The sequence below is a fragment of the Shinella zoogloeoides genome (genome assembly GCF_033705735.1).
Taxonomy (GTDB): domain Bacteria; phylum Pseudomonadota; class Alphaproteobacteria; order Rhizobiales; family Rhizobiaceae; genus Shinella; species Shinella zoogloeoides_A.
Genome location: NZ_CP131130.1, coordinates 3,180,160 through 3,292,500 on the forward strand (window position 1 = coordinate 3,180,160; position 112,341 = coordinate 3,292,500).

Consider the following 112,341-nt stretch of genomic DNA (forward strand, 5'->3'; position numbering starts at 1 on the left):
GCCGTCAACACGCCGATCAAGCTGACGCTGATCCGCAAGGGCGCCGACAAGCCGATCGAGCTGACCATCAAGCGCGACATCATCGCCGTGAAGGCCGTGAAGTTCCGCGTCGAGAACGATGTCGGCTACCTGCGCGTCATCTCCTTCACCGAGAAGACCTTCGACGACCTCGAAACCGCCATCGCCAAGATCAAGGAACAGGTCCCGGCCGACAAGCTGAAGGGCTATGTGCTGGACCTCCGCCTCAATCCGGGCGGCCTGCTCGACCAGGCGATCAACGTTTCCGACGCCTTCCTGGAGCGCGGCGAGGTCGTTTCGACCCGCGGCCGCAACGAGGACGAGACCCGTCGCTTCAACGCCTCGCCGGGCGACCTTTCCGACGGCAAGCCGGTGGTCGTGCTGATCAACGGCGGCTCGGCCTCGGCTTCCGAAATCGTCGCGGGTGCGCTGCAGGATCTACGCCGCGCCACCGTCGTCGGCACCCGTTCCTTCGGCAAGGGCTCGGTCCAGACCATCATTCCGATGGGCGATGCTGGCGCGCTACGCCTGACGACGGCGCTCTACTACACGCCGTCCGGCAAATCGATTCAGGGCACCGGCATCACGCCGGACATCACGATCGACCAGCCGCTGCCGCCGGAATTGCAGGGCAAGGTCGAGAACGCCAGCGAATCGAGCCTGCGCGGCCATATCCAGGGCCAGAGCGAGACGGACCAGGGCTCCGGTTCCTCCGCCTACGTTCCGCCGGAAGCCAAGGACGACGTCCAGCTCCAATACGCGCTGGAACTGCTGCGCGGCCAGAAGACCGACCCGTCCTTCCCGGCCAATCCGGAAAAGGCCGAGCTGAAGAAGTAAGACATCTGCGCAGGGCCCGCCATCGGCGGGCCCTGTTTCCCCCGCACCTTTCGGCCAGCGCGGACTGACCTTGGGCACAGATATTCACGCACCTCTCGGCCAGGACCGCAAGGCAAGGCCCGGACCGGCGGGACCTTCCCGGTTCTCCGCCGGCGCCCTCGTGTCCGCGCTCGTCGTCGCCGGCCTTCTCGGCTTTTCCGGCTGGACGGCGCTGGCGCCGAGCGGCCTTGCCACCACGCCTTTCACGCCTCCTTCCGAAGACGCCCATGCGGCGGCCGACAAGGCCGACCAGAAAACCGCCGAGGCGAAGGGCGGCGTGCGGCGCGCAAACGGCCTTTCCGGCGCCCGCGTCGAGGAAACGACGACCGACGACGGCAATGTCGTGCGCACCTATTCTCCCGGCACGCGCGACGGCAAAGGACCGCTCCTCATCGAGGCGAACCGCATCGGCCAGGATCCGCGCACCGCGGCCTTCCCCAACGACGACCTCTTGGAAGAGACCTCGGACGGCAAGATCCCCGTCATCGGCCTCGACGGCACGCGGCCGATGGACCAGTATGCCCGGCCCTGGTCCGGCGCGCGCGGCACGCGCATCGCCATCGTGGTCGGCGGCCTCGGCCTCAGCCAGACGGGTACGCAGCGCGCCATCCGCGAGCTGCCGGCGGAAGTGACGCTCGCCTTCGCCGCCAGCGGCAACAGCCTGTCGCGCTGGATGCAGGAAGCCCGCCGCGGCGGCCATGAAATCCTCCTGCAGATGCCGCTGGAACCCTTCGACTATCCGCAGAACGATCCCGGCCCCTATACGCTGCGCACGGATTTCAGCGAGACGCAGAACCTTGCCGAACTGCACCGCGCCATGGCGAAGATCACCAACTATACCGGCCTCGTGAACTTCATGGGCGGGCGCTTCCTCGCCGATGCCGATGCTCTGGAGCCGGTGATCCGCGATGTGGCCAGCCGCGGCCTGCTCTTCCTCGACGACGGCAGCTCCGCCCAGTCGCTTTCCGGCACGATCGCCGGGGCGGTGGAGGCCCCGCATGCCTTCGCCGACCTGCAGCTCGACGCCGATCTTTCCCGCGAGGCGGTGCTGAAGAAGCTCGACGAGCTGGAGCGCATCGCCCGCCGCAACGGCACGGCGATCGGCATCGCCTCGGCCTTCGACGAAAGTGTGGACGCCATCGGCAAATGGTGCGAGGAAGCGGAGACCCGCGGCATCGAGATCGTCGGCGTCGCGTCGCTCGCAGCCGTTCCCGCCAGAAAATAGGACATCTCAATGGGCAAGGATAAGGACAAGGTGGTTCGGGCCGAGGACCTGCCGTATCGCCCCTGCGTCGGCATCATGGTGCTGAACGCCGAAAACAGGGTCTGGGCCGGCCGGCGCCTGGCCGTCGGCAATTCCGAATATGACGGCTCGCCGCAGCTCTGGCAGATGCCGCAGGGCGGCATCGACAAGGGCGAGGACCCGCTGGAGGCCGCCTACCGCGAACTCTACGAGGAAACCGGCATGAAGAGCGTGTCACTCCTCGCTGACGCCGGGCGCTGGATCAACTACGACCTGCCCACCCACCTGATCGGCATCGGCCTCAAGGGCAAGTATCGCGGCCAGACGCAGCGCTGGTTCGCCTTCCGCTTCGAAGGCGGCGAAAGCGAGATCGCCATCAACCCGCCGCCCGGCGGCCACGAGGCCGAATTCGACGCCTGGGAATGGAAGGCGATGCGCGACCTGCCGGAGCTGATCGTGCCCTTCAAGCGCAAGGTCTACGAGGAGGTCGTCTCGACCTTCGCGCATCTGGCGCCCTGATCGGGCCCGGAGGCAAGCCACCGCGCGCCCGACAACAAAAAACCCCGGCAAAGCCGGGGTTTTCCATATCTGCGGGAATTGAAAACCTATTCGGCTTCGTTGGCCGGCGCTGCGTTGAGCTGGCCGTATTTTTCCTCGCCGAGCTTGCCGAGCAGTTCGAGCTGGGTTTCGAGGAAGTCGATATGGCCTTCCTCGTCGATCAGCAATTCTTCGAACAGCTTCATGGTGACATAGTCGCCGGCCGCGTGACAGATGTCGCGCGACTTCTTGTAGGCCGCGCGGGCGTCGTATTCGCCGGCAAGGTCGGCTTCCAGGACTTCCTTGACGTTCTGGCCGATACGCAGCGGTGCGACGGTCTGCAGGTTCGGGTGGCCTTCGAGGAAGATGATGCGGGCGACGAGCTTGTCGGCGTGCTGCATCTCTTCGATGGACTCGGCACGCTCCTTCTTGGCGAGAAGCGTGTAACCCCAGTCCTCGAGAAGGCGGTAGTGGAGCCAGTACTGGTTGACAGCACCCAGCTCGAGATAGAGCGCTTCGTTAAGCTGCTCGATGACCTTTTTGTCGCCTTTCAAGATCCGCTCTCCTGTTCTCTTCATGGAATTGTTTGAGGCGGGTCATGAAATCAAATATCTCGGCATCCGTCGAGTCACGACGGGCGTGATACGCTTCGGTCGTCCGAATGATGATATCGACCACGTTGGGGAAGCAGCCGCAGCAACGGCCGCGCTTCTGCATGGCGTGATAGACCTTTGCAGGCACGATGAGCTGCCAACAGTCCTCGTCGAGAAGGCCGTTGATCACGTCGACGATTTCTTTTTCGGTGATGAAGTTGCAGCTGCAAACCAGCATTTCGTCTTGCCTGCTATACGCAAAGTCCTGAATTTCCGGGGATTAAGCAAAAGAGGATATTCGTTGTCAAGAATGAACCGGGCAGTCTCGCCACCTCATTCGTTTAGAGTCGTTCTAATCTTGACAAAAGATATCGCCTTTTCAGCCGGTTACGGATTTTCATCGAATGCAGACCCCGGGCTTGCTGCGGCAAACTGACCGATCACGTTTTGTTGCAGACGACCTCGGCAAGAGCCTTCACAGCGCGCAACACGGCACACCCAAATTCGCCCCTCGAAAAACGCTGAAAATCGTCTATATGACGGGCAAAGGAGTGCCCATGGCCCGCATTGACCAGACCGAGGATTGGCAGACCCGCCACGCCCCGACCATCAGCACCTTCGAATCCCTGGCGCTGGAGGCTTACGGCCACCTGCCGGAGGAGTTCCGCGCGCTGACGGGCAACCTCATCATCGAGATCGCCGAATTCCCGAGCGACGACGTCTTCGAGGACATGGCGCTGGAAACGCCCTTCGACCTGCTCGGCCTCTTCGAGGGCCGCGGCATCAGCGAGCGCTTCACGGTCGAGACCGGCGAGATGCCGAACCGCATCACCCTCTACCGCCGCCCGATCCTCGACTACTGGGCGGAGAACGAGGAAACGCTCGGCGACATCATCACCCATGTCCTCATCCACGAGATCGGCCACCATTTCGGCCTGTCGGACGACGACATGGAGCGCATCGAGGCGAGCGCGGAGATCGCGGCGGGGTAGGGCGGCCGCAACGGCAGAGCGCACCAATAGCGAACAAACCTGCCGCCTCTCTGTTGTCATGGTCGGGCTTGACCCGACTATCCCTGCCGCAGTTGCCGTGTGGATCCTCAGGTCGAGCCCGAGGATCATGGAGGAGAGGGCGGCAAGCCTGACTCTAGCAGTTCACGCAATTTGCCGCCTTGCAGCGTCTCTTACTGCTCCGAAAGCTTGATATCCGGCGTATACTCCTTGCCGGGCACGTCCTTCACCACGGCCTGGCCGCATTGCATGATCTTCGCCTCCGCATTGTAGGCGTAGCTCGGCGAGCCGTGCAGCTCCCAGCCCTTGTTCAGCGCCAGCGTGACCTTGTGGCAGAAGGAGGCGTCGTCGGGGCCGGTCAGGAAGCGGTAGACTTTCATGCGTTCTTCTTTCTCTCGTTGATGAGGTCGGCCTTGGCGAGAAGGCGCTCGGCCTGCTCGGCATGGAGCTTTTCCACCATGCGGCCGGCGATATTGACGACGGCTTTGCCCGCATTGTCGGGCGCACCGAAGGCGGCGACGATGGCAAGAGCCTCGGCAGCCTCCGCCTCCGTCACGCCATAGGCCGCATTGGCCCCGGCGATCTGCGTCGGATGAATGAGCATCTTGCCATCAAAACCCATCTGGCGTCCCTGCCGGCATTCCGCCGCGAACCCGTCCTCGTCGGCAAAATCGTTGAAGACGCTGTCGATGACATCAAGCCCGCAGGCGCGCGCCGCGACGACCGCCTGCAGCAGCAGCGGCACGAGAAAGGGGCGGCCGGGAATGTCGGCGATGCCGGTTTCCCTGCGCAGGTCGTTGAGCCCGACGACAAAGCAGTCGAGCCGTCCGCCATGGGTGCGCCCCGTCTCGGCGATGGCCGCAAGGTTGAGGAGCGCGGCCGCCGTCTCGATCATCGCCCAGAGGCGCGGGCCGTCGTCGACGCCCGCCTCGGAAAGCCAGTCGGCGACGGTGAGCACGTCCTGCGGCTCGCTGACCTTGGGCAGCAGCACCGCATCGGGCATGCAGTCGAGCACCGCTTCGAGGTCCAGCACGCCGTCCGGGCCGTCGAGCGGATTGATGCGGATGACATGCTCCCGGCCGCCCGATCGGTCGAGCGTCGAAAAATGCGCGACCAGCGCCGCGCGCGCCTCGGCCTTCTTCTCCGGCAGCACGGAATCCTCGAGGTCGAAGATGATCGCATCGCAATCGAGCGAGGCGGACTTGGCGAGCGCCCGCGGATTGACGGCGGGAACGCTGAGCACCGAGCGGCGCAGGCGAAGCGGATGATGGTGCGGTGTCCTGTTCATCCGTCCTTTTTGCCGCGCTTTGTCGCAGCCCGCAAGCGCCTGCAGGTTCGGCCTTGCAATGAACAAAATCACCCCCCACATTGCTGTCATAGAAAGGGCAAATCAATGCAGCGCATCCGCTCCATCGTCTTCACCGTCTTCGCCATGCTGGTCGCCGGCGCGACCTTCCTGTTCGCAGCCTCCATCGGCCTTGCCATCGCCGGCATCGTCACCGTGCTGATGCTCGGCTCCATGCTCGCGAACAAGCTCCAGCCGGCCCCCGTCCGCGCCACCGCGCGCAATGACCGCAGGGCACCCGGCCAGCGCGAACCGCGCATCTGGAACGACGGCCGGGGCACGATCATCGACCTCTGAGGAAGCCTTCTTCCGGCAGGATACCGGGCGTCGCGCACGCCCGGTCTTTGCGTTTGCGGCCGGCGATCAAGATTCTCCTTCAAATTCCGGGGAAACTGATCTAAACGCTTGGCCAACCGACATCACCGCATTTCGAGGGTTTCCGCATGGACAAGTTCGTCAAGCTGACCGGCGTCGCCGCGCCGCTCCCCGTCGTCAATATCGACACGGACATGATCATTCCGAAGGACTACCTGAAGACGATCAAGCGCACCGGCCTCGGCAAGGGCCTCTTCGCCGAAGCGCGCTACAACGAGGACGGCAGCGTCAACGAAAGCTTCGTGCTGAACAAGCCCGCCTACCAGAACGCCACGATCCTGGTCGCCGGCGACAATTTCGGCTGCGGCTCCTCGCGTGAGCATGCCCCCTGGGCGCTGCTCGACTTCGGCATCCGCTGCGTGATCTCCACGAGCTTCGCCGACATCTTCTACAACAACTGTTTCAAGAACGGCATCCTGCCGATCGTCGTCAGCCAAGAAGACCTGGACAAGCTGATGGACGATGCCAGCCGCGGCTCCAACGCCATCCTGACGGTCGACCTGGAGGCCCAGGAAATCACCGGCCCCGACGGCGGCCGCATCGGCTTCGAGATCGACGCCTTCCGCCGCCATTGCCTCCTGAACGGCCTCGACGACATCGGCCTGACGCTGGAGAAGGCGCCCGCCATCGACAGCTTCGAGAAGCAGACCGCAGCTTCGCGCCCCTGGGCGTGACCCGGTGCGCCGGCTGATCTCGTCCGGCTCCCCCTTCGAAACGACGGCGGGCTATTCGCGCGCCGTCGTGGAGGGCAACTGGTGCTTCGTTTCCGGCACGACCGGCTACGACTATGCGACCATGACCATGCCCGAAAGCGTCGAGGACCAGACGCGCAACTGCCTTTCCACCATCGGCAGGGTCCTCGAAGACGCCGGCTTCTCCTTCGCCGATGTGGTACGCTGCCACTACTACGTGACCGAAGCGGCCTTCGCAGACCGCGTCTTCCCGATCCTCGGCGAGACGTTCGGCGCCATTCGCCCCGCCGCCACCATGATCGTCTGCGATCTGATCCGCCCGGAAATGCGGATCGAGATCGAGGTCACGGCGCTCCGCCGAGGCTGAGTCCTCCGCGCAAAAATCTTTCCTTTCGGCGATTTTCCTTGAACGGAAGTTGCGCTAAGAAGCGCCCAACCCTTCCGTGACATCAAGGAACATCCCATGACAGCGCGTACCCTCCTCCTTCTGCCCGGCGACGGCATCGGCCCGGAAGCCATGGCGGAAGTCCGCAAGATCATCGCCTATATGAACGCCGAGCGTGGCGCGGGTTTTGAGACCGACGAAGGCCTCGTCGGCGGCTCGGCCTATGACGCCCATGGCGCGGCGATCTCGGAAGGCGACATGGAGAAGGCGCTTGCGGCCGACGCCGTGCTCTTCGGCGCCGTCGGCGGCCCGAAGTGGGATGCCGTTCCCTACGAGGTGCGTCCCGAAGCCGGCCTGCTGCGCCTGCGCAAGGATTTGAAGCTCTTCGCGAACCTGCGCCCGGCCATCTGCTATCCGGCGCTCGCCAATGCCTCCTCGCTGAAGCCGGAACTCGTCGAGGGCCTCGACATTCTCATCGTGCGCGAGCTGACGGGCGGCGTCTATTTCGGCGAGCCGAAGGAAATCATCGACCTCGGCAACGGCCAGAAGCGCGGTATCGACACGCAGGTCTACGACACCTACGAGATCGAGCGCATCGCCGGCGTCGCCTTCGAGTTGGCCCGCACGCGCGGCAACCGCGTCTGCTCGATGGAAAAGCGTAACGTCATGAAGTCCGGCGTGCTCTGGAACCAGGTCGTGACGGAAACGCACAAGCGCAGCTATTCCGACGTGCAGCTCGAGCACATGCTCGCCGATGCCGGCGGCATGCAGCTGGTACGCGCGCCGAAGCAGTTCGACGTCATCGTGACGGACAACCTCTTCGGCGACATGCTCTCCGACGTCGCGGCCATGCTGACCGGCTCGCTCGGCATGCTGCCCTCCGCCTCGCTCGGCGCGCCGGACGCCAAGACCGGCAAGCGCAAGGCCCTCTATGAGCCCGTGCACGGCTCGGCGCCCGATATCGCCGGCAAGGGCATCGCCAACCCGATCGCCATGATCGCCTCCTTCGCCATGTGCCTGCGCTACTCGTTCAACATGGTCGCGGACGCCGACAACCTGGAAAAGGCCATTGCCGAAGTCCTCGACAGCGGCATCCGCACCGGCGACATCATGGCCGAAGGCTGCCGCAAGGTCGGCACCGCCGAGATGGGCGACGCCATCCTCGCCGCCTTCAGGAAGCTCTCGGCCTGAGCCTTCGCGGATTACTGAAAAGGCTCCCGCTGCACGCGCAGCGGGAGCCTTTTTCGTTTGCCTCCCTTGAATTGCCGGCGGCGGCCAACACATGGAAGCAACGCCGTATCAAGGGATGACCATGAATCGATCGCTTGCGACCTCCTCGCTCTGGATCCTCGCCGCCACCGCCGTCCTCGTCGCGGCCCTCGTTCCTTTCGATCCGCTGCTGTCGGAACGCGCCCGGGGACTGCCGGGCGGCGTGGTCGCCTTCAACGAGCGCATCACCGATTTCGGCACCTTCCGCTGGATGATCTACGGCTCCGGTTTCCTCGTCATCCTTGCCTATGTCGTCGGCCGGGCAAGCGCCGACGAGACTACAACAGGGCGGGCGAGGACCGGCGGGCGGCTGTCGCTCTACTTCTTCCTGACGATCGGCGCGACGAGCGCGCTCGTCCATCTCGTCAAGCTGATCGTGGGGCGGGCGCGGCCGGAGCTTTTCGCCGAATACGGCGCCTACAGCCTCACGCCCTTTGCCTATGACGATCTCTATTCCAGCTTTCCCTCCGGCCACTCGGCGGCCGTCGGCGCGTTCTTCGGCGCCTTCTCCATGCTGGTGCCGCGGCTGCGTCCGCTCTTCCTCCTCGGCGCGCTGGCGATCGGCGTCTCGCGCGTTGTCGTCGGCGCGCATTATCCGAGCGACGTGGCCGCCGGCCTGCTGCTCGGCCTCTGGACGGCCATCGCCACGGCCTATCTCTTCGCCCGCGCAAACTGGCTCTTCCGCTTCGACGCGCGCGGCTGGCCCCTGCCGAAATCCGCGACGCCGCCGAAAGGCCAATGAAAAGCCGGCCCGTGTCGCCACGGGCCGGCTCGCCATGAACGGATCGGAAGGGGGGTGATCAATCCATGGCGTGGATGTCGCGGTCCTTCGTTTCCGGCAGGAAGAGAAGGCCGATGACCAGCGTGATGCCCGCGAAGATGATCGGGTACCAGAGGCCGTAGTAGATGTCGCCCTTGGCCGCGCTCATCGCGAAGGCCATCGCCGGAAGCAGACCGCCGAACCAGCCGTTGCCGATATGGTAGGGCAGCGACATGCCGGTGTAGCGGATGCGGGTCGGGAAGAGCTCGACCAGCAGGGCGGCGATCGGGCCGTAGACCATCGTGACGTAGATCACGAGGACGGTCAGCACGGCGATGGTCATGACCCAGTTCACCTGCGCCGGATCGGCGACCATGGTGAAGGCGCCGCCCTTGTCGATCGTATAGACCGGCATGTCGGCGGCCCCGGCGGCTTCTTCCGCCGTCAGCAGCTTGCCGGCAACGAGATCGGCCGAAGACATGGTGGCCTTCTCGCCGCCGCGAACGGCAGCCGCATCGAGGCCGAGTTCCGGGTTAGCCGCGATGAAGGCGTCCAGCTTGGAGTCCGGAACCTTCGCCGCGCCGCGAACCAGCGGATAGCCCGCATCGTGAAGCGCGATGTTGATGCCCTTGCGGAAGGCCGCCTCGTGCGCCTTGGCGTCGTCGCCCGAAGCGACGGCGTCGTAGCTGGTGATCGTCTCTTCGCCGATCTTGACCGTGGCGGCCGTTCCGGCCGGCGCCGTGGTGACGACGTCATAGGGAACGGAGTTCTGCGTCAGGAACGAGGTCGCGATATCGCACGAGGTGGTGAACTTCGCCGTGCCGGTCGGGTTGAACTGGAACTTGCAGTCGCCCGGGGCGGCGGTGACCGTGGCGCGGATCGTCGCCTGGGCTTCCGCCAGTGCCGGATTGCCGGCCCAGGTCATGGCCTTGAACAGCGGGAAGTAGGTCAGCATGGCAAGCAGCAGGCCGGCCATGATGATCGGCTTGCGGCCGATCTTGTCCGACAGCCAGCCGAAGAAGACGAAGAAGCCGGAGCCGATGAGCAGCGCGACCGCCACCATGATGTTGGCGGACTGGCCGTCGACCTTGAGCACGCCCGTCAGGAAGAACAGGGCGTAGAACTGGCCGGAATACCAGACGACGGCCTGGCCGACGACGGCGCCGAACAGCGCCAGCAGCGCGATCTTGGCATTGCGCCACTGGCCGAAGGCTTCCGTCAGCGGCGCCTTGGAGCCCTTGCCCTCTTCCTTCATTTTCGCGAAGGCGGGCGATTCGTTCATCTTCATGCGGATCCAGACGGAAACGCCGAGCAGGACGACCGAGACGAGGAACGGAATGCGCCAGCCCCAGGCCGCGAAAGCCTCCTTGCCGACGATGAACTGCACCGCCAGGATGACGATCAGCGACAGGAACAGGCCGAGCGTCGCCGTGGTCTGGATCCAGGAGGTGAAGTAGCCGCGCCGGCCGTCCGGCGCATGCTCGGCGACGTAGGTCGCGGCACCGCCATATTCGCCGCCGAGCGCCAGGCCCTGCAGCATGCGCAGCGCGATCAGGATGATCGGCGCGGCGATGCCGATCGAGGCGGCGCCGGGCAAGAGGCCCACGACGAAGGTCGAGAAGCCCATGATCAGGATGGTCACGAGGAAGGTATATTTGCGGCCGACGAGATCGCCGAGGCGACCGAAGACCAGCGCGCCGAACGGGCGCACGAGGAAGCCGGCGGCAAAGGCGAGCAGCGCGAAGATGTTGCGCGTCGTCTCCGGATACTGGCTGAAGAAGGTTGCGCCGATATAGATCGCCAGCGAACCGTAAAGATAGAAATCGTACCACTCGAAGACGGTGCCGAGCGAAGAGGCGAAGATCACCTTCTTCTGCTCGCCCGTCATGGACGACGCCTTGGCGTTGCCCACGGTCGAAACATTGGCCATTTGTTTGTCCTCCACAAAACGGCGTATCGGGGCAGCCCCTATGCGGTCCGGTGTTTCTCCCTCAAACCCCGGACAGGGTGCGCCTGATGGAAGGATGGCAGAAAACCAATTGTCATATCAGCGCTGCTTTGGGCTTATGACTTTCGGCGTAAGACTAAAGTGGAGACGGCGGGCGGTGAAATGCGCCCGGCCGCACGCAACACTTGACTCTTCGGCAGATGAGCGTATTCAGCACGCACGCAAGGGAACCGCCATGTACCGCTTTGGACTGTCCATCGCCCGCATGATCGCTCCGGCCTTCAACGCCGGACGGGTTCGTCATTGCGTATCGATTTCCAAAACAACGGCCAAAACGACGACGAAAACCGTCTGACGTCTCTGGCCCACCGCTCTCTCCCCGGTATGGCCGGGGACCGAAACCCGCGTCACGGCCGGCGGGTTTCCCCTCCTGACCCGCGGAGAGACAGAGAAAGAGAGCTTTAGTCATGGGTTTCAAGATCGCAGTCGCCGGCGCGACCGGCAATGTCGGCCGCGAGATGCTGAACATCCTTTCCGAGCGCGGCTTCCCGGCCGATGAGGTGGTGGCGCTCGCTTCCGCCCGCTCGCAGGGCACCGAAGTCTCCTTCGGCGACAGGACGCTGAAGGTGCAGAACCTCGAAAATTACGATTTCTCCGACACTGACATCTGCCTGATGTCAGCCGGCGGTACCGTCTCGCAGAAGTATTCGCCGAAGATCGGCGCGCAGGGCTGCGTCGTCATCGACAATTCCTCGGCCTGGCGCTACGACGCCGACGTGCCGCTGATCGTTCCGGAAGTGAACCCGGACGCCATCGCGGCGTTCACCCGCAAGAACATCATCGCCAACCCGAATTGCTCGACCGCCCAGCTCGTCGTCGCGCTGAAGCCGCTGCATGACCGCGCTACCATCAAGCGCGTCGTCGTCTCGACCTACCAGTCCGTCTCCGGCGCCGGAAAGGACGGCATGGACGAGCTCTTCAACCAGACGCGCGCCGTCTTCGTCGCCGACCCGATCGAATCGAAGAAGTTCACCAAGCGCATCGCCTTCAACGTCATCCCGCATATCGATAGCTTCATGGAAGATGGCTACACGAAGGAAGAGTGGAAGGTTCTCGCCGAGACCAAGAAGATGCTCGACCCGAAGATCAAGGTGACCTGCACGGCCGTGCGCGTCCCGGTCTTCATCGGCCATTCCGAATCGGTCAATATCGAGTTCGAGAAGGAAATCACGGCGGACGAGGCCCGCGATATCCTGCGCGAGGCGCCGGGTTGCCAGGTCATCGACAAGCACGAGAACGGCGGCTACATCACCCCTTACGAATCGGCCGGTGAAGACGCCACCTACATCTCGCGCATCCGCGAGGACGCGACGGTCGAGAACGGCCTCAACCTGTGGGTCGTCTCCGACAACCTGCGCAAGGGTGCCGCCCTCAACGCCATTCAGATCGCCGAACTGCTCGTGGCCCGCGGCCTGATCAAGGCGAAGAAGCAGGCCGCCTGATAGCGCAAGAGCGACGGAACGGTGCCTTTCCGCATTTCGGTGAAAAGTGGCAACGTTCCGTTAAGCAAGTTTAAATAAAAGTCCCGGTTGTTCCGTTTGAGAACAATCGGGACTTTGCTTTGAGCCGGAACGGTCCGAAGCAGGGTGCGGTGACAGGAACCGGGGAGCATGCCATGCTCCCGCAGCGGATTTGACGAGAGATCACGGGGTTTTTCATGGGCATGACAAAGAGCGTGGCCAAGGTGCTGGCCGCAATGATCGCCACGGCGGCAGTGCCGGCGGCGGCCGAAGCCGCCCAGTGCGGCAAGGATGCGGGCGGTTTTCCGGCCTGGGTCGAGGCATTCAAGGGCGAGGCGGCCAGCCGCGGCATCAGCCGCTCGACGCTGGACAAGGCCTTTTCCAATGTCGACTATGCCCGCGCAACGATCCGCGCCGACCGCGGCCAGAAAAGCTTCAAGCTCTCGCTCGAGCAGTTCATGCAGAAGCGCGGCGGCCAGGCGATCATCCGCCGCGGCAAGGGCCTGAAGAAGCAGAATGCCGCGCTCTTCCAGCGCATCGAAGCGCGCTACGGCGTGCCGGCCGGCCCGCTGCTGGCGATCTGGGGCATGGAAACCGGCTTCGGCGGCTTCCTCGGCAAGGAGCACACGCTCTCGGCCGTGGCGACGCTCGCCTATGACTGCCGCCGCCCGGAATATTTCACCAACCAGCTCTATGCCGCCCTGCAGCTCGTGCAGAACGGCACGCTGAGCACGACGGCGCGCGGCGCGGCGCATGGCGAAATCGGCCAGACGCAGTTCCTGCCGGTGAACGTGCTGAAATACGGCGTCGACGGCGACGGCAACGGCCGCATCGACCTCGTCGGCTCCAAGGCCGACGCGCTTGCCTCGACGGCGAACTTCCTGCGCGGCCACGGCTGGAGCGCCGGTGCGGGCTACCAGCCGGGCGAGCCGAACTTCGGCGCCCTGCAGGGCTGGAACGCCGCCAGCGTCTACCAGCGCGCGATCGCCATCATCGGCGCGGAAATCGACGGCAACTGACCTGAAGACCGGCCTGTAGGCCGGCGCTTGGGAAATCCGGAAAAGAGCCTAGCGCGGACCCCCGCGCCGGGCTTTTTATGCGCTCGGCCGTTTGAAGTCGCCCGTCGTGGCATCCATGATCCAGAGTTCGCCGGTCGAGATGTCGAACCAGGCGCCATGGAGCTGGATGCGCCCCTTTTCCTCGAGGATGCGCACGCAGGGGAAGGTGCGGAGATTTGCGAGCGAATTGCGGATCGAGACGCGCTCGAGCGCGCGCTGGCGTTCGCCCTGCGTCAGGCTCTCCGCGCCCTGGATCTGCTCGGCGACGGGCTTGAGCATGCCCATCCACTTGCCGATGAAGTCCCCGGGCGAAAGCGGCTCGGCATCCGGATCGAGCGCGGCCGAGATGCCGCCGCAGCGGCCGTGGCCCATCACGAGGATGTCGCTGACCTTCAGCGACTGCACGGCGAATTCAAGCGCGGCGGAAGTCGCGTGGAACTGGCCGTCGGGCTCGTAGGGCGGCACGAGATTGGCGACGTTGCGTATCACGAAGAGCTCGCCCGGCCCGCTGTCGAAGATCGTCTCCGGCGCGGCGCGGGAGTCGCAACAGGCGATGACGAGCGTCTTGGGCTTCTGGCCCGTTTCGGCGAGCGCCCTGTAGCGCGCGGACTGCTCGGAATAGCGGCCCGACATGAAGTTGCGGTAGCCGTTCAGAAGACGATCGGGAAAGCGGTTCATGGTGTCGGAATACTCCCGTGCCGGCGATCTCTACCGGATGAGACCGCATCCGGTTTTGCATAAACCACTCTGAAAGGAGCCGCGCAAGGACCGATTTACGGACGGCGCATCTGGGTGGGATGCATCAGGCGGCGCATATGCACCATGGCCATGGGCGTCGCGATGCTGGAAGCGTCCTGCTCCAGCGTCAGCTCGTCCGCCCCGCGCTTGGCGGTGCGCGTGACGATCTCGAAGACGCTGGCCGTCGCCATCGACAGCGCCCGCTCGTCCGGCAGGCCCTCCATCAGGCGCGAGAGGAAGATCGCCGAAAGGAGATCGCCCGTTCCGTTCGGCGGGTTCGGTACGAGCCGGTGCTCGGCAAGGAGCGCGTCGCGGCCGGAAAGATAGAGATTGCCCGTGCTGCCGGCCATCATCGGCAGCGCAGAGGTGACGAGCATGCGCGGCGGGCCGAGCGAAAGCGCCGCCTCGATGATCGCCCCGTTCGTCTCCAGCGGCGTGCCGGCGAGCCAGGCAAGCTCGAAGCGGTTCGGCGTCGCCACCGAGGCGAGCGGGATCAGGCTGTCGCGGATCGCCAAGGCCGTTTCTTCCGGGACATAGAGCCCGCGGTCGTCGCCGCAGACCGGATCGCACATATAGAAGAGGTCGGGATTGTCCGCACGCAGGCTCTCGACGAGCCGCGCGACGGACCGGGCCTGCGCCGCGCTGCCGAGATAGCCGGAAAGCACGGCCTTGACCTCGCCGCGCCAGGGCGCGCGGATGAGATCGGAAATGATGGCCTCGAAGTCCTCCGCGGAGATCGGGACGCGCGTCGCGCGGCCATGGCCGGGATGCCAGGGCAGGATGACCGTGGGCAGGGCCCAGACCGGATGGCCGAGCGTTTCGAGCGCGAAGACCGCCGCGCGGTTGCCGACCGTGCCGCGCACCACATGGCTCGAAATCACGATGACCGTGCCCTTTTCGCTCTCGTCCATAGCCGGCTCCCTTTCCTTTCGCCGAGTGATGGCAAGGGGGTTTCGGCCTGTCAACGGCGCCGCCGAAAAACCCGTTGGGCGGAATGGCTGCATTGAACGGCTTCGGCCGGTTTTAGGCTGCTTTTCGACGAAAAAGACCGGTTTTCACGTCAAAACGACAGCATAACTGACCTGTTTTGGACAAAATCGATTGAATTTTCTCGCAAATCGACAAATTTCATCGCAGGTATTTTTTCTTCTGCTAACGTCCCGGCATCGGATTCGAGGGAGCATTCCATGGGTGCCAGGACCAACGTGAAACGAGAAAAACATATCGAGGCCGCAAAGGCCGCAGCCGCCGCCCTCGGCGCAAAGACGCTCCAGCCGGACATCCTTTTCGGACGTGCCAGCAAGGATGATCTGGAGCACTATACGGGCGAGATGCTGGCCGTTGCCGCCGCCCATGCCATGGCCGAGATCGAGGCCTTCGACGGCACCTTGCCGCGCGTCACCGTGACGACGCTGCCGGACGTCACGCCGGCCGGCGAGCCCGTCTCCGTCCTCTCCGTCACCGACCATAACCAGCCGTTCCTCTACGATTCGGTCATGGCCGAGGTGACGAGCACGCATCGCGACATCCACCTTGCCGTCCACCCGATCCTGGTCGTCGCGCCGGGCGAGGCGCCGAAGCTCTTCTCGCCGGACGAGGAGAGCGATCCCGGGCAGCGGGTCAGCCATATCGAGATTCACCTGCCCGAACTCTCGCCCGGCGAGGCCGCCGCACTCGCCGAGCGTGTGAAGACCGTGCTCGCGCAGGTGCACCTTGCCGTCGAGGACTGGCCGGCGATGCTGCAGAAGCTCGACAGCGCCATGGCGGACATGGAGCGCTATGCCAAGGCCAAGCCCGGCAAGGACGAGGCGCTCGCCTTCCTCGACTGGCTGCGCGGCAACAACTTCACCTTCCTCGGCATGCGGGAATACACCTATTCCGGCAAGGGCGAGGCGGCGACCGTCGAGCGCGGCGGCGAAGGCCTCGGCATCCTTTCCGATCCCGACGTGCGCGTGCTGCGCCTCGGCAAGGACGCCGTGACGACGACGCCGGAAATCCTCGAATTCCTCGAAGGCCCGGATTTCCTCATCGTCACCAAGGCCAATGTGAAGTCGCTCGTCCACCGCCGCGCCTATATGGACTATGTCGGCCTCAAGCGCTTCGACGAGAAGGGCAAGGTCATCGGGGAGCTGCGCATCGTCGGCCTCTTCACCTCCACCGCCTATACGCATGCCGCCGGCCAGATCCCGCTGCTGCGCTCCAAGGTGGAGACGGTCATCGAGCATTTCGGCTACGACCCGAAGAGCCATTCCGGCAAGATGCTGATCAACACGCTGGAATCCTATCCGCGCGACGATCTCTTCCAGATCGATCCCGGCCTGCTCGCCACCTTCTGCGAGCAGATCAACGAGCTTTCCGACCGGCCGCGCATCCGCGTCCTGCCGCGCATCGACCGTTTCGACCGCTTCGTCTCGGTCATCGTCTACGTGCCGCGCGAGCAATACGATTCGGATGTCCGCGAGAAGATCGGCAACTATCTGAAATCGGCCTATGACGGCCGCGTCTCCGCCTATTACCCGGCCTTCCCGGAAGGCGGCCTCGCCCGCGTCCACTTCATCATCGGCCGCTCCGGCGGCAAGACGCCGCGCATTCCGCAGAACAAGCTCGAACAGGCCGTGCGCGAGATCGCCACGCGCTGGACCGATCGCTTCGAGGCGCTTTCCGGCGCCGACGGCCTGCAGCTCGTCACGGACCGCAGCTATCAGGAGGACTTCACCCCGGCCGAGGCCCATGCCGACCTTGCCCTGATCACCACGGCAACGCCGGAAAACCCGATCCGCATCGCCTTCTACCGCAAGGCCTGGAACACGGATCTCGCCTCCGTCGAGCTGAAGATCTTCCATGCCGGCGAGCCGGTTTCGCTCTCCAGGCGCGTGCCGCTCCTCGAAAACCTCGGCTTCAGCGTGGTCAGCGAGCAGACGCACGACCTGACCGTCGCCGGCCTCGACGGCGAAGAGCGCCGCGTCATCCTGCACGACATGGAGCTGCGGCAGCGTGACGGGCAGGAAGTGAACCTCGCCAGGCTCAGCCCGATGCTGGAGGAAGCCTTCCTCGCGGCCTGGCACGGCGAGGTGGACGACGACGCACTGAACCGCCTGATCCTCACCGCCGGCCTTTCCGCCCGCGAGATCATGGCGCTGCGCACCTATTCGCGCTACCTGCGCCAGACCGGCATCGCCTATTCGCAGGGCTATATCGCCGATACGCTCAACAAGTATCCAGCCATTGCCGCCAACCTCTTCCGCCTGTTCGAGACCCGTCTCGATCCGAAGCTCTCGGACCGCCAGCGCGAGAAGAAGTCGGCGGAGGTCGCCGCCGCGATCGAGGAGGCGCTGGCCGCCGTGCCGAGCCTCGACGAGGACCGGATGCTGCGGCGCTACGTCAACGCCATAGAGGCGACGCTGCGCACGAACTATTTCCAAAAGGATCCTGACGGCAGGCCGCGCAAGACGCTGGCGATCAAGCTCGATCCGAAGGCCCTCGACGGCCTGCCGGAACCGCGCCCCTTCCGCGAGATCTTCGTCTACGGCGCGGAAGTGGAGGGCGTGCACCTGCGCTTCGGCAAGGTCGCCCGCGGCGGCCTTCGCTGGTCCGACCGCGCGCAGGACTACCGCACGGAAGTGCTCGGCCTCGTCAAGGCGCAACAGGTGAAGAACGCGGTCATCGTGCCGGTCGGCGCCAAGGGCGGCTTCTATCCCAAGCAGCTTCCCGCCGGCGGCAGCCGCGATGCCGTCTTCAAGGCCGGCACCGAGGCCTACAAGACCTATATCCGCACGCTGCTCTCCGTCACCGACAACATCGTCGGCCAGGACGTCGTGCCGCCGGCCGATACGGTCCGCATCGACGGGGACGATCCCTATTTCGTCGTCGCGGCCGACAAGGGCACGGCGACCTTCTCCGACACGGCGAACGGGCTTGCCCAGGAAGCCGGCTTCTGGCTCGACGACGCCTTCGCCTCGGGCGGCTCGGCGGGCTATGACCACAAGAAGATGGGCATCACCGCCCGCGGCGCCTGGGAAACCGTCAAGCGCCACTTCCGCGAGATGAACATCGACATCCAGAAGACGCCCTTCACCGTCGCCGGCGTCGGCGACATGTCGGGCGACGTCTTCGGCAACGGCATGCTGCTGTCGCGCAAGATCCGCCTCGTCGCGGCCTTCGACCATCGCGACATCTTCATCGATCCTTCGCCGGACACCGACACGTCCTTCGCCGAGCGCCGCCGCATGTTCAACCTGCCGCGCTCGAGCTGGCAGGACTATGACCGCTCGGTGCTCTCCAAGGGCGCGATGATCATTCCGCGCACGGAGAAATCCGTGACGCTGACGCCGGAAGCCCAGGCCGTGATCGGCCTCGACAAGGCCAAGGCGACGCCCTTTGAGATCATGACGGCGATCCTGAAGGCCCCCGTCGATCTCCTGTGGTTCGGCGGCATCGGCACCTATATCCGCGGCCAGAACGAGACGGACGCGGAGGTTGGCGACCGCGCCAACGACCCGATCCGCATCGTCGGCGAGGACGTGCGCGCCAAGGTGATCGGCGAGGGCGCGAATCTCGGCGTCACCCAGCGCGGCCGCATCGCCTTCGGCCTCAAGGGCGGACGCAACAATTCCGACGCCATCGACAACTCGGCCGGCGTGAACTCGTCGGACGTCGAGGTGAACATCAAGATCGCGCTCGCCTCGGCCATGCGCGACGAGCGGCTGCCGCGCGCCAAGCGCAACGTGCTGCTCGCCTCGATGACGGACGAGGTGGCCCATCTCGTGCTGCGCAACAACTACCTGCAATCGCTGGCGATCTCGCTGACGGAGCGGCAGGGCCTTGCCAACCGCGCGCCGCTGACCCGCCTGATGGATCGCCTGGAAGCCGCCGGCCAGCTCAACCGCAAGGTCGAGACGCTGCCCGACGACCGCACCGTCGCCGAGCGCTACCAGGCCGGCAAGCCGCTGACGCGGCCGGAGATCGGCGTGCTGCTCTCCTATGCCAAGCTGGTGCTGTTCGACGAGCTGATCCACACCAGCCTGCCGGACGAGCCCTATTTCGAGCCGACGCTGACGGGCTACTTCCCGGCGAAGATGCAGAAGGCCTATGCGGACGATATCCGCTCGCATCGCCTGCGCCGCGAGATCATCGCGACGATTCTCGCCAACGAGGTGATCAACCGCGGCGGCCCGGCCTTCATCAACGGCCTCACCGACGGCACCGGCTTCGGCCCGGCCGATGCGGTGAAGGCCGCGGTCATCGCCCGCGACGGCTACGGCCTTCCGGCGCTCTATGCCGGCGTCGATGCGCTGGACAATGTGGTCTCCGGCTCCGTCCAGAACGACCTCTACGAGGAGATCGGCCGCATCTACGCCTCCGTCACGGGCCTGCTGCTGACCACCGGCGCCGTCTCCGGTCCGCTGGACCAGGCGGTGCACAAGCTGAAGCAGGCCCTGAAGCAGCTTCGGCCGAACCTCGCGACGCTCGTCTCGGAAGCGGCAGCCGACGAGGCCCGCCGCAAGGCTCATGCCTACGAGGACGAAGGCGTGCCGGAGGAGCTGGCGGAAGAGATCGCAACGCTCTCCATGCTGACCTTCGTGCCGGAGGTCATGCTGATCGCGGGCGCCACCGGCGATACCCTCGGCAAGACGGCACAGACCTTCGCCGGCATCAGCTCCGCGCTGAATATCGGCCGCCTGCTTTCCGCGGCCGGCCGCATTCCGACCGGCGATCTCTACGAGGCCCTCGCCCTCCAGCGCAGCCTCACCGACATCGCCAATGCCCGCCGCGATCTTTCGACCGCCGTGCTCGCCCGCCACAAGGGCGACAAGGCGCCGCTCGCCGCCTGGCAGAACGCCGAGAAGGAGCGTCTTTCCCGCGTGACGGCGAACCTCTCGGCGCTGACGGAGACGGGCGAGGCCACGCTCGCCAAGGTCAGCGTCGCCGCGGGCATCCTGAGCGACCTTGCACAGGAAAGGGCGAAATGAGACAGTCCCCTGCCGGCTGACGGGGCCAATTCTCCGTTAGCCGGCTTGAGGACGGGCGCGGTCGTCGCCCCCGCAACCGAGGAGGGGCGATGGCGATCGCAACGGAAAGCCGGGAGCCGCGCGCAAGCCGCCTCGGCATTGCGGGCTGGATGCTGTTCGACTGGGCCGCCCAACCTTTTTTCACGGTCATCACCACCTTTATCTTCGGCCCCTATCTCGTCTCGCGCCTGACCGCGGACCCCGTCGCAGGGCAGGCGGCCTGGAGCTACACGCTCACCGTCGCCGGCATCGCCATCGCGCTGCTCGCGCCCGTCATGGGCTCCGTCGCCGATGCCTCGGGCGCGCGAAAGCCGTGGATCGCCGCCTTCGCGGTGGTGAAGATCCTGTCGCTTTCCGCCCTCTGGCTGGCCGTGCCCGGCAGCAGCCTCGCCTTCGCCATGGCGATGATCGTGCTCGCCACCGTCGCGGCGGAATTCTCCATCGTCTTCAACGATTCCATGATGCCGCGGCTCGTGCGCCCGGAAAACACCGGCCGCATCTCCAACATCGCCTGGGGCCTCGGCTATCTCGGCGGCATGATCGTGCTGATCGCCGTCGTGGCGCTGCTCGCCGCTAATCCCGAGACCGGGAAAACCGCCATCGGCATCGCGCCGCTCTTCGGCCTCGACCCGGCGGCGGGCGAGGATGCGCGCATCACCGGACCGATCTCGGCGCTGTGGTACTTCGTCTTCATCCTGCCGATGTTCTTCTTCACCCCGGACCAGAGCCGGAGCCTGCCGATCGCCGCGGCCGTCCGCACCGGCTTTGCCGATCTTTCCACCGCGCTGCGTGATCTCAGGAAGAAGCCCGGCATCCTGCGCTTCCTTATCGCCCGCATGATCTACCAGGATGGCGTCAACGGCCTGCTCGCGCTCGGCGGCACCTTCGCCGCCGGCATGTTCGCCTGGCAGACCTTCGAGCTCGGCATCTACGGCATCATCCTCAATGTCGTGGCGATCGGCGGCTGCCTCTATGCCAGCCGGCTCGACAGGCGCCTCGGCTCCAAGGCCGTCGTCGTGATGAGCCTCCTCTGCCTCACCGTCGCGACCATCGGCATCGTCTCCACCGGCCCCGGCTTCACGCTCTTCGGCCTTATCCCGCTGCCGACGGCCGACAGCGGCGGCCTCTTCGGCACCGCGGCGGAAAAGGCCTATATCCTCTACGGCCTGCTCGTCGGCTTGGCCTTCGGCCCCGTGCAGGCCTCCGCCCGCTCCTATCTCGCCCAAAGCATCCATCCGGACGAGGCCGGCCGCTATTTCGGCCTCTATGCCCTTTCCGGCCGCGCGACGTCCTTCCTCGCGCCGCTCTCGGTGGGAATCCTCACCACCGCCACGGGCTCGGCGCGCCTCGGCATGATGGCGCTCATCGCCTTCCTCGTCGCCGGCTTCCTTCTCCTCCTGCGCACGCCCTATCCGGCCGCGAAGGTCGAGGCCTGAAACGCAAGACGCCCCGCGAACGGGGCGTCGATCTGCTTGGACCCTTTTGGGAATCCGGCTCAGTGCCGGAAATGCCGCATGCCGGTGAAGACCATCGCAACGCCGGCCTCATCGGCAGCCGCGATGACCTCCGCATCGCGCATCGAGCCGCCCGGCTGGATCACCGCCGTCGCGCCGGCGGCAATGGCCGAGAGCAGGCCGTCGGCGAAGGGAAGGAACGCCTCGGAGGCGACCGCAGAACCACGCGTCAGCGGCTCGGCAAGACCCATGGCCTTCGCGGCCTCCTCGGCCTTGAGGCCGGCGATGCGGGCGGAATCGACGCGGCTCATCTGGCCGGCGCCGATGCCCGCCGTCTGGCCGTCCTTGGCATAGACCACGGCATTCGACTTCACATGCTTGGCGACCTTGAAGGCGAACTTCATGTCTTCCAGCTCCTGCGCGGTCGGCGCACGCCTGGTGACGACCTTCAGCTCGAGGTCCTCGACCATGCCGTTGTCGCGGCTCTGGACGAGGAGGCCCCCCGAAACGGTCTTGGCGGAAAGACCCGGAACGCGCGGATCGGGCAGGGCGCCCGTCACCAGGAGGCGCAGGTTCGGCTTGCCGGCGATGATGGCGCGCGCCTTCTCATCCGCGTCGGGCGCGATGATGACCTCGGTGAAGAGCTTGACGATCTCCTCCGCCGTCTCGCTGTCGAGCGTCGAATTGAGCGCGATGATGCCGCCGAAGGCCGAGACCGGGTCGCAGGCGAGCGCCCGCGCATAGGCCTCCTTCAGCGTCCTGCCGGTGGCGACGCCGCAGGGATTGGCATGCTTGATGATCGCGCAGGCCGGGCCGTTCTCCGGCAGGAACTCGGCGACCAGCTCGAAGGCGGCGTCCGTGTCGTTGATATTGTTATAGGAAAGCTGCTTGCCCTGTAGCAGCGTCGCCGTCGCGACGCCGGGGCGGTTCTCGCCGGTGACGTAGAAGCCCGCCTTCTGGTGCGGGTTCTCGCCGTAGCGCATCTCTTCCTTCAGCACGCCGCCGAGGACGCGGTGGCGCGGCATGGAGATGTCGAGCGCCTCGGCGAACCAGTTGGAAATCGCCGCATCATAGGCGGCCGTGCGGGCATAGGCCTTGGCGGCCATCTTCTGGCGGAAGGCATAGGTGGTCGAACCGTCGGCAAGCTCTTCGAGCAGGGCGGAGTAGTCGGCAGGGTCCGTGACGATGGTCACATAGGCGTGGTTCTTGGCCGAGGCGCGGATCATCGCCGGGCCACCGATATCGATGTTCTCGACCGTGGTCGGATAGTCGCCGCCCTTGGCGCGCACGTCCTCGAACGGATAGAGATTGATGACGGCAAGGTCGATCGCGCCGATGCCATGCGCCTTCATCGCCTCGACATGCTCCGCATCGTCGCGAATGGCGAGCAGGCCGCCATGCACCGAAGGATGCAGCGTCTTGACGCGGCCGTCCATGATTTCCGGAAAGCCGGTGACCTCCGAGACATCCGTCACCGCAAGGCCGGCATCGGACAGCGCCTTGTGCGTGCCACCGGTCGAAAGCAGCCGCACGCCCTTTCCGGCAAGCGCCCGGGCGAGCTCCACGATGCCGGTCTTGTCGGACACGGACAGCAGAGCCGTGCGGACGGCGACGCGATCAGGGGCGGGGATTTTCTTGGAAATGACGGCCATGGGACGCTCCGTTCTGACGGCCCGGGAGGAGGGCCGGATGGTCATGCGCCCCGTTAACACAGGCGCCGTCCCGAGAAAACCGCGAAAGGGCGGAAAACCGCCGATGCCGCAGCTTTCGAGGCCGGCGCTATCGCCGGCGGACGAGCGACCACTGAACCTCGGGCACCTCGGCAAGCGGCATGGTGAGGGTGAGCTGGCGGGACGCACGCACGCCGGAAGGATCGGCGAAGAAGACGTCGTCCTCTTCCTCCACCGCGACGTCGAGGCAGGTCAGCGCCCAGGCCTCGCCGTCCGGCGCCACGAGCCGCGTCTCGTTTTCCGAGGCATTGTAGAGCTGGATGGACGGATGGATATGGAAGCGCACGACCGCCACGCCCCGCTCGACCGGCACGCCGGGATGGCCCGCCTTGAAGAAGCGCTCGCGCCCGCGGATCTCGTTGCCGGAGGCGGCGACGAAGATGTCGCGCTCGTAGAGAAGGCCGAAACGCTTGAGATAGCCGTCATGGCTCGCCGTGATGCCGTCGGCGCCCGACTCCCGCTCGCTGCGCGACACCTCCACCTTGCCCACGCCGCCGATGATGATCGGCCCCAGGAAGCGGGAGGAGGAGATGCGCGAGGAGGAGGTGTCGTTCAGCGTCGCCACGGAATGGGCGGCCGTCATCCGCGCCATCTGCCGCATGGCATCGCCGGCAAAGCGCGGCCGCCCGGAATTGACGATGAAGCGGTTCCTGCCGGACGACATCTCGATGGAAAGCGTGCCGGCCGCCGCCGTCGCGGAAAGATCGACGGATTTCGGAACGCCGGTATCCATCAGCACCACCGTCTCCTTCACCGCCAGCCGATCGTAGTTGATCGAGGGGAGGGCCTTGAAGGGCGCGCCACCGGTCTCGTCGTAGCGCAGCACCGACATCAGCTCGTTCGCCAGCGTATAGGTCGCTCCGTTGAAGAGGGCGAGTTCGCCGCCCTGGTGGCGGAAGAAGCGCAGGGCCGGAAAGATGCGGTCGATGCAGGGAATGAGCTGCGAGGGCATGTCGTGACCGAGATTGACATAGGTCTGGCGCAGCGGCAGCAGGTCGAGCAGCAGGTCGAGCGCCGCCCGCGGATTGCGCGAGCAATGCCCGCCGTCCGGCAATATCTGCCGGTCCAGTTCCTCGTCGAGGTTTCGGGCGGCCTTGCGCATCTTGGACGCGGAGGTCGGCATGGCGATGGAGGCCATGGCGAGCGCGATCCGCACGCGCAGCCGCGGCTCGCCGTCCCGCGTCGTATCGGCGACATGGCGCAGGTAGCGCACCTGGAACGCGAGGCTCTTCAGGAAGCGGCGATAGAAGGGATAATCGGCATCCTTCAGCACCACGGGAGAGTGGGAAAGCCAGGCGATGATGCGCTGCGCCGTCACATCGGGCCGCCAGGCGAGCCCGCCGATGACCCGCCCATGGCTCTGCAGCCAGTCGCCGACGATGAAGCGCGTCGTCAGCGCCGCCTTTTCCGGATCGACCAGCCGCATATGCCGGAGCCAGCCGAAGGAATGCAGCCGATTGGCGAATTCCTCGGATGGAAGCTCCAGCGCGAAGGGCGATTCGCCGTCGCATTCGAGAACGCGGCCGGCGAGCGGGAAGCGCCCGGCGGTGATTTCTTCGCCGGCAAAGGAATCGGCCGGATGGAGATCCGTCGGCGCGACGATCAGCCGGTCCGGCGCGCTGCCGGAAAACCGCATGGCGCTGATCCGGCCAAGCGCGAGCCTCCGCGAGAAGCGGCGCCAACCCTCACGCATATACAGATAGGAAAGCCGCTGCCGGTCGGAAAGCTGCATGGTTAACGAATGCCTCCTCACCTATAGGTAGGCCGAGGAGGAGAGCGGCGTCAATTCATCGACCGCTGATGGACTGTTGATGACGATGACGGGCCTCAATTGTTCCTGCGCAGGAGGACGGCGTAAAAGCCATCCACCCCGCCGGCATGGCTATCGGTCGCCGGCAGCATAGCCGGCGTGGTGCGGAACTCGCCGCGCGGCGAAACCGCGGATTCGAGGCCCGGCCAGTCGGCGGGCTCGACGGGTTCGATCCGCCAGTCGGGATTGTCGGCCAGCACGCGCGCCACCATGTCCTCGCCCTCGCACGGATCGAGCGAGCAATTGGAAAAAACCAGTTCACCGCCGGGCTTGATCAGCGTCAGCGCGTGGCGCAGCAGGCGTTCCTGCAGGCGGGCGAGCTTGTCGATATCCTCCGGTCCCTTGGTCCAGAGAACGTCCGGATGACGGCGGATCGTGCCGGTGGAGGAGCAGGGCGCATCGAGCAGGACGGCGTCGAAAAGGTCTTCGGGCCGGTAGTCCGCCATGTTGGCCTCGACGGCCTCGACCGACAGGTCGAGCCGTTCGAGATTGCCGATGAGCCGCTTCAGGCGGTTGCCCGATTGGTCGAGCGCCGTCACCTTGGCCCCGGCAAGCGCAAGCTGTGCCGTCTTGCCACCCGGCGCGGCGCACAGATCGGCGACGCGCTTGCCGGCAAGATCACGGAAAAGTTTCGCAGGCAGGCTCGCCGCCGCATCCTGCACCCACCATTGCCCTGCCTCGAAGCCTTCAAGGGCCGGGATTGCGCCGGACGCGGCAGGAAGGCGCACGGAACCGGTCGGCAGCACGCGGCCGCCGAGCTTCGCCGCCCAGCCTTCCGGATCGGATTTCACCGTCAGGTCTATGGCAGAAGGCTCCAGCAGCGCTTCGCCGATGCGCGCCGCGTGCTCCTTGCCGTAGACGGCGATAAGCCGCTCGTGGAACCAGGCGGGAATGACGGAAACCGCGCGGGTGGCCGTCAGATGCGAGGCCTTTTCGCGGGAAAGCCGGCGCAGCACCGCATTGGTGAGGCTGGCGAAGCGGCGGTTGCGCGGATCGAGCTGCGCCTGCTCGACGGCAAGGTCGACCGCGGAATGATCCGGCACGTCGAGATAGAGGATCTGCGCGGCGGCGACCGTCAGGACATGGTGCAGCGCCCGCGCGCCTTCCGGCAGGGGTGTGCCGACCAGCGTGTCGAGGATCGCCTCGATGCGGGGAAGGTGGCGCAGCGCCGTGTTGAGGATGGCGCGCACCAGCGCCCGGTCGGCATCGCCGAGCTGGCGATAGGCGATATTGCCGTTCTCCAGATCGAGCATGCCGTCGAGCGGCGTGCGGCGATCGATGACGGCGGCAAGGATCTTGGCCGCGGCCTGCCGGGCGCGCAGGCCCGGCTTTTCCGGGGCGGCCGCGGCAGCATCGGCCGGTGTCCGGCCCTTGCCGCCATGTCGTTTCGGATGAGCTTTGTTTTTTCGTCTATCGTCGTTCAAGACCAGGGACCTTTGGGCGGTTCGGAACCACCGCGTCCCCAGCCAGTCGTCGGTACGGAGCGCGATTTGCGTACGGGATTATCAGCCCGGACCGGTTCCGTCGAGCGCGCCTGCATGCCGCGAGCCATTTCCTGAAGCGCCGCGATGCGGTTCTCGGTGTCGGGATGGGTCGAAAACAGGCTGTCCATGCGCTCGCCCGAGAGCGGATTGATGATGAACATATGCGCGGTCGCCGGATTGTGCTCGGCCGCTTCGTTGGGAATGCGGCCGGCGGCAATCGCGATCTTCTTCAGCGCCGAGGCCAGCCAGAGCGGGTTGCCGCAGATCTCCGCGCCGCGCCTGTCGGCGGAATATTCGCGCGTGCGGCTGATCGCCATCTGCACCAGCATGGCGGCGAAGGGCGCGACGATCATGGCGATCAGCACGCCGATGAAGCCGAGCGGATTGTTGTTCTCGCGATTGTGCCCGCCGCCGAAGAACATGGCGAAGTTGGCCAGCATGGAGATCGCGCCGGCAATCGTCGCCGTCAGCGTCATGGTCAGCGTGTCGCGGTTCTGCACATGGGCGAGCTCATGCGCCATCACGCCCGCCACCTCCTCGTAGCTCAGTGCATGGAGAAGACCGGTCGACGCGGCGACGGCGGCGTTCTGCGGGTTGCGCCCGGTGGCAAAGGCATTCGGCTGGTCGCTGTTGATGACGAAGACGCGCGGCATGGGAAGGCCGGCGCGTTTGGCGAGATCCCGCACGATGCCGTAATATTCCGGCGCCGAGCGCTCGTCGACCTCCTTGGCGCCATACATGGACAGCACCATCCGGTCGGAATTCCAGTAGGAGAAGAAGTTCATGGCGATCGCGACGACGAGCGCGATCATCATGCCGCTCTTGCCGCCGATCAGCAGGCCCACGCCCATGAAAAGCGCCGTCATCACGGCGAGCAGCATGGCTGTGCGAACGAGGTTCATGCGTTTCCGGCTCCCTTCGGGCTGGCGCCCGCGTTCGAGGCCCTTCCTGTCAAGGGCATGTTTCACGTGAATCAGCGCTTTCCACAGCGCAGGCACGCTCCTATATGATGGTAAGCCAAAGGGAATTCTTCAATATCCGGGAAGGATGCCGCGTTTCATGCAGAACGACAACGACAATCACACCGACGGCCGGAAGGTGCTTCCTCCCGCGGCCCTCCGCGCCCTCCAGGAAGCGGAGGAACGGCGCAAGGCTGCCCTGCCGGTCGAGCGCGCGCCAGAGATCGGCGGACGGGGCGGCGAGGACCCCGCGCGCTTCGGCGACTGGGAGATCAAGGGCCGCGCGATCGATTTCTAAGGGCGGGAATCCGGCTCATGAACGAGTGGATTTCTCCTGATCGACATGGTCGTGCTTGAACCCGGCCATCCATCGAGACGGCAAGAACGTCGATCCCTCGGGTCGAGCCCGAGGATGACGGAAGCGGGGTTTCCTGCAACAACCCTCAAACGAAAACGGCGGCCATCGGCCGCCGTTTCGCTTTACAATGCAGCCTGGATCAGCCAGCGGCCTTGTTCTGCCGGTTGGCGATCAGGTCGTCCACGACCGCCGGATCGGCCAGCGTCGACGTATCCCCAAGCGCGCCAAAATCGTCCTCGGCGATCTTGCGCAGGATGCGGCGCATGATCTTGCCGGAGCGGGTTTTCGGCAGGCCGGGCGCGAACTGGATCTTGTCCGGCGTCGCGATGGGGCCGATCTCCTTGCGCACATGCTTGACGAGATCCTGACGCAGCGCGTCGGTGCCTTCTTCGCCAGCCATCAGCGAGACGTAGCAATAGATGCCCTGTCCCTTGAGATTGTGCGGATAGCCGACGACCGCCGCTTCCGAAACCAGATGGTGGGAGACGAGGGCCGATTCGATTTCCGCCGTGCCGAGGCGGTGGCCGGAAATATTGAGCACGTCGTCGACGCGGCCGGTGATCCAGTAATAGCCGTCCTCGTCGCGGCGGCAACCATCGCCGGTGAAATACTTGCCCTTGTAGCTGGAGAAGTAGGTCTCGATGAAGCGCTTGTGGTCGCCATAGACCGTGCGCATCTGGCCCGGCCAGCTGTCGGTGATGCAGAGATTGCCGTCGGCAGCGCCCTCCAGCACATTGCCCTCGTTATCGACGAGCTCGGGCTTGATGCCGAAGAAGGGCCGCGTCGCCGAACCCGGCTTGAGGTCCGTCGCACCCGGCAGCGGGGTGATCAGGATGCCGCCGGTCTCCGTCTGCCACCAGGTGTCGACGATCGGGCAACGATCCTCGCCGACCACGTGGTAATACCACTCCCAGGCTTCGGGGTTGATCGGCTCGCCGACCGAGCCGAGCAGGCGAAGCGAGGAGCGCTCGGAGCGCTTCACGAAGTCGTCGCCGGCGCCCATCAGCGCACGGATCGCCGTCGGGGCGGTATAGAAGATATTGACCTTGTGCTTGTCGATCACTTCCCAGAAGCGGCCGGCATCGGGGAAGTTCGGCACGCCTTCGAACATCAGCGTGGTCGCGCGGTTGGCGAGCGGCCCGTAGACGATGTAGGAATGGCCCGTCACCCAGCCGACATCCGCCGTGCACCAATAGACATCGCCATCCTGATAGTCGAAGACGTATTTGTGCGTCATCGAGGCATAGACGAGATAGCCGGCCGTGGTGTGCAGGACACCCTTCGGCTTACCGGTGGAGCCGGATGTGTAGAGGATGAAGAGCGGATCTTCCGCCTTCATCCTGGCCGGCGGACAATCGCGCGGCACGGTCAGCACTTCCTGATGGTACCAGAGGTCGCGGCCCGGCGCCCAGCCCGTCTTGCCGCCGGTGCGGCGCACGACGAGCACCTTGTTGACGATGACATGCTGCTTGGCCGCGATGTCGATGGCCGTGTCGGTGTTTTCCTTGAGCGGGATCGGCTTGCCGCCGCGCACGCCCTCGTCGCAGGTGACGACGAAGGTCGATTCGCAGTCGACGATACGGCCGGCCAGAGCATCCGGCGAGAAGCCGCCGAAGACGACGGAATGGACGGCACCGATGCGCGCGCAGGCGAGCATGGCATAGGCCGCTTCCGGAATCATCGGCATGTAGATGGTGACGCGGTCACCCTTCTTCACGCCGTGCTTCTTCATCACGTTCGCCATGCGGCAAACGTGCTCGTAGAGCTCGTTATAGGTGATCTTCTTGTCGATATACGGGTTGTCGCCTTCCCAGATGATGGCGACGTCGTCGCCATGCGCCTTGAGATGCCGGTCGATGCAGTTGTAGGAGACGTTGGTGATGCCGTCCTCGAACCACTTGATCGGCACCTTGCCGGTGAAGGACGTGTTCTTCACCTTTGTATAGGGCTTGAACCAGTCGATGCGCATGCCGTGCTTGTCCCAGAAGCGCTCCGGGTTATCGACGCTCTCGCGATACCATTTCTGATAGGTTTCGTTGTCGATCAGCGCGCGGCTTTTTGCGGATTTCAGGACCGGGTAGGTCTTTTCGGACATGGATTCCTCCCTAGACTGCGATGCGCGGGAAACCAGTCTCCTCCAGCCCCCGCCACTCCTTGAGCATACATAACAGGTCAACGCCTTCGGGCAATTAGACAAAAGGTCATTTGCGCTTGAAGAATTGCATTTCTGCGACAGTGGCGTTATAGAGGGCCGAATTCCCGGAAAATAGTGGTTACACCCCACGGCCCGCGACACCGGCGCGGACGGACAGAAGGACTATATCCATGGCTCAACAGCTGCTCATGCCGAAGGCGACCGCGGTCTGGCTGGTCGACAACACAGCGCTGTCGTTCGACCAGATCGCCACATTCTGCAAACTGCATCCGCTCGAAGTGAAGGCCATCGCCGACGGCGAATCGGCCCAGGGCATCAAGGGTCTCGACCCGATCTCGACCGGCCAGCTCTCCCGCGAGGAGATCGCCCGCGCGGAAGCCAATCCGAACCACAAGCTGAAGCTTTCCGAACCGAAGGTCCGCGTGCCGGAATCCAAGCGCAAGGGCCCGCGCTACACGCCGGTCTCCAAGCGCCAGGACCGCCCGAACGCCATTCTCTGGCTCGTGCGCAACCATCCCGAACTGAAGGATGCGCAGATCTCGCGTCTCGTCGGCACCACCAAGTCGACGATCGAGCAGATCCGCGAACGCACCCACTGGAACTCCGCGAACCTGGCACCGATGGACCCGGTGACGCTCGGCCTCTGCTCGCAGATCGACCTCGACCTCGAAGTCGAGCGCGCCTCCAAGGGCCGCCCGCTGCCGACCGCCGCCGAACTCGGCGCGACGCTGGAATCGGCGCAGGAAACCGAAAAGCTGCCCTACAGCACCGACCGCGAAGAGGAGAAGGAAATCGACGCCGATGCCGTCTTCGCCAAGCTCAAGTCGCTGAAGTCGTCCACGCCGGACGAGGACGAAGACGACAACTTCTGAGCAAGACCCGCCTTGGGATTATCGGAACCCGGCTGCTTTGCAGCCGGGTTTTTTGTTGCCTCGATAGAACGATCAGGCCGGGTTCGGGCTTCGGCCCGTCAGTGCTGCCGCTATCTCGTCGAGGATGGCCGGATCGTCGATCGTCGCCGGCATCTTCCATTCCTCGCCGTCGGCGATCTTCTGCATGGTGCCGCGCAGGATCTTGCCCGAGCGCGTCTTCGGCAGGCGTTTCACGCAGATCGCCGTCTTGAAGGCCGCGACCGGCCCGATGCGTTCGCGCACGAGGCGCATGACCTCCGCTTCGACCAGCGATGATTCACGTGAAACACCGCTCTTCAGGACGAGGAAACCCGCCGGCACCTGGCCCTTCACCGCATCCGCGACGCCGATGACGGCGCACTCGGCGACGTCCGGATGGCTGGCGCAGACCTCCTCCATCGCCCCCGTCGACAGGCGATGGCCGGCAACATTGATGATGTCGTCCGTGCGCGCCATCACGAAGACATAGCCGTCGTCGTCGACATAGCCGGCATCCGCCGTCTTGTAGTAGCCGGGGAATTCCGAAAGGCAGGCCGCGCGAAACCGCTCGTCGGCCTTCCAGAAGGTCGGCAGGCAACCCGGGGGGAGGGGAAGCCTGATGGCGATATTGCCGAGCGTGCCGGGCGGCACCGGATGGCCGGCATCGTCCAGCACATGCAGTTCATAGCCCGGCATGGGCACGGTGGGCGAGCCGTGCTTCACGGGCAGCCGGCCGAGGCCGAGCGGATTGCCGACGATGGCCCAGCCCGTTTCCGTCTGCCACCAGTGATCGATGACCGGAACGCCCAGCACCTTTTCAGCCCATTGCACCGTATCCGGATCGGCCCGCTCGCCGGCAAGGAACAGCGCCCGCAGGCTGGAGAGATCATGGCGCTTCACGAGCGCGCCGTCCGGGTCTTCCTTGCGGATCGCCCGGAAGGCGGTCGGCGCGGTGAAAAGCACCGATACCCGATAGTCCTCGACGACACGCCAGAAGGCGCCGGCATCCGGCGTGCCGACCGGCTTGCCCTCGTAGAGCACCGTCGTGCTGCCGTTGAGAAGCGGCGCATAGACGATGTAGGAATGCCCGACGACCCAGCCGATATCGGACGCCGCCCAGTAGACCTCGCCGGGCTCGATCCCGTAGAGCGCGCGCATCGACCAGGCGAGGGCGACCATGTGGCCGCCATTGTCACGGATGACACCCTTCGGCTGGCCGGTCGTGCCGGACGTATAGAGGATATAGAGCGGATCGGTCGCCTTGAGCGGAGCGCAGGGCACCGCTCGCCCCTCGGCCGCCGCCAGCGCCGGGCCGAGGTCCACATCCCGGCCGTCCCTCAGTTCGGCCGCCAGTTCCGGCCGCTGCAGCACGAGGCAGCGCTCCGGCTTGTGCCGGGCAAGGTCGATGGCGGCATCGAGCAGAGGCTTGTAGGCGACCACCCGGTTCGGCTCGATGCCGCAGCTTGCCGAAACGATCAGCTTCGCCGCGCAATCGTCGATGCGCGCGGCCAGCTCGCTCGCCGCGAAGCCGCCGAAAACCACCGAATGGATCGCCCCGATGCGCGCGCAGGCGAGCATGGCGAAAATCGCCTCGGGGATCATCGGCATATAGAGAATGACGCGGTCGCCCTTGACGATGCCCTGATCGGCGAGCACCGCCGCCATGGCATTCACATGGGTGAGCAGCTCGCCATAGCTGTAGCGCGCCTTCCGGCCGGTGACGGGGCTGTCATAGATCAGCGCCGGCTGGTCGCCGCGCCCGGCGGCCACATGCCGGTCCACGCAATTGTGACAGGTATTGCCCACCGCATCGGGAAACCAGTGGCCGTAGACGCCTTGCGCGGCATCGAAGATTTCCGTCGGCTCGGTGAACCAGTCGATGGCCCGGGCGAGCGCGGCCCAGTGAGCCTCGGGATCGGCCTGCCAGGCACGATAGATCTCGGCATAGGTCTTCTGCATCGCATCCTCCTTGCCGGCCGCCGGGCGGCCGGTTCCTCCGAAGGGAAGAATAGGAGAGGGCGGCCTTTCCGCAAAGCCAGACGAAAGCCTGAGACGGCAAGCCCCGGCCTTGCCCTTCGTCAAAAGGAAGGATCAGCGCGTGCCAAAAATCGCCGAGCCGACACGCACGCTGGTCGCACCGAAACCGATGGCGACCTCGTAGTCGCCGGACATGCCCATGGAAAGCTTGTCGAGATTGCACCGGCCGGCCAGCTTGGCGAGCAGGGCGAAATGCGGACCCGGATTCTCGTCGGCCGGCGGAATGCACATCAGGCCCTCGACGGTGAGGCCGAGCTCCTCGCGGCAGAAGGCGACGAAAGCGACCGTATCGTCCGGCGCGATGCCGGCCTTCTGCGGTTCGAGCCCCGTATTGACCTGGACATAGAGCCGCAGCGCCCGGCCCTGCCGCTTCATCTCCTCGGCGATCGCGCGGGCGATCTTCTCCCGGTCGACCGTCTCGATGACGTCAAAAAGCGCCACGGCCTCCGCCGTCTTGTTGGATTGCAGCGGGCCGATCAGGTGCAGCTCGATGCCGGCGGTCTCGGCGCGAAGTTCCGGCCACTTGCCCTGCGCTTCCTGCACGCGGTTCTCGCCGAAGACGCGCTGACCCGCCGCGATGGCCGGGCGGATGGCCTCGGCATCGAAGGTCTTCGACACGGCCACCAGCGTCACCGCTTCCGGCTTGCGGCCCGCTTCGCTTGCGGCCTTGCCCATCCGGCTGCGAACATCTTCGAGACGATCCTGAAGGTCCATGGTCACTCTCCATCGGCTATGACGCCCCGGACCTAGCGAAATCGGCGCCGCTTGCCAAGCGCGGCCCGGAAAACTTGACGCTCCGGCGGTTTCATGATGAAGGTCTCGGCACCATATTCGCATGGGCGGATCGCCCGCCAAGACCTCCAAAAGACTCCCGGAAACATCAAAGACATGGCCACCGAACGTTACAATCCGCGCGATGCCGAGCCCCGCTGGCAGGCAAAATGGAACGACGAGAACGTCTTCCTCACCAAGAACGACGACCCGCGCGAGAAGTACTACGTCCTCGAGATGTTCCCCTATCCCTCGGGCCGCATCCATATGGGCCATGTGCGCAACTACGCCATGGGCGACGTGGTCGCCCGCTACAAGCGCGCGCGCGGCTACAACGTGCTGCACCCGATGGGCTGGGACGCTTTCGGCATGCCCGCCGAGAACGCCGCCATGCAGAACAAGGTCCACCCGAAGGGCTGGACCTACGAAAACATCGCGACGATGCGCAAGCAGCTCAAGTCCATGGGCCTGTCGCTCGACTGGTCGCGCGAATTCGCCACCTGCGACGTCGAATACTATCATCGCCAGCAGCACCTCTTCCTCGATTTCCTGGAAAAGGGCCTCGTCTACCGCAAGCAGTCCAAGGTGAACTGGGACCCGGTCGACCACACGGTTCTCGCCAATGAGCAGGTCATCGATGGCCGCGGCTGGCGCTCGGGCGCGCTCGTCGAGCAGCGCGAGCTGACGCAGTGGTTCTTCCGGATCACCGATTTCAGCCAGGACCTGCTCGATTCGCTGGAAACGCTCGACCAGTGGCCGGAAAAGGTCCGGCTGATGCAGAAGAACTGGATCGGCCGCTCGGAAGGCATGCTGGTGCGCTGGGAAGTCGCCGACGCCGCCGGCCTGACGACCGAAAAGGACGTCACCGTCTATACGACCCGCCCCGACACGCTGTTCGGCGCCTCGTTCCTGGCGATCTCCGCCGATCATCCGCTGGCGAGGGAAGTCTCGGCGAAGAATCCCGAGATCATGGCCTTCTGCGAGGAATGCCGCCGCGCCGGCACCTCGCTCGCCGCGCTCGAGACCGCCGAGAAGAAGGGCATGGACACGGGTATCCGCGTCCGCCATCCCTTCGATCCCGCCTGGGAGCTGCCGGTCTATATCGCGAACTTCGTGCTGATGGACTACGGCACGGGCGCCATCTTCGGCTGCCCCTCCGGCGACCAGCGCGACCTCGACTTCGCCCGTAAATACGACCTGCCGGTCGTACCCGTCGTCATGCCGAAGGAAGCGGATGCCGCCACTTTCGCCATTGCCGAGGAAGCCTATGTCGGCGACGGCGTGATGATCAATTCGCGCTTCCTGGATGGCCTTGGCACCGAGGAAGCCTTCGAGGAGGTGGCAAAGCGCCTCACCGCCGCAACGCTCGGCAATGCGCCGGTGGGCGAGCGCAAGGTGAACTTCCGCCTGCGCGACTGGGGCATTTCGCGCCAGCGCTACTGGGGCTGCCCGATCCCGGTCATCCATTGCGACGACTGCGGCGTGGTCCCGGTCCCCAAGGCCGACCTGCCGGTGAAGCTGCCCGACGACGTCACCTTCGACAAGCCGGGCAACCCGCTCGACCGCCATCCGACCTGGCGCCACGTCGCCTGCCCGCATTGCGGCAAGGACGCCCGCCGCGAGACGGATACGATGGACACTTTCGTCGATTCCTCGTGGTACTTCGCCCGCTTCACCGCGCCGTGGGAAGACAACCCGACGGATCCCGCCGCCGCCAATGCCTGGCTGCCGGTCGATCAATATATCGGCGGCATCGAGCATGCGATCCTGCACCTGCTCTATTCGCGCTTCTTCACCCGCGCCATGCAGGTCGCCGGCCATCTCGACCTGAAGGAGCCCTTCAAGGGCCTCTTCACGCAGGGCATGGTGGTGCACGAGACCTATAGCCGTGCCATCGACGGCAAGCGCGAATGGATGATGCCGGCGGAAATCCGCATCGAGGAAGTCGACGGCAAGCGCCGCGCGACCCATCTCGAATCCGGCGAAGAAATCGCCATCGGCTCCATCGAGAAGATGTCGAAGTCGAAGAAGAACGTCGTCGACCCGGATGATATCATCGCCTCCTACGGCGCCGATACCGCCCGCTTCTTCGTCCTCTCCGACTCCCCGCCGGACCGTGACGTCATCTGGTCGGAAGCCGGCGTCGAAGGCGCCCACCGCTTCGTCCAGCGCGTCTGGCGCCTTATCGCCGAAGCCGCCCCGGCCCTCAAGGCAGCCGAAGCCCGTCCGGGCACACAAGGGGAGGCCCTCGCCGTCTCGCAGGCCGCGCATAAGACGCTGAAGGCCGTGCAGGGCGACTATGACAAGCTCGCCTTCAACAAGGCCGTGGCGCGCATCTACGAATTCGTCAATGCGCTCGCCGCGCCGCTGACGACCGCTGCCGCCGGCAAGGCGTCACCTGAGCTTGCCGCCGCACTGCGCGAGGCCGTGGGCATCCTGATCCGCATCGTCGCCCCGATGACGCCGCATCTTTCGGAAGAATGCTGGCGCGAGATCGGCGGCGAAGGCCTCGTCGCAGACACCGCCTGGCCGGCCTATGACGACCGGCTGGTGGCGGAAAACGAGGTCACGCTGCCGGTGCAGATCAACGGCAAGAAGCGCGCGGATTTGACAATCGCCCGCGACGCAGACCAGAGTGCGGTCGAAGAGGCCGTGCTCGCGCTCGAGGCGGTCCAGGCCGCGCTCGGCGGCCAGAAACCCAAGAAGATCATCGTCGTACCGCAGAGGATCGTGAATGTTGTTGTCTGACGGAACCGGCCTCTCGCGGCTCGCCAGGGTGCTTGCCGGCGTCGCCCTTGCCGGCGTGCTCGCTGGCTGCCAGGTGCGGCCGCTCTATTCCACCGCGGCGGGAACGGAAGGCAAGCTCGCCTCCGTCTCGATCTCCGAGGCGACCTCCCGCGTCGAGCAGCAGGTCCGCAACGACCTGATCTTCTTCTTCGGCGGTGGCGCGGGCGAAGCACAGAACCCGGTCTATCATCTCGAGATGGACGTCAGCATCCGCACCGTCGGCGTCCTGAACGACGCCACCCGCGACACGGCCCGCGCCGGGCGCGTGACTGTCTCGGCGGACTACAATCTCACCAAGGCCGACACCGGTGAAACGCTCGCCTCCGGCAAGCGCTCCGCCGTCGCCATGGTCGATTTCCCGACCCAGGAATTCGCCAAGCTGCGTGCCATCCGCGATGCGGAAAATCGTGGTGCCCGGGAACTCGCCGAACTGATCCGCGCGGACGTCGCCTCGGCGCTCGCCCGCCGCTGAAACGCCGATGGCTGAAGTCAAGTCGCACGAGTTCGACGCTTTCGTGAAACGCAAGCCTCTGCCCGTGCGGCTCTTTCTGGTTTACGGACCGGATCGCGGCCTCGTTTCCGAACGGGCCGCGGCGCTCGCCGCCGCGAGCGGTGTCGATCTCGACGATGCCTTCTCCATCGTGAAGCTGGACGCCGGCGAAGTCGGCAACCAGCCGGGCCGTCTCGTCGATGAGATGAATGCCATCGGCCTTTTCGGCGGCGACCGGCTTGTCTGGATCCGCAATGCCGGCAGCGAAAAGGGCATTTCCGATGGGCTCGATATTCTCGCCCGAATGCCCCCCGGCCCCTCCACGCTCATCATCGAGGCCGGTGACCTGAAGAAAGGCGCCGCGCTCCGCAAGGCCGCCGAATCCTCTTCACAAGCTGTCGCCATCGCCTGCTATGCCGATGACGGACGCGCCCTGCAGGCCTTGATCGACCAGGAGCTCGCCGCCGAGGGGCTGCGGATCTCGCCCGCGGCGCGCGAGCGCCTCGTCGAGACCATCGGCGGCGACCGGCTGGCTTCCCGCAACGAACTGCGCAAACTTGCCCTCTACTGCCGCGGCAAGGCTCTCGTCGAGGAGCAGGACGTGGAGGAAATCGTCGGCGATGCCAGTGCAATCTCCACGGACGATGCGGTCGACGCGGTTCTCAAGGGCGACCGCGAGGGCTTCATGCATGCGGTCCAGAAGATCGTCTCGTCGAAGACCCCGGTCTTCCTCGTTCTGCAGGGATGTCTTCGCCAGTTCCAGCTTCTGGAACTGATGCGCGCCGAAATGGATGAAAAGCGCGCTCCCGCCGCCCAGGCCATGGCGACGCTCGGCCGCCACCTGCATTTCCGCCGCAAGCCGATCGTGGAAAATGCCCTGAAAAGCTGGACGGGGCCGGCCATTCGCCGGGAAACCCAGCGCCTCCAGGCCGCCATCCTGCAAAGCCGCCAGCGCCCGGCGCTGGAAGACACGATCGCCATGCAGACCATGCTGGCAACCGTGCTGCAATCGGCGCGCCGATGAATCCGGCTAAATAAATCAGCGCCGTTCGAGAAGCCGGCAGATTTCCTCAAGCTGCTCCAGCGTCTTATAAGCGATGCGCAGATGCCCGCCATTGCCCTTGTGGTTCACGCTCACTTCAAGGCCCAGGACATCCGTCAGCGTGCGCTCCAGCGCAAGCGTATCGGCATCCTTCTCTTCCTTCCGCGGCGTCTGCCCATGGTTCGGATCGCCTTGCGACTTGATGTCGTTCTGGGCCAACCGCTCCGCATCGCGAACGGACATGCCCTTGGCAACGACCGCCTTGGCAAGCGCAACCGGATCGGAAGTCGGAATCAACGCGCGCGCATGGCCGGCCGAAAGCGTGCCCGATGCCAGCATTTCACGCACCGGATCCGGCAGCTTCAACAGGCGCAGGCTGTTTGCCACATGGCTGCGGCTCTTGCCGATGATCTCGCCAAGATCGTTCTGCGTATAGCCGTGATCGGCGATCAGCAGCTCGTAACCCATTGCTTCTTCAAGCGGATTGAGGTCCGAACGCTGCACGTTCTCCACGATGGCGATTTCCAGCGCCGTGCGGTCGTCGACGTCACGAATGATCACCGGAATCTCGATCAACCCGGCGAGCTGCGCCGCGCGCCACCGGCGCTCGCCGGCAATGATCTCATAGCGGCTGTCCGCCGTGGTGCGCACCACGACCGGCTGGACGATGCCGTGCTGGCGGATCGACGAAGCGAGATCCTGCAGTTCCGATTCGTCGAAGTAACGACGCGGGTTGCGCGGGTTGCGGCCAACGAACTCGATGGGAACCAGCCGATCGGGATTGACCGCCGGCGCCGCGCCGATATCGGCGGCGGGAAGCTGGTCCATTTCACCGATCAGGGCTGCAAGCCCGCGGCCAAGGCGCCGCTTCGAGTTGTCTTCGTTCATCGATTCCACTCACAGATACTGGTTTCAGGCAGCCTTGCGCTGCCTTTCCCGCTGGATCACCTCGGAGGCGAGCTGAAGATAGGCTTGGCTTCCGGCGCATTTGAGATCGTAGAGGATCGCCGGCTTGCCATAGGAGGGCGCCTCGGAAACGCGGACATTGCGCGGAATGAGCGTGTGATAGACCTTCTCGCCGAGATGGGTACGGACGTCGTTGACCACCTGCTGCGCCAGATTGTTGCGCGAGTCGAACATGGTCAGAACGATGCCCTGGATATCGAGGCGCGGATTGACCGTCCGGCGGACTTGGTCGACGGTCTCCAGCAACTGGCTGAGGCCTTCCAGCGCGAAGAACTCGCATTGCAGCGGCACGAGCACCGAATGAGCCGCCGCCAGCGCGTTCATCGTCAGGAGATTGAAGGACGGTGGGCAATCGACGAGCACGTAAGAGTAAGACAGCGCATCGGCCGCCGCCAGCGCCCGCTTAAGGCGGAAGACACGGTCATTATGCTGGGCAATCTCCATTTCGATGCCGAGCAGGTCCATGGTCGAGGGAATGATCGAAAGGTTCGGCACTGCCGTTTGGAGGACGGTGTCGGCCACGCTATGGCTGCCGATCAGCAGGTCATAGGACGACAATTCGCGGCTGCGACGGTCGATTCCGAGCCCCGTGCTGGCATTTCCCTGCGGATCGAGATCGACGATGAGCACTCGTTCGCCGATTGCGGCAAGCGCGGTCGCCAGATTGATGGCAGTCGTCGTCTTGCCGACGCCACCCTTCTGGTTCGCGATGGTAATGATCCGGTTCTTCTCGCCTATCATGGACGCCGCCAATCACTGAGGTTTGCGCGAAAGCTTCGAAAGTTCGAGCACGACCGAATCCGGCTCGACGATACTGGCGTGTTTTACCAGATCGAATCTCCACCGACCAAGCGCTTTATCGATCTCCCGCTGGTAATCCCGCCCTTTGTGCAGGAAGAACCGCAGATCCGGATTGCGCTCCGCCCAGGGAAAACCGAATTCCATCAGCAGATCGAGATCCGCCAGGGCACGGGCGGAGATGGCATCGCAGCGTTCGATCGCCGCCGGTGCTTCCTCGATTCGAATCGCGTGGACGGATGCGCGCGCGCCGGTTTCCAGAATGGCGGTCCTCAGAAAAGCAGCCTTCTTGTTGTTGCTCTCCACGAGATAAACCCATCCATCACCTTCGCCCGCCAGCAGAATGCCCGTGACGATGCCCGGAAAGCCGCCACCGCTGCCGAGATCGACCCACTGGCGCGGCCCGGGAGAGAGGGCGTAGATTTGTACGCTGTCGATGATATGCCGGTTCCACGCCTCGGACAGGGTAGACGGGGCCACCAGATTGATGGCCTTTGCCCATTTCTTGAAAAGCGCAACAAAGCTGTGCAGCCTGTCCACAGTTTCACGTGAAACATTCAGGCCACTCAATTCGCGAGGCAGGGTATTCATGCGTTTGCAGTCCGGTCCATTGCTTCGGCGGGAAGACGCTTGAGATAGGCAAGCAACAGCGTCAAAGCTGCCGGTGTCATGCCGTCGACCCGCGCCGCCTGTGCCAGATTCGCCGGACGTGCCGCGGTCAGCTTCTGCCGCAGCTCTATGGAAAGTCCGGGCAAGGCGCTGAAATCGAATTGATCAGGAATCCGTCGCTCTTCCTCGCGCCGTGCCTCGGCAATATCCGTCTCCTGCCGGTTCATATAGACGGCATAGCCGGCCTCGATCTCGATAGCGTCCCGAACACGCGCAGAAAAAACATTCAGTTCCTCGGACCAAACAGCCGCAAGGCGCGCATAGTCTATATCGGGATAAGCCAGCAGATCATAGGCGCTGCGGCGCACGCCATCCTGATTGATGCGGATGCCATGAGAAGCAGCTTCGTTGGGCGAAAGTCGGAGGTTACGGAGACGATCCCGCGCCGCATCCATCTCGGCCGACCACGTAGCGAACCTTTCCTCACGTGCGGCCCGTACAAGACCGAGATCGATGCCAAGGGGTGTAAGACGAACATCCGCATTGTCCGCCCTGAGGGAAAGACGATATTCCGCGCGCGATGTGAACATCCGGTAAGGCTCGGTCACGCCCCGCGACGTGAGGTCATCGATCATCACGCCGATATAGCTGTCGGTTCGGCTGAAGATGTGGCCCTCGGCACCAGCAGCGCGGCGCGCCGCATTGAGGCCGGCAACGAGACCTTGCGCTGCGGCCTCCTCGTAGCCCGTCGTACCGTTGATCTGGCCCGCCAGGAAAAGGCCCGGCTGCCGCTTCACTTCCAGGGTCGCCGACAATTCGCGAGGGTCGACATGGTCGTATTCGATCGCATATCCCGGCTGAAGAATGGCCACGCGCTCCAGGCCGGGAATGGTCCGGATGAAAGCATCCTGCACATCCGCGGGAAGCGAGGTCGAAATGCCGTTGGGATAGACCGTATCGTCATCCAACCCTTCTGGCTCCAGAAAGATCTGGTGCCCGTCACGCTCGCCGAACTTGACGATCTTGTCCTCGATCGACGGGCAATAGCGGGGGCCGACACCTTCGATCTGGCCGGAATACATGGCGGATTTGCCGATATTCTCTTCTATGATCCGGTGCGTTGCCGGCGTCGTCCGTGTTACCCCGCAGTCGATCTGCGGCGTCGTGATGCGATCCGTCATGAAGGAAAAGGGAACAGGATCCTCATCCGCTGCCTGTCGCCCGATAGAATTCCAATCAATCGTGCGGCCATCCAGACGAGCTGGCGTGCCGGTTTTCAGGCGCCCGAGCGCTAGGCCCAGTCGTTCGAAGGTGGCCGAAAGACCCAAGGAGGGATCTTCGCCGACACGACCTGCCGGAATCTTTTCGTTTCCGATATGAATGAGGCCCCTGAGGAACGTACCGGTCGTAATAACGACCGAGCGGCACATCAGGCGGCGCCCATCCTTCATGATCACAGCCGACACCTGGCCATTCACCAAATCGAGATCGAAGGCATCGCCCTCGATGACATCGAGATTGGAGATAGCTGCGATCTCGGCCTGCATCGCCTCGCGATAGAGCTTTCGGTCGGCCTGCGTTCGCGGCCCGCGCACAGCCGGACCTTTTCGCCGGTTCAAGAGGCGAAACTGGATACCGGCGCGATCGGCAACGCGGCCCATGAGCCCGTCCAGCGCATCGACTTCGCGAACCAGATGACCTTTACCCAAGCCGCCGATTGCGGGATTGCAGGACATGACCCCAATGGTCGACGCCTTGTGCGTCACCAAGGCGGTTCTTGCTCCCAGACGAGCCGAGGCGGAAGCAGCCTCGACGCCGGCATGACCGCCGCCGACAACGACGACGTCATAATTGCTGGTCTCTTTCATATACCACCTACCTGTTTCACGTGAAACAAACCACGCGACTCGCACACGTTGCATTGTTTCACGTGAATCATTTGCCTATGCAGAATTCCGAGAAGATCACGTCAAGCAAATCCTCGACATCAACTCGGCCTGTCACCCTTCCCAGCGCCTGGCCCGCCAATCGCAAGTGCTCGGCTTGAATATCCAGACCTGTATCCGTCATCGAAAGCGCCGATGCAATCTCGGCGGAAGCCGCCTGCAAATTCTCCAGATGTCGCCGGCGGGTCGGAAGCGCCAAGGAAGATCCCGCTTCGAGATCGGGGAGATATCGGCTGATCGCATCCAGCAATTCTGACATGCCCACGCCGGTCTGAACAGAGATCGTAGCATCCACAGCGCCATCGGGCCAAGTCGCTGTTGTCTTGTCCGCCTTCGTGTGAACGCGAATGACCGGGCCGCGATAGGTACCAAGCCAGCTCGCCCAATCGCTCGTCGGCATATCCGAAAGCAGGAGGACGAGATGCGCCTCTTCCATGGAAAGACGTGTCCGTCGGATTCCTTCCCGCTCGACGATATCCTCGGTCTCGCGCAGGCCGGCCGTATCATAAAGCCGAACGGCAAAGCCGGAAAGATCGAGGTCGACATGCAGAATGTCACGGGTCGTACCGGGAATGTCCGTAACGATAGCGATGTCGCGCTTGGCCAGATGGTTCAGCAGGCTCGATTTGCCGGCATTCGGCGGACCGGCAATGACCACCTTGAGGCCGTCGCGCACGATTTCGCCGGCGCGAGCAGAGCCAAGATGGTTAATAATCTCTTTCTCCAGAATCCGCATATCCGCCCAGATCGACGATGCGACGGAGCCCGGCACATCCTCCTCATCGGCAAAATCGAGCTCCGCTTCGATCATCGCCCGCGCATGCGTCAACCGTTTCGCCCACGAATCGTAAAGTCGGGAGAGACCGCCGGATGCGTGTTCGGCGGCGAGGCGGCGTTGCATCTCGGTCTCGGCGGCGATCAGGTCGGCCAATCCCTCCACCTCGACCAGATCCATTCGTCCATTCTCGAAGGCTCGTCTGGAAAACTCGCCCGCCTCCGCGCCGCGCAATCCCTGAAGTTCGCCCAGAGAAGTCAGCACGGCTTTCACAGTGGCACGGCCGCCATGAATCTGCAGCTCGGCGCAGTCTTCACCGGTGAAGGAATTCGGACCGGGAAAAAAGAGAATGATTCCGTCATCCAGTTTCTCACCGTTGCGATTCCGAATCGAAAGCAGGGAGGCGCGGCGAGGGGATGGAACGCGACCGCACAGATTCGTGACAGCGTTGCGGGTTTCCGGGCCACTTATACGGATGATCGCGACGCCGGAGGGCAATCCGCCGCTGGAAAGCGCAAAGATCGTATCTGCAACGCGCATGGTAAAAACATTCCGGATGCGAATCGAAGAGGTTCGTTACGGACAAGAATCGATTCTGGGTCTTCAAACGAAAATGGCCCCGTCTTGCGACGGGACCATGGCTGTCTTCACCAAGGCGAACCTCGGTCAGGTGTTCATCGAGTCGAAGAAATCGCCGTTGTTCTTGGTCTGCTTCAGCTTGTCGATCAGGAACTCGATCGCATCGGTTGTTCCCATCGGGGCGAGGATACGGCGCAGGACGAAGATCTTCTGCAGGTCCTGGCGCGGCACGAGGAGATCCTCCTTGCGCGTGCCGGACTTGAGGATGTCCATCGCCGGGAAGATGCGCTTGTCGGCGACCTTGCGGTCGAGCACGATTTCCGAGTTGCCGGTGCCCTTGAACTCTTCGAAGATCACTTCGTCCATGCGGCTGCCGGTATCGATGAGCGCGGTCGCGATGATCGTCAGCGATCCGCCTTCCTCGATGTTGCGGGCGGCGCCGAAGAAGCGCTTCGGGCGCTGCAGCGCGTTGGCGTCGACACCGCCGGTCAGGACCTTGCCCGAAGACGGAACGACCGTGTTGTAGGCGCGGCCGAGGCGGGTGATGGAATCGAGCAGGATGACCACGTCGCGGCCATGCTCGACGAGGCGCTTGGCCTTCTCGATGACCATTTCGGCGACCTGGACGTGGCGCGTCGCCGGCTCGTCGAAGGTCGAGGAAACCACTTCGCCCTTCACCGACCGCTGCATGTCCGTCACTTCTTCCGGACGCTCGTCGATCAGCAGGACGATGAGATAACATTCCGGATGGTTCGCGGTGATCGAATGGGCGATGTTCTGCAGGAGAACCGTCTTACCCGTGCGCGGCGGTGCAACGATCAGGGCGCGCTGGCCCTTGCCGAGCGGCGCCACCAGGTCGATGACGCGGGGCGAAAGGTCCTTCGAGGTCGGGATTTCGAGTTCCATCTTGAAGCGCTCGTTGGGATAGAGCGGCGTCAGGTTGTCGAAATGGACCTTGTGGCGGATCTTTTCCGGATCGTCGAAATTGATCGTGTTGACCTTGAGGAGGGCGAAGTAGCGCTCGCCTTCCTTGGGGCCGCGGATCGGGCCTTCGACGGTATCGCCGGTCTTCAGCGAGAAGCGGCGGATCTGCGAGGGCGAGATGTAGATATCGTCCGGGCCGGGCAGGTAGTTGGCGTTCGCCGAGCGCAGGAAGCCGAAGCCGTCCTGCAGCACTTCCACGACGCCTTCGCCGATGATCTCGACGTCCTGCGAGGCCAGCATCTTGAGGATGGCAAACATGAGCTCCTGCTTGCGCATCGTGCTCGCGTTCTCGACCTCGAGTGATTCGGCAAAGGCGAGGAGGTCGGTCGGAGTCTTGTTCTTGAGGTCTTGTAGCTTCATTTCGGCCATGAATGGTCCATGCTGCAGGTCATCGGGATGGGAAAAGGCGTGCGGGTCAGGGACGAACTGCGCGGGGTCTGGTGCAGCTCACTGAACGAATACACATGCCACGAAAGATGAGATGCGCGGAAAATAGCGGTTCCGGTGCCGGCCCGCAAGGGGGCGATTCAATTTCGTCCGATTTGTCGCGGCCAATCAGAACGGCTTGACCACGACCATGATGACGATGAGGACCATCAGGAGGGCCGGCGCCTCGTTCCAGATGCGCCATTGCCGCCCGGTTTTCACGTTGCGGTCCTCCGCGAAAGCCTTCACCGCGCGGCCGTAATACTCGTGCACGCCGGTGAGAAGGACGACGAAGGCGAGCTTGGCATGCAGCCAGCCGCCCTGGAAACCGTAGACTGACCAGGCAAGGTAGAGGCCGAGCAGCCAGGAAAGGCCCATGGCCGGCTGCATGATCGTCCGGTAGAGCCTTCCTTCCATCACCTTGAAGGTCTCCGACTGGGCGGAACCCACCGGCGCATCGGTGTGATAGACGAAGAGCCGCGGCAGATAAAGCAGCCCCGCCATCCAGGACATCACGGCGACGATGTGCAGCGCCTTGATCCAGAGATAGAGATCTTCCGGCGGATGGAGGATGAGGAGGAGCGCCACCAGCGCAAAGACGGCGAGTGCCACCGCGGCCCGCAAACGGGCGCGGCGTCCGGCGCTCTCGCTGGTCTGCCGCTCGCTCATTGCGCTTCCCCGCGCACGCGTGCCACGAGCCGCGTGACGTTTTCGGGATCGGCCTGCGGCGTGATGCCGTGGCCGAGATTGAAGATCAGCGGGCCATTGCCGAGCGCCTGCAGGATGGCGTCGACCCCTTCGTCGAGCGCAGAGCCGCCGGCGACCACGCGCATCGGATCGAGATTGCCCTGCACCGGCCCGTCCTTCTGCAGTTCGGCCGCGAAGGACAGCGGCACCGACCAGTCGAGGCCGATCGCATCCGCCCGCGTCTCCTGCCGGTAGGTCTTGAGCTGAAGGCCGGCCCCCTTGGCGAAGGCGATGATCTTCGCCTGGGGCCTGCGCGACCTCACCGCGTCGACGATGCGCCGCATCGGACGGACGGCATAGTCGGCAAATTCCTTCTCGCCGAGCACGCCCGCCCAGGAATCGAAGATCTGCACCGCATCCGCGCCCGCATCGATCTGCGCCACGAGATAATCGGCCGAAAGATCGGCCAGGAGGTCAAGGAGACGGGCGAAGGCCTCCGGCTCCCGGTAGGCGAAAAGCCGGGCTGGCGCCTGGTCGGGCGTGCCATGGCCGGCGATCATGTAGGTCGCAACCGTCCAGGGCGCTCCACAGAAGCCGAGCAGGGCCGTTTCCCCGGGGAGGGCCTGCCGGATGCGGCCAACCGCTTCCAGGACGGGTCTGAGGTGATCCTGAACGCCATCCTCCTTCAGAGCGAAGATGGCATCGGCGTCGATCGGGTCCATGCGCGGCCCATGGCCTTCCTCGAAGCGGACATTGCGCTTCAGGGCATCGGGGATGACGAGGATGTCGGAAAACAGGATTGCCGCGTCGAAGGCATAGCGGCGGATCGGCTGGAGCGTGACTTCCGTCGCCAGCTCCGGCGAATAACAGAGATCGAGGAAACTTCCCGCCTCCGCGCGCGTTGCCCGGTATTCCGGCAGGTAACGACCTGCCTGACGCATCAGCCAGAGGGGAGGGGGGGAAACCGTCTTCCCGTTCAGGACTTCGACGATCTTCCGGCTTTTCGCAGACACCGCTGGGGTTCTCCCAATCATGAAATAATCTCTTTTGAAAAGGTTTCTATTTCTTAGAGTCGGTGACTATCAAGGATTAAATCCTGTCCACAAAATCCCCGTCCCGACGCGGAACGGTTGGAAAAGACAAAGTTCGCGAAGACTTTTGCGGCGCAAATCCGGCAAATCCGGATTCGCGCTTTTGAATCAAAGAGATTCGCGAGGCGCCTGAAAGTCCCTTCCTGTGGACAGCTTGTGGACAAGCGCGACACTATGACGTGGCCATGAGTCTTGTCCACAGCATCGGGTAATCCGTTTCCCGCTGTTTGCCGATTGTGGAAAAACCGGCACTTATCCTCTTGCCTCCGTGGCCCTCCCGTTTTTAGCTCACGCTTGTCCCGGGTCATCAACAGGGGCCGGAGGATATTGTGGAAAGCACCAAAAACTACTTTCATCTGCACCTCATTTCGGACTCGACGGGCGAGACTCTCATTGCTGCCGGGCGGGCCGCCGCGGCACAGTTCCAGTCTTCCCAGGCGCTGGAGCACGTCTATCCCTTGGTGCGCAATCGCAAGCAGCTGATGCCGGTGCTCGATGCCATCGACGGGGCGCCGGGCATCGTGCTCTATACGGTCGTCGACCGGGAACTGTCGGAGATCATCGACCAGCGCTGCCGCGAAATGGGGGTGCCATGCGTTTCCGTGCTGGAGCCGGTGATCGAGATCTTCCAGTCCTATCTCGGCGCCCCCTCGCGCCGGCGGGTCGGGGCGCAGCATGTGATGAACGCGGAATATTTCGCGCGCATCGAGGCGCTGAATTTCACGATGGATCATGACGACGGCCAGTTGCCGGCCGATCTCGACGAGGCGGATGTCATCCTTATCGGCATCAGCCGCACCTCGAAGACGCCGACCAGCATCTATCTCGCCAATCGCGGCATCAAGACCGCCAATGTGCCCATCGTGCTCGGCGTGCCGCTGCCGGAACGGCTGTCGGCGGCGACGAAACCGCTGATCGTCGGCCTCATCGCCACGACCGACCGCATCGCCCAGGTCCGGCAGAACCGGATATTGGGTCAGACACAGGAGTTTCGCGGCGACGACTATATCGACAGGGCACAGATTTCCGAGGAGCTGAAATATGCCCGCGCCATCTGCGCGCGTAACAACTGGCCGGTGATCGATGTCACCCGCCGCTCCATCGAGGAAACGGCCGCCGCCATCGTTGCTCTTCGCCCCAAGCTTCGTTAACCCGGAAGGCAACAGGAGATTTTCATGACGCCGCTGATCCTTGCCTCGCAAAGCCCCTTCCGCCGCATGCTGATGGAAAATGCCGGCCTTGCCTTCGAAGCGCGCGCGGCGGAGATCGACGAGCGCGCGGCCGAAGCGGCGCTCGCCGCGCGCAATCCCACCCCGCCGGACGTTGCCGAGGCGTTGGCGATCGAGAAGGCGAAGGATGTGGCAGGCCGCAATCCGGGCGCACTCGTCATCGGTTCGGACCAGACCCTCTCGCTTGAGGGCCGGGTGTTTCACAAGCCGGCCGACATGGCGGAAGCGAAATCCCACCTCATGGCGATGTCGGGCCGCACCCATGCCCTGAACTGCGGCATCGCGCTGGTGCGCGACGGCGAAACTCTGTGGACCCACGTCTCCATCGCGCGGCTGACGATGCGGCCGCTTTCGGAAGGGTTCATCGACCGGCATCTTGCCCGCGTCGGCACACGCGTTCTCGCCAGCGTCGGCGCCTACCAGCTGGAGGGGGAGGGCGTGCAGCTCTTCGAGCGGATCGACGGCGACTATTTCACCATTCTCGGCCTGCCGCTTCTTCCGCTGCTGGCTAAACTTCGCGATCTCGGTGCCATCGATGCATGATTCACGTGAAACATCCGCCCGCCATGCCTTCGTCACCGGCTATCCGGTCAAGCATTCGCGTTCGCCGCTGATCCATGGCCACTGGCTGGAAAAGCTGGGGCTTGCGGGATCCTATACGCGGCAGGAGGTTTCCCCTGAAGATTTCGCCGGCTTCATTTCTCGCCTGAAGAGCGGTGAATCCGGCTTCGTCGGCGGCAATGTCACCATCCCCCACAAGGAAACGGCCTACAGGCTGGCCGACCGGCCGGATGCCCTCAGCGAGGAGCTCGGCGCGTCGAACACCCTCTGGCTGGAAGGCGGCCGGCTTTGCGCCACCAATACCGACGGCTACGGCTTCCTCGCCAATCTCGACGCGGCGGCGCCCGGCTGGAACCGGACGGACCGGGCCGTGATCCTCGGGGCAGGGGGGGCGAGCCGCGCGATCATCCAGGCCGTGCGCGATCGCGGCGTCGGCGAGATCCATGTGGTGAACCGCACCGTCGCCCGCGCGCAGGAACTGGCCGACCGCTTCGGGCCGAAGGTGCATGCCCATGGCATGGAAGCCCTTGCCGAAGTCACGAAGGAAGCCGGCCTCTTCGTCAACACCACCTCGCTCGGCATGGACGGCGAGGCGGCGCCGGACTTCGATTTCTCGCCGCTCGCAAGCGATGCGGTGGTCACGGACATAGTCTATGTGCCGTTGGTGGCGCCGATCCTTCGCCAGGCGTCCGCGCAGGGCTTTGCCACGGTCGACGGTCTCGGCATGCTCCTGCATCAGGCAGTGCCCGGTTTCGAGAAATGGTTCGGCGTCCGGCCCACGGTCGATGCCGCGCTACGTAACCTCATCCTCGCGGACATGGAGACACATTGATGATCGTTCTCGGCCTCACCGGATCGATCGGAACCGGCAAGTCGACGACGGCCGCGATGTTCCGCGATTTCGGCGTGCCGGTGCACGATGCCGATGCGACGGTGCACGATCTCTACCGCGCCGAGGCGGTGGCGCCGGTGGCCGCGCTCTTCCCGGAAGCACTGGAGAACGGCATCATCGACCGCAAGGCGCTTTCCGCCGTTCTCGCACGATCCCCGGAACGGTTCGGCGAACTGGAGGCGGTCATCCATCCGCTTGTCCGGGCACGGGAAACGGCCTTTCTCGATGCCGAGCGCCGGAATGGCGCGCCGCTCGTTCTGCTCGATATCCCGCTTCTCTATGAAACGGGCGGTGAAAAGCGGGTGGACAAGGTCGTCGTCGTCACCTGCGATCCGCAGGTTCAGCGGGAGCGCGTCCTTGCGCGGCCGGGCATGACGGAGGAGAAATTCCAGCTCATCCTCTCGCGCCAGATGCCGGATGCGGAAAAGCGGCGGCGGGCCGATTTCATCATCGATACGGGCCGGGGGCTTGATGCGGCGCGCGAACAGGTGGAAGAGATAATCGCAAAACTGACGAAACGGCGGGACTGATGCGCGAGATCATCTTCGATACGGAAACGACCGGCCTCGACAATAAGCTCGACCGTGTCATCGAAATCGGCGGCGTGGAGCTGGAGAACCATTTCCCGACCGGCCGCACGCTGCACATCTTCATCAATCCCGGCGACCGCAAGGTCCATCCGGACGCGCTTGCCGTCCACGGCATCACCGATGAATTCCTGCAGGACAAGCGCCCCTTTGCCGAGGTCGCGCAGGAGATCGTTGAATTCTTCGGCGATGCCCGCTGGGTGGCGCACAATGCCAATTTCGACATGGGCTTCATCAATGCCGAGTTCGACCGGATCGGCCTGCCGCCCGTTTCCTCCGACCGGGTGACCGATACGCTGGCGCTCGCCCGCCGCAAGCATCCGATGGGTCCGAACTCGCTCGATGCGCTGTGCCGGCGCTACGGCATCGACAATTCGCACCGCACCAAGCACGGCGCGCTTCTCGACTCCGAGCTGCTGGCCGAAGTCTATATCGAGATGATCGGCGGCCGGCAGGCGGCGCTCGGCCTCGGCTCGGCTGAGATGGGCCGCCAGACGCTGGTCGATGCGGAAGACGAGGTCGTCCTTCCGCTCGGCGTGCGCCCGCGTCCCCTTCCGCCGCGCATTTCGGAAGAAGAGCGCGCGGCCCATGCGGCCATGGTGGAGACGATGGGCGCCAAGGCGATCTGGGCGAAATACGGCGCCTGAATCCGGCTCACGATCTTCAGAAACAAAAACGCCCGGCCGCATCGCAGCCGGGCGTTTCGTTCAGAGGGAATGGCGGCCTTAGTTGGCCTGGACCTTCGCCTTGACCTGTTCTTCGGCCATGCGCTGGGCGAACATCTGCGCGAAATCGATCGGATCGATCATCAGCGGCGGGAAGCCGCCGTTGCGGGTGGCGTCGGCGATGATCTGGCGGGCGAAGGGGAAGAGCAGGCGCGGGCACTCGATGAAGAGAACCGGCAACATGTGCTCCTGCGGGAAGCCCGTGATGCGGAAGACGCCGCCATAGGCGAGTTCGGCATTGAACAGCACCTTGTCGCCGTCCTTGGCTTCCGCGTTCAGCGAAAGGATGACGTCGAAGTCCGATTCGGCGAGCGGGTTGGCATTGACGTTGACGCTGATATTGATCGCCGGCGCCTTGTCACGGGCCTGCAGCGAACGCGGAGCACCCGGGTTCTCGAAGGAGAAGTCCTTCACATACTGCGCCAGAATGTTGAGCGAGGGGCTCGCGGCGTTGTTGTCGGTGACTGCGTCGGTCATGGGAGTATCCTCGGGACTCTGGAAAGTCAGGCCATCTAGCATTTCGGCAAAAGGCTTACAACCCTGGGCTCAGCGCGGTTCGTCGCGATGGAAGTCGCCTTCGTCGAGGTCGATCGTGCGGCGCGGTCCCGTCTCGGGGCGTGGGCTTGGGCCCGTTCCGCCGATATCGACCACAACGACATTGCGGATCAGCCGGTTCCAGAGAAAATTGCGCACCGGCGGCAGGAAGAGCGCAAGGCCGAGAATGTCGGTGAGGAAGCCTGGAATGAAGAGCAGGATCCCGGCGATCATGATCATCGCCGCATCGAGCACCTCCTTGCCGGGCGCGCGGCCTTCCTGGCCGGATTGCCGGAGCCGGGCGATGACGCCGAAGCCCTGCACCCGCATCAGCACGATGCCGGCGACGGCCGAGAGCACGACCAGCGACAGGGTAGGGAAGAGACCGATCCGCCGCCCGACGAGGATGAAACAGGCGATTTCCGCCAGCGGCAGCAGAAGAAGGACAAGGGGAATGAGACGTCGCGACATGGTGTCCAATCTCGCACAGATTCTCCCGGGCCGATACCGTGGCCTGCATATCCGCGCGTCTTCGCCGCATTCACGTCATAGCCATTTGAATGATCCGTCTTTGCGGACTATATGGAAAAGGAATAAAAAATAGGAACCGGCAGCGGATCGATAATGGGCTCATTCGACTTTGTAACGATTTTCTTCCTCGTGGCTGCGGTGGTCATCTTCCTGCAATTGCGCAGCGTGCTTGGCCGCCGCACCGGCAGCGAGCGTCCGCCCTTCGACCCCTATTCGAAGCGCGAGACCGTGGGCGAGACTGATTCGCCCGACCGCGGCAAGGTCGTCACGCTGCCGCGCCGCGATGCCGACGAGGAGGAAAATCCCTTTGCCGCCGTCGACGGCTTCGCCGCGCCGGGCACCCCCCTCAACGATCAGCTGCGTGCCCTCGTCAAGACGGACCCCGCCTTCAACCCGAAGGAATTCGTCGCCGGCGCCCGCATGGCCTACGAGATGATCGTCGTCGCCTTTGCCGACGGCGACCGCAAGACGCTGAAGAACCTCCTGTCACGCGAGGTCTTCGAGGGCTTTGACGCCGCCATCTCCGAGCGCGAGGCCAAGGGCGAGGTCGTGCGCTCCAGCTTCGTCGGCATCGAGAAGGCCGACATCGTCTCCGCCGAGGTCAAGGACAGCGAGGCCAACATCACGCTGCGCATCGTCAGCCAGCTGATTTCCGCCACCTATGACAAGGCCGGCGCGCTGGTCGAGGGCGACGCGGAAACGGTGGCCGAGGTCAACGACCTGTGGACCTTCGCCCGCGACATCCGATCGCGCGACCCGAACTGGAAGCTGATCGCAACCGAGTCGGAAGGCTGAGCGAGGCTCCAATGGATTACCGTCTGGTCCCGGCCCGGTTTTCGGCGCTTCCCGGCTGGGACGAGGACGATCCGACCCCCTTGCTTGCGGCCATGGGCCGCTGCCGCGATCATATCCGCACTGTAAAGCCCTACAAGACAGGCTCGCTTGGCATCACCGCCGGCGAGCTTCTGGCGCTTCTGGACGCTGCCGCGGATGAAAAGCCCGAGGGCGCTGCCGCCGTGCGCGCCTTCTTCGAAGCCCATTGCGTGCCCTTCCGCATCGAGAAGGCGGATGGCACTGCCGGCTTCGTCACGGCCTTCTACGAGCCCGAGGTCGCCGTGAAGGCCGAGCCGGATGCCGACTATCGCTATCCCTTCTACCGCCGGCCCGATGATCTGGTCGACATCGACGACGCCAATCGCCCCGCCGGCTTCCCCGAGGGCTACGCCTTCGGCCTTGCGAAGGACGGCGCCGTCGTCGAGCATCCAGACCGCGGCGAGATCGAGCGCGGCTGTCTGAAGGGCCGCGGGCTGGAAATCGCCTATGCACGCTCGAAGGTGGATGTGTTCTTCGCCCATGTTCAGGGCGCCGCGCGGCTCGTCTATCCCGACGGAGCGATGAAGCGCATCACCTATGCGGCCAAGTCCGGCCACCCGTTCTCGGCCATCGGCAAGCTCCTGATCGACCGCGGCGAGATCGACCCCGCGACCGTCTCCATGGCCTCGATCCGCGACTGGCTGGCGCGGCACGAGGACCAGGTGGACGCGGTGCTCTGGCACAATCGTTCCTTCATCTTCTTCAAGGAAGCGGCGGTGGACGATGCCGCGCTCGGCCCCATCGCCGCCGCCAAGGTACCGCTGGTCGCCGGCCGCTCGCTCGCGGTCGACCGGCTGATCCACACCTTCGGCCTGCCCTTCTTCATTACGAGCGACAGCCTCACCCATATGGACGGCGGAAAACCTTTCCGCAGGCTGATGCTGGCGCTCGACACGGGAACGGCCATCGTCGGCCCGGCGCGCGGCGATATCTTCACCGGCTCGGGCGATGCGGCGGGCGCACTCGCCGGCCATGTGCGCAATGCCGCGACCTTCCACATCCTCATCCCCAGGGCGGCGGCGGAGCGCTACCTCCATGCCGAAGGATAAGGCGCTTTCCGGCGAGGACCGCATTCTCTGGGGCAAGGTGGCGCGCAGCACGCGCGCCCTGCCGGGAAAGCTCGATGCCCTGACGGAATTCGAAGAGGCCTTCGCCGAGAAGGTGGTGGAGCAGGAACCGGAACCCGCCCCGAAGGCGGCAAAGGCCGAAAAGCCGGCGGAAGGCATCGCGCTCACCATCGGTCGCGGCAGGGAAACCCGCCATCACCCGCTGGAGCGCCCCGTCAAGCGCAAGATCGCCAAGGGCCGCCTCGCTCTCGAGGCGCGCATCGACCTGCACGGCATGATCCAGAGCGAGGCGCACGGCTTCCTGCTCGGCTTCCTCATCAAGGCGCATGAGCGAGGGCTGCGCCATGTCCTCGTCATCACCGGCAAGGGCACCTCGCTCGGCAGCGACGGCGCGCTGAAGCGGGCGGTGCCGCTGTGGTTCTCGCTGCCGGAGTTCCGGCCGCTGATCTCCTCCTACGAGCCGGCCGCGCGCAACCATGGCGGCGAGGGCGCGCTCTATGTCCGCCTCGCCCGCCTGCCGGGGGAAAAGCGATGACGACGCCCTTCGGCAAGGCCGTGCGGCACCTGCGTGACCGCAAGGGCGTCTCGCAGAAGGAGATGGCGCTGGCGCTCGGCGTCAGCCCGGCCTATCTCTCGGCGCTGGAGCACGGCAAGCGCGGCATGCCCAGCTTCGATTTCCTCCAGCGCGTCGCCGGCTACTTCAACGTCATCTGGGACGAGGCCGAGGAACTCTTCCGTATCGCGGAGATTTCAGACCCCCGCGTGGTGGTCGACACGGCCGGTCTTCCGCCGGAATACACGGCCTTCGCCAACCGGCTCGCGGCCGAAATCGCCGGCCTGCCGCCCGAGACCGTGCGCCGCCTTGCCGGCATTCTCGAAAAAGCATGCAATTCACGGGTAAAACCGGGGTGATCCCCTGATTTCTGCCGTGTTTGGCCGCTCTCTGGTTTGGAACTTGGGGTCAAAATCCCTATATTCAATGACTTGGAAAGCGGTGATTCGCCGCGCTCCCGCCGACCCGCGAAACCTTTGGCGCGAAACCTCTGGAAAGACGCTTGAATGACTGACACACCCGAGACCGAAAACGGCCCGGCCGAGTATGGCGCAGATTCGATCAAGGTCCTCAAGGGACTCGATGCCGTGCGCAAGCGCCCGGGCATGTATATCGGCGACACCGACGACGGCTCGGGCCTGCATCACATGGTCTACGAGGTGGTCGACAACGCCATCGACGAGGCGCTGGCCGGCCATGCCGACATCGTGACGGTGACGCTCAACGCGGACGGCTCGGTGACGGTGACGGACAACGGCCGCGGCATCCCGACCGACATCCACAAGGAAGAGGGCGTCTCGGCGGCCGAGGTCATCATGACCCAGCTCCATGCCGGCGGCAAATTCGACCAGAACTCCTACAAGGTTTCCGGCGGTCTGCATGGCGTGGGCGTTTCCGTGGTGAACGCGCTTTCCGTCTCGCTGAAGCTGAAGATCCGCCGCTCCGGCAAGATCCACGAGATGAGCTTCACCCATGGCGTTGCCGACGGCCCGCTGAAGGTAACGGGCGAGGCCGGCGACGAGACGGGCACGGAAGTCACCTTCCTGCCGTCGCCCCAGACCTTCTCGAACATCGAGTTCAACTATTCGACGCTGGAACACCGCCTGCGCGAGCTCGCCTTCCTCAATTCCGGCGTGCGCATTCTCCTCACCGACCGCCGCCATTCGGACGTCAAACAGGACGAGCTGATGTACGAGGGCGGCCTCGAAGCCTTCGTCATCTATCTCGACCGCGCCAAGAAGCCGCTGGTCGACAAGCCGATTGCCATCAGGGGCGAGAAGGACGGCATCACCGTCGAAGTCGCCATGTGGTGGAACGACAGCTACCACGAGAACGTGCTCTGCTTCACCAACAACATCCCGCAGCGCGACGGCGGCACGCATATGGCCGGCTTCCGCGGCGCGCTGACCCGCCAGGTCGTCTCCTATGCCGAAGGCTCCGGCATCATGAAGAAGGAGAAGGTCACGCTGACGGGCGATGACTGCCGCGAGGGCCTGACCGCCGTTCTCTCCGTGAAGGTGCCGGATCCGAAATTCTCCTCGCAGACCAAGGACAAGCTGGTTTCCTCGGAAGTCCGCCCGGTCGTTGAAAGCCTCGTCAACGAGGCGCTGAGCATCTGGATGGAAGAGCATCCGACCGATGCGAAGACGCTGATCGGCAAGGTGGTCGAGGCCGCCGCCGCCCGCGAAGCCGCCCGCAAGGCGCGCGAGCTGACGCGGCGCAAGGGTGCGCTCGACATCTCGTCGCTGCCCGGCAAGCTCGCCGACTGCTCCGAGCGCGATCCGGCGAAGTCCGAGCTCTTCCTCGTCGAGGGCGATTCGGCCGGCGGCTCCGCCAAGCAGGGCCGTTCGCGCGAGAACCAGGCCATCCTCCCGCTGCGCGGCAAGATCCTCAACGTCGAGCGCGCGCGCTTCGACAAGATGCTGTCGAGCCAGGAAATCGGCACGCTGATCACCGCGCTCGGCACCTCCATCGGCAAGGACGAGTTCAACGCCGACAAGCTGCGCTACCACAAGATCATCATCATGACGGACGCCGACGTCGACGGCGCCCATATCCGCACCCTGCTGCTCACCTTCTTCTTCCGCCAGATGCCGGAGCTGATCGAGCGCGGCCATCTCTATATCGCCCAGCCGCCGCTCTATAAGGTGGCGCGCGGCAAGTCCGGCCAGTACCTGAAGAACGAAAAGGCGCTGGAGGATTACCTGATCGGCTCCGGTCTCGACGACGCGGCGCTGGAGCTTTCCTCCGGCGAAGTGCGCGCCGGCCAGGATATCCTGGAACTCATCCAGGACGCGCTGCGCCTGCGCGCGCTGCTCGACGGCCTGCATTCGCGCTACAACCGTGCCATCGTCGAACAGGCGGCGATCGCCGGTGCACTGAACCTCGAGCTCAGCCATGACCGCGATGCCTATGCCGCGAAGGCTCAGGATGTCGCCCGCCGTCTCGACCTCATCGCCGAGGAGACGGAACGCGGCTGGGAAGGCTCCGTCGCCTCCGACGGGGGCCTGCGCTTCGAGCGCATGGTGCGTGGCGTCAAGGAATTCGCCCATCTCGACATGGCGCTGATCGGCTCGTCCGACGCGCGTCATATCGACCAGCTCTCGGCCCGCCTGAAGGAGACCTACATGGTGCCGCCGGTGCTGCGCCGAAAGGACGGGCAGGTCGAGATTTCCGGCCCGCGCGCCCTGCTCGACGCGATCTTCGCCGCCGGCCGCAAGGGCCTTTCCATGCAGCGCTACAAGGGCCTCGGCGAGATGAACGCCGAGCAGCTCTGGGAAACGACGCTCGATCCGAACGTCCGCTCGCTGCTGCAGGTGAAGGTCAACGATGCGACCGATGCCGACGGCCTCTTCGCCCGCCTGATGGGCGACGAGGTAGAGCCGCGGCGCGACTTCATCCAGGAAAACGCCCTCAGCGTCGCCAATCTCGACATCTGATCAGGAAAGCCGCCGAAAGGCGGCTTTCTTCTTGTCTACGCCGGTCTGAACCGACGCTCGCCTCCGCCTTCACTTCGCACCGCCCTCTCCGCCGTCATGGCCGGGCCCGACCCGACCATCCACGTCCGGGGCGGTTTGATCCTCGGGCAAGCCCGAGGATGGCGTGGTGGGCCCTGCCGCAGAAAAGGCGGGAAGACGCCCGTCACTCAGCCCGTGAACCGACCTTCCGAGACGAATTCCGCCACCGGCTTGCGCGTGCTCGGCACTTCGCGTTTCATCAGGTCGTCCGGCAGCGTCTCCTTCGGCGCGATCCTGCCGATGGCGACAGCCGCCTCGACGCGGAAGCCCTCGGGAATGCCGAGAACTTCCATCGCCTTCGCGCGGTCGATGCCGCCCATGCCGTGGGCATGGTAGCCGGCATGGGTCGCCTGCAGGGCGAGATAGGCCCAGGCCGCGCCGGTGTCGAAGGCGTGGGTATAGGCCGGGCGCATCTCGCCGTCGGCGCCCTTGCGGTGGGTCTGCGAGACGATGACCACAAGCACAGAGGCCTTGTCCGCCCAGCGCCGGTTGCCTTCGTCCAGCGTGCTGTAGATCGCGTCGAAGGCCGCGCTGCCGCGGTGGCCGTAGATGAAGCGCCAGGGCTGGCCGTTGGCGGCCGACGGTGCCCAGCGCGCCGCCTCGAACAGCGAAAGCAGCGTCTCGTGCGGCATGGTCTCGCCGGTGAAGGCGCGGGGCGACCAGCGGTCGAGGAAGACGGGGTCGATGGCATGGTCCGCGGTGCGGCCGGTGGAATGGGTCATTGCAAAGCCTCGAATGTTCAAATCAGCGGCTTGAACCTAAAGCAGTCCGACCCGTTGCGCAGCGTTTTTGCGACGGCAAGCACATGAAATAAGCCGGCGGATTGGAAACGTGCCGATGGCCGGCCGGAGGTGAAAATCCCGTCCCGTCGCATTGTCGAAACCGGGTGGGACGCAATATAACCGTTGCGACACGTCAGACGGCATCGCGAAATGGGAGATATCCGATGAGCCTCAAAGACCCGAGCCTGCTTCGCCAGGCAGCCCTTGTCGGCACGCGCTGGATCGAAGCGGATGCGAGCGGCATCGCGGTGAAGAATCCGGCGACGGGCGAGCTCGTCGGCCATGTGCCGAAGCTCGGCGCCAAGGAGACGAAGGAAGCGATCGACGCGGCGGCAGAGGCCCAGAAGGCCTGGGCCGCCCGCACCGCCAAGGAACGCTCGGCCGTGCTGCGCAAGTGGTTCGACCTGATGATCGAGAACAAGGACGATCTCGGCCGCATCCTGACGATGGAGCAGGGCAAGCCGCTCGCCGAAGCCACCGGCGAGATCGTCTATGGCGCCAGCTTCGTCGAATGGTTCGCCGAGGAGGCCCGCCGCGTCTATGGCGACATCATGCCCGGCCACCAGAAGGACAAGCGCATCCTCGTGATGAAGCAGCCGATCGGTGTCGTCGCGGCGATCACGCCCTGGAACTTCCCCAACGCCATGATCACCCGCAAGGCCGGCCCCGCCTTTGCCGCCGGCTGCGCCATGGTGCTGAAGCCCGCCTCGCAGACGCCCTTCTCGGCGATCGCCCTTGCGATCCTTGCCGAGCGCGCCGGCCTTCCCGCCGGCCTCTTCTCCGTCATCACCGGCTCGGCGCGCGAGATCGGCGCCGAGATGACCGCCAACCCGACCATCCGCAAGCTCACCTTCACCGGCTCGACGGAAATCGGCGCCGAGCTCTACAAGCAGTGCGCGCCGACCATCAAGAAGCTCGGCCTGGAGCTCGGCGGCAACGCGCCTTTCATCGTCTTCGACGACGCCGATCTCGATGCGGCGGTCGAAGGCGCGCTGATCGCCAAGTTCCGCAACAACGGCCAGACCTGCGTGTGCGCTAACCGGCTCTATGTGCAGGACGCCGTCTATGACGCCTTCTCCGAAAAGCTCGCTGCCGCCGTCGGCAGGCTGAAGACCGGCAACGGCTTCGACGAGGGCGTGGTGCTCGGTCCGCTGATCGACAATGCCGCGCTGGAAAAGGTCGAGGAACATGTCGCCGACGCCGTGAAGAAAGGCGGCCGGGTCGTGCAGGGCGGCAAGCGCCATGCGCTCGGCGGCACCTTCTACGAGGCGACCGTCCTTGCCGACGTGACGCCGGACATGGCGGTTGCGCGCGAAGAGACCTTCGGCCCCGTCGCCCCGCTCTTCCGCTTCACGGACGAGGACGATGTCATCGCGCAGGCCAACGACACGGAATTCGGCCTCGCCTCTTATTTCTACGCCAAGGACCTGTCGCGCGTCTTCCGCGTCGCCGAGGCGCTGGAATACGGCATGGTCGGCGTCAATACCGGCCTCATCTCGACGGCGGAGGCGCCGTTCGGCGGCGTCAAGCTCTCCGGCCTCGGCCGCGAGGGCTCGAAATACGGCATCGAGGAGTTCACCGAGATGAAATATGTCTGCCTCGGCGGCATCGGCTGAAAATAGCCCCCATCCTGTTTTCCGGCCGGCATCGTCCGGCCGGTTTGGTTTTTGAAGAGGAAAATATCGTGGCAGCACCGAAAAACGCCTTCAAGGCCGCGCTTCGCGAAGGCCGGTTCCAGCTTGGCCTGTGGGCGGCGCTCGGCAGTCCCTATGCGGCGGAGATCCTTTCCACCAGCGGCTACGACTGGCTGCTGATCGACGGCGAGCACGGCCCGAACGACATGCCGATGATCAGCGCGCAGATCGGCGCGCTGCGCCATTCGCCGACCCATGCCATGGTACGCCCGCCGATGGGCGAGGCCTGGCTGCTCAAGCAGCTCCTCGACCAGGGCGCCCAGACCTTCCTCATCCCCATGGTCGAATCGGCCGAGCAGGCCAAGGCGCTGGTGCGCGCCCTGCGCTATCCGCCGCACGGCATCCGCGGCGTCGGCGCCGGCCTCGGCCGCGCCAGCGATTTCAACCGCACGCCCGATTATCTGGCGACGGCCAATGACGAGATCTGCCTGATCGTGCAGGTGGAAAGCCGCGCGGGCTTTGCCGCCATCGACGATATCGCCGCGGTCGAAGGGGTCGATGGCGTCTTCATCGGTCCTTCCGACCTTGCCGCGGATATGGGCCTCCTCGGCGATCCCGGCGCGCCGGAAGTGCTGGCGACGATCGGCAAGATCTTCGAGCGCACCAAGGCCCATGGCAAGGCGCGCGGCATCATGACGGTCTCGCTCCAGCAGGCGGAGGTCTACCGGGATCTCGGCGCGGACTTCATGGCGATCGGCACCGACGTCAATTGCCTCGTCTCGGCCGTCGAGACCCTACGCCGCACGTTCCTCGGCGAGACCGTGACGGAAAAGCGCGGCGGCGGTTACTGACGCCGGGCGCGAAAAGCTTGCCGGCTGCTCCGGCGGCGGCGATTGACGGCAATCCGTCCATTGCCGATAAAGACGAAACAAGCCGGCGGGAGGACGCCGGCCGGGAGGCACCATGCAGACGCGGACCATCGGCAGGACGGATCTTGCCGTGACCGAATTCGGTTTCGGCACGGCGCCGCTCGGCGGGCTCTACCGGGCCTGCCCGCGCGACGTCGCGATGGCGACGCTGGAAACCGCCTGGCAGGAAGGCCTGCGCTACTACGACACCGCCCCTTGGTACGGCTTCGGCCTTGCGGAGCGCTATGTCGGCGATTTCCTGCGCGACAAGCCGAAGGGAAGCTATGTGCTGTCGACGAAGGTCGGCCGCGTCATGCAGCCGGCCGAGGGCGACGCGCTGCCGAATTACGGCTTCGTCGATCCGCTGCCCTTCGGCGCACGCTACGATTACAGCTATGACGGCATCATGCGCTGCCTCGAGCTGAGCTATACCCGGCTCGGCCTCAACCGGATCGACATCCTCTATGTGCACGATATCGGCGTCTATACGCATGGCGCGGAGCGCAATGCGATCTATCTGCACCAGCTCCTCGATTCCGGCCTCAAGGCGCTCTCCGAGCTGAAATCCTCCGGCACCATCAAGGCCTTCGGCCTCGGCGTGAACGAGGTGCCCGTCTGCCTCGATATCCTGCGCGAGGCCGATCTCGACTGCATTCTGCTTGCCGGCCGCTACACGCTGCTCGACCGCTCCGCCGTGGAGGAGCTTCTGCCGCTCTGCGGGAAGAAGGGGACCTCGCTGGTGGTCGGCGGCGTCTTCAATTCAGGCATCCTGGCGACGGGCCCGGTCGAGGGCGCGCATTTCGACTATATGCCGGCGACGCCGGAGGTTGCGGAAAAGGTCGGCGCGATGATGGGGATCGCCGCGGAACGCGGCGTGCCGCTCGCGGCAGCAGCCCTGCAGTTTCCGCTGCGCCACCCCGCTATCGCCTCGGTCCTGCTCGGCACCGCGAAGCCGGAAAGCCTGCGCCGTAACATGGCGCTGGCGCGCATGGACCTGCCGAAGGATATTTACCCGGCTTTCGAGCCTCATACGCTGGTGGCGCCCGAGCTGGGGCTCGAGCCCGTCCGCGAATAGCATTCGATCGAGGAGGATCGAAATCCATGTTGAAAGGCATTCACCCGCTGCTCGGTCCCGATCTCCTGCATGCCATCCGCACGATGGGCCACGGAGACGACATCGTCATCGCGGACGCCAATTTCCCTTCCAGCTTTCTCGGCCCGAAGGTCATCCGGGCCGACGGCGTCGATGCGGTGGCGATCACCGAGGCCATTCTGGCGCATATGCCGCTCGACACCTTCGTACCGGAGGCCGCCTGGCGCATGGAGGTGGTGGGCGATCCGGGCGCGGTGCCGGAGGTCTGCGCGACCTTCCAGAGCCTCGTGAACCGCCTCGCCGGCGATTTCACGGTGCACGCCGTCGAGCGCTTCGCCTTCTACGAGATGGCGAAGAAGGCGGCCTATATCGTCGCCACCACGGAATTCCGCCTTTACGGCAATATCATCCTGAAGAAGGGTGTCGTGCATCCGCATGAGGTCTACCGGGTCTAACAGAACCCCTTCGACCATACTGGCAGCCGCAATGCGCCCGGAGCCGATTTCGAGCATCCGTGACGGCCGCGTCCCTCTTGACCTTGCCTGCGGGCGACGGAAAAATCCAGCCGCATCAAGGCCATCGTGCGCGTTGCGGCATAGGAAGGAATGGAATCCATGAGCAATCTTCAGGGCAGGACCGTGCTGGTGACGGCGGCGGGGCAGGGCATCGGGCGTGCTTCGGCGCTGGCCTTCCAGCGGGCGGGCGCGACGGTGATCGCCACGGACGTCAACCCCGAGACGCTCTCCAGCCTTGCGGATGAGAGCGGCATGGCAACGCGCCTCCTCAACGTTCTCGACGATGCCGCCGTTTCCGCCGTCGTCGCCGGTATCGGCCGCATCGACGTGCTCTTCAACTGCGCCGGCGTGGTGCATGGCGGCACGATCCTGGAGATGAAGGAGAACGACCTCGCCTTCGCCTGGAACCTCAACGTGCTCGCCATGGTGCGCACCATCCGCGCCGTGCTGCCGGGCATGCTGGAGCGCGGCGACGGCGCCATCGTCAACATGGCCTCGGTCGCTTCCAGCGTGAAGGGCGTGCCGAACCGCTTCGCCTACGGCGTCACCAAGGCCGCCGTCATCGGCCTTACCAAGGCGGTCGCCGCCGATTATGTCGGCAAGGGCATCCGCTGCAACGCCATCTGCCCCGGCACGGTGGAAAGCCCCTCCCTGCAGGACCGCATGCGCGCCGGGGGAGACTATGACGCCGCCCGCGCCGCCTTCATCGCCCGCCAGCCGATGGGACGGATCGGTACGCCCGAGGAGATCGCCGATCTTGCGGTGCACCTTGCCGGCGCCACCTACACGACCGGCCAGGCCTATGTCGTCGACGGCGGCTGGACCGGCTGAATCCCGTTCATTCTGGCGAAAGGTTCGCGGGCGTAGGATGCTTCCCGTGGAATGTTGCCACGCAGCGAAAACCTGTTAGTGTTTTCGCAATTGCGGAAACCGGGTGAGACGGCGCGGGCATGAGCCCCCGCCGGGAAATGGGATAACGCGCAGATGTACTACCAGCTCTACGAACTCAATCATGCGATGATGGCGCCCTGGCGCGCCGCGGCGGACCAGATGCGCATTGCCTTCCGCAATCCGCTCAACCCGCTCTCCCACACCTATTTCGGCCGCACCATGGCCGCCGGCTTCGAGGTGCTCGAGCGTACCACCCGGCGCTACGGCAAGCCGGCTTTCGGCCTCGATACCACGGTCATCGAGGGCAAGCCCGTCTCCGTGCATGAAAAGGTCGTCTGGCAGCGTCCCTTCTGCAACCTCATCCATTTCGAGCGCTGTCTGCCCGCCGGCCACCGCAAGGATCCGAAGATCCTGATCGTCGCGCCGATGTCGGGCCACTATGCGACGCTGCTGCGCGGCACCGTCGAGGCGATGCTGCCCCATGCGGAAGTGCACATCACCGACTGGATCGACGCGCGCATGGTGCCGCTCTCCGAAGGCACCTTCGATCTCGACGACTATATCGATTACGTCATCCAGATGCTGCATGCGCTGGGGCCGGATACCCATGTCATCGCCGTCTGCCAGCCGGCCGTGCCGGTTCTGGCCGCCGTGGCCGTGATGGAGGCCGAGGACGATCCGCTCTCGCCCGCCACCATGACGCTGATGGGCGGGCCGATCGACACGCGCATCAACCCGACCGCCGTGAACAAGCTCGCCGAGGAAAAGCCGATCGAGTGGTTCCGCGACAATGTCGTCATGCCGGTGCCGTGGCCGCAGCCGGGCTTCATGCGCATGGTCTATCCGGGCTTCCTGCAGCTTTCCGGCTTCATGTCGATGAACCTCGACCGCCATGTCATCGCGCACAAGGAATTTTTCGCCCATCTCGTGAAGAACGACGGCGATGCCGCCGAAAAGCACCGCGACTTCTACGACGAATATCTCGCCGTCATGGACCTGACGGCCGAATTCTACCTGCAGACGGTGGAAACGGTCTTCATGAAGCACGCCCTGCCGAAGGGCGAGATGATGCACCGGACGCGGCCCGTCGACACGACGGCGATCCGCAAGGTGGCGCTGCTCACCGTCGAGGGCGAGAACGACGATATTTCCGGCGTCGGCCAGACCGAGGCGGCGCAGACCATCTGCACCAATATCCCGGATCATATGCGCATGCATTATGTCCAGCCGGATGTCGGTCACTACGGCGTCTTCAACGGCTCGCGCTTCCGCAGGGAGATCGCGCCGCGCATCCTCTCCTTCATTGCCGCGCATGGCCGGGGCGAGAAGGCAAAGCCGGTGCCGCGCGTCATCAAGGGCGGGAAATCCGGCGACGCCGCCTGATTTTCCGGGCTCGTTTCAGGCACTTGCCCGAATCTCCCGGGCATTGCCTTGAACGCCCGGGCCGGTCTGCCCACATCGGAATCACCGGAAGCCGGAGTGGTTTCCGCCGATCGTGAGGAAGATTGCACATGAACCAGTCAGCACTGATTCGTCCGGACTGGACGCCTGCGACCATCGCCCTGATGGTGCTCGGCTTCGTGGTGTTCTGGCCGCTCGGCCTTGCCATGCTTGCCTACATCATCTTCGGCGACCGCCTGAAAAACTTCAAGAAAGACGCCAATGACACCGTGGACGGCATGTTCGCCTCCTGCCGCGGCAAGTTCCGTGGCGGCCGCAACCGTGGCCACGCCTTCCGCAGCGCCACCGGCAACGCCGCCTTCGACGACTGGCGTGACGCCGAGCTCGCCCGCCTCGACGAGGAGCGCCGCAAGCTCGACGAGATGCGCGAGGAGTTCGACGCCTACAGTCGCGAACTGCGACGCGCCAAGGACCAGGAGGAGTTCGACCGCTTCATGCGCGAACGCCGCGCCAGGGGCCAGAGCGACGTCCCGGGCTTCCCGGCTACGTAAAGACGCTTGGGCCAGTCCGCTGCCCATCCTCCAGGTCAAGCCCGACCATGACGACAGGCAAGGGCAGTGAATCGAGCAAAACATCACCGGCGCCGCGTGCGCCGGTTTTTCGTCGAGGCGTTTCAGCCGCCACCGAATCGGCTATGAAGGGCAGCATGTTTCCCTTGGCTCGCAAGCCCCGCAAGGCCCTGAAGGCCCCGCCTCCGCCGGAACGGCGCGAGATCGACGTCAATGGCCGGGCCCTGCCGCTCACCATCAAACGCGACCTGCGCGCCACGCGCCTGACGCTGCGCATCGAGCCCGGCGGGCGCGCCCTGCGCATGACGGTGCCGAACGGTATCGCCGAGCGCGACATCCGCGAGTTCCTCGCCCGCCATCAGGGCTGGCTGATGACGAAGCTGGCTAAATTCCGCTCCAGCAACGAGCTCGAAGACGGTGGCTATGTCATGATCCGCGGCATCGCCCACCGCATCGAGGCGACGGGCAGGCTGCGCGGGCTGACGGAGGCCGTCATCATCGATGACGAGGCCGTGCTGCGCGTCGGCGGCATGGAGGAAAGCATTCCCCGCCGGATCAGCGATTTCCTGAAGAAGGAAGCGCGGCTGGAACTGGACAGGCTCGTCGCCGTCCATGCCGGGCGCATCGGCAAGCGCGTGAAGTCATTGACCCTGCGCGACACCCGCAGCCGCTGGGGCTCCTGCTCGGCCGACGGCGCGCTCAGCTTCTCCTGGCGCATCGCCATGGCCCCGCCCCATGTCATCGATTATCTCGCCGCTCATGAGGTGACCCATCTTCGCGAGATGAACCACAGCCCCGCCTTCTGGTCGCTCTGCGCGCAGCTCTGCCCGGCGACGGAGGAGGCCAAGCGCTGGCTCAAGCGCAACGGCAGCCTGCTGCATGCCGTGGATTTCGGCTAGGCCTCAGCGGCGATCGGCCAGCGCCTCGCGGATTTTCCTGTCGGTCTTGTACTGCCCCAGCGCATAGACCGCCCAGATCGCGGCCGGAAGCCAGCCGATCAGCGTCACCTGCAGGATGAGGCAGATGATGCCGGCAATCGGCCGCCCGATGGTGAAGAACACCAGAAAGGGCAGAAGGATGGCGATGATGAGCCGCATGGTCGTCTCCGGTGTTTGTCTTTCATCCATATGGGCGCGCTGGCCGCCCATGCAAGGGCGCCGGTCCCGGCCCTTTTGCCACCGTCTTTCGGCTCGACTCTTCCGGTGATTCGTGCGACTCCCTCGACCATGACACTCGACATCAAAATCTGCGGGCTGAAGACCGAAGAGGCCGTCGACAGGGCGGTTGCGCTCGGCGCCAGCCATATCGGCTTCATCTTCTTCCCCAAGAGCCCGCGCAACATCGAGCCCGCCGATGCCGGCCGGCTGGCGGAGCGGGCGCGCGGCCGCGCGAAGATCGTCGCCGTCACCGTCAATGCCGACAGCGACACGCTGGACGAGATCGTCGACCAGCTTTCGCCTGATATTCTCCAGCTCCACGGTAATGAAAGCCCGGAGCGGGTACTGACCGTCAAGGCGGTCTATGGCCTGCCGGTGATGAAGGCCTTTTCCGTGCGCGAGGCGGACGATCTCAAGAAGATCGACCCCTATATCGGCATCGCCGACCGCTTCCTCTTCGATGCCAAGCCGCCGGCGGGCTCCGAGCTTCCGGGCGGCAACGGCGTCTCCTTCGACTGGAACCTCATGCATCTGCTTGACGGCGGCGTCGATTACATGCTTTCGGGTGGGCTGAACAAGGATAACCTCGCCGAGGCCATCCGGATGACCGGCGCGCCCGGCATCGACGCGAGTTCCGGCGTCGAGAGCGCGCCCGGCGTCAAGGACCTCGGCCTGATGGAAGCGTTTTTTGAAGCGGCACGACAGGCGGAACGCGAAACCGCCGCCGCAGGGAGAGGCAAGTGAACCAGTCACCCAACCTGAATTCCTACCGCGAGGGTCCGGACGAGGACGGCCGTTTCGGCATCTTTGGCGGGCGCTTCGTCGCCGAGACCCTGATGCCGCTGATCCTCGACCTTCAGGAAGAGTGGAACAAGGCCAAGACTGACCCGGCCTTCCAGGCGGAGCTGAAGGACCTCGGCGCCCACTATATCGGCCGCCCGAGCCCTCTCTATTATGCCGAGCGCCTGACGCAGCATCTCGGCGGCGCGAAGATCTACTTCAAGCGCGAGGAGCTGAACCACACCGGCTCGCACAAGATCAACAATTGCATTGGCCAGATCCTGCTCGCCAAGCGCATGGGCAAGACGCGCATCATCGCGGAGACCGGCGCCGGCCAGCATGGCGTCGCCTCGGCCACCGTCGCCGCGCGCTTCGGCTTCCCCTGCGTCGTCTATATGGGCGCGACGGATGTCGAGCGTCAGGCGCCGAACGTCTTCCGCATGAAGCTGCTTGGCGCGGAAGTGCGTCCCGTCACGGCCGGCCATGGCACGCTGAAGGATGCCATGAACGAGGCGCTGCGTGACTGGGTCACCAATGTCGATGATACCTATTACCTGATCGGCACCGCCGCCGGCCCGCATCCCTATCCGGAACTGGTGCGCGATTTCCAGGCCGTCATCGGGGTGGAAGCGCGCGAGCAGATGCTCGCCGCCGAAGGCCGCCTGCCGGACATGGTCGTCGCCGCCGTCGGCGGCGGCTCCAATGCCATCGGCCTCTTCCATCCCTTCCTCGACGACAAGAACGTCCAGATCGTCGGCGTCGAAGCCGGTGGCAAGGGTCTCGACGGCGAGGAGCACTGCGCCTCGCTGACGGCCGGTTCCCCGGGTGTCCTGCATGGCAACCGCACCTATCTGCTGCAGGATGCCGACGGCCAGATCAAGGAAGGCCATTCCATCTCCGCTGGCCTCGACTATCCCGGCATCGGCCCGGAGCATGCCTGGTTGCACGAGATCGGCCGCGCCGAATACGTTCCGATCATGGACGACGAGGCGCTGGAAGCCTTCCAGCTTCTGACGAAGCTCGAAGGCATCATCCCGGCGCTGGAGCCGAGCCACGCCGTCGCCGAGGTGATCAAGCGCGCGCCGAAGATGGGCAAGGACCAGATCATCCTGATGAACCTCTCCGGCCGCGGCGACAAGGACATCTTCACCGTCGGCAAGATCCTCGGCATGGAGCTCTAAGATGACCGCACGCATGGACAAACGCTTCGCGGATCTCGCGGCCGAAGGTCGCCCGGCCCTCGTCACCTATTTCATGGGCGGCGATCCGGATTATGCGAGCTCGCTGGAGATCATGAAGGCGCTGCCGAAGGCCGGCTCCGACGTCATCGAACTCGGCATGCCCTTCTCCGACCCGATGGCCGACGGCCCGGCGATCCAGCTCGCCGGCCAGCGCGCGCTGAAGGGCGGTCAGACGCTCGCCAAGACGCTGCAGATGGCCCGCGACTTCCGCAAGGAGGACGACGCGACGCCGATCGTGCTGATGGGCTACTACAACCCGATCTATATCTACGGTGTCGAGCGTTTCCTGAACGACGCGCTGGAAGCCGGCATCGACGGCCTCATCGTCGTCGACCTGCCGCCGGAAATGGATGACGAGCTCTGCATCCCGGCGCTCGCCAGGGGCATCAACTTCATCCGCCTCGCGACCCCGACCACGGACGAGAAGCGCCTGCCGGCCGTCCTGAAGAACACGTCGGGCTTCGTCTACTATGTGTCGATGAACGGCATCACCGGCTCGGCCCTGCCCGACCCCTCTCTCATCGGCGGCGCGGTCGGCCGCATCAAGGCGCATACGAAGCTGCCGGTCTGCGTCGGCTTCGGCGTCAAGACGGCCGAGCACGCCCGCGCCATCGGTGCGTCGGCGGATGGCGTCGTCGTCGGTACCGCCATCGTCAACCAGATCGCCTCCAGCCTCACGGCGGAAGGCACGGCAAGCGCCGCCACCGTCGCCGGTGTCGAGACGCTGGTCATGAGCCTCGCGTCGGGCGTGCGTGCATCGCGCCTTGCGGCGGCGGAGTAAAGTTCCCACATGGGAACCATTGTAACGGGAGCTAGACCGTGAACTGGATCACGAATTACGTTCGGCCGAAGATCAACTCGATGCTTGGCCGCCCTGACCGGGATGTACCGGAAAATCTCTGGATCAAGTGCCCGGAAACCGGCGAGATGGTGTTCCACCGCGATCTCGAGGAGAACAAGTGGGTCATCCCGGCATCGGGCTACCACATGAAGATGCCGGCCAAGGCTCGCCTGAAGGACCTCTTCGACGAGGGCGTCTACGAGTCCCTGCAGCAGCCGAAGGTCGCGCAGGACCCGCTGAAGTTCCGCGATTCGAAGAAATACACCGACCGCCTGAAGGACAGCCGCGCCAAGACCGAGCTGGAAGACACGATCCTTGCCGGCGTCGGCAAGGTGCGCGGCGTCAAGCTCGTCGCCGTCGTGCACGAATTCGCCTTCATGGGCGGCTCGCTCGGCATTGCCGCCGGCGAGGCGATCATCAAGGCCTTCGAACGCGCCATCGCGGAAAAGTGCCCGCTCGTCATGTTTCCTGCCTCCGGCGGCGCGCGCATGCAGGAAGGCATCCTCTCGCTGATGCAGCTTCCGCGCACCACGGTCGCCGTGGAGATGCTGAAGGAAGCGGGCCTGCCCTATATCGTCGTGCTCACCAACCCGACGACGGGCGGCGTGACGGCTTCCTACGCCATGCTGGGCGATATCCATCTCGCCGAGCCGGGCGCGGAAATCTGCTTCGCCGGCAAGCGCGTCATCGAGCAGACCATCCGCGAGAAGCTGCCGGAAGGCTTCCAGACCTCGGAATACCTGCTCGACCACGGCATGGTCGACATGGTCGTCAAGCGCCATGACATTCCCGATACGCTCGCCCGCCTTCTGAAAATCCTGATGAAGAAGCCGGCCGCATCCTCGGCCGCGAACGGCGCCCTCGCCATCGCGGCCCAGTGACATGACCGGCGTGGTGGCCAGCGAGGCGGCAGCGGAGATCGAGAAGCTTCTCGGTCTCCATCCCAAGGGGTTCGATCTTTCGCTGGACCGTGTCACGCGGCTTCTCACCGCGCTTGGCAATCCGCACCTGAAGCTGCCGCGGGTCGTCCATGTGGCCGGCACCAACGGCAAGGGCTCGGTCACGGCCTTCTGCCGTTCGATTCTCGAGGCCGAGGGCCTTTCCGTCCACGTCCACACCTCGCCCCATCTCGTCAACTGGCACGAGCGCTATCGCCTTGGCGTCAAGGGCGGGCGTGGCCGCTTCGTCGAAGACGCCGTCCTTGCCGATGCGGTGCGCCGCGTCGCCGAGGCCAATGGCGGCGAGAAGATCACCGTCTTCGAAATCCTGACGGCCGTCACCTTCCTGCTGTTTTCCGAGCACCCAGCGGACGTCGCGATCATCGAGGTCGGCCTCGGCGGCCGCTTCGACGCGACGAACGTCATTCAGCATCCCGCCGTCTCGGTCATCATGCCGATCTCGCTCGACCATCAAGCCTATCTCGGCGACCGCGTCGAGCTGATCGCCGCCGAGAAGGCCGGCATCATGAAGCGCGGCGCGCCCGTCGTCATCGGCTTCCAGAGCGAAGAGGCGGCCCGCGACGTGCTGATCGAGACCGCCGAGCGCCTCGGCTGCCCCTATGCCGTCTACGGCCAGGATTTCATGGCGCATGAGGAATATGGCCGCCTCGTCTACCAGGATGAGTTCGGCCTCGCCGACCTGCCGCTGCCGCGCCTGCCGGGCCGCCACCAATATGCCAATGCCGCCGCCGCCATCCGCGTCGTCAAGGCGGCCGGCTTTGTTGTATCGGAGCATGCCATGGAAATCGGCCTTGCCCGCGTCGAATGGCCGGGCCGCCTCCAGCGGTTGCCGGATGGCGCGCTGCTTCGGCTCGCCCCGCGCGGCAGCGAGATCTGGGTCGACGGCGGCCACAATCCCGGCGCCGGCCAGGTGATTTCCGAGACCATGGCGAATTTCGAGGAGCGCGAGGCGCGCCCGCTCTTCCTCGTCACCGGCATGATCAACACCAAGGATCCGGTCGGTTATTTCGAACCCTTCGGCGGCCTTGCCGAGCGCGTCTTCACGGTGCCGATTCGCGGCTCCGATGCCGGTCTCGACCCGGTGTCGCTCGCCGATGACGCCGCCCGCGCCGGCCTCGACGCCGCGCCGCTCTCGACGGTCGCAGAGGCGCTCGCCGAAATCGCCCGTATCACCGCGGAGGACTCCGTCCCCCCACGCATCCTCATCGGCGGCTCGCTCTATCTCGTCGGCGATGTCCTCGCCGACAACGGCACGCCGCCGGCCTGAAGCAATCCTGCAGAAATGCGTGGCGCCAGGCGTCAGCCAGCGCGGAACGCTCGAAAGGGCCGATAAATGCGGTCCCTCTCCTGCCGCATGGATCCTCGGGTCAAGGCCGAGGATTACGCTCGCCAAAAAATAAGCCCGGCACGAAGGCCGGGCTTGATCTTGTCCAATCGCGGTCCGTTCAGGCGGCGCTGGAAATCCATGAGGAGAGGGCCGTCTTCGGCGCGGCGCCGACCTTGATGTCGGCGACTTCACCGCCCTTGAACAGGGCGAGCGTCGGAATGGAGCGTACGCCGTACTGGGCGGCGAGTTCCGGGTTCTCGTCGATGTTCAGCTTGGCGACCTTCACCTTGCCGGCGAGCTCAGAGGAAATCTCCTCGAGCGCGGGCGCGATCATCTTGCAGGGGCCGCACCATTCGGCCCAGAAATCGACGACGACCGGCTCTGCGGAATTGAGGACTTCGGCCTGGAAATTGGACTGGTCGACTTTGACGGTAGCCATGAGGCTCTCCTTGAATGGTGATCGTTGCATAAGATGTGATGCTGCCTGCCGCCGGTTTCAAGGCCGGCCGGGCGGCGGATCGTCCTTTCCGGTATCTCACTTCGAGGCAAGTTCGGCAAGGCTCGCCTCCATGCGGGCGGCATCCAGCCAATAGGTTTTTGCCGCTTCCGTATAGATCAGCCCGCAGCGGATTTCCCGTCCGGGATAGAGCGGGGCAAGGATCGCGCGGTAGATCGCAAGCTGCGCCCGGTGCTCGAATGGAACCTCGTCCACCGAGCCCGGCGGCACGCGGTTCGTCTTGAAATCGACGATCTCGACCGCGCCGTCCGTCACCGCCATGCGGTCGATGCGCCCCGAAACGGCATAGTCCCGGCTGCCGAGCGCCAGCGCACCCATGATCGAGACTTCCGCCCGCGCCGCGGGCGAAAAGATCGCGGCAAGGCTTTCGTCATCGATGACGGCCAGCGCCGCCGCGATGAGCGAGGCCCGCGCGCTTTCCGGCCAGTTCGCCGCCGCCCGTTCCAGGTAACGCCGCGCCGCCGCCGCGCGCTCCATAGGTTCGAAGGCGGGCAGGACTTGCAGGAAGCGGTGCAGGATGCGCCCGCGCTCCAGTGCGAGTCCGGCCCCGGCCGTGCCGCCCTTCCGGCCGAACAGCGCCGAGGGCACCAGAAGGTCCGCCTTGTCCGTCTCGATCACCGCTGCCGCGCCGGAAGGGCTGAGCGGTCGCGGCAAGGATTTCTGCGGCGGCAGGGGGCGTCCCAGCGCCTCCGGCAACGCCGCCTGCGGCTTCTGCTCGGCTGCCGCCGCGATGACCTCGCCGACCGCCGCCGCCCCGGCTTCTCGCCAGGCGAGGCCCTGCCAGCTTTCGCTCGCGGTCGCGAAAGTGGCCTCCACGCAGCGCGGGTCATCGGCGGAGAGCGCAGCCGCGATCATCGGGTGCCAGGTATCCTTGTTCTCCTGCCGGCCGCGATAGCCGCAGACGACGAGCCGGTCGGCCGCGCGCGTCATCGCGACGTAGAGAAGCCGGCGATATTCCTCCTCCGCCCCCGCCTTGATCCGCTCGGCATCCGCCTCCGTCATGGCGTTGCGGAGGTCCTTCAGCGGCAGCCAGGCCGGCAGGCCGCCGGCAAGGCTCGGTGCCGCAAGGAAGCGAAGCTGCGGCATGTGGCTGTGGCTGAAGGCCTTCGCCCCGCCATCGACGAGGAAGACGACCGGCGCCTCCAGCCCCTTGGCCGCATGCACGGTCATGATACGGATCTCGCCGCGCGCCTTATCCTGCTCGCGCTTGACGGTCGGCGCCTCCAGTTCCAGCGTCGAGACGAAGGCTTGCAGGCCCGGCAGGCCGTTATCCTCCTGCTCCAGCGCGAAGGTCAGGAATTCGTCGATGATCTCGCCCGCCTCCGCCCCGAGTCGGGCGAGGAAGGCCCGCCGCCCGCCGCCTGCACCGAGAATGCGCGCATAGAAATCATGCACGGACTGGCCGCGCGCATCGCGGATGGTGCCCTCAAGTCGGCGAACGACCGCCGCCAGCCTCTCATCCGTCTCCGCCGTGTCGCGAAGCCGCGCCCAGAGCGTCTGCTTTGCGCCGCGCCGGGCGGCAAGCTCGAACAGAGTCTCCTCGTCGAGCCCGAACAGCGGGCTCTTCAAGAGCGCCGCCAGCGAAAGATCGTCCTCCGGCAGCACCGCGAAACGGCCGAGCGCCATCAAGTCCTGCACGGCGATATGCTTCGTCAGCACCAGCCGGTCCGCGCCGGCGACAGGCAGGTTGTGCCGCTGCTTGAGCGTGCGCGTCAGCGCGTTGACGAAGGCGTCGCGCTTGCGCACCAGCACGATCACGTCGCCGGCCTCCATCGGCCGCGCCTTGCCCTTTTCCGTCACGGTCTCGCGGCCGATCCAGCCGGCGAGCGTATCGGCGATGCGCCGGGCGAGCACATTGATCGGCGCTTCCTCGGCGACGGCGTCGAAGGGCGCCGTCCAGTCCTCCTCGTCGAGACCCGGCGGCGCGGCGATCACCTCCCAGATATCGACCGCCCCCGGCTCGCGCCCGCGATTGGAGGCATGCACGATCTCGCCGTCGTCCGGCGTCAGCCCGCGCGCATTGGCGGGGTCGAGAAACACCCGGTCGACGGCCGAAAGCACGTCCCGCGTCGAGCGGAAGGAAAGCAGCAGCCGGATCGGGCTGAACGCCGCCTCCGCAACCTGCGTGCGGCGGGAGACCTCGCGTCCCTCCTCGGCGAACCGTTCCGGTCGCGCCCCCTGGAAGGAATAGATCGACTGCTTCTCGTCCCCCACGGCGAAGATCGTGCGCCCGGCGATCCGCGCCGTTTCGCCGGCGAAGAAATCGTCCGTCAGCGCTTTCACGATCTGCCATTGCCGCGGGCTGGTATCCTGCGCCTCGTCGACGAGGATATGGTCGATGCCCTGGTCGAGCTTGTAATGCACCCAGGCGCTCACCCGCTCACGCGTCAGAAGCGACGCGGTGCGGTCGATCAGGTCGTCGAAATCGAGCAGGCTGCGCGCGCGCTTCAGGTCCTCGTAGTCGCCGATCAGCCGCTCGGCGATGACGAGCGCGGCAAGCGTCGCCTCGTACATGCGTAGCCGTCGCAGCCGGTCGTCGCAGGCGATCACATGGGCCTGCGCGGCCTGCAGCGCCGCTTCGAGATGCGGCACGCTGTCCTTTACCTTCTTGGAGAAGAACGAGCGCTCCAGGCTGCGCGGCGTGCCGGTGCCGGTGAAGAAGAGATCGTGCAGCGCTGAGCGCCGCGCCTCGGCATCCGTCAGCCGCGCGATCCCGCGCAGCCCGGCGGCGGAAGCCTTCACCGTCTCGCTGCCGAGCGCTTCGGCGGCGGCGAGGTAGCTTTCCAGCATCGCGCCCTGCAAGCCGTCGAGCGGCCAGAAGGCGGCGAGGATGTCTTCCGGCGTTTCATCCGGCGTCAGCCCGATTTCCCGGCGAAGCACCGCCTCGACACCGCCGGCCTTCTCGGCGGCTTCGAGGAATTCGCGGATCGGCCCGCGGCTGGCGACGATGTCGGAGATCAGCTTTTCCAGCCCGGTATCGTCGGCGATGTCGAGCACGGTGGCGAAGGCGGCAGCGAGCGCCCGGTCGTCCTCGCTCGCCGTCGCGGTCAGCAGCGTGCGCCGGGCATCCGCCAGGAGCACGGCCGCCGCCCGGTCGTCGAGCACGGAAAAATGTCCGGCGACATTGGCTTCCAGCGGGAACTGGTGCAGCAGCGCCTCGCAGAAGGCATGGATGGTCTGGATCTTCAAGCCGCCCGGCGTTTCGAGCGCGCGGGCGAAGAGCCGCCGCGCCTCGGCGAGCTTGAAGAGGTCCGGCCGCTCGCCCTCGATAGCCGCCACCCGGTCTGAGAGCGCCTCGTCGGAGAGCGTCGCCCATTCCGCCAGTCGCTCGAAGACGCGGTTCGACATTTCCGAGGCCGCAGCCTTTGTATAGGTGAGGCAGAGGATCGCCGATGGCCGGCAGCCGGCGAGCAGCAGGCGGATGACGCGCTGCGTCAGCACATGCGTCTTGCCCGAGCCGGCATTGGCCGAGACCCAGGCCGAGCGGCGCGGATCGGAGGCTATCGCCTGTTTCCGCGTCGTCCAGTCCAGCCAGGCGGCGGGCTCGGTGGAGACGGGCCGGTCTTCCTCAAGCATCCTCGCCCTCCCCGCTGTTTTCGGCGGACGACCATTCGGCGACGCGCGCCAGATGGTCGTATTCCCCGCCATAGTCCCGTTCCTGCTCGGGGATCAGCCGCGAGGCGAAGCCGTAGCGCCCCGCGATCAGCCCCGTCAGCAGCTTCTCCAGCTCCGTCAGCGCTTCCTCGGCAAGGTCGGTTGCCGATTTCGGCGTCGCATTGGCGGATTTCGCATGCTCGTTGTTGACCTGCTCTTCCTTGAACCGTTCGCCGGGTTTGAGGCGCACATAGAGAAGGTTCGCCGGCTCGCGGATACCGGGGCCACGAAACGCCCCGCGCTTGATCGCCGCCGCCTCCAGCGCAAGCTGTGGGTCGAGCAGCGCGCGCGCCACCTTCAGGGAAGGCGTGCTGCCGGTCTTGTAATCGAGAAGATCGGCGCTGCCGTCCGGCAGGATGTCGATGCGGTCGGCAATGCCGGTGAGCCGCACGCCGCTGAGCGCGAGGTCGAGCGAGGCGGGCACTTCCGTCAGGCTTTCCCGCACGCTGCCTGCCCGCTTCAAGTGCCAGTCCACGAAAGCGCGGGCGACGGCGGCAAAGCGCGGTCGCCAGACGGCGTCGATATGCGGCGGCAGGGCGACCGCGTCGAACTCCTCCTTGAGAATCCGGCTTATCAGTGAAAGCGACTCGCCCGTCGTCTCCTCCCGCACGAAGCGGTCGACGATGCGGTGATAGAGCGAGCCGCGCTCGGCCGGGCCGGGATCGAGATTGAACGGCGCGATGGGATCGAGCCGGAGGATATGCTGGGCATAGATCGCGTAGGGATCGCGCCGCAGCCGGCCGATCTGGCTGAAGGAATATTTCTTCGGCTGCAACTCTGCCGGCGGCCGAGGCGCCGGGCGCGGGGCATTCGGCACCGGCGCGCTCCTGTCCACCGCATTCGCCCAGTCGATGAAGCTTTTGCCGCGCGCGCGCAGGTCGCCGGCCAGGGCGGGGCCGCCGACGGCGAGCAGCCGTTGCAGCCAGCGCGAGGCGACGGTGGGGGCGGTGCCGTTGCGCAGCGCCCGCGTCAGGATGAGTTTTGGCGCGCCAGCGGCCATTTGCAGGTCGTGGCCGAGCTGGCCAATGCGCCGCTCCGGTGGCTCCAGCCCGATCTCCACCTTCATGATGCGGGAGAGGAAGGCATCGTTCGCCGCCTGTCCTGGCCAGGTGCCCTCGTTGAGCCCGCCGATCACGACGGTATCGACGCTCTGCAGGCGCGATTCCAGTGCGCCGAAGATGAAGACGCGCGGATGGCGCATGGAGCGCGGCTTGACGCTCTCGCTCGTCGCCAGCGCCTCGATGATATCACACCATTGCGGCCCGTCGGCCTCGATCTGCCCGTCCGTCTCGATGACGCTTTTCAGGAGGTTCGCAAGGCTGTCACCGGCCTCGCCCGACCAGAGCGCGGCAAGGTCGCCGCGCGCGTCCACCACCACCGCCTCCAGCGCCCGCCCGGTCCGCTCCGCCCAGTCGGAGAGCGGCAGCTTCGAGGAAAAGCGCCGCCCTGTCCGGCTTTGCTGTACGAGGAGGCCAGTCAGCGGCTCGACGGCTTCGGCGATCCGGCGCGCAAGGTCACGAGCCAGCGGAAGGGCTTCCGCTGGCAGCGCCGTGCGCCAGAAAGGTGGGTGCCGATCCCCTGCCTGCTGCGCGATGGCGGCCTCCAGCAGCGGTTCCAGTGTGGAAATGTCGATCTCCGCCGTGCCGCCGCGCAGCGCCGTCAGCTCAAGCGCCGTCACGGCCGCGCGCATCTCGACTTCGGCGAGGCCGAAGCGGGCGAGGGGGTGTTTCAGGAGGGCGACCAGCGGCACCGGATCGCCGGGCCGTAGCGCCGCCTCCGTGAGGAGGCGCAGCAAGGTGCCCTGCGGCGTGGAGAGCAGCGGCGTGCCGGCCGAATCGTCCGCCTCGATGCCGAAGCGGGCGAGTTCCGCAGCGACGCGCCGGCCGAGCTTGCGGTCCGGCGTGATCAGCGCCGCCTGCGTCTCCTCGCTATCCTCCAGCGCGAGCCGCAGCGCGATGGCGATGGCCAGCGCTTCCTCGCGTTCGTTCGCGGCTTCCACGAGCGACACGTCGCGGAACGCTTCCGCCATCCGGCCGGCATCGAGCGTGCCGCGGACCTCGCCCCAGCCGGCCGTCGCCTGCGTCGGCAGGAAGGCGCTGGAGAGGATTTTCGTGCGGTATTCCAGCGTCTCGGCTGGCGTGCCCAGCGTTTCCACGTCGGCGCGCGTGCAGCCCATGCGGGTGAGCAGCCGGTGGAGGCCGTATTGCGGATGGCTGCGGGAGGCGGCATCCGGCTTCTGCGCACCGTCCTGCCGGCCGACCAGCATCCATTCCGTGTCCGACATGAAGCGGTCGAGCCCCGGCAGGATGACGACGCCGTTCGGTAGCTCTGCGACGGCGGCGATCAGCCCGGCCGTCGCCGGAATGGAGCCTGTCGAGCCGGCGATGATGACAGGGCCGCTGGGCGGCGAATGGCGATAGCGTTCCGTCTCGGCGTGAAGCGTCGCATTGCGCCGGAGCGATGGAGAGGAGCGGTTCAGCTCCGTCAGCCGCGCTGGCCAGAAGTCGCTGGCGATCTTCAGGAATTCGGCGGTGAGCTGCCACCAGAGCGCATGGTTGGAAGTGTCGAGATTCTCCAGCGCCGACCAGTCGAGCTCCTCCGTCTCCATCGCGTCGATGATCTCGGCGAGGTTACGGGCAAGCCACACGGCATCCGCCGGGCTGGCGGGGGCGACGAGCGGGCTGTCGGCATGGACGGACGTGACGGCGGCCGGCAGCCGGTTGCGCCAGGCGAGGACGAGGCGGGCGAGTTCGAGAAGCCGTGTCGGGCCGGAAAGCGGCTCTGCCATGTCGAGAAGGGCGGGGGCCACCTCGTCGAAGAAGCCGCTGTCGTCGTCCGTCTCGCCGAGCGCCCGGATGGTGGGCAGGATGGCCGAGCGCCCACCGAAGAGATCGACGAATTCCGAGCGGATGACGCGGGCAGAGCGTCGGGTCGGCACATAGATGGTGACGTCGGCCAGCGCCAGCGGATCGGCGGGATCGTAGGTGAAGCCGGGAACGAGCCGCCCGTCGACAAGGCTTTGCGCGACCGTCTTCAGGAAGGGCAGGCTCGCCGGGATCGAATAGATGCGGCCGCCACCGCGCCTCGTCATGATTGCCTCCGGTTAGGAAGACCTGTGGCTGCGGCCCTCACGCCGCTGCCTCGCGGAAGGCGCCGATCACGGCCTCCGCCGCGCCGATGGCCTCGGGCGTGCCGACAGTGATCCAATGGCCTTCGAGCATGATGCCGCGCAGCCGGCCCGCTTCGATGGCGCGGTCGAAATAGATGTTGAGGTTGAAGGCGTCGTCCGGCGCATCGTCGAGCAGCGCCGGCATCAGCGCGAGCGCGCCGGCATAGACGACGGGCGTGCCGCTGCCTTCCCGGTAGCGGGTGAGGCGGCCTTCCGTATCGAGCGAAAAGTCCTTCTTGCCGTTGTGCCCGGTCGTGTCTTCCAGCTTCACGCAGAGCATGAAGATGTCCATGGTCTCGGGATCGAAGCTGTCCGCGAGCCGCTGGAGATTGGTCTTCTGGCCGGGTTTTTCGCCGATCCAGAAGAGATCGGCGTTCATGACGAGCACGGGTTCGCGGCCGAGCAGCTTCAGCCCCTTCGCAAGCCCGCCGCCGGAATTCATCAGCCGGTCCGTTTCGTCGGAAAGGACGATCTCTGGCACCGTCCGACTGGCGAGATGCGCCGTCATCTGGTCGGCGAAGTGGTGCACGTTGACAACCGCGCGCTTCACGCCCGCTTCGGCCAGCGCATCCAGCCCGTAGTCGATCATCGGCTTGCCGGCGATCGGCACCAGCGGTTTCGGCATGGTGTCGGTGACGGGGCGCAGGCGCGTTCCAAGGCCGGCGGCCAGCACCATGGCGTCTTCGATCTTCATCGGGGCACTCGCGCTATGATTCGGTCGCGAGGATTCCAGCCTTTTCGCACCAGACGCGCAAGGGGGCGAGGTCGGGATGGGAAAGCGCCTGCGTCAGATAACGGAAGGTGCGCGGCATGTGGCGCATATAGGCGGGCTTGCCGTCGCGCTGCATCAGCCGCACCCAGATGCCGACCAGCTTGCAATTGCGCTGCGCCGCCATGACGTGCCAGTCGCGTGAGAAACGCTGCCGGTCGAAGCCGCCCTGTTCCTCGCGCAGAAAGAGGTAGCGCGCCAGCATGCCGTCCGCGAGGTCATCGGGAATATCGACGCGGGCATCCTGCACCAGCGAGGCGACATCATAGGCCGAGGGGCCGATCATCGCATCCTGGAAATCGATGATGCCGACCCGGTCGATGCCTGCGGCCTCCGGCCGCCAGATGATGTTCGGCGAATGGAAGTCGCGCAGCAGGAGATTGTGCTCGGCGGCCGAAAGGCTGGCGATCAGCCCGTCCCAGATGGCGATGTACTCTTGGCGCTCATCCTCGCTCGCCGGCGTGCCCCGTTTCCAGGGCAGGTACCAGTCGGTGAGGAGGCTCACCTCGATCTGCATGGCGTCCCGGTCGAAATCCGGCACGGTATGGACGATGCCATCCGCAACCGGCAGATCGCGCGCAAAAGCTTGCCCGTGCATATGCGCGAGGCAGGCGGTGCTCTCCAGATAGCGCTCCGCGATCGGCGCGCCCTCCGCATCGAGAACGCCCTCGCTGCCGAGATCCTCGATCAGGAGGATGCCCTGTTCGATATCCGTCTCGTAGATGGCGGGCGCGCGAAGGCCGCAGGAAACGAGGTAACGGTCGACTGCGATGAACGGCTTCACGTCCTCGGCGATATGGGCGATCTGCTGGTAATATTTGCCATGGGCGAGGATCGGGCCGGGCGTGTGGCGCGGCGCGTCCATCAGCACATAGCGCGCGCCGCCGGAGGTGACATGCTCATAGGCGCGCACGGAGGCATCGCCCGTCAGGTGCCGGCGGGTGGCATCCCGGTAGCCGGCTTCGTCGAGGAAGGCGCGGATGGCGAGGGACCGCTCGATGCGGGCAAGCGCCGGTGCCGGGCCATCGATGACGACGCGCCGGCCCTCGCCTTCATGCGTGAAGGTCAGGGTGATGCCGTCGGCGGGCAGGGCGCCTTCGCCCTTTTCCGGCCATTCGACGAGGCAGATGCCGTCGGCAAGTGCCTCGTCGAAGCCGAGTTCGTCGATCTCGGCGGCATCCGCGATGCGATAGAGGTCGAAATGGGCGACGGGAAGCCTGAGATCGTAGCTCTGCACCAGCGTGAAGGTCGGGCTCGGCACTTCGAGGAAGGCATCATCCGCGATGGCGCGGATCACCGCGCGCGAGAAGGTCGACTTGCCGGCGCCGAGATCGCCGGAGAGCGCGACATAGTCGCCGCGCTTCAACGCAATCGCCATGTCCTCGCCGAAGCGGATGGTCGCGGCTTCGTCGGCAAGGACGATGTCGAGCGCCATGCGCCTATTCCGCTGCCGCGAACGAGGTCATCGTCGCCGAGGGAATGCGCACGGTGACGTCCGTGCCGCGGCCCTCGTGGCTGTCGATCTTGACGGTGCCGTGATGCAGGCTGACGAAGCTCTCCACGATGGAAAGGCCGAGGCCCGCCCCGCCGTGGCGACCGTGGCTTTCGAAGCGGTTGAACACGGTCTTCAGCACGTCCTGCGGAATGCCCGGCCCCCGGTCGGAGACCATGAAGACGAGGTCGCTGCCTTCGCGCCAGCAGCGGAAGCCGATGGCGCTGCCGGCCGGCGCGAAATTCGCGGCATTGCCGAGCAGCTTGATGAGGATCTGCTTGAGCCGCTGCTGGTCGGCGACGATGGTGCCGAGATTGTCGGGCGCGGTGATCTCCAGCGTCACCTGCGCGTCGTGCAGCCGATCGGCGAACTGCATCGACACATCGTCGATGAGGTCCGTCAGGTTGATCTCGGTATAGTCGAGCTCCATGATGCCGGCATCGACGGTCGCAAGGTCGAGGATGTCGTTGACGATGGTCAGCAGCACCGCCGAGGAGGTCGCGATATGGTCGACATATTCGGCCTGCCGGTCGTTGAGGTCGCCCATGGTCGGCGTCTTCAGGAGGTCGGCGAAGCCGATGATATTGGTCAGCGGCGAGCGCAGCTCGTAGGAGACGTGCTGCACGAAATCGTTCTTCAGCGCGTCGGCCTTGCGCAGCGCCTCGTTCTTCTCGGTCAGCGCCCGGCTGACGCGCACACTGTCGGTGACGTTGACGAAGGTCAGCATCGTCTGGGCGTTGGAGAGCGGAATGACCGCGAAGTCGAGAATGAGCCCGGTGCGCAGCTCCAGCACGCCCTGGCAGGAGGGTCGCTCGTCGTCGAAGCTGGTGATGATGTGCGCGAAGCGCTTCCAGCCGTCCGGCTTGTCGTAGGAGGGCGCGCAGGCCTGCTCGATGGCGCGGATATGGGTGCCGGATTTCGCCTCGGCCTCGCTGATGCCCCACAGCGCCCGGAAGGCCGGGTTGGAGAGGCGGATGCGCCCGTCCGGGCTGAACACCGCGACGCCTTCGGCGAGGTGATCGATCGTCTCGTCCTGCACCTGCACCAGCGTGTTGTAGCGCGTCTCGAGATCGACCTTTTCCGTCAGGTTCTCGAAGACCCAGGTGGCGCCGCCCTGCGGGCGGGCGGTGGCGAAGACGCGCAGCGTCTGGCCGTTCGGCAGGTGCCAGAGGTCGGTCTGCGTATCGATGGCGCGATAGACGGAAAGCGCGGTTTCCTTCCACTGTTTCCAGTTGAGCTGTTCCGGCAGCTTGCCGGCGGCGCGCAGGCGATCGAGCAGCTCGCCGTTGCCGGGCTTGCCTTCGAGGAAGGCCGTGTCGACCTCCCACATGGTCTGGAAGGCCTGGTTGTAGAATTGCAGGCGCTGGTCGCCGTCGAAGATCGCGACGGGCGTCGCGAGATGATCGAGCGTTTCGGCGTGGCTCTTCAGCGTGCGCGCCAGTTCCTCGCGCACCGCCTCGACATCGGAGACGTTGACGGCGATGCCGGCGGAGCCCGTCGCGCTGCGGGCGTCCACCACGTCGAAGAAGCTGCGGTTGCCGTGCACGACGGTCGAGACCTTGTCGCGGAACGGTGTGTCATAGGTGCTGGTGGCGCGGATCTTTTCGCGCGCGATGGTCGGCAGCAGTTCGCGGCCCTCGGTGACGGCACCGGCCGCGTCCCTCGCCTCGACGGCCTCGGCATAGGCTTCGTTCACCCAGGCGAGCGAGCCGTCCGCGGCGCGCTGCCAGACGGGCAGGTCGATCTGGTCGAGCAGGCCCTGCAGGGTCGTCAGCGCGGCGACCAGCCGGTCGCGCTCCAGCTTCAGTTCGGCGGCTTCCGCACGCAGATTGTTGAGTGCCACGAAGCGCACGAAGGCCTGCCCGCCGGAAACGCGGCCCTGCGCTTCCAGCACTTCCTCGCGGGTCGTTTCCACGACGAGGTCGAAGCTCTGGGCCTGCGAGCGCAGTTTTTCGACGGCGCGCTCGATCTCGCTGGCGGAGGCCGGCTTCAGCCAGCGGCCGAAGGCGAGGAAATCGCGGTCGGCCTGCGGCGCGCCGGTTTCCGGCGGCAACTGGCCCAGGAATTCCGGCTTGCCGGAAAGGCCGTCCCACATGACGATGCGGCGGTTCTTGTCGCCGATCAGCGCCTGGAGGCGGGAAACGGTGTGGCGTGCGTCGGAAAGATGCGCGCGAAGCTCGCGGTGCTCGGCCTCCATGCGGCCGCGCTGGCGGATCATCCAGAGCGCCGAGATCATTGCCGCCGACAGGACGCCGAGCATCATGGATCCGGTGACGATTTCCGTGGTGGCGAGATGGTCGGCGGCATGCGCCGGGCCGGCAAGGGCAAGCGACGCCAGCGCCGAGCCGGCCGCAAGGATGCGCCTGCCGCGGCCCGTCAACCAGCCGTTAACCATATTTGCATTTTGCGGCGCAAGCCTATGCGCCATATCCCGCCCCGGCAGGCTGAAAGCCTGCCCGGAACGGCCTCGTGTCTGTTCCGCCATCATCCCCGGTATGTCTCCGTCCGTTTGCCGCCTGATCGACAAGACATCCCAATCCGGCGCGCAAGGTCCGCATCTCCACGCCGAATCAACGCTTTAACGATACTTGTTTCACGAATCGTCGGGAAGGGACGGGGACAAAAAAGAGGCGGCGCGCCTTGTCAAGCGCGCCGCCTCTAGATGTTGTGGATAATCCGGGTAAGGATCAGTACCTGTAGTGCTCGGCCTTGAACGGACCCTGCGGCGTCACGCCGATATAGCCGGCCTGCTCCTCGGAGAGTTCCGTGAGGCGGGCGCCGAGCTTGGCGAGATGCAGGCGCGCGACCTTCTCGTCGAGCTGCTTGGGCAGGATGTAGACTTCGTTCTGGTAGTTCTCGCCCTTGGTGTAGAGCTCGATCTGGGCCAGCACCTGGTTCGAGAACGAGGCGGACATGACGAAGGACGGGTGGCCGGTCGCGTTGCCGAGATTGAGCAGGCGGCCTTCCGAGAGCAGGATCATGCGGTTGCCCTTCGGGAACTCGATCATGTCGACCTGCGGCTTGATGTTCGTCCACTTGAAATTGCGGAGCGCGGCGACCTGGATCTCGTTGTCGAAGTGGCCGATATTGCCGACGATCGCCATGTCCTTCATCTCGCGCATGTGCTCGATGCGGATGACGTCCTTGTTGCCGGTCGTGGTGATGAAGATGTCGGCGGAGGACACGACGTCCTCGAGCTGTACGACTTCAAAACCGTCCATGGCGGCCTGCAGGGCGCAGATCGGGTCGATTTCCGTGACTTTGACGCGGGCGCCGGCGCCGCGCAGCGATGCGGCAGAACCCTTGCCGACGTCGCCGTAGCCGCAGACGACGGCGACCTTGCCGGCCATCATCACGTCGGTGCCGCGGCGGATGCCGTCGACCAGCGATTCCTTGCAGCCGTACTTGTTGTCGAACTTCGACTTGGTGACCGAGTCGTTGACGTTGATCGCCGGGAAGGGCAGCAGGCCCTTCTGCTGGAGCTGGTAGAGACGGTTGACGCCGGTGGTCGTCTCTTCCGTCACGCCCTTGATCGCGTCGCGCTGCTTGGTGAACCAGCCCGGGGAGGCGGCAAGGCGCTGCTTGATCTGCGCGAAGAGGATTTCCTCTTCTTCCGAACCGGGATTGACCAGCACGTTCTCGCCGGCTTCGGCGCGGGCGCCGAGCAGGATGTACATGGTGGCGTCGCCGCCGTCGTCGAGGATCATGTTGGAGAGGCCGCCGTCGGCCCACTGGAAGATCTTGTCCGTATACTGCCAGTATTCAGTAAGGCTCTCGCCCTTGACGGCATAGACCGGGATGCCGGCGGCCGCGATGGCGGCGGCGGCGTGGTCCTGCGTGGAGAAGATGTTGCACGAGGCCCAGCGGACGTCGGCGCCGAGCGCGACCAGCGTCTCGATGAGGACAGCGGTCTGGATGGTCATGTGCAGCGAGCCGGTAATGCGTGCGCCCTTGAGCGGCTTGGAGGCGCCGAACTCTTCGCGGCAGGCCATCAGGCCCGGCATTTCCGTCTCGGCGATCTGAATTTCCTTGCGGCCGAAATCGGCGAGCCCGATATCGGCGACGTGGTAGTCCTGCGTGGTGGTCATCAAAAATCTCCAGTCGTGATGGCGCTTCCTATCAGGAAACGGCGACTGGAGCAACCGGACATAAAGAAGTCTTTATATCCTTATGTCTGCGCGTGGTTTACATTTCCTCGCCGAAGCGGTCGGCAATCAGCGCGTCCAGCGCGTCGAGCACCTCGCGCGCCTGGCTGCCCGTCGCGGTGACGAGCACGCTGCAGCCGGGGCTGGCGGCCAGCATCATCAGGCCCATGATCGAGGTGCCACCCACCGTCATGCCGTCCTTGGAGACGGTCACTTCCGCGTCGTAGCCGTCGACGGTCTGGACGAACTTGGCCGAGGCGCGGGCGTGCAGGCCGCGCTTGTTGATGATGAGAAGCTCTTTCGAGGCGGTCATGGGCGGCAGGGAACCTTACTTGCCGCTGAGGACGCGGCTTGCCACGTTGATATATTTGCGGCCGGCTTCCGACGCGTCGATCAGCGCCTTTTCCATGTTGTTCTCGCCGCGGATGCCGGCGAGCTTGATCAGCATGGGCAGGTTGACGCCGGCGATCACCTCGATGCCCTCGCCGGTCATCACGGAGATCGCGAGGTTCGACGGGGTGCCGCCGAACATGTCGGTGAGGATGATCACGCCATGGCCCTGGTCGGCCCGGTTGACGGCCTCCAGGATATCCTGGCGGCGCTGGTCCATGTCGTCCTCGGGGCCGATGCAGACCGTCTCGATGGCCTTTTGCGGACCGACAACATGTTCAAGGGCGTGACGGAATTCCTCCGCCAGCTTGCCATGGGTGACAAGCACCAGTCCGATCATCAGCAGTCGCTCCAGTTTCCCGACACAAACGGACGGCCCATTACCGCAATGCAACAATTCCGTCCACCGTTGGGGTGGCCATCATGTCAATGAAAAGCCCGAGTGCAAGCCCTAAATGCCCGTTCTGGCGTTTTGCCGGGGCTTTTGCGGTCAATCCCGGAGGATTTCCGGGTGCAGCGTTGCCAATACCGAGAAAGCCGTGCAGCCGGCAAGGAGCGGCAGCCGCGTCAGCGGCAGGAAACGCCCCGGAAGGATCTCCGTCGTTTCCCCGTCCGGCGGCAGGCGCTCGGCAAAGGGCGGGGCGATGGGCCGCACGGCCCGGTGCAGCACGGCCTCGCTAACCGTCTCCATCCGGACAATCCCCGCGCCGCGCACCTCGATCAGCCCGGCGATGCTGGCGGGCGCCCGCGCAATGAGCCGGCCCTCTTCCTCACGGATGAGAACCTGGTCGTCGCTGACGAGCGCGGTGGACAGCCCCCGCCCGCGGGCCTCGTGAATGCATTGGAGGGCGGCCGCGCTCTTGCCCGCGCCCGAGGGGCCGACGAAGAGGAGCCCCGTCGCGCCGATCACGATGGCCGTTCCGTGCACGTTGACCGCGCCGCTCATTTCTTCGGGTCGGCGGGGAGAGAGAGGGTGAAACGGGCGCCGTGCTTTTCGCCGGTCGCCTTGTCGACGATGTTGTCGGCCTTCAGCGTGCCGCCGTGCGCCTCGGCGATCTGGCGGGAAATGGAGAGGCCGAGGCCGGAATTCTGGCCGAAGCCCTCGCTTGCCGGGCGGTCCGTGTAGAAGCGTTCGAAGATGCGGTCGATATCTTCTGCCTGGATACCGGGACCATTGTCCTCGACCTGGATGATGCAGCGGTCGTTCCGCCCGCGCGAAAGTCGCACGACGATGCGCCCGCCGGGATCCGGCACGAAGGAGCGCGCATTCTCGATGAGGTTCGTGACGATCTGGCCGATGCGCAGCTCGTAGCCGCTGACCTCGAAGCGCGCCTTCGGATTGTCCTTGCGGTCGACGACGAAGTCGAGCGTGACGGGTTTCTTGCGCGTATTGACCTGGCGGGAGATGTCGATGAGGTCGCCGAGCAGCTTTTCGAGGTCGATGCTGCGGGCGTCGCTGCGCGCCAGTTCCGCATCGAGCCGTGAGGCGTCGGAAATGTCGCTGATCAGGCGGTCGAGGCGGCGCACATCGTGCTGGATGATGTCCATCAGCCGCTTCTTCGAATCGTCCGTGCGGGCGAGCGGCAGCGTCTCGACGGCGCTGCGCAGAGAGGTCAGCGGGTTCTTGAGCTCGTGGCTGACATCGGCGGCGAAGCTCTCGATGGCGTCGATGCGGTCGTAGAGCGCCGTCGTCATCTGGCGCAGCGCGATGGAAAGATTGCCGATCTCGTCCTGGCGCACGGAGAAGTCGGGGATTTCCTCGCGCTCCTTCGCCCCGCGGCGGACGCGGATCGCCGCCGCCGAAAGCCGGCGCAGCGGATTGGCGATGGTGCTGGAGAGGAGCAGCGACAGGGCGATGTTGACGAGGCCGGCGACGCCGGCGACGCGCATGATGGCGAGGCGCTCGGCATGGACGATCTTGTCGATGTCGCCCGCCTGCGTCGAGAGCAGCAGCACGCCGAGCACCGCGCGAAAACGCTGCACCGGCACGGCGACCGAGACGATCAGCTCGCCCTTGTCGTTGACGCGCACGACGGCGCCGCGCACGCCGGTCAGCGCGTTCATCACTTCGGGATAGATCGAGCCGTCGCCGCCCGGCGCTTCCTTGTATTGCGGCAGGTTGCTCGGCTGGAGGATGCGGTTGAACCAGACATTGAGCTGATCGAGCAGGCTCGGGGTCTCCGGCTCCACGGGCGGCAGGTCGAAACGCAGCACCTGGCCCTGCGTATAGAGATGGCGCGAATCGAGCAGCAGGTTGGCGTCGGTGTCGTAGATGCGCGCGCGGGTGCGGGTCGGCGAGATCAGCCGCCGGAGGACCGGGGCGATGCGCTCGGGATTGATCGGGAATTCGAGGTCGTCGTCGCCCGGCAGGGGCGTGATGCTCTGGCCCGCCTGCAGTTCCAGCAGCTTTTCAGGGTCGATGGTGATCGAGTTGGTGTCGACCGTGGCGGAGGCGGAGATCGCGCCGGCGATGATCTCGCCCTGGGTCAGCAGGCTCTCGACGCGGGCGTCGATCAGGCCCTCGCGGAACTGGTTGAGATAGAGGATGCCCGCGACGAGCACGACCAGCGCGACGAGGTTGAAGAAGAGGATGCGCCGCGTGAGGCTCGAGAAGACGGCATTGCCGAAGATGCGGCGGGCCAGCGTGAAGGGATGGGTCCAGCGGCGTCCGGCGCGCGGCGCGGGCCGGCCTTCGGCGTCCTCTCCATCCCTTTCCAGCACGGTCTGCGACAAGCGGGTGATCCTTCATGCGGCGCAACGCCGCCAACCGCGGCATGCCATCGCTGCCGCGGTCGATGCAAGCAAAATCCGCCTCAGGCGGTTTCGCGGAAGCGGTAGCCGACGCCGTAGAGCGTTTCGATCATGTCGAAGTCGGTGTCGACCATCTTGAACTTCTTGCGAAGCCGCTTGATGTGGCTGTCGATGGTGCGGTCGTCGACATAGACCTGCTCGTCATAGGCGGCGTCCATCAGCGAATCGCGGCTCTTCACCACGCCGGGGCGCTGGGCGAGCGAATGCAGGATGAGGAATTCCGTGACGGTCAGCGTCACCGGCTCGCCCTTCCAGGTGCAGGTATGGCGCTCCTGGTCCATGACGAGCTGGCCGCGCTCCAGCGAGCGGGCCGTGATCTCGCCGGGCTTTGCGGTGCCGGCCGCACCCGCCGAGGCGGCCGCCTCGCGGCTCGAGGCACGGCGCAGGATCGCCTTGACGCGCTCCACCAGCAGACGCTGCGAGAACGGCTTGGTGATGAAGTCGTCCGCGCCCATCTTGAGGCCGAACAGCTCGTCGATCTCCTCGTCCTTGGAGGTGAGGAAGATGACGGGGATGTCCGACTTCTGGCGCAGGCGCCGCAGAAGCTCCATGCCGTCCATGCGCGGCATCTTGATGTCGAAGATCGCAAGCTGCGGCGGGCGGGCAAGAAGGCCGTCGAGCGCGGACGCGCCGTCCGTATAGGTCTCGACCTTGTAGCCTTCCGCCTCCAGGGCGATCGACACGGATGTGAGGATATTCCGGTCGTCGTCTACGAGTGCGATCGTCTGCATCCTGCTTGTCTCCATATTCATGGGCGCCTTTCCCGACCTCGGCCTGACCTCGGATCGAGTTCCTGTCCTGGACGAATGAAGCGCCTGTCTGGGGGTAAAGGTGGAACAAATTGTGGCAAAGATAAAGGGAGACGTTCCGGGCCGTATTTTCCACTCCTTTTTAAATCGATTATTCAAACGATTAAAAAAGTAGGACAAATATTTAAATCGATTAATAGTTTGATATTATTGCCTAATTTCGATTTCACTCTTGTTTTTGTGACAATCGCGGATTAGCTTCCCCGGAAATTCACCTGGCTCTTCGTCCACGGAGGAAATCTGGACCATGCAGGAACTCGGCGTTCGCAACCCCGCTCTGGGGCTCACCGCGATGGGTATCAACACCAGCGGCACGGTCCGGTACAACTTTGCAGCAGAGGCCCTTTATGAAGAGGCCCTCGGCCGCGGCGAAGCGGTCAGGACGGCCCATGGCGCCCTGCGCGCACTCACCGGCCAGCACACCGGCCGTTCGCCCAAGGACAAGTTCGTCGTGCGCGACGAAAACACCGAGGACGCCATCTGGTGGGACAACAACAAGGCCGTGTCGCGCGAGCACTTCGACGCGCTGCATGCCGACATGCTGGCCCATGCCGGCGGCCGCGATCTCTTCGTGCAGGATCTCATCGGCGGCGCCGATGCGGAATATGCCCTGCCGACCCGTGTCGTCACGGAACTCGCCTGGCATTCGCTGTTCATCCGCAACCTGCTCATCCGCCCGGAAGAGAAGGACCTTGCGGCCTTCGCGCCGAAGCTGACGATCATCGACCTGCCGACCTTCAAGGCCGATCCGGTCCGCCACGGCGCGCGCACCGAGACCATGATCGCCTGCGACCTGACGCGCGGCATCGTGCTGATCGCCGGCACCTACTATGCCGGCGAAATGAAAAAGTCGGTCTTCACCGTGCTCAACTGGCTGCTGCCGTCGGAAAAGGTCATGCCGATGCACTGCTCGGCCAATGTCGGCCCGGCTGGCGACGCTGCCGTGTTCTTCGGCCTGTCCGGCACCGGCAAGACGACGCTTTCCGCCGACCCGAACCGCACGCTGATCGGTGACGACGAGCACGGCTGGGGCGAAAACGGCATCTTCAACTTCGAAGGCGGCTGCTACGCCAAGACGATCCGCCTTTCGGCCGAGGCCGAGCCGGAAATCTACGCCACGACCCAGCGCTTCGGCACGGTTCTCGAAAACGTCGTGCTCGACGCCAACGGCGTTCCGGACTTCAACGACGGCTCGCTGACGGAAAATACCCGTTGCGCCTATCCGCTGCACTTCATCCCGAATGCCAGCGAGACCGGCCGCGCGCCGCATCCCAAGACGATCATCATGCTGACGGCCGATGCCTTCGGCGTGATGCCGCCGATCGCCAAGCTGACGCCCGACCAGGCCATGTACCACTTCCTCTCCGGCTACACCGCCAAGGTTGCCGGCACGGAGCGCGGCGTGACCGAGCCGGAAGCCACCTTCTCGACCTGCTTCGGCGCGCCCTTCATGCCGCGTCACCCGACGGTCTACGGCAACCTCCTGAAGGAGCTCATCGCCGAGCACGGCGTCGATTGCTGGCTGGTCAATACCGGCTGGACGGGCGGCGCTTACGGCGAAGGTCGCCGCATGCCGATCAAGGCGACCCGCACGCTTCTTGCCGCCGCCCTTGACGGCTCGCTGAAGAACGCGCTCTTCCGCCGCGACGACAATTTCGGCTTCCAGGTGCCGGTGTCGGTGCCGGATGTCGACACGAAGATCCTCGACCCGCGCTCGACCTGGGCGAACGGCGCCGCCTATGACAGGCAGGCCCGCAAGCTCGTCGACATGTTCATCGCGAACTTCGGGAAGTTCGAGGACCAGGTCGACGGCAGCGTTCGCGACGCGGCCCCGGGCTTGAAGGTTGCCGCCGAGTAAGGTCTCGGCGATGATTCACGTGAAACCCGGCCCGCAAGGCCGGGTTTTTCGTCTCTGCGGGCGGCTTCCCGTTCGCCCCGCCGCCCGCTACAACGGCCTGGAAAGGAACATCCATGGCCAGCGATCCCCTCTATATCAGCCGTTCGATCACGATTGCCGGTTGGGAACTGACCGAGCAGTTCGTGCTGGCCGGCGGTCCGGGCGGGCAGAACGTCAACAAGGTCTCGACGGCGGTCCAGCTCTTCTTCGACCTGCGCAACTCGCCCTCTCTGAGCGAGCGGGTGAAAGAGAATGCGGAAAAGCTCGCCGGCCGCAAGGTCTCCAAGGACGGCGTGCTGATGATCGAGGCCAACCGCTTCCGCAGCCAGGAACGCAACCGGGAGGATGCGCGCGAGCGGCTGAAGGAACTGATCCTCAAGGCCGCCGAACCGCCGCCTCCGCCGCGCCGCAAGACCAAGCCGACAAAGGGTTCGGTCGAACGCCGGCTCAAGGCGAAGTCCGGCCGGTCGGACGTGAAACGCATGCGGGCGAAGCCCTCGGGCGAATGATCGCCGCAACTTGGCCGTTTATGCGTGGGAAGGAAACGACGCCTTTCCTTTGCGGGCAAGGTCTGCTTAAGTCGGGAAAAACAGGAGGATGGACATGGGTCTCTTCAGCTTTATCAAGAACGCCGGCAAGAAGCTCGGGATCGGCGGCGACGACGAGGCGCCGGATGCCGAGGCGGTCAAGAAGGAACTGGAATCGCACGGCCTCGGCACCGATCAGGTGCAGGTCGAGGTGGTCGACGACAAGGTCGTGCTGAAGGGCAGCGTCGCGGACCAGACCGTCTTCGAAAAGGCGATCGTCGCCGTCGGCAACACGCTCGGCGTTTCCAAGGTCGATACCGAGGCGCTCGCCGTGGCGGCCGCTCCGGCCAAGGAGCCGGTCTTCTACACGGTGAAGAAGGGCGACAACCTCTGGAAGATCGCCGAGGCCCAGTACGGCAAGGGCAAGGGCGCCAAGCACACGGTGATCTTCGACGCCAACCGCCCGATGCTGTCCCATCCGGACAAGATCTATCCCGGCCAGGTGCTGCGCATTCCCGATCTCGCGGAAGCCTGAGCCGTGACGGCCGGGCGCGGCCTCGCTCCGGGGCTGCGCTATCTCCCCGACCATTTCGACCGGACGGCGCAGGAAGCGCTCGTCGCTGCCATCAGGCAGGTCGTCGCCGAGGCTCCGCTCTTCGTGCCGCGCATGCCGAAGACGGGAAAGCCGATGTCGGTCCGCATGACCAATTGCGGATCGCTCGGCTGGGTGACGGACAGGGAGCGCGGCTACCGCTACCAGTCCACGCATCCCGAGACCGGCCGTCCCTGGCCGGCCATTCCGGACATGCTTCTGGCCTTGTGGAACGAGGTTTCCGGCTTCTCCGGGCCGCCGGAAGCTTGCCTCGTCAATTTCTACGATCCGGATGCGAAGATGGGTCTGCACCAGGACCGCGACGAGAGCGACTTCTCCGCGCCGGTCGTCTCGGTCTCGCTCGGCGATGAATGCCTGTTCCGCGTCGGCGGCGTTTCCCGCAGCGATCCGACGCGCTCCTTCCGGCTGTCGAGCGGCGACGTCTTCGTCTTCGGCGGTGAGAGCCGGCTGATCTTCCACGGCGTCGACCGGATCTATCCGGGCACCTCCACGCTCCTGAAGAAGGATGGGCGCATCAACCTGACGCTTCGTCGCGTCAATCCATAGCCGGCTTACAATTTGCGCAGCGCAACCGTCTCGATGAGGTGGTTCCTGCCCTTCTGCAGGATCAGGTCGGCGCGCGGGCGCGTCGGCAGGATGTTCTGGTGCAGGTTCTTCAGATTGATGTTGCGCCAGAGGCCCTCGGCGATGGCCAGCGCCTCGTCCTCGCTGATCGTCGCATAGCGGTGGAAGTAGGAATCCGGGTTCTTGAAGGCCGTTTCGCGCAGGCGCATGAAGCGTTCCACATACCAGGCGTGGATCAGCTTCTCCTCCGCGTCGATATAGATGGAGAAGTCGAAGAAGTCCGAGACCATCGGCACGATCTTGCCGTCCGCCGGCAGGTTGCGCGACTGCAGCACGTTGATGCCCTCGAAGATCAGGATATCCGGCCGGTCGACGGTGCGGAAGCTGTTCGGCAGCACGTCATAGGTCAGATGCGAATACATCGGCGCCTTGACGTCCTTCTTGCCGGCCTTGATCGCCGAGAGGAAGCGCAGCAGCGCGCCGGTGTCGTAGCTCTCCGGAAAGCCCTTGCGGTCCATCATGTTCTCGCGCTGGAGAACGGCGTTCGGATAGAGGAAGCCGTCGGTCGTCACGAGATCGACCTTCGGACTGGACGGCCAGCGCGACAGGAGTTCCATCAGGATACGCGCGGTGGTCGACTTGCCGACCGCCACGGACCCGGCAATGCCGATGACGAAGGGGGTCTTGGCCTCGTCGGAGAGGCTGAGGAACTGCTTGCGCTGCTCGAAGAGCATCTGCGAGGATTCGACATGGGCCGACAGCAGGCGCGAGAGCGAGAGATAGATGCGCCGGACCTCGTCGAGGTCGATCGGGTCGCCGAGGGAGCGCAGGCGCTGGACCTCGTCGGCGGTCAGCGTCAGGGGCGTATCGGCCCGGAACCGCGCCCATTCCTCCGCCGGAAAGAAACGGTAGGGAGAATAGTCGCGGTTGCCGAAATCGTCCGGTATGTCCGCCTGGTCCTTGTCGCGCGCTGCCTGGATCATCAGCTCTTCCGGCTGGCCTTTTCCGCAAGGCCGGACTGGCCCGTGCGCCTCTCCAGCTCCCCCATGACATCTTGTAGCGGCACGCCGCCGATTTTCAATACGACCATGAGATGATAGAGCAAATCGGCCGTTTCGCTCGTCAATTCGGCCTTTTTGCCCTCGATGGCCGCGATGACGGTCTCGACCGCCTCTTCCCCGAGCTTTTTCGCCGCTTTCTGCTGCCCGGCCGCAACCAGCTTGGCCGTCCAGCTCTCCGACGGGTCGGCCGCGGCGCGCGCCGCGACGATGGCTTCGAGATCGGCAAGGGTGAAGGTGCTCATGAGATGCTCCTCAGTCGAGCCGCATGGCGATGCCATGCTCGGCCATGTAGCGCTTGGCCTCGCCCACCGTGTAGGTGCCGAAGTGGAAGATCGAGGCGGCGAGCACCGCCGTCGCATGGCCGTCACGCACGCCCTCGACGAGATGGTCGAGCGTGCCGACGCCACCGGACGCGATGACCGGCACGGAGACGCGGTCGGCAATCGTCCGTGTCAGCGCGATGTCGTAGCCGCCCTTCTGGCCGTCGCGGTCCATGGAGGTGAGCAGCAGCTCGCCCGCGCCGCGCTCCACCATCTTCTCGGCGAAGGCCACGGCGTCGATGCCGGTCGGCTTGCGGCCGCCATGGGTGAATATCTCCCAGCGGTCCTCTTCGCCTTCCGCCGAAACCTTCTTCGAATCGATGGAGACGACGATGCACTGGTTGCCGAACTTGTCGGCGGCTTCCGCCACGAAATCGGGATTGGAGACGGCGGCCGAATTGATCGACACCTTGTCCGCCCCGGCAAGCAGCAGCTTGCGGATATCGGCGACCGTGCGCACGCCCCCGCCGACCGTGAGCGGCATGAAGCAATGGTCGGCGGTGCGCGCCACGACGTCGAAGATCGTGTCGCGATTGTCGGAGGAGGCGGTGATGTCGAGGAAGCAGAGTTCGTCGGCCCCGGCCGCATCATAGGCCTTGGCCGATTCCACGGGATCGCCGGCATCGACGAGATTGACGAAGCTGACGCCCTTGACGACGCGGCCGTCCTTGACGTCGAGGCAGGGAATGACGCGCGCTTTCAGGGTCATGCGGCTTCTCCTCGTGCTTCGCGGATCAGCGCCAGGGCTTCCGCCGGATCGATGCGCCCGTCATAGAGCGCCCGGCCGGAGATCGCGCCTTCGAGCTTGCGGGCGTCAGCGGCGACGAGGCGGCTTATGTCGTCCATCGAGGCAAGGCCGCCGGAAGCGATGACGGGAATGGAGACGGCGTCGGCCAGTTCCAGCGTCGAGGCCCAGTTGATGCCCGCCAGAATGCCGTCGCGGTCGATGTCGGTATAGATAATCGCGGCGACGCCCGCGCCCTCGAACTTCTTTGCAAGCTCGATCACGCCGAGCTCGGAGGCTTCCGCCCAGCCCTCGACGGCCACCTTGCCGCCCTTGGCATCGATGCCGACCGCGACCTTGCCGGGGAATTGCTTGCAGGCCTCGATGACGAGCGCCGGATCGCGCACGGCGACGGTGCCGAGGATGACGCGCGAGAGACCGCGCGACAGCCAGCTTTCGATATGCTCCAGCGTGCGGATGCCGCCGCCGAGCTGCACCGGGTTCTTCGTCGCCTTCAGGATGGCGTCGACGGCCGCGCCGTTGACGCTTTCCCCCGCGAAGGCGCCGTTGAGGTCGACGACATGCAGCCATTCGAAGCCCTGGTCCTCGAAGGCTTTCGCCTGCGCGGCCGGGTCGGGATTGTAGACAGTGGCCTGGTCCATGTCGCCGAGCTTGAGGCGAACGCACTGGCCGTCTTTCAGGTCGATGGCGGGAAAGAGGATCATGTCAGGGTTTCCAGCGCAGAAAATTGGTGATGAGGGCGAGGCCGAGCGTCTGGCTCTTTTCCGGGTGGAACTGCGCGCCGGCCTTGTTGCCGTTAGCGACGAAGGCGGTCATCGGCCCGCCGTAATCGACGGTCGCGACCGCGTCTTCCCGGTTTTCCGTGGCAAGGTGGTAGGAATGCACGAAATAGGCGTGCAGCGTTTCCGGGATGCCATCGAAGAGCGGGTGAGGGTGCCTGCGGTCGAGCGTGTTCCAGCCGATCTGCGGGATCTTCAGCTCCGGATCGCCGGGCGTCATCTTCACGACGTCGCCCCTGATCCAGCCGAGGCCCTCGGTCACGGTTTTTTCCAGGCCGCGCGAGGACATGAGCTGCATGCCGACGCAGATGCCGAGGAAGGGGTGAGCCCTGTTCTCGACCACGTCGCGCAGCGCCTCCACCATGCCGGGCACGGCATCGAGCCCGCGGCGGCAATCGGCATAGGCGCCGACGCCGGGCAGCACGATGCGGTCGGCGGAGGCGACGCGCTCGGCCTTGTCGGTAAGGTCGATTTCCGCTTCGATGCCGGCTTCGCGCGCCGCCCGCTCGAAGGCCTTGGTGGCCGAGCGCAGGTTGCCCGAGCCGTAGTCGATGATCGCAACGCGCATGTCAGCGTCCTTCCTTGAAACCGACGAGGCCGAGCATGGGAGCGTGCCGGCGCGCGGAGGTTCCGGAGGCCGGCAGGGAAACGCTGTCGCGCGTCTCCGCCTCGCCGGCCGGGGTTTCCATGTAGTAGATCGCTTCGGCCGTTTCCCGGTCATCGGCGGAGATCGCCGTATCGACCGTCCAGCCGCGCCGTTCGAGGCCGGCGACGACCATGGAGGGGCCTTCGAGTGCGACGAGAAGGTTGGTCGCAAGGCAAAGGCCGAGGCCGGCAAGGCCGAAGACGGGATGATCGGCAACGGCCGAGCCGAGCGCCTGCACCGCGAAGGCGAGGGCGGCGGCGAGCCATGCCCTGTGCCAGAGCAGCCAGATCACCGGCAGGAAGAGCGCGAGCCAGGAGAAGCGGTCGCGGATGACGCGGGCCTTTTCATCGCCCTTTCGGGCACCCGGCGGTATCAGAACGAGGAACGTGGCCATGGGAGGCCTCCAACTGTGCCTTTGCTCAGGCCAGCGAACCCTTCGTCGAGGGAACGCGGCCCGCCTGGCGGGGATCGATCTCGGTCGCGGTGCGCAGCACGCGCGCGACGGCCTTGAAGCACGTCTCGGAGATATGATGGTTGTTCGCGCCGTAGATGTTCTGGATATGCAGCGTGATGCCGGCGTGCTGGGCAAGCGCGTTGAAGAATTCGCGCACCAGCTCGGTGTCGAAGGTGCCGATCTTCGGGGCGGAGAAATTCACGTTCCACACGAGGAAGGGACGGCCGGAGACGTCCACGGCGGCGCGCGTCATCGTCTCGTCCATGGCAAGGTCGAGCGAGGCGTAGCGCGTGATGCCGCGCCGGTCGCCGAGCGCCTTCGCGATGGCCTGGCCGATGGCGATGCCCGTGTCCTCGACCGTGTGATGGTCGTCGACATGCAGGTCCCCTTCGGTCTTGATCTCCATGTCGATGAGCGAATGGCGCGACAGCTGGTCGAGCATATGATCGAAGAAGCCCACGCCCGTCGAAATGGTCGACGTGCCGGTGCCGTCGATATCGACGGTGACCGAAACGGAGGTCTCGTTCGTCTTGCGCGAAACGCTGGCTGTGCGGCTCATGGGTTTCTCCGGTGATTTTACCGCCGCTCCTTAACAGGGCTGTCACGAAAACGCCAGTCTTTCACGGGCCTTCGGCGCAGGACGAAAGGCCCTCGCCATCACCCGCCGCTTGCTCCGTTTGCAATTGCCGAGCCGCTGCTTACATAGATGACAACGAAGCCGCCTCGTCGGCGGTGCCCCGCCCGGTATCCGGGCCCGAAAGGTCCATCCATGAGTGAACACGACCCCTACGCTTCCATGCACGCCACGACGATCATCACCGTCCGCAAGGACGGCAAGGTGGTGATGGCGGGCGACGGCCAGGTGAGCCTTGGCCAGACTGTCATGAAGGGCAATGCGCGCAAGGTGCGCCGGCTTGCCAAGGGTGACGTCATTGCCGGTTTCGCCGGCGCGACCGCCGACGCCTTCACGCTGCTTGAGCGGCTCGAAGCCAAGCTCGAACAGTACCCCGACCAGCTGATGCGCGCCGCCGTGGAGCTTGCCAAGGATTGGCGCACCGATCGCTACCTGCGCCGTCTCGAAGCCATGATGCTGGTCGCCGACAAGTCCGTTACGCTGGCGCTGACCGGCAATGGCGACGTGCTGGAGCCGGAACACGGCACGATGGCGATCGGCTCGGGCGGCAACTATGCCTATGCAGCCGCCCGCGCGCTGATGGACACCGACAAGTCGGCCGAGGAGATCGCGCGCCGCGCCATGCAGATCGCCGGCGATATCTGCGTCTACACCAACCACAATGTCGTGGTGGAAACGCTGGATGCCGACCGCTGACCTCTACGCCTTCCGGCCGGTGACGGCGGACGACCTGCCGATGCTGGAACGCTGGCTGAACGCGCCGCATGTCCGGCGCTGGTGGGGCGAGCCGGCGAAAGAAGTCGCCGGCATTGCCGAGGATTTCGACGATCCGGCAATGGCGTCCTTCATCGTTCTCCATGCCGGGACGCCCTTCGCCTACCTGCAATCCTACCGGATCGCGGCCGATGATTTCTCCTTCGGCGACCGGCCCGAGCAAACTATCGGCATCGACCAGTTCATCGGCCTTGCCGATATGGTCGGCATCGGCCACGGCCCGACAATGATCGACGCCTTCGCGGCCAAGGTCTTCGACGAGGGTGTGGAGCGGATCGTGCTCGATCCCCACCCGGACAATGCGCATGCCATCCGGGCCTATGAAAAGGCCGGATTCCATGCTTTCGATCAACGCATGACTGAGGACGGCCCGGCGCTGATGATGGCCCGGGACCGTTGCTAGAAACGGAAAAGCCCATGTCCAATTTTTCGCCCCGCGAGATCGTTTCCGAACTCGACCGTTTCATTATCGGCCAGCACGACGCCAAGCGCGCCGTGGCCATCGCGCTGCGCAACCGCTGGCGCCGCCACCAGCTCGAGCCTGATCTGCGCGACGAGGTCATGCCGAAGAACATCCTGATGATCGGCCCGACCGGCGTCGGCAAGACGGAGATTTCCCGTCGCCTCGCAAAACTCGCCGGCGCACCCTTCGTCAAGGTCGAGGCCACCAAGTTCACCGAGGTCGGCTATGTCGGCCGCGATGTCGAGCAGATCGTGCGCGACCTCGTGGAGGTCGGCATCGGCCTGGTGCGCGAGAAGAAGCGCGCCGAGGTGACGGCCAAGGCCCATATGAATGCCGAGGAACGGGTGCTCGACGCCCTCGTCGGCGCGACCGCCTCGCCGGCGACGCGCGACTCGTTCCGTAAAAAGCTGCGCAACAACGAGCTGGATGACAAGGAGATCGAGATCGACATCGCCGATACCGGCGGCATGCCCGGCGGCTTCGAGATCCCCGGCATGCCGGGGGCCAATATCGGCGTGCTGAACCTGTCCGAAATGTTCGGCAAGGCGATGGGCGGGCGCACCAAGAAGGTCAAGACGACGGTCAAGGACTCGTACAAGGTCCTGATCGACGACGAATCCGACAAGCTGCTCGACAACGAGCAGATCCAGCGCGAGGCCATCCGCTCGGCGGAGAACGATGGCATCGTCTTCATCGACGAGATCGACAAGATCGCCGCGCGCGACGGCGGCATGGGCGCGGGCGTCTCCCGCGAGGGCGTGCAGCGCGACTTGCTGCCGCTCGTCGAAGGCACGACGGTCGCCACGAAATACGGGCCGGTGAAAACGGATCATATCCTCTTCATCGCCTCCGGCGCGTTCCACGTCTCCAAGCCATCGGACCTGCTGCCGGAGCTTCAGGGCCGCCTGCCGATCCGCGTCGAGCTGCGCGCCCTCACCAAGGAGGACTTCCGCCGCATCCTTACGGAAACGGAGGCAAGCCTCATCCGCCAGTACAAGGCGCTGATGCAGACCGAAGACGTCACGCTCGATTTCACCGAGGACGGCATCGATGCGCTGGCGGACGTCGCCGTGCAGCTCAACGCCAGCGTCGAGAATATCGGCGCGCGGCGTCTCCAGACGGTGATGGAACGGGTGCTCGACGAGATCTCCTTCGAAGCGCCGGACAAGGGCGGCAACAGCCTCGTCATCGACGCCGACTATGTGCGCAAGCATGTCGGCACGCTGGCGGCCAATACGGACCTGTCGCGCTACATCCTGTGACGTTTCGGCACCGGTGATCCATTAGCGGGTCGCCGGTGCCGCATTTTTGAAGGCGGGACCTCTCGACAGAAGGGGCGCTCCCGCCTTACGCCTTTGCCGCGCTTGGCATCATTCCGACATGTTCGTCGTGCATCGGTCGCCGCCATCCGCCGACAGATTTGACCAGACGGGAAACGGAATCGTGCGACAGTTCTTGCCTGTGCTTGCCCTTGCAGCCGCCCTTTTTGTCCAGAGCCAGACGACGGCGCTGGCCATCGACGTGGTGCCGCCCGGCAACCGCAATGCCGAGCAGCCCGCTATTCCGGGCGCCTCCACGCGCCGCACCAAGGCCGGCAAGACCTCCTTCGACGCGAAATACGAGAAGGTGCGCGACCTCATCGCCAACGACCGCCAGCTCACCGGCAAGATCAAGTCGACCGCCGCGAAATACGGCATCGACCCGATCCACATGGTCGGCGCCATCGTCGGCGAGCATACCTATAATGTCGATGCCTATGACCGGCTGCAGAGCTACTATGTGAAGGCCGCGTCCTATACCGGCAACTTCCGCTTCGCCTATGACGGCGAGACGGTCGGCGACTTCATCGCCCGGCCGGAATTTTCGCAATGCGCGTCGAAGAAGGGCTCCTACGCACTGTGGACCTGCCGCGAGGGCGTCTGGAACAAGACCTTCAAGGGCCGGACGGTCGGTGGCACGTCCTATCCGAACAACCGTTTCAGCGCGGTGTTCTTCCAGCCCTTCTATGCCGGCCAGACCTTCGGCCTCGGCCAGATCAACCCGCTGACGGCGCTGACGCTCACCGACGACGTCGCCCGCATCTCCGGTTATGACAGGCTCGACGAGAACGACGCGGCCGGGGTCTATCAGGCGATCATGGATCCGGACACCTCGCTCGCCTACATGGCCGCCGCGATCCGCCGCTCGATCGACGCCTACAGGAAGACCGCCGGCGTCGACATCTCGAAGAATCCCGGCCTGACGGCGACGCTCTACAATATCGGCAATCCCGATGCCCGCGCCGCGGCCTTCGCCGCGCGCCGCGCGGCCGGCGAGGCGACCTGGCCGGAAGAGAACTATTACGGCTGGCTGATCAACGACAAGCTGGCGGAACTGCGCGGCCTGCTCTAGCTTTCCGCAGGTCCGGCCGGAAGGGCGCTACGCGCTTTTGCGGGGGCCTGCCCTGATTTCTGCCTCGCTCTCGGCCCACACTCCGGGCAAGCCGATTGAAGGAAGAAGACGATGGACATGCGTCCCGAGCCGTTCGAACCGCCCGCGCCCGTTCCCCGAACGGTGCCGCCCTCGAAGATCGAGATCATCCGGACCGTCTTCCGCAACCCGCTGGAACTGTGGGGCGTGCCCTCCTATACGCTGCCCTGGATCATGACGAGCTTCTTCGGCGAGAAGACGCTGATCGTCAACGATCCCGGCCTTATCAAACATCTCCTCGTCGACAACGCCGCCAATTACAGGATGGCGACGGTTCGCCAGCTCGTGCTGCGCCCGATCCTGCGCGACGGGCTGCTGACGGCCGAGGGCGCGGTCTGGCGCCGCTCGCGCAAGGCCGTCGCGCCGATCTTCACGCCGCGCCACGCCAGGGGCTTTGCCACGCAGATGCTGGCGCAGTCGGAGCTTTACGCGCAGAAATACGAGGGCGCGGACGGCGCGGTCTTCGATATCGGCAACGACATGACGGAGCTTGCCTTCGCCGTGCTTTCCGACACGCTGTTCTCCGGCGAGATCGTCACCTCCTCGGACAATTTCGCCGACGATGTGGACGACCTTCTCCATTCCATGGGCCGCGTCGACCCGATGGATCTGTTGCGCGCGCCGTCATGGGTGCCGCGGGTGACGCGGATCGGCGGCCTGAAGGTGCTCGGCAAGTTCCGCCGCATCGTGCGCGACACGATGGAGCTGCGCCTGAAGCGCATGGCGGCGGACGGCGAGACGGTGCCGAGCGATTTCCTGACGCTGCTGCTGCGCGCGGCGGGACCGGAGGGCCTGACCATGGAGGAGGTGGAGGACAATATCCTCACCTTCATCGGCGCCGGCCACGAGACGACGGCCCGGGCGCTCGCCTGGACGCTCTACTGCCTCGCCAATTCCCCGCATGTGCGCGACGCGATGGAGGAGGAGATCGACCGTGTCGTGGCAAGCGGCGCCGATCCCGTCGACTGGCTGGAGCGGATGCCCTGGACCCGCGCCGCCTTCGAGGAGGCGATGCGGCTCTACCCGCCCGCGCCCTCGATCAACCGCGAGGCGATCGCCGACGACGTGTGGACGAGCCCCTCCGGCGAGACGGTGGAGATTCCCAAGGGCGTCACCATCCTCGTCATGCCCTGGACGCTGCACCGCCACGAGCTGCTCTGGCAGAAGCCGCGCGCCTACATGCCCGAGCGCTTCCTGCCGGAGAACCGCGAGGCGATCCACCGCTTCCAGTATCTCCCCTTCGGCGCCGGGCCGCGCATCTGCATCGGCGCGACCTTCGCCATGCAGGAGGCGATCATCGCGCTCGGTGTGCTGATGCACCGCTTCCGCTTCGACATGACGGCGCAGACGAAGCCCTGGCCGGTGCAGCGCCTGACGACGCAGCCGGCTAACGGGCTGGCGTTGAGGGTGACGGCTCGTCAGAGCGCTTCTTCGCCTTCTTGATCGTCTTGATCGAGGCGCAGGTCGCCTCCGGGTTCTTGCAGGGCTGGTAGACGACGATCTCGCTGCCGCTGCCGTCGTCCCAGACGGCCTGCACGGCGATGGTCTCGGCCTCGCCGGGCTTGAGGTTCAGATAGAGCCAGTTTTGGCTGTCGTCCGACGGCAGGTTGAAGGGCAGCTCCGGATCGCATTCCGCCATCGGGAAGGTTTTGTCGAGCGCGTCGGAATTGATCGAGTAGCGCACTTCCTTCAGCCGGCAATGCATGGACTGCAAGGCCGTGAAATAGATGAGCTGCTGGCCGGCGAATTCGCGGAACTGCACCCAGCCTGTCTGCTTGTTGGCGTCCAGCATCGCCTTGTAGATCGCGACATCGGGGATCTGAGCTTGGTACTGGCCCTCGTCCTCCTCCTGCGCGCCCACCGGCAGGCTGCCGGCAAGAAGAAGGGTGGCGGCGAGAAGAAGGCTTGCCGAAAGTGGCTTCCGGCCCGAAGGGCGATGCGGCGGGGAAAGGGCGATCACGGGCGGTTCCTCGTTCTTCGGCATGGGCGCGACATAACACCATTGCGGCCCTGTTTTGAAAAGGTTTCCGGCCGTTTCCGCAACTGTCCCGCGGCGGCAAAAATATGATTTTATCCGGAGCGGAATAAATTCTTTATGCTGTTGCCGAATTGACTATGAATGAAAGCTCCTGAAAGTGACACCATTCGGGATACTCCCCCTTCGTCCCGTCATTCGGAGTTTTTCAGATGTCTTTTACCGAAAAAGCCGGTCTTTCGATCGACAGCGCGCTTTATGATTTCCTCGTCGACGAGGCCCTGCCGGGTACGGGCGTGGACGCCGAGCGCTACTTCGCCGACTTCTCCGCCATCGTGCACGACCTCGCGCCGGAAAACCGCGCGCTGCTGAAGACGCGCGATGCGCTGCAGGAAAAGCTCGATGCCTGGTACCGCGAAAACGGCGCGCCGAGCGACATGGCCGCCTACGAGGCCTTCCTGCGCGAGATCGGCTATCTGCTGCCCGAGGGCGGCGCGTTCAAGGTAACGACGGAAAATGTCGATCCGGAGATCGCGAGCCTTGCCGGCCCGCAGCTCGTCGTACCCGTCATGAACGCACGCTATGCGCTGAACGCCGCCAATGCGCGCTGGGGCTCGCTCTATGACGCGCTCTACGGCACGGACGCGATCCCGGAGACGGACGGTGCGGAAAAGGGCAAGGGCTACAATCCGGTGCGCGGCGCGAAGGTCATCGCCTGGGCGCGCGGCTTCCTCGACGACAGCGCGCCGCTTGCCGGCGCCTCCTGGCGCGATGCGGCGGGCTTTGCGGTCGAGGGCGGCAAGCTCGTCGTCGTGCTGACGGGCGGCGGCAAGGCGGGTCTTGCGGACGGGAACAAGTTCGCCGGCTATGTCGGCGATGCCTCCGCCCCGACCCATGTCCTCCTGAGCAACAACGGCCTGCATATCGACATCGGCATCGACGCCTCCACGCCGACCGGCAAGGACGATGCGGCGCATATCGCCGACGTCGTCATCGAATCGGCGCTGACCACGATCATGGACTGCGAGGATTCCATCGCCGCCGTCGATGCCGAGGACAAGGTCGTCGTCTATCGCAACTGGCTGGGCCTGATGAAGGGCGATCTTTCCGAAGAGGTCGTCAAGGGCGGCAAGACCTTCACCCGCCGGCTCAATCCCGACCGCGTCTATACCGCGCCCGACGGCTCCACCCTGACGCTGCCCGGCCGTTCGCTGATGCTGGTGCGCAATGTCGGTCATCTCATGACCAATCCGGCGATCCGCGACCGCGACGGCAACGAGGTGCCGGAAGGCATCATGGACGCCATGGTCACCGCGCTGATCGCGCTCTACGACGTCGGTCCGAACGGCCGCCGTCAGAATTCGCGCGCCGGCTCGATGTATGTCGTCAAGCCGAAGATGCACGGGCCGGAAGAGGTCGCCTTCGCCTCGAAGCTCTTCGCCCGCGTCGAAGCCGCCGTCGGCATGGCCCCGAACACGATGAAGATGGGCATCATGGACGAGGAGCGCCGCACGACGGTCAACCTCAAGGAGGCGATCCGCGCCGCCAAGGACCGCGTCGTCTTCATCAATACCGGCTTCCTCGACCGCACCGGCGACGAGATCCATACCTCGATGGAAGCGGGCCCGATGATCCGCAAGGGCGACATGAAGCAGGCCGCCTGGATCGGCGCCTACGAAAACTGGAACGTCGATATCGGCCTCGAATGCGGCCTGTCCGGCCATGCGCAGATCGGCAAGGGCATGTGGGCCATGCCGGACCTGATGGCGGCGATGCTGGAGCAGAAGATCGCCCATCCGAAGGCCGGCGCCAACACCGCCTGGGTTCCCTCGCCGACGGCCGCGACGCTCCATGCGACGCACTACCACAAGGTCAATGTCGCCGATGTGCAGGCTTCGCTGCATTCGCGTCCGCGTGCAAAGCTCTCCGATATCCTCTCCGTCCCGGTCGCGGTTCGTCCGAACTGGACGCCGGAGGAAATTCAGCGCGAGCTCGACAACAATGCCCAGGGCATCCTCGGCTATGTCGTGCGCTGGATCGACCAGGGCGTCGGCTGCTCCAAGGTGCCGGACATCAACAATGTCGGCCTGATGGAAGACCGCGCCACGCTGCGCATCTCCGCCCAACACATGGCGAACTGGCTGCATCACGGCGTCGTCACGGAAGCGCAGATCCTCGAGACGATGAAGCGCATGGCCGCGGTCGTCGACGGACAGAATGCCGGCGACCCGCTCTACCGCCCGATGGCCGGCCATTTCGACACCTCGATCGCCTTCAAGGCCGCGCTCGACCTCGTCCTGAAGGGCCGCGAGCAGCCGAACGGCTATACCGAGCCGGTCCTCCATCGCCGTCGGCTGGAGCTGAAGGCTGCGAACGCCTGAAAATGGGACGGCGGGGAAGTTCCCTGCCGCTTCGCCCCTCATCCCGCTGCCGCGACCTTCTCCCCGCAAGCGGGGAGAAGGCGAAGGAGGCAAAGGCTTCCCGTAATGCGGAAAACGGCGCGGCATATCCCTTCTCCCCGCTTGCGGGGAGAAGGTGCCAGCAGGCGGATGAGGGGCAACGCCGCAAAGAAAAAGGCCGCCGGTCATCCCGGCGGCCTTTTGCATGAATGCGGTGTCCTGCGCTTACTGCTGGACGACGACGCGGGCGCTGTGGCCGGGGCGGACGCGCTTGTAGAGGTCGATGATGTCCTGGTTCATCAGGCGGATGCAGCCTGACGAGGCGGCGGTGCCGATGGAGGCCCATTCCGGCGTGCCGTGCAGGCGGAACAGCGTGTCCTGGCCCTTCTCGTTGAAGAGGTAGAGCGCGCGGGCGCCGAGCGGGTTCTTCAGGCCCGGACCCATGCCGTCCTTGACGTAGCGGGCGACGTCGGGCTTGCGGTCCGCCATTTCCTTCGGCGGATGCCAGGTCGGCCATTCCTGCTTCCAGGCGACATAGGCCTCGCCCTGCCAGGCAAAGCCCTGCTTGCCGACGCCGATGCCGTAGCGAACGGCCTTGCCGCCCGGCAGCACGTAGTAGAGGAAGCGGTTCGGCGTGTTGACGATGATCGTGCCCGGCTTCTCGCCGGTGGCGTAATCGACGATCTGGCGGTGGAACTTGGTGTTCACCTTGTTGATCGGAATCGCCGGCAGGGCGTAGCCGTTGTCCTCAACAGGGCCATAATCCGATGTGAAGATGGCATTCGTCGCCACCTTTTCGCCCGGCGCGGAGTCGGACGGGGCGGTGGAGCAACCAGCGAGGGTGACGGCCGCTGCCAGGCCGCACAGAAGGAGGGCATTGCGGAAGCGCATGTGATTCTCTTAGGATCAGGAATTAAGAAGTTCCGAGACGCAGAACTTTTATCGACTATGGTTTATTTTCGATTAAACCGGTCAATGCAAGTCTGTGCGGCATGGTGCGGGCTCGCGCGCAAGCAAAAAACCGGAGAAGTGTTTTTTTGCAACAACAATGCCGGTCGACTGCCGCTTTCGCTGGCCCCGGCTCCTTGCCAAGCACGCCTTCACGCGCCGTTCAACGGTCATTCCGCCGGCTGACCCGTCATCGCACAGGAACCGTTTCGCGCGGTTAACGAAGCCTTGCTGCATGATCCGGCGGCGGCCCCCTCTTAACTTTTTCAGGCCGGGCGATTCGCGCTAGACTGCGATTCGCCGAGGAACCCCATGACGATCGTTTCGCTGCACAACGACAATCCGCTGCTCGACGGCCGCCAGTCGGACCGCGCCATGATGGTGCGCCGGGGCGTCCAGCGCATGCTGATGGACATGCGCCATGCGGTCCTGCCCGAGCTGACGCTGGCGAGCGGCCGGCGCGCCGACCTCATCAGCCTGTCCGACAAGGGCGAGATCTGGATCATCGAGATCAAGACGTCGATCGAGGATTTTCGCGTCGACCGCAAATGGCCGGATTACCGCCGCCATTGCGACCGGCTGTTCTTCGCCACCCACAAGGACGTGCCGCTCGATATCTTCCCGGAGGAGTGCGGCCTCATTCTTTCCGACGGCTACGGCGCGCATATGCTGCGCGAGGCGCCGGAGCACAGGCTCTCCGCCCCGACGCGCAAGGCCGTGACCTTCGCCTTCGCCCGCGTCGCCGCGGGCCGGCTGCTTCTTGCGGAATTCTCCATGGATGCCCGGCGGGACGGGCCGGACATTTCGGCCATCGTCTCCGGACGCCGGGACGAGCCGGCCTGATTACTTCGGCGCGCGCTTGGCGAGGATGCGCTGGAGCGTGCGGCGGTGCATGTTGAGGCGGCGGGCCGTTTCGGAGACGTTGCGGTCGCACATCTCGTAGACGCGCTGGATATGCTCCCAGCGCACGCGGTCGGCCGACATCGGGTTTTCCGGCAGCTCGACCTTTTCGCCCGGGCGCTGCGTCAGTGCGGCGAAGATGTCGTCGGCGTCGGCGGGCTTGGCGAGATAGTCGACCGCGCCGAGCTTCACCGCGTTCACGGCCGTCGCGATATTGCCGTAGCCGGTCAGCATGATGATGCGCGTGTCGTCGCGGCGCTGGCGAATGGCGGCGATGACGTCGAGGCCGCTGCCGTCACCGAGGCGAAGGTCGACGACCGCGTATTTCGGCGGGCTCGTCTTGGCCTTGGCGATGCCCTCGGCCACCGATTCGGCGGTATCGACGGCAAAGCCGCGCGTTTCCATGGCGCGGGCGAGCCGGCGCAGGAACGGCGCGTCGTCATCGACCAGGAGGAGCGAGGGATCGGGGCCGATATCGTCGGCTGCGGTCTGCGGTTCGGTGTTTTCTGCCATTTTCGTCTTCCGTGGCCGATTTTCGTCCATTCTTGATCGCGGTCAGCTTATCACCTGTAAGATGGTGCGGGTAAAGTCATTTCGCACCCTTCGCCTCCATCCGCGCCCGCGGCCAATCGACCGAGACGCGCGCGCCCGGCCGGTCGCCCGTGCGGTTGCCGAAGGTGAGCCTCGCGCCCGAGCGCTCCAGCAGCGTCTTGGCGATGAAGAGCCCGAGCCCCAGCCCGCCCGCCCGCTCGTCCTTCTGCCGCTTGGTGACATAGGGGTCGCCGATGCGCTGGAGGATATCCGCCGCATAGCCGTCGCCGTCGTCCTCGATGACGATCGTCACCCGTTCCGGCGTATGGCTGACCGTGACGGTGACCTCCTCGCGGGCGTGGTCGACGGCGTTTTCGAGGAGATTGCCGAGGCCGTAGAGAATGCCGGGATTGCGGTTGCCGACCGGCTCGCTTTCCCGCTCGCCGTTCTCGACGAGATTGAGCCTGATGCCGAATTCGCGGTGCGGCGCCAGCACCTCCTCCATGAGGGAGGAGAGCGGCAGAACGCGCATATGCGCCTCGTCCTCGGTGGAAAGCGTCGTCAGCCGGCGCAGGATGTCGCGGCAGCGCTCGCTCTGGCTGCGCAGGAGCTGCACGTCTTCCCTGAAGCGGTCGTCGGTGCCGAGCTCCCGTTCCATCTCGCGGGCCACCACGCTGATCGTGGCGAGCGGCGTGCCGAGTTCGTGGGCCGCCGCCGCCGCCAGTCCGTCGAGCTGGGAAAGGTGCTTTTCGCGCTGGAGGATGAGTTCCGTCGCCGCCAGCGCATCGGAAAGCTCGCCCGCCTCGCGCGATACCCGGTAGGAGTAGAAGGCCGCGAAAGCGGTGGTCGAGACGATGGCGAACCAGAAGCCGGCCGTCAGCACCGGCGGCACGACCAGCAGCGTGCCCGGATACCAGGGCAGCGGGAAGGGCGTGAAGGCGAGCGCCGTGATGCCGGCGACGGCGAGCCCGCCAAGCGTCAGGCTGAAGCGCACCGGCTGCAGCGAGGAGGAGATGATGACCGGCACGCAGACGAGTGGCGCGAAGGGGTTGGCAAGGCCGCCCGTGATGAAGAGCAGTGCCGTCAGCTGGCAAAGGTCGAAGGCGAGCAGCAGGAAGGCGGACGGCGGCGTCAGGCGATGGGCCGGCGCAAAGCGCACGGCCAGGAAGAAGTTCACCGCCGCCAGCAGAGCGATCAGCACGAGGGCCGGCAGCAGCGGCAGCGGGAATTTCAGCCACAGCGCGATGACGACGACGCTGATCGTCTGGCCCGCCACCGCCAGCCAGCGCAGGCGAATGAGCGTTTCGAGGCGAAGTCGCCGGCCGGAGCCCTCGAAATCGATATCCTGATAGCCTGTCATGCTTCGTCTCCTTTGAATATCGGCGATCCTCAAGTGCCGCGCGGCTTGGCGCGCGTCGTCGGCATGGCCTCGGCCGGATCCTCCGGCCAGGGATGTTTCGGATAGCGCCCGCGCATGTCCGCCCTGACGTCCCGCCAGGAACCGGCCCAGAAGCCGGGCAGGTCCCGCGTCGTCTGGATCGGGCGGTGCGCCGGCGATTGCAGCTCCAGCAGCAGCGGCAGCCGCCCGCCGGCGACGGCCGGGTGCTGCTTCAAGCCGAACAGTTCCTGCACGCGTATCGCCAGCACCGGCTCCGCGCCGTCATAGCGGATCGGATGGCGCTGGCCGGTCGGCGCCTCGAAATGCGTGGGCGCGAGCCGTGCAAGGTCGCGCTGCACCTCATAGGGCACCAGCGCCAGCAGCCCTTCCTGCAGGCTGCCCGAGGATATGTCGTCGATGCCGCGCGTCGTCTCCTGGAAGGGAACGAACCAGTCGTCGAGCCGCGCAAGCAACGCCTCGTCGCTCGTGTCCGGCCAGGCCTCGCCGATGGAACGGTGAAGGAAGCCGATCCGGTCGCGCAATTGCGCCGCCTCGCGGGAAAAGGGCAGGGCCTGCAGGCCGAGCTGGCGCACTCCTTCGGCAAGCGCCTGCGCCGCCTTCGGCCCGCCCGGCCGCGGAAGCGGCGCTTCCTCGAGGATCATCGCGCCGAGCCGCACGACCCGCCGCGCCCGCACCTGCCGGCTCGCCCGGTTGAAGACGCATTGGTCCTCGCGCACAATCTTATCGGCAAGTTCCGCCTCGACGGTGGATCGGTCGATTTCCGCCGCCGCGAGAATGCGCTGCCGACCTGCCTGCCCGGTAAGGTCGGCGACGACGATCATCTCCGCGCCCGCCAGCCGTTCGGTTTCCGGCAACTCGCCGCCGCGCCCGTTCGCCATGACGAATCGCCCGCGCCCGCCGCGCTGCAGGGCGACGCGATCGGGAAAGGCGTGCAGCAGCAGCGCGCCCGGCGTGCTCGCGGCGGGGGAGGCGGCCTTGCCGAAACCATCCGCCATGCGCTGCGCCAATCGCTTCGCCGCTTCGGCCCGCTCGCCACGCTCATTGGCGAAGCGACGCAGGCGTTCTTCTATATCCACTGCCGAGCCGCCGAGACCCTGTTCGGTGAGCAGCACGGCGAGCCGCGCGGCTGCCGCCTGCTGGCCATCGCCGGCAGCGTGGAGGATCATCGCGGCCAGCCGCGGCGGCAAGGCCAGCTCGCGAATGCGCTTGCCTGCCGGGGTGAGCGCACCCGCCTCATCCAGCGCGCCGAGCAGGCGAAGCAGGTTGCGTGCCTCCTCCACCGCCGCTGCCGGCGGCTGGTCGACGAGCCGGAGGTCAGCCGGATCGGTCACACCCCAATGGGCAAGATCGAGCATGAAGGAGGAAAGGTCGCTGGACAGGATCTGCGGCGGCGTGAAGGCGGGCAGCGCCGCCATCTGGCCGGCATGCCAGAGCCGGATCGCGATGCCCGGTTCCGTTCGCCCGGCGCGGCCGGCGCGCTGGTCGGCCGAGGCGCGCGAGACGCGTACGGTCTCCAGCCGCGTGATGCCGGTCGCCGCCTCGAAGACCGGCAGGCGCTGCAGGCCGCTGTCGATGACGATGCGCACGCCGTCGATGGTGATGGAGGTTTCGGCAATGGAAGTCGCCAGCACGATTTTCCGCGTACCGGCGGGCGCAGGGCGGATCGCGGCGTCCTGTTCCTTCTGGCTGAGATTGCCGTAGAGCGGCACGATCGCCGTCTCCGGGCCGAACCGGCCCTCCAGCCGCTCGGCAGTTCGGGTGATCTCGGCCTGCCCGGGCAGGAAGGCGAGGATCGACCCGCTTTCGCTGCGATGCGCCTCTATGATAGCGCGTGCCATGCCGTCTTCTATACGCTCGCCTGCCGGGCGGTCCTGATAGCGCATATCCACCGGGAAGCTCCGCCCCTCGCTGACGATGGCCGGTGGATTGTCGAGCAGCGCCGAGACCCGTTCCACATCGAGCGTCGCCGACATGACGAGCAGGCGAAGATCGTCCCGCAGCGCCGCCTGCACGTCCAGCGCCAGCGCAAGACCGAAATCGGCATCCAGTGAGCGCTCGTGGAATTCGTCGAAGAGCACGGCGGCAACGCCGGCCAGTTCCGGATCGTCGAGGATCATCCGCGCGAAGACGCCTTCCGTCACGACTTCTATACGGGTCTTCGCCGAGACGCGGTTGTCGAGGCGCATGCGGTAGCCGACCGTCTCGCCCACCTTTTCGCCCAGCAGCTCCGCCATGCGGCCCGCCGCCGCCCGGGCGGCAAGCCGCCGCGGCTCGAGAAGGATGAGCTTCCCGTCACCCCGCCAGGTGGCGTCGAGCAGGAAGAGCGGCACCAGCGTCGTCTTGCCCGCGCCGGGCGGCGCGGAAAGCACCACGCGCGTGCCCACATGAAGCGCTTCGCCCAGGGAAGGGAGAACCTCCGAAACGGGCAGGCGCGGCAGGCGGTCTATAAGAGATACCGTCATTGCATGCATCGATCGGTGAGGAAGGTGCCTTCTGCAAGGCTGGACATGGATTTCTCCGCTTCTGTTTCCTCCGCCTGAATAGCCGGCTCCGATAGCCGAGAGAAGGGGCGGAGGGTCGCTATGCGGCGGTGAGGACACGTAAAACGATCCGAACG

The 112,341-nt window shown here is 65.3% G+C and carries 101 protein-coding genes and 2 pseudogenes (1 of these 103 only partly in view); 53 read left to right on the plus strand and 50 right to left on the minus strand.

The genetic code is table 11. The annotated features are described in order from the left end of the window. The 3 genes from ShzoTeo12_RS15730 to ShzoTeo12_RS15740 all read left to right on the plus strand — a co-directional run. A protein-coding gene (locus ShzoTeo12_RS15730) for a S41 family peptidase (RefSeq protein WP_119257911.1) crosses the window boundary here: on the plus strand, positions 1-855 show its 3' portion. It extends 468 nt beyond the left edge of the window; only the last 855 of its 1,323 coding nucleotides appear in the window; its start codon lies beyond the left edge, outside the window; the stop codon is at positions 853-855. Between the two features lie 70 nt (positions 856-925). Then, complete coding sequence (locus tag ShzoTeo12_RS15735; protein WP_318910327.1) at positions 926-2,119, plus strand: divergent polysaccharide deacetylase family protein; 1,194 nt, start codon at positions 926-928, stop codon at positions 2,117-2,119. A 9-nt stretch (positions 2,120-2,128) separates the two neighbouring features. Next, positions 2,129-2,656, plus strand: a complete 528-nt coding sequence (locus tag ShzoTeo12_RS15740) for an RNA pyrophosphohydrolase (protein WP_119257913.1) — start codon at positions 2,129-2,131, stop codon at positions 2,654-2,656. An 86-nt stretch (positions 2,657-2,742) separates the two neighbouring features. On the opposite strand, the gene bfr is transcribed toward ShzoTeo12_RS15740, so the two are convergent. Together bfr and ShzoTeo12_RS15750 are read right to left on the minus strand one after the other, a co-directional pair. Then, positions 2,743-3,228, minus strand: a complete 486-nt coding sequence (gene bfr, locus ShzoTeo12_RS15745; protein ID WP_119257914.1) for a bacterioferritin — start codon at positions 3,226-3,228, stop codon at positions 2,743-2,745. Then, positions 3,194-3,505 carry a (2Fe-2S)-binding protein gene (locus tag ShzoTeo12_RS15750; RefSeq protein WP_119257915.1) on the minus strand — a complete coding sequence of 104 codons (312 nt, stop codon included), beginning with the start codon at positions 3,503-3,505 and terminating at the stop codon, positions 3,194-3,196. Before ShzoTeo12_RS15750 ends, bfr begins: the two co-directional genes overlap by 35 nt. Before the next feature lie 319 nt (positions 3,506-3,824). Here ShzoTeo12_RS15750 and ShzoTeo12_RS15755 point away from each other — a divergent pair, with 319 nt between their 5' ends. Continuing rightward, positions 3,825-4,259, plus strand: a complete 435-nt coding sequence (locus ShzoTeo12_RS15755) for a metallopeptidase family protein (RefSeq protein WP_119257916.1) — start codon at positions 3,825-3,827, stop codon at positions 4,257-4,259. 191 nt (positions 4,260-4,450) lie between these two features. Here the strand turns inward: ShzoTeo12_RS15755 and ShzoTeo12_RS15760 are convergent, their stop codons facing one another. Both ShzoTeo12_RS15760 and ShzoTeo12_RS15765 read right to left on the minus strand, forming a co-directional pair. Beyond that, on the minus strand, positions 4,451-4,657 hold the full coding sequence (locus ShzoTeo12_RS15760; RefSeq protein WP_119257917.1) for a DUF1737 domain-containing protein: 207 nt from the start codon (positions 4,655-4,657) through the stop codon (positions 4,451-4,453). Beyond that, a complete protein-coding gene (locus ShzoTeo12_RS15765) occupies positions 4,654-5,565 on the minus strand; it encodes an HpcH/HpaI aldolase/citrate lyase family protein (protein ID WP_119257918.1) in 912 nt (303 codons plus the stop codon). The genes ShzoTeo12_RS15760 and ShzoTeo12_RS15765 overlap by 4 nt, the downstream gene beginning before the upstream one ends. A 105-nt stretch (positions 5,566-5,670) precedes the next feature. Here ShzoTeo12_RS15765 and ShzoTeo12_RS15770 point away from each other — a divergent pair, with 105 nt between their 5' ends. From ShzoTeo12_RS15770 to ShzoTeo12_RS15790, 5 genes are all read left to right on the plus strand, one after another. Next, positions 5,671-5,919 carry a hypothetical protein gene (locus tag ShzoTeo12_RS15770; RefSeq protein ID WP_119257919.1) on the plus strand — a complete coding sequence of 83 codons (249 nt, stop codon included), beginning with the start codon at positions 5,671-5,673 and terminating at the stop codon, positions 5,917-5,919. 146 nt (positions 5,920-6,065) lie between these two features. Beyond that, on the plus strand, positions 6,066-6,671 hold the full coding sequence (gene leuD, locus ShzoTeo12_RS15775) for a 3-isopropylmalate dehydratase small subunit (RefSeq protein ID WP_119257920.1): 606 nt from the start codon (positions 6,066-6,068) through the stop codon (positions 6,669-6,671). 4 nt (positions 6,672-6,675) lie between these two features. Continuing rightward, the gene (locus tag ShzoTeo12_RS15780; RefSeq protein WP_119257921.1) at positions 6,676-7,056 is read left to right on the plus strand and encodes a RidA family protein; all 381 of its coding nucleotides are present in this window, start codon (positions 6,676-6,678) and stop codon (positions 7,054-7,056) included. 96 nt (positions 7,057-7,152) lie between these two features. Further along, complete coding sequence (gene leuB, locus ShzoTeo12_RS15785) at positions 7,153-8,265, plus strand: 3-isopropylmalate dehydrogenase (protein ID WP_318910330.1); 1,113 nt, start codon at positions 7,153-7,155, stop codon at positions 8,263-8,265. A 121-nt stretch (positions 8,266-8,386) separates the two neighbouring features. Continuing rightward, complete coding sequence (locus ShzoTeo12_RS15790) at positions 8,387-9,085, plus strand: phosphatase PAP2 family protein (RefSeq protein WP_318910332.1); 699 nt, start codon at positions 8,387-8,389, stop codon at positions 9,083-9,085. Between the two features lie 58 nt (positions 9,086-9,143). Here the strand turns inward: ShzoTeo12_RS15790 and ShzoTeo12_RS15795 are convergent, their stop codons facing one another. Continuing rightward, a complete protein-coding gene (locus ShzoTeo12_RS15795) occupies positions 9,144-11,033 on the minus strand; it encodes an MFS transporter (protein WP_119257923.1) in 1,890 nt (629 codons plus the stop codon). Positions 11,034-11,518: 485 nt separating this feature from the next. Between ShzoTeo12_RS15795 and ShzoTeo12_RS15800 the strand changes: the two genes are divergently transcribed. Continuing rightward, positions 11,519-12,553, plus strand: a complete 1,035-nt coding sequence (locus tag ShzoTeo12_RS15800) for an aspartate-semialdehyde dehydrogenase (RefSeq protein WP_318910333.1) — start codon at positions 11,519-11,521, stop codon at positions 12,551-12,553. Positions 12,554-12,768: 215 nt separating this feature from the next. Next, positions 12,769-13,590 (plus strand): lytic transglycosylase domain-containing protein, encoded by an 822-nt coding sequence (locus ShzoTeo12_RS15805; protein WP_119257925.1) that lies wholly within the window; start codon positions 12,769-12,771, stop codon positions 13,588-13,590. Between the two features lie 75 nt (positions 13,591-13,665). Here the strand turns inward: ShzoTeo12_RS15805 and ShzoTeo12_RS15810 are convergent, their stop codons facing one another. Then, positions 13,666-14,307 (minus strand): carbonic anhydrase, encoded by a 642-nt coding sequence (locus tag ShzoTeo12_RS15810; protein ID WP_119257926.1) that lies wholly within the window; start codon positions 14,305-14,307, stop codon positions 13,666-13,668. A 95-nt stretch (positions 14,308-14,402) separates the two neighbouring features. Next, a complete protein-coding gene (gene pdxY / locus ShzoTeo12_RS15815) occupies positions 14,403-15,278 on the minus strand; it encodes a pyridoxal kinase PdxY (protein WP_318910334.1) in 876 nt (291 codons plus the stop codon). Between the two features lie 276 nt (positions 15,279-15,554). Between pdxY and ShzoTeo12_RS15820 the strand changes: the two genes are divergently transcribed. Next, positions 15,555-20,336, plus strand: a complete 4,782-nt coding sequence (locus ShzoTeo12_RS15820; protein ID WP_318910336.1) for an NAD-glutamate dehydrogenase — start codon at positions 15,555-15,557, stop codon at positions 20,334-20,336. Positions 20,337-20,425: 89 nt separating this feature from the next. Further along, on the plus strand, positions 20,426-21,811 hold the full coding sequence (locus tag ShzoTeo12_RS15825; RefSeq protein ID WP_318910337.1) for an MFS transporter: 1,386 nt from the start codon (positions 20,426-20,428) through the stop codon (positions 21,809-21,811). A gap of 59 nt (positions 21,812-21,870) precedes the next feature. Here ShzoTeo12_RS15825 and purH read toward each other — a convergent pair whose 3' ends face one another. The 4 genes from purH to htpX form a co-directional block, all read right to left on the minus strand. Continuing rightward, positions 21,871-23,481, minus strand: a complete 1,611-nt coding sequence (gene purH, locus ShzoTeo12_RS15830) for a bifunctional phosphoribosylaminoimidazolecarboxamide formyltransferase/IMP cyclohydrolase (protein WP_318910339.1) — start codon at positions 23,479-23,481, stop codon at positions 21,871-21,873. A gap of 127 nt (positions 23,482-23,608) precedes the next feature. Beyond that, positions 23,609-25,291, minus strand: a complete 1,683-nt coding sequence (locus ShzoTeo12_RS15835; protein WP_318910341.1) for a heparinase II/III family protein — start codon at positions 25,289-25,291, stop codon at positions 23,609-23,611. 95 nt (positions 25,292-25,386) lie between these two features. Continuing rightward, positions 25,387-26,793, minus strand: coding sequence for an RsmB/NOP family class I SAM-dependent RNA methyltransferase (locus tag ShzoTeo12_RS15840; RefSeq protein ID WP_413251105.1), 1,407 nt, complete (start codon positions 26,791-26,793; stop codon positions 25,387-25,389). Beyond that, a complete protein-coding gene (htpX, locus tag ShzoTeo12_RS15845; protein WP_119257933.1) occupies positions 26,790-27,755 on the minus strand; it encodes a zinc metalloprotease HtpX in 966 nt (321 codons plus the stop codon). The genes ShzoTeo12_RS15840 and htpX overlap by 4 nt, the downstream gene beginning before the upstream one ends. A gap of 157 nt (positions 27,756-27,912) precedes the next feature. On the opposite strand from htpX, the gene ShzoTeo12_RS15850 reads away from it, so the two are divergent. After that, positions 27,913-28,110 (plus strand): DUF1674 domain-containing protein, encoded by a 198-nt coding sequence (locus tag ShzoTeo12_RS15850; RefSeq protein ID WP_318910342.1) that lies wholly within the window; start codon positions 27,913-27,915, stop codon positions 28,108-28,110. Between the two features lie 199 nt (positions 28,111-28,309). Here the strand turns inward: ShzoTeo12_RS15850 and acs are convergent, their stop codons facing one another. Then, entirely contained in the window at positions 28,310-30,265 is a 1,956-nt protein-coding gene (acs, locus tag ShzoTeo12_RS15855) for an acetate--CoA ligase (RefSeq protein WP_318910344.1), read from the minus strand. Positions 30,266-30,495: 230 nt separating this feature from the next. On the opposite strand from acs, the gene ShzoTeo12_RS15860 reads away from it, so the two are divergent. Next, positions 30,496-31,197, plus strand: coding sequence for a DUF1013 domain-containing protein (locus ShzoTeo12_RS15860; protein ID WP_119257935.1), 702 nt, complete (start codon positions 30,496-30,498; stop codon positions 31,195-31,197). 72 nt (positions 31,198-31,269) lie between these two features. On the opposite strand, the gene ShzoTeo12_RS15865 is transcribed toward ShzoTeo12_RS15860, so the two are convergent. Beyond that, positions 31,270-33,174 (minus strand): propionyl-CoA synthetase, encoded by a 1,905-nt coding sequence (locus ShzoTeo12_RS15865; RefSeq protein ID WP_318910346.1) that lies wholly within the window; start codon positions 33,172-33,174, stop codon positions 31,270-31,272. A 132-nt stretch (positions 33,175-33,306) separates the two neighbouring features. Beyond that, complete coding sequence (locus ShzoTeo12_RS15870) at positions 33,307-33,966, minus strand: YggS family pyridoxal phosphate-dependent enzyme (RefSeq protein ID WP_318910347.1); 660 nt, start codon at positions 33,964-33,966, stop codon at positions 33,307-33,309. A 174-nt stretch (positions 33,967-34,140) separates the two neighbouring features. On the opposite strand from ShzoTeo12_RS15870, the gene leuS reads away from it, so the two are divergent. From leuS to holA, 3 genes are read left to right on the plus strand one after another with little or no spacing between them, the layout of a single operon-like run. After that, positions 34,141-36,771, plus strand: a complete 2,631-nt coding sequence (gene leuS / locus ShzoTeo12_RS15875; protein WP_318910349.1) for a leucine--tRNA ligase — start codon at positions 34,141-34,143, stop codon at positions 36,769-36,771. After that, on the plus strand, positions 36,758-37,282 hold the full coding sequence (gene lptE / locus ShzoTeo12_RS15880) for an LPS assembly lipoprotein LptE (protein WP_318910351.1): 525 nt from the start codon (positions 36,758-36,760) through the stop codon (positions 37,280-37,282). The genes leuS and lptE overlap by 14 nt, the downstream gene beginning before the upstream one ends. A gap of 7 nt (positions 37,283-37,289) precedes the next feature. Next, positions 37,290-38,324, plus strand: a complete 1,035-nt coding sequence (holA, locus tag ShzoTeo12_RS15885; protein ID WP_318910353.1) for a DNA polymerase III subunit delta — start codon at positions 37,290-37,292, stop codon at positions 38,322-38,324. 15 nt (positions 38,325-38,339) lie between these two features. Here the strand turns inward: holA and ShzoTeo12_RS15890 are convergent, their stop codons facing one another. The 8 genes from ShzoTeo12_RS15890 to hemE form a co-directional block, all read right to left on the minus strand. Further along, positions 38,340-39,230 (minus strand): ParB/RepB/Spo0J family partition protein, encoded by an 891-nt coding sequence (locus ShzoTeo12_RS15890; RefSeq protein WP_318910354.1) that lies wholly within the window; start codon positions 39,228-39,230, stop codon positions 38,340-38,342. A gap of 24 nt (positions 39,231-39,254) precedes the next feature. Further along, entirely contained in the window at positions 39,255-40,049 is a 795-nt protein-coding gene (locus ShzoTeo12_RS15895; protein WP_119257940.1) for a ParA family protein, read from the minus strand. Positions 40,050-40,061: 12 nt separating this feature from the next. Further along, positions 40,062-40,697, minus strand: coding sequence for a 16S rRNA (guanine(527)-N(7))-methyltransferase RsmG (rsmG, locus tag ShzoTeo12_RS15900; protein WP_318910356.1), 636 nt, complete (start codon positions 40,695-40,697; stop codon positions 40,062-40,064). Beyond that, positions 40,694-42,583, minus strand: coding sequence for a tRNA uridine-5-carboxymethylaminomethyl(34) synthesis enzyme MnmG (gene mnmG, locus ShzoTeo12_RS15905; RefSeq protein WP_318910357.1), 1,890 nt, complete (start codon positions 42,581-42,583; stop codon positions 40,694-40,696). Before mnmG ends, rsmG begins: the two co-directional genes overlap by 4 nt. A 67-nt stretch (positions 42,584-42,650) precedes the next feature. Then, positions 42,651-43,976, minus strand: a complete 1,326-nt coding sequence (gene mnmE / locus ShzoTeo12_RS15910; protein WP_318910358.1) for a tRNA uridine-5-carboxymethylaminomethyl(34) synthesis GTPase MnmE — start codon at positions 43,974-43,976, stop codon at positions 42,651-42,653. Positions 43,977-44,102: 126 nt separating this feature from the next. After that, complete coding sequence (gene rho, locus ShzoTeo12_RS15915; RefSeq protein WP_119257944.1) at positions 44,103-45,368, minus strand: transcription termination factor Rho; 1,266 nt, start codon at positions 45,366-45,368, stop codon at positions 44,103-44,105. Positions 45,369-45,554: 186 nt separating this feature from the next. After that, the gene (hemJ, locus tag ShzoTeo12_RS15920; protein ID WP_318910360.1) at positions 45,555-46,094 is read right to left on the minus strand and encodes a protoporphyrinogen oxidase HemJ; all 540 of its coding nucleotides are present in this window, start codon (positions 46,092-46,094) and stop codon (positions 45,555-45,557) included. Continuing rightward, the gene (gene hemE / locus ShzoTeo12_RS15925; protein ID WP_318910361.1) at positions 46,091-47,125 is read right to left on the minus strand and encodes a uroporphyrinogen decarboxylase; all 1,035 of its coding nucleotides are present in this window, start codon (positions 47,123-47,125) and stop codon (positions 46,091-46,093) included. The genes hemJ and hemE overlap by 4 nt, the downstream gene beginning before the upstream one ends. Positions 47,126-47,532: 407 nt before the next feature. Between hemE and ShzoTeo12_RS15930 the strand changes: the two genes are divergently transcribed. From ShzoTeo12_RS15930 to dnaQ, 5 genes are read left to right on the plus strand one after another with little or no spacing between them, the layout of a single operon-like run. After that, a complete protein-coding gene (locus ShzoTeo12_RS15930; RefSeq protein ID WP_119257947.1) occupies positions 47,533-48,354 on the plus strand; it encodes a pyruvate, water dikinase regulatory protein in 822 nt (273 codons plus the stop codon). Between the two features lie 24 nt (positions 48,355-48,378). Continuing rightward, positions 48,379-48,975, plus strand: a complete 597-nt coding sequence (locus ShzoTeo12_RS15935; protein ID WP_318910363.1) for a Maf-like protein — start codon at positions 48,379-48,381, stop codon at positions 48,973-48,975. Next, positions 48,968-49,825 carry a shikimate dehydrogenase gene (locus tag ShzoTeo12_RS15940; protein ID WP_318910364.1) on the plus strand — a complete coding sequence of 286 codons (858 nt, stop codon included), beginning with the start codon at positions 48,968-48,970 and terminating at the stop codon, positions 49,823-49,825. Before ShzoTeo12_RS15935 ends, ShzoTeo12_RS15940 begins: the two co-directional genes overlap by 8 nt. Next, complete coding sequence (gene coaE / locus ShzoTeo12_RS15945) at positions 49,825-50,415, plus strand: dephospho-CoA kinase (protein WP_318910366.1); 591 nt, start codon at positions 49,825-49,827, stop codon at positions 50,413-50,415. Before ShzoTeo12_RS15940 ends, coaE begins: the two co-directional genes overlap by 1 nt. After that, positions 50,415-51,119 (plus strand): DNA polymerase III subunit epsilon, encoded by a 705-nt coding sequence (gene dnaQ / locus ShzoTeo12_RS15950; RefSeq protein ID WP_318910367.1) that lies wholly within the window; start codon positions 50,415-50,417, stop codon positions 51,117-51,119. The genes coaE and dnaQ overlap by 1 nt, the downstream gene beginning before the upstream one ends. A gap of 78 nt (positions 51,120-51,197) precedes the next feature. Here the strand turns inward: dnaQ and secB are convergent, their stop codons facing one another. Both secB and ShzoTeo12_RS15960 read right to left on the minus strand, forming a co-directional pair. Next, complete coding sequence (gene secB, locus ShzoTeo12_RS15955; RefSeq protein ID WP_313195311.1) at positions 51,198-51,674, minus strand: protein-export chaperone SecB; 477 nt, start codon at positions 51,672-51,674, stop codon at positions 51,198-51,200. Positions 51,675-51,743: 69 nt separating this feature from the next. Beyond that, positions 51,744-52,202 carry an FxsA family protein gene (locus tag ShzoTeo12_RS15960; protein WP_318910369.1) on the minus strand — a complete coding sequence of 153 codons (459 nt, stop codon included), beginning with the start codon at positions 52,200-52,202 and terminating at the stop codon, positions 51,744-51,746. Between the two features lie 153 nt (positions 52,203-52,355). Between ShzoTeo12_RS15960 and ShzoTeo12_RS15965 the strand changes: the two genes are divergently transcribed. The 6 genes and pseudogenes from ShzoTeo12_RS15965 (at position 52,356) to gyrB (ending at position 57,694) form a co-directional block, all read left to right on the plus strand. After that, positions 52,356-53,057 carry a Tim44/TimA family putative adaptor protein gene (locus tag ShzoTeo12_RS15965; protein ID WP_318910371.1) on the plus strand — a complete coding sequence of 234 codons (702 nt, stop codon included), beginning with the start codon at positions 52,356-52,358 and terminating at the stop codon, positions 53,055-53,057. Positions 53,058-53,068: 11 nt separating this feature from the next. Then, the gene (locus ShzoTeo12_RS15970) at positions 53,069-54,184 is read left to right on the plus strand and encodes a murein transglycosylase A (protein WP_318910373.1); all 1,116 of its coding nucleotides are present in this window, start codon (positions 53,069-53,071) and stop codon (positions 54,182-54,184) included. Continuing rightward, positions 54,171-54,273, plus strand: a pseudogene (locus tag ShzoTeo12_RS28270) (DNA mismatch repair protein MutS); the annotation flags it as partial. The gene ShzoTeo12_RS15970 and the pseudogene ShzoTeo12_RS28270, both read left to right, overlap by 14 nt. Before the next feature lie 119 nt (positions 54,274-54,392). Further along, positions 54,393-54,737: pseudogene (locus ShzoTeo12_RS28275) on the plus strand (Smr/MutS family protein); the annotation flags it as partial. Further along, positions 54,734-55,114, plus strand: coding sequence for a helix-turn-helix domain-containing protein (locus ShzoTeo12_RS15980; RefSeq protein ID WP_119257957.1), 381 nt, complete (start codon positions 54,734-54,736; stop codon positions 55,112-55,114). The pseudogene ShzoTeo12_RS28275 and the gene ShzoTeo12_RS15980, both read left to right, overlap by 4 nt. Before the next feature lie 147 nt (positions 55,115-55,261). Continuing rightward, on the plus strand, positions 55,262-57,694 hold the full coding sequence (gyrB, locus tag ShzoTeo12_RS15985) for a DNA topoisomerase (ATP-hydrolyzing) subunit B (protein ID WP_119257958.1): 2,433 nt from the start codon (positions 55,262-55,264) through the stop codon (positions 57,692-57,694). Positions 57,695-57,900: 206 nt separating this feature from the next. Here gyrB and ShzoTeo12_RS15990 read toward each other — a convergent pair whose 3' ends face one another. After that, positions 57,901-58,494 carry a nitroreductase family protein gene (locus ShzoTeo12_RS15990; RefSeq protein ID WP_318910376.1) on the minus strand — a complete coding sequence of 198 codons (594 nt, stop codon included), beginning with the start codon at positions 58,492-58,494 and terminating at the stop codon, positions 57,901-57,903. Between the two features lie 224 nt (positions 58,495-58,718). Here ShzoTeo12_RS15990 and gabD point away from each other — a divergent pair, with 224 nt between their 5' ends. The 8 genes from gabD (at position 58,719) to ShzoTeo12_RS16030 (ending at position 66,464) form a co-directional block, all read left to right on the plus strand. Then, positions 58,719-60,170: an NADP-dependent succinate-semialdehyde dehydrogenase gene (gene gabD, locus ShzoTeo12_RS15995; protein WP_318910378.1), complete on the plus strand. Its 1,452-nt coding sequence runs from the start codon at positions 58,719-58,721 to the stop codon at positions 60,168-60,170. 68 nt (positions 60,171-60,238) lie between these two features. After that, positions 60,239-61,039 carry an HpcH/HpaI aldolase/citrate lyase family protein gene (locus ShzoTeo12_RS16000; protein ID WP_318910379.1) on the plus strand — a complete coding sequence of 267 codons (801 nt, stop codon included), beginning with the start codon at positions 60,239-60,241 and terminating at the stop codon, positions 61,037-61,039. Between the two features lie 112 nt (positions 61,040-61,151). Next, positions 61,152-62,171: an aldo/keto reductase gene (locus ShzoTeo12_RS16005; protein ID WP_318910380.1), complete on the plus strand. Its 1,020-nt coding sequence runs from the start codon at positions 61,152-61,154 to the stop codon at positions 62,169-62,171. Positions 62,172-62,197: 26 nt separating this feature from the next. Then, on the plus strand, positions 62,198-62,644 hold the full coding sequence (locus ShzoTeo12_RS16010) for an RbsD/FucU family protein (protein ID WP_313195301.1): 447 nt from the start codon (positions 62,198-62,200) through the stop codon (positions 62,642-62,644). A gap of 159 nt (positions 62,645-62,803) precedes the next feature. Beyond that, entirely contained in the window at positions 62,804-63,535 is a 732-nt protein-coding gene (locus tag ShzoTeo12_RS16015; RefSeq protein WP_318910381.1) for an SDR family oxidoreductase, read from the plus strand. A gap of 153 nt (positions 63,536-63,688) precedes the next feature. Next, positions 63,689-64,978: a polyhydroxyalkanoate depolymerase gene (gene phaZ / locus ShzoTeo12_RS16020; RefSeq protein WP_318910383.1), complete on the plus strand. Its 1,290-nt coding sequence runs from the start codon at positions 63,689-63,691 to the stop codon at positions 64,976-64,978. 128 nt (positions 64,979-65,106) lie between these two features. Next, the gene (locus ShzoTeo12_RS16025; RefSeq protein ID WP_119257965.1) at positions 65,107-65,547 is read left to right on the plus strand and encodes a DUF2852 domain-containing protein; all 441 of its coding nucleotides are present in this window, start codon (positions 65,107-65,109) and stop codon (positions 65,545-65,547) included. A gap of 155 nt (positions 65,548-65,702) precedes the next feature. Further along, a complete protein-coding gene (locus tag ShzoTeo12_RS16030; RefSeq protein ID WP_318910385.1) occupies positions 65,703-66,464 on the plus strand; it encodes a SprT family zinc-dependent metalloprotease in 762 nt (253 codons plus the stop codon). Between the two features lie 3 nt (positions 66,465-66,467). Here ShzoTeo12_RS16030 and ShzoTeo12_RS16035 read toward each other — a convergent pair whose 3' ends face one another. After that, the gene (locus tag ShzoTeo12_RS16035; protein WP_313195296.1) at positions 66,468-66,662 is read right to left on the minus strand and encodes a YqaE/Pmp3 family membrane protein; all 195 of its coding nucleotides are present in this window, start codon (positions 66,660-66,662) and stop codon (positions 66,468-66,470) included. A gap of 129 nt (positions 66,663-66,791) precedes the next feature. Here ShzoTeo12_RS16035 and ShzoTeo12_RS16040 point away from each other — a divergent pair, with 129 nt between their 5' ends. The 5 genes from ShzoTeo12_RS16040 to ShzoTeo12_RS16060 are packed head-to-tail and all read left to right on the plus strand — an operon-like array spanning position 66,792 to position 71,810. Further along, a complete protein-coding gene (locus ShzoTeo12_RS16040; RefSeq protein ID WP_119258023.1) occupies positions 66,792-67,466 on the plus strand; it encodes a phosphoribosylanthranilate isomerase in 675 nt (224 codons plus the stop codon). After that, a complete protein-coding gene (gene trpB, locus ShzoTeo12_RS16045) occupies positions 67,463-68,683 on the plus strand; it encodes a tryptophan synthase subunit beta (RefSeq protein ID WP_119257968.1) in 1,221 nt (406 codons plus the stop codon). Before ShzoTeo12_RS16040 ends, trpB begins: the two co-directional genes overlap by 4 nt. A 1-nt stretch (position 68,684) precedes the next feature. Continuing rightward, positions 68,685-69,524, plus strand: a complete 840-nt coding sequence (trpA, locus tag ShzoTeo12_RS16050) for a tryptophan synthase subunit alpha (protein WP_313195293.1) — start codon at positions 68,685-68,687, stop codon at positions 69,522-69,524. Between the two features lie 38 nt (positions 69,525-69,562). Beyond that, entirely contained in the window at positions 69,563-70,465 is a 903-nt protein-coding gene (gene accD, locus ShzoTeo12_RS16055; RefSeq protein WP_119257970.1) for an acetyl-CoA carboxylase, carboxyltransferase subunit beta, read from the plus strand. A gap of 1 nt (position 70,466) precedes the next feature. Next, positions 70,467-71,810, plus strand: a complete 1,344-nt coding sequence (locus ShzoTeo12_RS16060) for a folylpolyglutamate synthase/dihydrofolate synthase family protein (RefSeq protein ID WP_318910390.1) — start codon at positions 70,467-70,469, stop codon at positions 71,808-71,810. A gap of 178 nt (positions 71,811-71,988) precedes the next feature. Here the strand turns inward: ShzoTeo12_RS16060 and trxA are convergent, their stop codons facing one another. The 12 genes from trxA to ShzoTeo12_RS16120 all read right to left on the minus strand — a co-directional run bounded on the left by trxA (position 71,989) and on the right by ShzoTeo12_RS16120 (position 89,548). Next, positions 71,989-72,309, minus strand: coding sequence for a thioredoxin (gene trxA, locus ShzoTeo12_RS16065; protein WP_119257972.1), 321 nt, complete (start codon positions 72,307-72,309; stop codon positions 71,989-71,991). Between the two features lie 96 nt (positions 72,310-72,405). Beyond that, the gene (gene addA, locus ShzoTeo12_RS16070) at positions 72,406-75,963 is read right to left on the minus strand and encodes a double-strand break repair helicase AddA (RefSeq protein ID WP_318910391.1); all 3,558 of its coding nucleotides are present in this window, start codon (positions 75,961-75,963) and stop codon (positions 72,406-72,408) included. Next, positions 75,956-79,132 (minus strand): double-strand break repair protein AddB, encoded by a 3,177-nt coding sequence (addB, locus tag ShzoTeo12_RS16075; RefSeq protein ID WP_318910392.1) that lies wholly within the window; start codon positions 79,130-79,132, stop codon positions 75,956-75,958. The genes addA and addB overlap by 8 nt, the downstream gene beginning before the upstream one ends. 37 nt (positions 79,133-79,169) lie before the next feature. Then, positions 79,170-79,904: a nucleotidyltransferase family protein gene (locus tag ShzoTeo12_RS16080; RefSeq protein WP_318910394.1), complete on the minus strand. Its 735-nt coding sequence runs from the start codon at positions 79,902-79,904 to the stop codon at positions 79,170-79,172. A 13-nt stretch (positions 79,905-79,917) separates the two neighbouring features. Continuing rightward, positions 79,918-81,414: a tRNA (adenosine(37)-N6)-threonylcarbamoyltransferase complex ATPase subunit type 1 TsaE gene (gene tsaE / locus ShzoTeo12_RS16085; RefSeq protein ID WP_318910395.1), complete on the minus strand. Its 1,497-nt coding sequence runs from the start codon at positions 81,412-81,414 to the stop codon at positions 79,918-79,920. 4 nt (positions 81,415-81,418) lie between these two features. Further along, positions 81,419-83,866, minus strand: a complete 2,448-nt coding sequence (locus ShzoTeo12_RS16090; RefSeq protein ID WP_318910396.1) for an ATP-binding protein — start codon at positions 83,864-83,866, stop codon at positions 81,419-81,421. Positions 83,867-84,158: 292 nt separating this feature from the next. Continuing rightward, positions 84,159-85,559 carry an adenosylhomocysteinase gene (gene ahcY, locus ShzoTeo12_RS16095; protein ID WP_119257977.1) on the minus strand — a complete coding sequence of 467 codons (1,401 nt, stop codon included), beginning with the start codon at positions 85,557-85,559 and terminating at the stop codon, positions 84,159-84,161. Positions 85,560-85,656: 97 nt separating this feature from the next. Continuing rightward, positions 85,657-85,929, minus strand: a complete 273-nt coding sequence (locus ShzoTeo12_RS16100; protein WP_318910397.1) for an HPr family phosphocarrier protein — start codon at positions 85,927-85,929, stop codon at positions 85,657-85,659. A 15-nt stretch (positions 85,930-85,944) separates the two neighbouring features. Further along, entirely contained in the window at positions 85,945-86,346 is a 402-nt protein-coding gene (locus ShzoTeo12_RS16105) for a PTS sugar transporter subunit IIA (protein WP_119257979.1), read from the minus strand. A gap of 150 nt (positions 86,347-86,496) precedes the next feature. Further along, a complete protein-coding gene (locus ShzoTeo12_RS16110; RefSeq protein WP_318910398.1) occupies positions 86,497-86,952 on the minus strand; it encodes an HPr kinase/phosphorylase in 456 nt (151 codons plus the stop codon). Further along, the gene (locus ShzoTeo12_RS16115; RefSeq protein ID WP_119258025.1) at positions 86,949-88,727 is read right to left on the minus strand and encodes a sensor histidine kinase; all 1,779 of its coding nucleotides are present in this window, start codon (positions 88,725-88,727) and stop codon (positions 86,949-86,951) included. Before ShzoTeo12_RS16115 ends, ShzoTeo12_RS16110 begins: the two co-directional genes overlap by 4 nt. A gap of 92 nt (positions 88,728-88,819) precedes the next feature. Then, positions 88,820-89,548 carry a response regulator transcription factor gene (locus ShzoTeo12_RS16120; protein ID WP_119258026.1) on the minus strand — a complete coding sequence of 243 codons (729 nt, stop codon included), beginning with the start codon at positions 89,546-89,548 and terminating at the stop codon, positions 88,820-88,822. A 325-nt stretch (positions 89,549-89,873) separates the two neighbouring features. Between ShzoTeo12_RS16120 and ShzoTeo12_RS16125 the strand changes: the two genes are divergently transcribed. The 4 genes from ShzoTeo12_RS16125 to ShzoTeo12_RS16140 all read left to right on the plus strand — a co-directional run bounded on the left by ShzoTeo12_RS16125 (position 89,874) and on the right by ShzoTeo12_RS16140 (position 93,209). Then, positions 89,874-91,484 (plus strand): phosphoenolpyruvate carboxykinase, encoded by a 1,611-nt coding sequence (locus ShzoTeo12_RS16125; protein ID WP_318910399.1) that lies wholly within the window; start codon positions 89,874-89,876, stop codon positions 91,482-91,484. Positions 91,485-91,597: 113 nt separating this feature from the next. Further along, the gene (gene arfB, locus ShzoTeo12_RS16130) at positions 91,598-92,032 is read left to right on the plus strand and encodes an alternative ribosome rescue aminoacyl-tRNA hydrolase ArfB (protein ID WP_313195282.1); all 435 of its coding nucleotides are present in this window, start codon (positions 91,598-91,600) and stop codon (positions 92,030-92,032) included. 94 nt (positions 92,033-92,126) lie between these two features. Then, positions 92,127-92,585, plus strand: a complete 459-nt coding sequence (lysM, locus tag ShzoTeo12_RS16135; RefSeq protein WP_119258027.1) for a peptidoglycan-binding protein LysM — start codon at positions 92,127-92,129, stop codon at positions 92,583-92,585. A gap of 3 nt (positions 92,586-92,588) precedes the next feature. Then, positions 92,589-93,209, plus strand: coding sequence for an alpha-ketoglutarate-dependent dioxygenase AlkB (locus tag ShzoTeo12_RS16140; protein WP_318910401.1), 621 nt, complete (start codon positions 92,589-92,591; stop codon positions 93,207-93,209). Between the two features lie 5 nt (positions 93,210-93,214). Here the strand turns inward: ShzoTeo12_RS16140 and coaA are convergent, their stop codons facing one another. From coaA to hisB, 7 genes are read right to left on the minus strand one after another with little or no spacing between them, the layout of a single operon-like run. Further along, complete coding sequence (gene coaA / locus ShzoTeo12_RS16145; RefSeq protein WP_313195279.1) at positions 93,215-94,210, minus strand: type I pantothenate kinase; 996 nt, start codon at positions 94,208-94,210, stop codon at positions 93,215-93,217. Continuing rightward, on the minus strand, positions 94,210-94,530 hold the full coding sequence (locus tag ShzoTeo12_RS16150; RefSeq protein ID WP_119257985.1) for a phosphoribosyl-ATP diphosphatase: 321 nt from the start codon (positions 94,528-94,530) through the stop codon (positions 94,210-94,212). Before ShzoTeo12_RS16150 ends, coaA begins: the two co-directional genes overlap by 1 nt. A 10-nt stretch (positions 94,531-94,540) precedes the next feature. Beyond that, positions 94,541-95,317 (minus strand): imidazole glycerol phosphate synthase subunit HisF, encoded by a 777-nt coding sequence (gene hisF / locus ShzoTeo12_RS16155; protein ID WP_318910403.1) that lies wholly within the window; start codon positions 95,315-95,317, stop codon positions 94,541-94,543. Continuing rightward, complete coding sequence (gene hisA / locus ShzoTeo12_RS16160; RefSeq protein WP_318910404.1) at positions 95,314-96,057, minus strand: 1-(5-phosphoribosyl)-5-[(5-phosphoribosylamino)methylideneamino]imidazole-4-carboxamide isomerase; 744 nt, start codon at positions 96,055-96,057, stop codon at positions 95,314-95,316. Before hisA ends, hisF begins: the two co-directional genes overlap by 4 nt. Before the next feature lies 1 nt (position 96,058). After that, positions 96,059-96,700 carry an imidazole glycerol phosphate synthase subunit HisH gene (hisH, locus tag ShzoTeo12_RS16165; protein ID WP_318910405.1) on the minus strand — a complete coding sequence of 214 codons (642 nt, stop codon included), beginning with the start codon at positions 96,698-96,700 and terminating at the stop codon, positions 96,059-96,061. 1 nt (position 96,701) lies between these two features. Next, the gene (locus tag ShzoTeo12_RS16170; RefSeq protein WP_318910407.1) at positions 96,702-97,172 is read right to left on the minus strand and encodes a DUF2628 domain-containing protein; all 471 of its coding nucleotides are present in this window, start codon (positions 97,170-97,172) and stop codon (positions 96,702-96,704) included. Between the two features lie 25 nt (positions 97,173-97,197). Continuing rightward, the gene (gene hisB / locus ShzoTeo12_RS16175) at positions 97,198-97,791 is read right to left on the minus strand and encodes an imidazoleglycerol-phosphate dehydratase HisB (protein ID WP_119257990.1); all 594 of its coding nucleotides are present in this window, start codon (positions 97,789-97,791) and stop codon (positions 97,198-97,200) included. Between the two features lie 210 nt (positions 97,792-98,001). Here hisB and hslV point away from each other — a divergent pair, with 210 nt between their 5' ends. From hslV to ShzoTeo12_RS16200, 5 genes are all read left to right on the plus strand, one after another. Then, entirely contained in the window at positions 98,002-98,562 is a 561-nt protein-coding gene (gene hslV / locus ShzoTeo12_RS16180; RefSeq protein WP_119257991.1) for an ATP-dependent protease subunit HslV, read from the plus strand. Next, positions 98,549-99,043 (plus strand): GNAT family N-acetyltransferase, encoded by a 495-nt coding sequence (locus ShzoTeo12_RS16185; protein WP_318910410.1) that lies wholly within the window; start codon positions 98,549-98,551, stop codon positions 99,041-99,043. The genes hslV and ShzoTeo12_RS16185 overlap by 14 nt, the downstream gene beginning before the upstream one ends. Before the next feature lie 14 nt (positions 99,044-99,057). Continuing rightward, complete coding sequence (gene hslU / locus ShzoTeo12_RS16190) at positions 99,058-100,365, plus strand: ATP-dependent protease ATPase subunit HslU (protein WP_318910412.1); 1,308 nt, start codon at positions 99,058-99,060, stop codon at positions 100,363-100,365. A 181-nt stretch (positions 100,366-100,546) separates the two neighbouring features. Beyond that, positions 100,547-101,494, plus strand: a complete 948-nt coding sequence (locus tag ShzoTeo12_RS16195; protein WP_318910413.1) for a DUF1402 family protein — start codon at positions 100,547-100,549, stop codon at positions 101,492-101,494. Between the two features lie 111 nt (positions 101,495-101,605). After that, complete coding sequence (locus ShzoTeo12_RS16200; RefSeq protein WP_318910415.1) at positions 101,606-103,015, plus strand: cytochrome P450; 1,410 nt, start codon at positions 101,606-101,608, stop codon at positions 103,013-103,015. On the opposite strand, the gene ShzoTeo12_RS16205 is transcribed toward ShzoTeo12_RS16200, so the two are convergent. Continuing rightward, a complete protein-coding gene (locus ShzoTeo12_RS16205; RefSeq protein ID WP_318910417.1) occupies positions 102,960-103,532 on the minus strand; it encodes a hypothetical protein in 573 nt (190 codons plus the stop codon). The genes ShzoTeo12_RS16200 and ShzoTeo12_RS16205 overlap by 56 nt on opposite strands. 227 nt (positions 103,533-103,759) lie before the next feature. Between ShzoTeo12_RS16205 and ShzoTeo12_RS16210 the strand changes: the two genes are divergently transcribed. Beyond that, entirely contained in the window at positions 103,760-105,928 is a 2,169-nt protein-coding gene (locus ShzoTeo12_RS16210; protein WP_318910418.1) for a malate synthase G, read from the plus strand. A gap of 243 nt (positions 105,929-106,171) precedes the next feature. Here ShzoTeo12_RS16210 and ShzoTeo12_RS16215 read toward each other — a convergent pair whose 3' ends face one another. Continuing rightward, positions 106,172-106,837, minus strand: coding sequence for a L,D-transpeptidase (locus tag ShzoTeo12_RS16215; RefSeq protein WP_318910419.1), 666 nt, complete (start codon positions 106,835-106,837; stop codon positions 106,172-106,174). 369 nt (positions 106,838-107,206) lie between these two features. Here ShzoTeo12_RS16215 and ShzoTeo12_RS16220 point away from each other — a divergent pair, with 369 nt between their 5' ends. Then, a complete protein-coding gene (locus ShzoTeo12_RS16220) occupies positions 107,207-107,737 on the plus strand; it encodes an MmcB family DNA repair protein (RefSeq protein WP_119257999.1) in 531 nt (176 codons plus the stop codon). Here the strand turns inward: ShzoTeo12_RS16220 and ShzoTeo12_RS16225 are convergent, their stop codons facing one another. The 3 genes from ShzoTeo12_RS16225 to hrpB all read right to left on the minus strand — a co-directional run bounded on the left by ShzoTeo12_RS16225 (position 107,738) and on the right by hrpB (position 112,186). Further along, on the minus strand, positions 107,738-108,307 hold the full coding sequence (locus tag ShzoTeo12_RS16225) for an ActR/PrrA/RegA family redox response regulator transcription factor (protein WP_119258000.1): 570 nt from the start codon (positions 108,305-108,307) through the stop codon (positions 107,738-107,740). 76 nt (positions 108,308-108,383) lie between these two features. Continuing rightward, entirely contained in the window at positions 108,384-109,685 is a 1,302-nt protein-coding gene (locus ShzoTeo12_RS16230; RefSeq protein ID WP_119258001.1) for an ActS/PrrB/RegB family redox-sensitive histidine kinase, read from the minus strand. Positions 109,686-109,714: 29 nt separating this feature from the next. Next, on the minus strand, positions 109,715-112,186 hold the full coding sequence (gene hrpB, locus ShzoTeo12_RS16235; protein WP_318910420.1) for an ATP-dependent helicase HrpB: 2,472 nt from the start codon (positions 112,184-112,186) through the stop codon (positions 109,715-109,717). Positions 112,187-112,341 lie beyond the last annotated feature (155 nt).

What these genes read in the sequence shown, in the direction of transcription:
- ShzoTeo12_RS15740 (WP_119257913.1), top strand. Translation starts at nt 2,129, where the DNA reads ATGGGCAAGGATAAGGACAAGGTGGTTCGGGCCGAGGACCTGCCGTAT.
- ShzoTeo12_RS15750 (WP_119257915.1), bottom strand. Translation starts at nt 3,505, where the DNA reads ATGCTGGTTTGCAGCTGCAACTTCATCACCGAAAAAGAAATCGTCGAC.
- ShzoTeo12_RS15755 (WP_119257916.1), top strand. Translation starts at nt 3,825, where the DNA reads ATGGCCCGCATTGACCAGACCGAGGATTGGCAGACCCGCCACGCCCCG.
- ShzoTeo12_RS15760 (WP_119257917.1), bottom strand. Translation starts at nt 4,657, where the DNA reads ATGAAAGTCTACCGCTTCCTGACCGGCCCCGACGACGCCTCCTTCTGC.
- ShzoTeo12_RS15765 (WP_119257918.1), bottom strand. Translation starts at nt 5,565, where the DNA reads ATGAACAGGACACCGCACCATCATCCGCTTCGCCTGCGCCGCTCGGTG.
- ShzoTeo12_RS15770 (WP_119257919.1), top strand. Translation starts at nt 5,671, where the DNA reads ATGCAGCGCATCCGCTCCATCGTCTTCACCGTCTTCGCCATGCTGGTC.
- leuD (WP_119257920.1), top strand. Translation starts at nt 6,066, where the DNA reads ATGGACAAGTTCGTCAAGCTGACCGGCGTCGCCGCGCCGCTCCCCGTC.
- leuB (WP_318910330.1), top strand. Translation starts at nt 7,153, where the DNA reads ATGACAGCGCGTACCCTCCTCCTTCTGCCCGGCGACGGCATCGGCCCG.
- ShzoTeo12_RS15790 (WP_318910332.1), top strand. Translation starts at nt 8,387, where the DNA reads ATGAATCGATCGCTTGCGACCTCCTCGCTCTGGATCCTCGCCGCCACC.
- ShzoTeo12_RS15795 (WP_119257923.1), bottom strand. Translation starts at nt 11,033, where the DNA reads ATGGCCAATGTTTCGACCGTGGGCAACGCCAAGGCGTCGTCCATGACG.
- ShzoTeo12_RS15800 (WP_318910333.1), top strand. Translation starts at nt 11,519, where the DNA reads ATGGGTTTCAAGATCGCAGTCGCCGGCGCGACCGGCAATGTCGGCCGC.
- ShzoTeo12_RS15805 (WP_119257925.1), top strand. Translation starts at nt 12,769, where the DNA reads ATGGGCATGACAAAGAGCGTGGCCAAGGTGCTGGCCGCAATGATCGCC.
- ShzoTeo12_RS15810 (WP_119257926.1), bottom strand. Translation starts at nt 14,307, where the DNA reads ATGAACCGCTTTCCCGATCGTCTTCTGAACGGCTACCGCAACTTCATG.
- pdxY (WP_318910334.1), bottom strand. Translation starts at nt 15,278, where the DNA reads ATGGACGAGAGCGAAAAGGGCACGGTCATCGTGATTTCGAGCCATGTG.
- ShzoTeo12_RS15820 (WP_318910336.1), top strand. Translation starts at nt 15,555, where the DNA reads ATGGGTGCCAGGACCAACGTGAAACGAGAAAAACATATCGAGGCCGCA.
- ShzoTeo12_RS15825 (WP_318910337.1), top strand. Translation starts at nt 20,426, where the DNA reads ATGGCGATCGCAACGGAAAGCCGGGAGCCGCGCGCAAGCCGCCTCGGC.
- purH (WP_318910339.1), bottom strand. Translation starts at nt 23,481, where the DNA reads ATGGCCGTCATTTCCAAGAAAATCCCCGCCCCTGATCGCGTCGCCGTC.
- ShzoTeo12_RS15835 (WP_318910341.1), bottom strand. Translation starts at nt 25,291, where the DNA reads ATGCAGCTTTCCGACCGGCAGCGGCTTTCCTATCTGTATATGCGTGAG.
- htpX (WP_119257933.1), bottom strand. Translation starts at nt 27,755, where the DNA reads ATGAACCTCGTTCGCACAGCCATGCTGCTCGCCGTGATGACGGCGCTT.
- ShzoTeo12_RS15850 (WP_318910342.1), top strand. Translation starts at nt 27,913, where the DNA reads ATGCAGAACGACAACGACAATCACACCGACGGCCGGAAGGTGCTTCCT.
- acs (WP_318910344.1), bottom strand. Translation starts at nt 30,265, where the DNA reads ATGTCCGAAAAGACCTACCCGGTCCTGAAATCCGCAAAAAGCCGCGCG.
- ShzoTeo12_RS15860 (WP_119257935.1), top strand. Translation starts at nt 30,496, where the DNA reads ATGGCTCAACAGCTGCTCATGCCGAAGGCGACCGCGGTCTGGCTGGTC.
- ShzoTeo12_RS15865 (WP_318910346.1), bottom strand. Translation starts at nt 33,174, where the DNA reads ATGCAGAAGACCTATGCCGAGATCTATCGTGCCTGGCAGGCCGATCCC.
- ShzoTeo12_RS15870 (WP_318910347.1), bottom strand. Translation starts at nt 33,966, where the DNA reads ATGGACCTTCAGGATCGTCTCGAAGATGTTCGCAGCCGGATGGGCAAG.
- leuS (WP_318910349.1), top strand. Translation starts at nt 34,141, where the DNA reads ATGGCCACCGAACGTTACAATCCGCGCGATGCCGAGCCCCGCTGGCAG.
- lptE (WP_318910351.1), top strand. Translation starts at nt 36,758, where the DNA reads ATGTTGTTGTCTGACGGAACCGGCCTCTCGCGGCTCGCCAGGGTGCTT.
- holA (WP_318910353.1), top strand. Translation starts at nt 37,290, where the DNA reads ATGGCTGAAGTCAAGTCGCACGAGTTCGACGCTTTCGTGAAACGCAAG.
- ShzoTeo12_RS15890 (WP_318910354.1), bottom strand. Translation starts at nt 39,230, where the DNA reads ATGAACGAAGACAACTCGAAGCGGCGCCTTGGCCGCGGGCTTGCAGCC.
- ShzoTeo12_RS15895 (WP_119257940.1), bottom strand. Translation starts at nt 40,049, where the DNA reads ATGATAGGCGAGAAGAACCGGATCATTACCATCGCGAACCAGAAGGGT.
- rsmG (WP_318910356.1), bottom strand. Translation starts at nt 40,697, where the DNA reads ATGAATACCCTGCCTCGCGAATTGAGTGGCCTGAATGTTTCACGTGAA.
- mnmG (WP_318910357.1), bottom strand. Translation starts at nt 42,583, where the DNA reads ATGAAAGAGACCAGCAATTATGACGTCGTCGTTGTCGGCGGCGGTCAT.
- mnmE (WP_318910358.1), bottom strand. Translation starts at nt 43,976, where the DNA reads ATGCGCGTTGCAGATACGATCTTTGCGCTTTCCAGCGGCGGATTGCCC.
- rho (WP_119257944.1), bottom strand. Translation starts at nt 45,368, where the DNA reads ATGGCCGAAATGAAGCTACAAGACCTCAAGAACAAGACTCCGACCGAC.
- hemJ (WP_318910360.1), bottom strand. Translation starts at nt 46,094, where the DNA reads ATGAGCGAGCGGCAGACCAGCGAGAGCGCCGGACGCCGCGCCCGTTTG.
- ShzoTeo12_RS15935 (WP_318910363.1), top strand. Translation starts at nt 48,379, where the DNA reads ATGACGCCGCTGATCCTTGCCTCGCAAAGCCCCTTCCGCCGCATGCTG.
- ShzoTeo12_RS15940 (WP_318910364.1), top strand. Translation starts at nt 48,968, where the DNA reads ATGCATGATTCACGTGAAACATCCGCCCGCCATGCCTTCGTCACCGGC.
- coaE (WP_318910366.1), top strand. Translation starts at nt 49,825, where the DNA reads ATGATCGTTCTCGGCCTCACCGGATCGATCGGAACCGGCAAGTCGACG.
- dnaQ (WP_318910367.1), top strand. Translation starts at nt 50,415, where the DNA reads ATGCGCGAGATCATCTTCGATACGGAAACGACCGGCCTCGACAATAAG.
- secB (WP_313195311.1), bottom strand. Translation starts at nt 51,674, where the DNA reads ATGACCGACGCAGTCACCGACAACAACGCCGCGAGCCCCTCGCTCAAC.
- ShzoTeo12_RS15960 (WP_318910369.1), bottom strand. Translation starts at nt 52,202, where the DNA reads ATGTCGCGACGTCTCATTCCCCTTGTCCTTCTTCTGCTGCCGCTGGCG.
- ShzoTeo12_RS15965 (WP_318910371.1), top strand. Translation starts at nt 52,356, where the DNA reads ATGGGCTCATTCGACTTTGTAACGATTTTCTTCCTCGTGGCTGCGGTG.
- ShzoTeo12_RS15970 (WP_318910373.1), top strand. Translation starts at nt 53,069, where the DNA reads ATGGATTACCGTCTGGTCCCGGCCCGGTTTTCGGCGCTTCCCGGCTGG.
- ShzoTeo12_RS15980 (WP_119257957.1), top strand. Translation starts at nt 54,734, where the DNA reads ATGACGACGCCCTTCGGCAAGGCCGTGCGGCACCTGCGTGACCGCAAG.
- gyrB (WP_119257958.1), top strand. Translation starts at nt 55,262, where the DNA reads ATGACTGACACACCCGAGACCGAAAACGGCCCGGCCGAGTATGGCGCA.
- ShzoTeo12_RS15990 (WP_318910376.1), bottom strand. Translation starts at nt 58,494, where the DNA reads ATGACCCATTCCACCGGCCGCACCGCGGACCATGCCATCGACCCCGTC.
- gabD (WP_318910378.1), top strand. Translation starts at nt 58,719, where the DNA reads ATGAGCCTCAAAGACCCGAGCCTGCTTCGCCAGGCAGCCCTTGTCGGC.
- ShzoTeo12_RS16005 (WP_318910380.1), top strand. Translation starts at nt 61,152, where the DNA reads ATGCAGACGCGGACCATCGGCAGGACGGATCTTGCCGTGACCGAATTC.
- ShzoTeo12_RS16010 (WP_313195301.1), top strand. Translation starts at nt 62,198, where the DNA reads ATGTTGAAAGGCATTCACCCGCTGCTCGGTCCCGATCTCCTGCATGCC.
- ShzoTeo12_RS16015 (WP_318910381.1), top strand. Translation starts at nt 62,804, where the DNA reads ATGAGCAATCTTCAGGGCAGGACCGTGCTGGTGACGGCGGCGGGGCAG.
- phaZ (WP_318910383.1), top strand. Translation starts at nt 63,689, where the DNA reads ATGTACTACCAGCTCTACGAACTCAATCATGCGATGATGGCGCCCTGG.
- ShzoTeo12_RS16025 (WP_119257965.1), top strand. Translation starts at nt 65,107, where the DNA reads ATGAACCAGTCAGCACTGATTCGTCCGGACTGGACGCCTGCGACCATC.
- ShzoTeo12_RS16030 (WP_318910385.1), top strand. Translation starts at nt 65,703, where the DNA reads ATGTTTCCCTTGGCTCGCAAGCCCCGCAAGGCCCTGAAGGCCCCGCCT.
- ShzoTeo12_RS16035 (WP_313195296.1), bottom strand. Translation starts at nt 66,662, where the DNA reads ATGCGGCTCATCATCGCCATCCTTCTGCCCTTTCTGGTGTTCTTCACC.
- ShzoTeo12_RS16040 (WP_119258023.1), top strand. Translation starts at nt 66,792, where the DNA reads ATGACACTCGACATCAAAATCTGCGGGCTGAAGACCGAAGAGGCCGTC.
- trpA (WP_313195293.1), top strand. Translation starts at nt 68,685, where the DNA reads ATGACCGCACGCATGGACAAACGCTTCGCGGATCTCGCGGCCGAAGGT.
- ShzoTeo12_RS16060 (WP_318910390.1), top strand. Translation starts at nt 70,467, where the DNA reads ATGACCGGCGTGGTGGCCAGCGAGGCGGCAGCGGAGATCGAGAAGCTT.
- trxA (WP_119257972.1), bottom strand. Translation starts at nt 72,309, where the DNA reads ATGGCTACCGTCAAAGTCGACCAGTCCAATTTCCAGGCCGAAGTCCTC.
- addA (WP_318910391.1), bottom strand. Translation starts at nt 75,963, where the DNA reads ATGCTTGAGGAAGACCGGCCCGTCTCCACCGAGCCCGCCGCCTGGCTG.
- addB (WP_318910392.1), bottom strand. Translation starts at nt 79,132, where the DNA reads ATGACGAGGCGCGGTGGCGGCCGCATCTATTCGATCCCGGCGAGCCTG.
- ShzoTeo12_RS16080 (WP_318910394.1), bottom strand. Translation starts at nt 79,904, where the DNA reads ATGAAGATCGAAGACGCCATGGTGCTGGCCGCCGGCCTTGGAACGCGC.
- tsaE (WP_318910395.1), bottom strand. Translation starts at nt 81,414, where the DNA reads ATGGCGCTCGACATCGTCCTTGCCGACGAAGCCGCGACCATCCGCTTC.
- ShzoTeo12_RS16090 (WP_318910396.1), bottom strand. Translation starts at nt 83,866, where the DNA reads ATGGTTAACGGCTGGTTGACGGGCCGCGGCAGGCGCATCCTTGCGGCC.
- ahcY (WP_119257977.1), bottom strand. Translation starts at nt 85,559, where the DNA reads ATGACCACCACGCAGGACTACCACGTCGCCGATATCGGGCTCGCCGAT.
- ShzoTeo12_RS16100 (WP_318910397.1), bottom strand. Translation starts at nt 85,929, where the DNA reads ATGACCGCCTCGAAAGAGCTTCTCATCATCAACAAGCGCGGCCTGCAC.
- ShzoTeo12_RS16105 (WP_119257979.1), bottom strand. Translation starts at nt 86,346, where the DNA reads ATGATCGGACTGGTGCTTGTCACCCATGGCAAGCTGGCGGAGGAATTC.
- ShzoTeo12_RS16110 (WP_318910398.1), bottom strand. Translation starts at nt 86,952, where the DNA reads ATGAGCGGCGCGGTCAACGTGCACGGAACGGCCATCGTGATCGGCGCG.
- ShzoTeo12_RS16120 (WP_119258026.1), bottom strand. Translation starts at nt 89,548, where the DNA reads ATGCAGACGATCGCACTCGTAGACGACGACCGGAATATCCTCACATCC.
- ShzoTeo12_RS16125 (WP_318910399.1), top strand. Translation starts at nt 89,874, where the DNA reads ATGCAGGAACTCGGCGTTCGCAACCCCGCTCTGGGGCTCACCGCGATG.
- arfB (WP_313195282.1), top strand. Translation starts at nt 91,598, where the DNA reads ATGGCCAGCGATCCCCTCTATATCAGCCGTTCGATCACGATTGCCGGT.
- lysM (WP_119258027.1), top strand. Translation starts at nt 92,127, where the DNA reads ATGGGTCTCTTCAGCTTTATCAAGAACGCCGGCAAGAAGCTCGGGATC.
- coaA (WP_313195279.1), bottom strand. Translation starts at nt 94,210, where the DNA reads ATGATCCAGGCAGCGCGCGACAAGGACCAGGCGGACATACCGGACGAT.
- ShzoTeo12_RS16150 (WP_119257985.1), bottom strand. Translation starts at nt 94,530, where the DNA reads ATGAGCACCTTCACCCTTGCCGATCTCGAAGCCATCGTCGCGGCGCGC.
- hisF (WP_318910403.1), bottom strand. Translation starts at nt 95,317, where the DNA reads ATGACCCTGAAAGCGCGCGTCATTCCCTGCCTCGACGTCAAGGACGGC.
- hisA (WP_318910404.1), bottom strand. Translation starts at nt 96,057, where the DNA reads ATGATCCTCTTTCCCGCCATCGACCTGAAAGACGGCCAGTGCGTTCGC.
- hisH (WP_318910405.1), bottom strand. Translation starts at nt 96,700, where the DNA reads ATGCGCGTTGCGATCATCGACTACGGCTCGGGCAACCTGCGCTCGGCC.
- ShzoTeo12_RS16170 (WP_318910407.1), bottom strand. Translation starts at nt 97,172, where the DNA reads ATGGCCACGTTCCTCGTTCTGATACCGCCGGGTGCCCGAAAGGGCGAT.
- hisB (WP_119257990.1), bottom strand. Translation starts at nt 97,791, where the DNA reads ATGAGCCGCACAGCCAGCGTTTCGCGCAAGACGAACGAGACCTCCGTT.
- hslV (WP_119257991.1), top strand. Translation starts at nt 98,002, where the DNA reads ATGAGTGAACACGACCCCTACGCTTCCATGCACGCCACGACGATCATC.
- ShzoTeo12_RS16185 (WP_318910410.1), top strand. Translation starts at nt 98,549, where the DNA reads ATGCCGACCGCTGACCTCTACGCCTTCCGGCCGGTGACGGCGGACGAC.
- hslU (WP_318910412.1), top strand. Translation starts at nt 99,058, where the DNA reads ATGTCCAATTTTTCGCCCCGCGAGATCGTTTCCGAACTCGACCGTTTC.
- ShzoTeo12_RS16200 (WP_318910415.1), top strand. Translation starts at nt 101,606, where the DNA reads ATGGACATGCGTCCCGAGCCGTTCGAACCGCCCGCGCCCGTTCCCCGA.
- ShzoTeo12_RS16210 (WP_318910418.1), top strand. Translation starts at nt 103,760, where the DNA reads ATGTCTTTTACCGAAAAAGCCGGTCTTTCGATCGACAGCGCGCTTTAT.
- ShzoTeo12_RS16215 (WP_318910419.1), bottom strand. Translation starts at nt 106,837, where the DNA reads ATGCGCTTCCGCAATGCCCTCCTTCTGTGCGGCCTGGCAGCGGCCGTC.
- ShzoTeo12_RS16220 (WP_119257999.1), top strand. Translation starts at nt 107,207, where the DNA reads ATGACGATCGTTTCGCTGCACAACGACAATCCGCTGCTCGACGGCCGC.
- ShzoTeo12_RS16225 (WP_119258000.1), bottom strand. Translation starts at nt 108,307, where the DNA reads ATGGCAGAAAACACCGAACCGCAGACCGCAGCCGACGATATCGGCCCC.
- ShzoTeo12_RS16230 (WP_119258001.1), bottom strand. Translation starts at nt 109,685, where the DNA reads ATGACAGGCTATCAGGATATCGATTTCGAGGGCTCCGGCCGGCGACTT.
- hrpB (WP_318910420.1), bottom strand. Translation starts at nt 112,186, where the DNA reads ATGACGGTATCTCTTATAGACCGCCTGCCGCGCCTGCCCGTTTCGGAG.